Annotated in this window: 94 protein-coding genes, 3 tRNA genes and 17 pseudogenes (2 of these 114 running past the window's edge); 46 read left to right on the top strand and 68 right to left on the bottom strand. The window is 63.2% G+C overall.

Annotation, left to right across the window (positions count from 1 at the left end; genetic code table 11):
* Positions 1 to 114 carry the final stretch of a hypothetical protein gene (locus P6U29_RS10580; RefSeq protein ID WP_407117531.1) on the top strand. It extends 336 nt beyond the left edge of the window, so 114 of the gene's 450 nt are visible here — the last part of the coding sequence; its start codon lies off the left edge, out of view; its stop codon occupies positions 112 to 114.
* Positions 115 to 245: 131 nt separating this feature from the next.
* Here the strand turns inward: P6U29_RS10580 and P6U29_RS10575 are convergent, their stop codons facing one another.
* The 6 genes and pseudogenes from P6U29_RS10575 to P6U29_RS10550 form a co-directional block, all read right to left on the bottom strand.
* A complete protein-coding gene (locus P6U29_RS10575) occupies positions 246 to 620 on the bottom strand; it encodes a type II toxin-antitoxin system HigA family antitoxin (protein ID WP_407117530.1) in 375 nt (124 codons plus the stop codon).
* On the bottom strand, positions 620 to 931 hold the full coding sequence (locus P6U29_RS10570) for a type II toxin-antitoxin system HigB family toxin (RefSeq protein ID WP_130370874.1): 312 nt from the start codon (positions 929 to 931) through the stop codon (positions 620 to 622). The genes P6U29_RS10575 and P6U29_RS10570 overlap by 1 nt, the downstream gene beginning before the upstream one ends.
* A 449-nt stretch (positions 932 to 1,380) precedes the next feature.
* Positions 1,381 to 2,118, bottom strand: a complete 738-nt coding sequence (locus P6U29_RS10565; RefSeq protein ID WP_407117529.1) for an RES family NAD+ phosphorylase — start codon at positions 2,116 to 2,118, stop codon at positions 1,381 to 1,383.
* Positions 2,111 to 2,791, bottom strand: a complete 681-nt coding sequence (locus P6U29_RS10560; RefSeq protein WP_407117528.1) for a hypothetical protein — start codon at positions 2,789 to 2,791, stop codon at positions 2,111 to 2,113. The genes P6U29_RS10565 and P6U29_RS10560 overlap by 8 nt, the downstream gene beginning before the upstream one ends.
* 342 nt (positions 2,792 to 3,133) lie before the next feature.
* Complete coding sequence (locus P6U29_RS10555; RefSeq protein WP_407117527.1) at positions 3,134 to 3,835, bottom strand: hypothetical protein; 702 nt, start codon at positions 3,833 to 3,835, stop codon at positions 3,134 to 3,136.
* 686 nt (positions 3,836 to 4,521) lie between these two features.
* Positions 4,522 to 4,678: pseudogene (locus P6U29_RS10550) on the bottom strand (Sir2 family NAD-dependent protein deacetylase); the annotation flags it as partial.
* 275 nt (positions 4,679 to 4,953) lie between these two features.
* Here P6U29_RS10550 and P6U29_RS10545 point away from each other — a divergent pair.
* Together P6U29_RS10545 and P6U29_RS10540 are read left to right on the top strand one after the other, a co-directional pair.
* On the top strand, positions 4,954 to 7,215 hold the full coding sequence (locus tag P6U29_RS10545; RefSeq protein WP_407117526.1) for a DUF2235 domain-containing protein: 2,262 nt from the start codon (positions 4,954 to 4,956) through the stop codon (positions 7,213 to 7,215).
* 623 nt (positions 7,216 to 7,838) lie between these two features.
* Positions 7,839 to 7,957: pseudogene (locus P6U29_RS10540) on the top strand (transposase); the annotation flags it as partial.
* A 369-nt stretch (positions 7,958 to 8,326) separates the two neighbouring features.
* On the opposite strand, the gene P6U29_RS10535 reads toward P6U29_RS10540, so the two are convergent.
* Both P6U29_RS10535 and P6U29_RS10530 read right to left on the bottom strand, forming a co-directional pair.
* A complete protein-coding gene (locus P6U29_RS10535) occupies positions 8,327 to 8,602 on the bottom strand; it encodes a hypothetical protein (RefSeq protein WP_407117525.1) in 276 nt (91 codons plus the stop codon).
* Positions 8,603 to 8,719: 117 nt separating this feature from the next.
* Positions 8,720 to 8,800, bottom strand: a pseudogene (locus P6U29_RS10530) (hypothetical protein); the annotation flags it as partial.
* 258 nt (positions 8,801 to 9,058) lie between these two features.
* Here P6U29_RS10530 and P6U29_RS10525 point away from each other — a divergent pair.
* Entirely contained in the window at positions 9,059 to 9,727 is a 669-nt protein-coding gene (locus P6U29_RS10525; RefSeq protein WP_407117524.1) for a hypothetical protein, read from the top strand.
* Positions 9,728 to 9,835: 108 nt separating this feature from the next.
* Here the strand turns inward: P6U29_RS10525 and P6U29_RS10520 are convergent.
* Positions 9,836 to 9,934, bottom strand: a pseudogene (locus P6U29_RS10520) (IS66 family insertion sequence element accessory protein TnpB); the annotation flags it as partial.
* Between the two features lie 130 nt (positions 9,935 to 10,064).
* On the opposite strand from P6U29_RS10520, the pseudogene P6U29_RS10515 reads away from it, so the two are divergent.
* Positions 10,065 to 10,470, top strand: a pseudogene (locus tag P6U29_RS10515) (IS701 family transposase); the annotation flags it as partial.
* A gap of 322 nt (positions 10,471 to 10,792) precedes the next feature.
* Here the strand turns inward: P6U29_RS10515 and P6U29_RS10510 are convergent.
* From P6U29_RS10510 to P6U29_RS10440, 15 genes and pseudogenes are all read right to left on the bottom strand, one after another.
* On the bottom strand, positions 10,793 to 11,590 hold the full coding sequence (locus P6U29_RS10510) for an FkbM family methyltransferase (RefSeq protein WP_407117523.1): 798 nt from the start codon (positions 11,588 to 11,590) through the stop codon (positions 10,793 to 10,795).
* A gap of 33 nt (positions 11,591 to 11,623) precedes the next feature.
* The gene (locus tag P6U29_RS10505; RefSeq protein WP_407117522.1) at positions 11,624 to 12,922 is read right to left on the bottom strand and encodes an autotransporter strand-loop-strand O-heptosyltransferase; all 1,299 of its coding nucleotides are present in this window, start codon (positions 12,920 to 12,922) and stop codon (positions 11,624 to 11,626) included.
* Positions 12,923 to 12,987: 65 nt separating this feature from the next.
* Positions 12,988 to 19,791: a hypothetical protein gene (locus P6U29_RS10500; RefSeq protein ID WP_407117521.1), complete on the bottom strand. Its 6,804-nt coding sequence runs from the start codon at positions 19,789 to 19,791 to the stop codon at positions 12,988 to 12,990.
* Positions 19,788 to 22,070 (bottom strand): beta strand repeat-containing protein, encoded by a 2,283-nt coding sequence (locus P6U29_RS10495; RefSeq protein ID WP_407117520.1) that lies wholly within the window; start codon positions 22,068 to 22,070, stop codon positions 19,788 to 19,790. Before P6U29_RS10495 ends, P6U29_RS10500 begins: the two co-directional genes overlap by 4 nt.
* Positions 22,067 to 23,611 carry a hypothetical protein gene (locus P6U29_RS10490; protein WP_407117519.1) on the bottom strand — a complete coding sequence of 515 codons (1,545 nt, stop codon included), beginning with the start codon at positions 23,609 to 23,611 and terminating at the stop codon, positions 22,067 to 22,069. Before P6U29_RS10490 ends, P6U29_RS10495 begins: the two co-directional genes overlap by 4 nt.
* 21 nt (positions 23,612 to 23,632) lie before the next feature.
* A complete protein-coding gene (locus P6U29_RS10485; protein WP_407117518.1) occupies positions 23,633 to 24,301 on the bottom strand; it encodes a hypothetical protein in 669 nt (222 codons plus the stop codon).
* Between the two features lie 222 nt (positions 24,302 to 24,523).
* Positions 24,524 to 24,763: pseudogene (locus P6U29_RS10480) on the bottom strand (LuxR C-terminal-related transcriptional regulator); the annotation flags it as partial.
* A 124-nt stretch (positions 24,764 to 24,887) separates the two neighbouring features.
* Positions 24,888 to 26,333 (bottom strand): HlyD family type I secretion periplasmic adaptor subunit, encoded by a 1,446-nt coding sequence (locus P6U29_RS10475; protein WP_407117517.1) that lies wholly within the window; start codon positions 26,331 to 26,333, stop codon positions 24,888 to 24,890.
* Positions 26,320 to 26,733 (bottom strand): annotated as a pseudogene (locus P6U29_RS10470) (ATP-binding cassette domain-containing protein); the annotation flags it as partial. The gene P6U29_RS10475 and the pseudogene P6U29_RS10470, both read right to left, overlap by 14 nt.
* A pseudogene (locus tag P6U29_RS10465) lies at positions 26,669 to 27,142 on the bottom strand (ATP-binding cassette domain-containing protein); the annotation flags it as partial. The pseudogenes P6U29_RS10465 and P6U29_RS10470, both read right to left, overlap by 65 nt.
* Before the next feature lie 59 nt (positions 27,143 to 27,201).
* Positions 27,202 to 28,437 carry an ABC transporter permease gene (locus P6U29_RS10460; RefSeq protein WP_407117516.1) on the bottom strand — a complete coding sequence of 412 codons (1,236 nt, stop codon included), beginning with the start codon at positions 28,435 to 28,437 and terminating at the stop codon, positions 27,202 to 27,204.
* Positions 28,434 to 29,513: an efflux RND transporter periplasmic adaptor subunit gene (locus tag P6U29_RS10455; protein ID WP_407117515.1), complete on the bottom strand. Its 1,080-nt coding sequence runs from the start codon at positions 29,511 to 29,513 to the stop codon at positions 28,434 to 28,436. The genes P6U29_RS10460 and P6U29_RS10455 overlap by 4 nt, the downstream gene beginning before the upstream one ends.
* Positions 29,514 to 29,587: 74 nt before the next feature.
* The gene (locus P6U29_RS10450) at positions 29,588 to 30,160 is read right to left on the bottom strand and encodes a hypothetical protein (protein WP_407117514.1); all 573 of its coding nucleotides are present in this window, start codon (positions 30,158 to 30,160) and stop codon (positions 29,588 to 29,590) included.
* 235 nt (positions 30,161 to 30,395) lie between these two features.
* Positions 30,396 to 30,462 (bottom strand) — tRNA-OTHER (locus P6U29_RS10445).
* A 661-nt stretch (positions 30,463 to 31,123) separates the two neighbouring features.
* Positions 31,124 to 31,218 (bottom strand) — tRNA-Glu (locus P6U29_RS10440).
* A 391-nt stretch (positions 31,219 to 31,609) separates the two neighbouring features.
* On the opposite strand from P6U29_RS10440, the gene P6U29_RS10435 reads away from it, so the two are divergent.
* Positions 31,610 to 32,815, top strand: coding sequence for an IS481 family transposase (locus tag P6U29_RS10435; RefSeq protein WP_407115981.1), 1,206 nt, complete (start codon positions 31,610 to 31,612; stop codon positions 32,813 to 32,815).
* Between the two features lie 388 nt (positions 32,816 to 33,203).
* Entirely contained in the window at positions 33,204 to 33,584 is a 381-nt protein-coding gene (locus tag P6U29_RS10430; RefSeq protein WP_407117513.1) for a hypothetical protein, read from the top strand.
* A gap of 80 nt (positions 33,585 to 33,664) precedes the next feature.
* On the opposite strand, the gene P6U29_RS10425 is transcribed toward P6U29_RS10430, so the two are convergent.
* The 7 genes from P6U29_RS10425 to P6U29_RS10395 all read right to left on the bottom strand — a co-directional run bounded on the left by P6U29_RS10425 (position 33,665) and on the right by P6U29_RS10395 (position 42,602).
* Positions 33,665 to 34,567, bottom strand: a complete 903-nt coding sequence (locus tag P6U29_RS10425; protein ID WP_407117512.1) for a terpene synthase family protein — start codon at positions 34,565 to 34,567, stop codon at positions 33,665 to 33,667.
* The gene (locus P6U29_RS10420; RefSeq protein WP_407117511.1) at positions 34,564 to 36,114 is read right to left on the bottom strand and encodes a hypothetical protein; all 1,551 of its coding nucleotides are present in this window, start codon (positions 36,112 to 36,114) and stop codon (positions 34,564 to 34,566) included. Before P6U29_RS10420 ends, P6U29_RS10425 begins: the two co-directional genes overlap by 4 nt.
* A 288-nt stretch (positions 36,115 to 36,402) precedes the next feature.
* On the bottom strand, positions 36,403 to 37,401 hold the full coding sequence (locus P6U29_RS10415) for a polyprenyl synthetase family protein (RefSeq protein ID WP_407119288.1): 999 nt from the start codon (positions 37,399 to 37,401) through the stop codon (positions 36,403 to 36,405).
* Between the two features lie 132 nt (positions 37,402 to 37,533).
* Positions 37,534 to 38,877, bottom strand: a complete 1,344-nt coding sequence (locus P6U29_RS10410) for a cytochrome P450 (RefSeq protein WP_407117510.1) — start codon at positions 38,875 to 38,877, stop codon at positions 37,534 to 37,536.
* Positions 38,877 to 39,722 carry an SDR family oxidoreductase gene (locus tag P6U29_RS10405; RefSeq protein ID WP_407117509.1) on the bottom strand — a complete coding sequence of 282 codons (846 nt, stop codon included), beginning with the start codon at positions 39,720 to 39,722 and terminating at the stop codon, positions 38,877 to 38,879. Before P6U29_RS10405 ends, P6U29_RS10410 begins: the two co-directional genes overlap by 1 nt.
* Positions 39,709 to 41,304, bottom strand: coding sequence for a cytochrome P450 (locus tag P6U29_RS10400; protein ID WP_407117508.1), 1,596 nt, complete (start codon positions 41,302 to 41,304; stop codon positions 39,709 to 39,711). Before P6U29_RS10400 ends, P6U29_RS10405 begins: the two co-directional genes overlap by 14 nt.
* A gap of 95 nt (positions 41,305 to 41,399) precedes the next feature.
* Positions 41,400 to 42,602 carry a cytochrome P450 gene (locus tag P6U29_RS10395; RefSeq protein WP_407117507.1) on the bottom strand — a complete coding sequence of 401 codons (1,203 nt, stop codon included), beginning with the start codon at positions 42,600 to 42,602 and terminating at the stop codon, positions 41,400 to 41,402.
* 467 nt (positions 42,603 to 43,069) lie between these two features.
* Between P6U29_RS10395 and P6U29_RS10390 the strand changes: the two genes are divergently transcribed.
* Positions 43,070 to 43,321 (top strand): hypothetical protein, encoded by a 252-nt coding sequence (locus tag P6U29_RS10390; protein ID WP_407117505.1) that lies wholly within the window; start codon positions 43,070 to 43,072, stop codon positions 43,319 to 43,321.
* Positions 43,322 to 43,403: 82 nt separating this feature from the next.
* On the opposite strand, the gene P6U29_RS10385 is transcribed toward P6U29_RS10390, so the two are convergent.
* Entirely contained in the window at positions 43,404 to 43,481 is a 78-nt protein-coding gene (locus tag P6U29_RS10385) for a DUF433 domain-containing protein (RefSeq protein ID WP_407119287.1), read from the bottom strand.
* A gap of 423 nt (positions 43,482 to 43,904) precedes the next feature.
* Between P6U29_RS10385 and P6U29_RS10380 the strand changes: the two genes are divergently transcribed.
* From P6U29_RS10380 to P6U29_RS10370, 3 genes are all read left to right on the top strand, one after another.
* Positions 43,905 to 44,534, top strand: a complete 630-nt coding sequence (locus P6U29_RS10380) for an FMN-binding negative transcriptional regulator (RefSeq protein WP_407117504.1) — start codon at positions 43,905 to 43,907, stop codon at positions 44,532 to 44,534.
* 498 nt (positions 44,535 to 45,032) lie between these two features.
* The gene (locus tag P6U29_RS10375) at positions 45,033 to 45,206 is read left to right on the top strand and encodes a hypothetical protein (RefSeq protein WP_407117503.1); all 174 of its coding nucleotides are present in this window, start codon (positions 45,033 to 45,035) and stop codon (positions 45,204 to 45,206) included.
* Between the two features lie 334 nt (positions 45,207 to 45,540).
* The gene (locus tag P6U29_RS10370) at positions 45,541 to 46,443 is read left to right on the top strand and encodes a TauD/TfdA dioxygenase family protein (protein ID WP_407117502.1); all 903 of its coding nucleotides are present in this window, start codon (positions 45,541 to 45,543) and stop codon (positions 46,441 to 46,443) included.
* Positions 46,444 to 46,634: 191 nt separating this feature from the next.
* Here the strand turns inward: P6U29_RS10370 and P6U29_RS10365 are convergent, their stop codons facing one another.
* The 11 genes and pseudogenes from P6U29_RS10365 to P6U29_RS10315 form a co-directional block, all read right to left on the bottom strand.
* A complete protein-coding gene (locus P6U29_RS10365; protein ID WP_407117501.1) occupies positions 46,635 to 46,877 on the bottom strand; it encodes a DUF2274 domain-containing protein in 243 nt (80 codons plus the stop codon).
* A 4-nt stretch (positions 46,878 to 46,881) separates the two neighbouring features.
* Positions 46,882 to 48,093 (bottom strand): TrbI/VirB10 family protein, encoded by a 1,212-nt coding sequence (locus P6U29_RS10360; protein WP_407117500.1) that lies wholly within the window; start codon positions 48,091 to 48,093, stop codon positions 46,882 to 46,884.
* Positions 48,090 to 48,350: pseudogene (locus P6U29_RS10355) on the bottom strand (TrbG/VirB9 family P-type conjugative transfer protein); the annotation flags it as partial. The pseudogene P6U29_RS10355 and the gene P6U29_RS10360, both read right to left, overlap by 4 nt.
* Positions 48,351 to 48,435: 85 nt before the next feature.
* Complete coding sequence (ltrA, locus tag P6U29_RS10350; RefSeq protein WP_407114584.1) at positions 48,436 to 49,818, bottom strand: group II intron reverse transcriptase/maturase; 1,383 nt, start codon at positions 49,816 to 49,818, stop codon at positions 48,436 to 48,438.
* 424 nt (positions 49,819 to 50,242) lie between these two features.
* Positions 50,243 to 51,015, bottom strand: a pseudogene (locus P6U29_RS10345) (TrbG/VirB9 family P-type conjugative transfer protein); the annotation flags it as partial.
* Entirely contained in the window at positions 51,012 to 51,695 is a 684-nt protein-coding gene (gene trbF, locus P6U29_RS10340) for a conjugal transfer protein TrbF (RefSeq protein ID WP_407117499.1), read from the bottom strand. The gene trbF and the pseudogene P6U29_RS10345, both read right to left, overlap by 4 nt.
* A gap of 92 nt (positions 51,696 to 51,787) precedes the next feature.
* Positions 51,788 to 52,159 (bottom strand): annotated as a pseudogene (locus tag P6U29_RS10335) (P-type conjugative transfer protein TrbL); the annotation flags it as partial.
* Positions 52,075 to 52,821, bottom strand: a complete 747-nt coding sequence (locus P6U29_RS10330; RefSeq protein WP_407117498.1) for an integrase core domain-containing protein — start codon at positions 52,819 to 52,821, stop codon at positions 52,075 to 52,077. The gene P6U29_RS10330 and the pseudogene P6U29_RS10335, both read right to left, overlap by 85 nt.
* A gap of 109 nt (positions 52,822 to 52,930) precedes the next feature.
* The gene (locus P6U29_RS10325; protein ID WP_407117497.1) at positions 52,931 to 53,203 is read right to left on the bottom strand and encodes a helix-turn-helix domain-containing protein; all 273 of its coding nucleotides are present in this window, start codon (positions 53,201 to 53,203) and stop codon (positions 52,931 to 52,933) included.
* A gap of 87 nt (positions 53,204 to 53,290) precedes the next feature.
* A pseudogene (locus tag P6U29_RS10320) lies at positions 53,291 to 53,874 on the bottom strand (cell envelope biogenesis protein TolA).
* A gap of 215 nt (positions 53,875 to 54,089) precedes the next feature.
* Positions 54,090 to 54,583, bottom strand: a pseudogene (locus P6U29_RS10315) (ferritin-like domain-containing protein).
* A gap of 180 nt (positions 54,584 to 54,763) precedes the next feature.
* On the opposite strand from P6U29_RS10315, the gene P6U29_RS10310 reads away from it, so the two are divergent.
* Positions 54,764 to 56,035: a DUF892 family protein gene (locus tag P6U29_RS10310; RefSeq protein ID WP_407117496.1), complete on the top strand. Its 1,272-nt coding sequence runs from the start codon at positions 54,764 to 54,766 to the stop codon at positions 56,033 to 56,035.
* A gap of 363 nt (positions 56,036 to 56,398) precedes the next feature.
* Here P6U29_RS10310 and P6U29_RS10305 read toward each other — a convergent pair whose 3' ends face one another.
* Complete coding sequence (locus P6U29_RS10305; protein WP_407117495.1) at positions 56,399 to 56,575, bottom strand: hypothetical protein; 177 nt, start codon at positions 56,573 to 56,575, stop codon at positions 56,399 to 56,401.
* 165 nt (positions 56,576 to 56,740) lie between these two features.
* Between P6U29_RS10305 and P6U29_RS10300 the strand changes: the two genes are divergently transcribed.
* Positions 56,741 to 58,453, top strand: a complete 1,713-nt coding sequence (locus P6U29_RS10300; protein WP_407117494.1) for a cache domain-containing protein — start codon at positions 56,741 to 56,743, stop codon at positions 58,451 to 58,453.
* A 342-nt stretch (positions 58,454 to 58,795) separates the two neighbouring features.
* On the opposite strand, the gene P6U29_RS10295 is transcribed toward P6U29_RS10300, so the two are convergent.
* Positions 58,796 to 59,005, bottom strand: a complete 210-nt coding sequence (locus tag P6U29_RS10295; protein ID WP_407117493.1) for a hypothetical protein — start codon at positions 59,003 to 59,005, stop codon at positions 58,796 to 58,798.
* Between the two features lie 179 nt (positions 59,006 to 59,184).
* Between P6U29_RS10295 and P6U29_RS10290 the strand changes: the two genes are divergently transcribed.
* The 4 genes and pseudogenes from P6U29_RS10290 (at position 59,185) to P6U29_RS10275 (ending at position 62,031) form a co-directional block, all read left to right on the top strand.
* Positions 59,185 to 60,357: a sensor histidine kinase gene (locus P6U29_RS10290; RefSeq protein ID WP_407117492.1), complete on the top strand. Its 1,173-nt coding sequence runs from the start codon at positions 59,185 to 59,187 to the stop codon at positions 60,355 to 60,357.
* Between the two features lie 729 nt (positions 60,358 to 61,086).
* Positions 61,087 to 61,215: pseudogene (locus tag P6U29_RS10285) on the top strand (ribonuclease BN); the annotation flags it as partial.
* A gap of 53 nt (positions 61,216 to 61,268) precedes the next feature.
* Positions 61,269 to 61,909 (top strand): annotated as a pseudogene (locus P6U29_RS10280) (SOS response-associated peptidase family protein); the annotation flags it as partial.
* Entirely contained in the window at positions 61,906 to 62,031 is a 126-nt protein-coding gene (locus P6U29_RS10275) for a hypothetical protein (RefSeq protein WP_407117491.1), read from the top strand. The pseudogene P6U29_RS10280 and the gene P6U29_RS10275, both read left to right, overlap by 4 nt.
* A 258-nt stretch (positions 62,032 to 62,289) precedes the next feature.
* Here P6U29_RS10275 and P6U29_RS10270 read toward each other — a convergent pair whose 3' ends face one another.
* Positions 62,290 to 62,655 carry a hypothetical protein gene (locus tag P6U29_RS10270; protein ID WP_407117490.1) on the bottom strand — a complete coding sequence of 122 codons (366 nt, stop codon included), beginning with the start codon at positions 62,653 to 62,655 and terminating at the stop codon, positions 62,290 to 62,292.
* 136 nt (positions 62,656 to 62,791) lie between these two features.
* Here P6U29_RS10270 and P6U29_RS10265 point away from each other — a divergent pair, with 136 nt between their 5' ends.
* A complete protein-coding gene (locus P6U29_RS10265) occupies positions 62,792 to 63,079 on the top strand; it encodes a hypothetical protein (protein WP_407117489.1) in 288 nt (95 codons plus the stop codon).
* A gap of 861 nt (positions 63,080 to 63,940) precedes the next feature.
* Positions 63,941 to 65,197: a hypothetical protein gene (locus P6U29_RS10260; protein ID WP_407117488.1), complete on the top strand. Its 1,257-nt coding sequence runs from the start codon at positions 63,941 to 63,943 to the stop codon at positions 65,195 to 65,197.
* Positions 65,198 to 65,407: 210 nt separating this feature from the next.
* Here P6U29_RS10260 and P6U29_RS10255 read toward each other — a convergent pair.
* Positions 65,408 to 65,484 (bottom strand) — tRNA-Pro (locus P6U29_RS10255).
* A 68-nt stretch (positions 65,485 to 65,552) separates the two neighbouring features.
* Between P6U29_RS10255 and P6U29_RS10250 the strand changes: the two genes are divergently transcribed.
* The 6 genes from P6U29_RS10250 (at position 65,553) to P6U29_RS10225 (ending at position 71,342) form a co-directional block, all read left to right on the top strand.
* Positions 65,553 to 66,542 (top strand): L-threonylcarbamoyladenylate synthase, encoded by a 990-nt coding sequence (locus tag P6U29_RS10250; RefSeq protein WP_407117487.1) that lies wholly within the window; start codon positions 65,553 to 65,555, stop codon positions 66,540 to 66,542.
* A 23-nt stretch (positions 66,543 to 66,565) separates the two neighbouring features.
* Entirely contained in the window at positions 66,566 to 67,993 is a 1,428-nt protein-coding gene (locus P6U29_RS10245; RefSeq protein WP_407117486.1) for an FAD-binding oxidoreductase, read from the top strand.
* On the top strand, positions 67,990 to 68,436 hold the full coding sequence (locus P6U29_RS10240) for a GNAT family acetyltransferase (protein WP_407117485.1): 447 nt from the start codon (positions 67,990 to 67,992) through the stop codon (positions 68,434 to 68,436). The genes P6U29_RS10245 and P6U29_RS10240 overlap by 4 nt, the downstream gene beginning before the upstream one ends.
* Before the next feature lie 9 nt (positions 68,437 to 68,445).
* On the top strand, positions 68,446 to 69,027 hold the full coding sequence (locus P6U29_RS10235; RefSeq protein ID WP_407117484.1) for a GDP-mannose pyrophosphatase: 582 nt from the start codon (positions 68,446 to 68,448) through the stop codon (positions 69,025 to 69,027).
* 157 nt (positions 69,028 to 69,184) lie between these two features.
* Positions 69,185 to 70,114 (top strand): glycine reductase, encoded by a 930-nt coding sequence (locus P6U29_RS10230; protein ID WP_407117483.1) that lies wholly within the window; start codon positions 69,185 to 69,187, stop codon positions 70,112 to 70,114.
* A 34-nt stretch (positions 70,115 to 70,148) separates the two neighbouring features.
* The gene (locus P6U29_RS10225; protein ID WP_407117482.1) at positions 70,149 to 71,342 is read left to right on the top strand and encodes a CaiB/BaiF CoA transferase family protein; all 1,194 of its coding nucleotides are present in this window, start codon (positions 70,149 to 70,151) and stop codon (positions 71,340 to 71,342) included.
* A 123-nt stretch (positions 71,343 to 71,465) separates the two neighbouring features.
* On the opposite strand, the gene P6U29_RS10220 is transcribed toward P6U29_RS10225, so the two are convergent.
* Complete coding sequence (locus P6U29_RS10220) at positions 71,466 to 72,230, bottom strand: SOS response-associated peptidase (RefSeq protein WP_407117481.1); 765 nt, start codon at positions 72,228 to 72,230, stop codon at positions 71,466 to 71,468.
* 63 nt (positions 72,231 to 72,293) lie between these two features.
* Here P6U29_RS10220 and P6U29_RS10215 point away from each other — a divergent pair, with 63 nt between their 5' ends.
* From P6U29_RS10215 to P6U29_RS10200, 4 genes are all read left to right on the top strand, one after another.
* The gene (locus tag P6U29_RS10215) at positions 72,294 to 72,803 is read left to right on the top strand and encodes a hypothetical protein (protein WP_407117480.1); all 510 of its coding nucleotides are present in this window, start codon (positions 72,294 to 72,296) and stop codon (positions 72,801 to 72,803) included.
* A 9-nt stretch (positions 72,804 to 72,812) separates the two neighbouring features.
* Positions 72,813 to 73,247 (top strand): NUDIX hydrolase, encoded by a 435-nt coding sequence (locus P6U29_RS10210; RefSeq protein ID WP_407117479.1) that lies wholly within the window; start codon positions 72,813 to 72,815, stop codon positions 73,245 to 73,247.
* A 45-nt stretch (positions 73,248 to 73,292) separates the two neighbouring features.
* Positions 73,293 to 73,670 carry a TIGR02301 family protein gene (locus P6U29_RS10205; protein ID WP_407119286.1) on the top strand — a complete coding sequence of 126 codons (378 nt, stop codon included), beginning with the start codon at positions 73,293 to 73,295 and terminating at the stop codon, positions 73,668 to 73,670.
* Between the two features lie 192 nt (positions 73,671 to 73,862).
* Positions 73,863 to 74,129: a hypothetical protein gene (locus P6U29_RS10200; RefSeq protein WP_025034564.1), complete on the top strand. Its 267-nt coding sequence runs from the start codon at positions 73,863 to 73,865 to the stop codon at positions 74,127 to 74,129.
* Between the two features lie 179 nt (positions 74,130 to 74,308).
* Here P6U29_RS10200 and P6U29_RS10195 read toward each other — a convergent pair whose 3' ends face one another.
* From P6U29_RS10195 to P6U29_RS10175, 5 genes are all read right to left on the bottom strand, one after another.
* Positions 74,309 to 74,629, bottom strand: coding sequence for a cupredoxin family copper-binding protein (locus P6U29_RS10195; RefSeq protein WP_407117478.1), 321 nt, complete (start codon positions 74,627 to 74,629; stop codon positions 74,309 to 74,311).
* Positions 74,630 to 74,637: 8 nt separating this feature from the next.
* Positions 74,638 to 75,171, bottom strand: a complete 534-nt coding sequence (locus P6U29_RS10190) for a DUF4142 domain-containing protein (protein ID WP_407117477.1) — start codon at positions 75,169 to 75,171, stop codon at positions 74,638 to 74,640.
* A gap of 90 nt (positions 75,172 to 75,261) precedes the next feature.
* Positions 75,262 to 75,951 carry an RNA polymerase sigma factor gene (locus tag P6U29_RS10185; protein WP_407117476.1) on the bottom strand — a complete coding sequence of 230 codons (690 nt, stop codon included), beginning with the start codon at positions 75,949 to 75,951 and terminating at the stop codon, positions 75,262 to 75,264.
* A gap of 254 nt (positions 75,952 to 76,205) precedes the next feature.
* Complete coding sequence (locus P6U29_RS10180; protein WP_407117475.1) at positions 76,206 to 77,075, bottom strand: sulfurtransferase; 870 nt, start codon at positions 77,073 to 77,075, stop codon at positions 76,206 to 76,208.
* Between the two features lie 166 nt (positions 77,076 to 77,241).
* Positions 77,242 to 78,576 carry a dihydroorotase gene (locus P6U29_RS10175; protein ID WP_407117474.1) on the bottom strand — a complete coding sequence of 445 codons (1,335 nt, stop codon included), beginning with the start codon at positions 78,574 to 78,576 and terminating at the stop codon, positions 77,242 to 77,244.
* Positions 78,577 to 78,677: 101 nt separating this feature from the next.
* Between P6U29_RS10175 and P6U29_RS10170 the strand changes: the two genes are divergently transcribed.
* The 6 genes from P6U29_RS10170 (at position 78,678) to P6U29_RS10145 (ending at position 85,429) form a co-directional block, all read left to right on the top strand.
* A complete protein-coding gene (locus P6U29_RS10170) occupies positions 78,678 to 79,559 on the top strand; it encodes a YgfZ/GcvT domain-containing protein (RefSeq protein WP_407117472.1) in 882 nt (293 codons plus the stop codon).
* Positions 79,556 to 80,182 carry a DNA-3-methyladenine glycosylase I gene (locus P6U29_RS10165; RefSeq protein WP_407117471.1) on the top strand — a complete coding sequence of 209 codons (627 nt, stop codon included), beginning with the start codon at positions 79,556 to 79,558 and terminating at the stop codon, positions 80,180 to 80,182. The genes P6U29_RS10170 and P6U29_RS10165 overlap by 4 nt, the downstream gene beginning before the upstream one ends.
* On the top strand, positions 80,179 to 80,793 hold the full coding sequence (locus P6U29_RS10160; protein ID WP_407117470.1) for a YfbR-like 5'-deoxynucleotidase: 615 nt from the start codon (positions 80,179 to 80,181) through the stop codon (positions 80,791 to 80,793). Before P6U29_RS10165 ends, P6U29_RS10160 begins: the two co-directional genes overlap by 4 nt.
* Positions 80,794 to 80,934: 141 nt before the next feature.
* On the top strand, positions 80,935 to 81,441 hold the full coding sequence (locus P6U29_RS10155) for a tyrosine phosphatase family protein (protein WP_407117469.1): 507 nt from the start codon (positions 80,935 to 80,937) through the stop codon (positions 81,439 to 81,441).
* Positions 81,442 to 81,622: 181 nt separating this feature from the next.
* The gene (locus P6U29_RS10150; protein ID WP_407117468.1) at positions 81,623 to 82,591 is read left to right on the top strand and encodes an NUDIX hydrolase; all 969 of its coding nucleotides are present in this window, start codon (positions 81,623 to 81,625) and stop codon (positions 82,589 to 82,591) included.
* 126 nt (positions 82,592 to 82,717) lie between these two features.
* Positions 82,718 to 85,429, top strand: a complete 2,712-nt coding sequence (locus P6U29_RS10145) for a DUF2339 domain-containing protein (protein ID WP_407117467.1) — start codon at positions 82,718 to 82,720, stop codon at positions 85,427 to 85,429.
* Between the two features lie 65 nt (positions 85,430 to 85,494).
* Here the strand turns inward: P6U29_RS10145 and P6U29_RS10140 are convergent, their stop codons facing one another.
* From P6U29_RS10140 to P6U29_RS10120, 5 genes are all read right to left on the bottom strand, one after another.
* The gene (locus P6U29_RS10140) at positions 85,495 to 87,183 is read right to left on the bottom strand and encodes a methyl-accepting chemotaxis protein (protein WP_407117466.1); all 1,689 of its coding nucleotides are present in this window, start codon (positions 87,181 to 87,183) and stop codon (positions 85,495 to 85,497) included.
* Positions 87,184 to 87,514: 331 nt separating this feature from the next.
* A complete protein-coding gene (locus P6U29_RS10135; protein WP_407117465.1) occupies positions 87,515 to 87,760 on the bottom strand; it encodes a DUF6894 family protein in 246 nt (81 codons plus the stop codon).
* 164 nt (positions 87,761 to 87,924) lie between these two features.
* On the bottom strand, positions 87,925 to 88,512 hold the full coding sequence (locus tag P6U29_RS10130) for a hypothetical protein (protein WP_407117464.1): 588 nt from the start codon (positions 88,510 to 88,512) through the stop codon (positions 87,925 to 87,927).
* Between the two features lie 112 nt (positions 88,513 to 88,624).
* On the bottom strand, positions 88,625 to 89,611 hold the full coding sequence (locus P6U29_RS10125) for an MDR family oxidoreductase (RefSeq protein ID WP_407117463.1): 987 nt from the start codon (positions 89,609 to 89,611) through the stop codon (positions 88,625 to 88,627).
* Positions 89,612 to 89,653: 42 nt separating this feature from the next.
* Entirely contained in the window at positions 89,654 to 90,907 is a 1,254-nt protein-coding gene (locus P6U29_RS10120; RefSeq protein WP_407117462.1) for an MFS transporter, read from the bottom strand.
* 338 nt (positions 90,908 to 91,245) lie between these two features.
* On the opposite strand from P6U29_RS10120, the gene nadA reads away from it, so the two are divergent.
* The 3 genes from nadA to nadC all read left to right on the top strand — a co-directional run bounded on the left by nadA (position 91,246) and on the right by nadC (position 95,031).
* Positions 91,246 to 92,352 carry a quinolinate synthase NadA gene (nadA, locus tag P6U29_RS10115; RefSeq protein WP_407117461.1) on the top strand — a complete coding sequence of 369 codons (1,107 nt, stop codon included), beginning with the start codon at positions 91,246 to 91,248 and terminating at the stop codon, positions 92,350 to 92,352.
* A gap of 180 nt (positions 92,353 to 92,532) precedes the next feature.
* The gene (locus P6U29_RS10110; protein ID WP_407117460.1) at positions 92,533 to 94,143 is read left to right on the top strand and encodes an L-aspartate oxidase; all 1,611 of its coding nucleotides are present in this window, start codon (positions 92,533 to 92,535) and stop codon (positions 94,141 to 94,143) included.
* Positions 94,144 to 94,152: 9 nt separating this feature from the next.
* Complete coding sequence (gene nadC / locus P6U29_RS10105) at positions 94,153 to 95,031, top strand: carboxylating nicotinate-nucleotide diphosphorylase (protein WP_407117458.1); 879 nt, start codon at positions 94,153 to 94,155, stop codon at positions 95,029 to 95,031.
* 167 nt (positions 95,032 to 95,198) lie between these two features.
* Here nadC and P6U29_RS10100 read toward each other — a convergent pair whose 3' ends face one another.
* Positions 95,199 to 96,647 (bottom strand): cell wall hydrolase, encoded by a 1,449-nt coding sequence (locus P6U29_RS10100; protein WP_407117457.1) that lies wholly within the window; start codon positions 96,645 to 96,647, stop codon positions 95,199 to 95,201.
* 408 nt (positions 96,648 to 97,055) lie between these two features.
* Between P6U29_RS10100 and P6U29_RS10095 the strand changes: the two are divergent.
* A pseudogene (locus P6U29_RS10095) lies at positions 97,056 to 98,226 on the top strand (IS481 family transposase).
* A gap of 334 nt (positions 98,227 to 98,560) precedes the next feature.
* Here P6U29_RS10095 and ppdK read toward each other — a convergent pair.
* A complete protein-coding gene (ppdK, locus tag P6U29_RS10090) occupies positions 98,561 to 101,488 on the bottom strand; it encodes a pyruvate, phosphate dikinase (RefSeq protein ID WP_407117456.1) in 2,928 nt (975 codons plus the stop codon).
* Positions 101,489 to 101,584: 96 nt separating this feature from the next.
* Entirely contained in the window at positions 101,585 to 101,740 is a 156-nt protein-coding gene (locus tag P6U29_RS10085) for a DUF3096 domain-containing protein (RefSeq protein ID WP_008562090.1), read from the bottom strand.
* Positions 101,741 to 101,965: 225 nt separating this feature from the next.
* Here P6U29_RS10085 and P6U29_RS10080 point away from each other — a divergent pair, with 225 nt between their 5' ends.
* A complete protein-coding gene (locus tag P6U29_RS10080; RefSeq protein WP_407117455.1) occupies positions 101,966 to 102,319 on the top strand; it encodes a DUF1236 domain-containing protein in 354 nt (117 codons plus the stop codon).
* A gap of 289 nt (positions 102,320 to 102,608) precedes the next feature.
* Here P6U29_RS10080 and glyS read toward each other — a convergent pair whose 3' ends face one another.
* The 6 genes from glyS to P6U29_RS10050 form a co-directional block, all read right to left on the bottom strand.
* Entirely contained in the window at positions 102,609 to 104,792 is a 2,184-nt protein-coding gene (gene glyS, locus P6U29_RS10075) for a glycine--tRNA ligase subunit beta (protein ID WP_407117454.1), read from the bottom strand.
* Entirely contained in the window at positions 104,792 to 105,730 is a 939-nt protein-coding gene (locus P6U29_RS10070; RefSeq protein ID WP_407117453.1) for a glycine--tRNA ligase subunit alpha, read from the bottom strand. The genes glyS and P6U29_RS10070 overlap by 1 nt, the downstream gene beginning before the upstream one ends.
* A gap of 215 nt (positions 105,731 to 105,945) precedes the next feature.
* On the bottom strand, positions 105,946 to 106,137 hold the full coding sequence (locus P6U29_RS10065; protein ID WP_028178670.1) for a hypothetical protein: 192 nt from the start codon (positions 106,135 to 106,137) through the stop codon (positions 105,946 to 105,948).
* 104 nt (positions 106,138 to 106,241) lie between these two features.
* Positions 106,242 to 107,150 (bottom strand): S49 family peptidase, encoded by a 909-nt coding sequence (locus tag P6U29_RS10060; protein WP_407117452.1) that lies wholly within the window; start codon positions 107,148 to 107,150, stop codon positions 106,242 to 106,244.
* Between the two features lie 215 nt (positions 107,151 to 107,365).
* Positions 107,366 to 108,130 (bottom strand): tRNA1(Val) (adenine(37)-N6)-methyltransferase, encoded by a 765-nt coding sequence (locus P6U29_RS10055; protein WP_407117451.1) that lies wholly within the window; start codon positions 108,128 to 108,130, stop codon positions 107,366 to 107,368.
* Positions 108,123 to 108,350 carry a DUF2007 domain-containing protein gene (locus P6U29_RS10050; RefSeq protein WP_014497336.1) on the bottom strand — a complete coding sequence of 76 codons (228 nt, stop codon included), beginning with the start codon at positions 108,348 to 108,350 and terminating at the stop codon, positions 108,123 to 108,125. Before P6U29_RS10050 ends, P6U29_RS10055 begins: the two co-directional genes overlap by 8 nt.
* A gap of 132 nt (positions 108,351 to 108,482) precedes the next feature.
* Between P6U29_RS10050 and P6U29_RS10045 the strand changes: the two genes are divergently transcribed.
* The 6 genes and pseudogenes from P6U29_RS10045 to P6U29_RS10020 all read left to right on the top strand — a co-directional run bounded on the left by P6U29_RS10045 (position 108,483) and on the right by P6U29_RS10020 (position 114,556).
* The gene (locus P6U29_RS10045; RefSeq protein ID WP_407117450.1) at positions 108,483 to 109,490 is read left to right on the top strand and encodes a polyprenyl synthetase family protein; all 1,008 of its coding nucleotides are present in this window, start codon (positions 108,483 to 108,485) and stop codon (positions 109,488 to 109,490) included.
* A gap of 464 nt (positions 109,491 to 109,954) precedes the next feature.
* Positions 109,955 to 110,470, top strand: coding sequence for a winged helix-turn-helix transcriptional regulator (locus P6U29_RS10040; protein ID WP_407117449.1), 516 nt, complete (start codon positions 109,955 to 109,957; stop codon positions 110,468 to 110,470).
* 1 nt (position 110,471) lies between these two features.
* Positions 110,472 to 111,734 (top strand): beta-ketoacyl-ACP synthase II, encoded by a 1,263-nt coding sequence (fabF, locus tag P6U29_RS10035; protein ID WP_407117448.1) that lies wholly within the window; start codon positions 110,472 to 110,474, stop codon positions 111,732 to 111,734.
* Positions 111,735 to 111,778: 44 nt separating this feature from the next.
* Entirely contained in the window at positions 111,779 to 112,411 is a 633-nt protein-coding gene (locus P6U29_RS10030) for a LysE family translocator (RefSeq protein WP_407117447.1), read from the top strand.
* Positions 112,404 to 113,282 (top strand): alpha/beta fold hydrolase, encoded by an 879-nt coding sequence (locus P6U29_RS10025; protein WP_407117446.1) that lies wholly within the window; start codon positions 112,404 to 112,406, stop codon positions 113,280 to 113,282. Before P6U29_RS10030 ends, P6U29_RS10025 begins: the two co-directional genes overlap by 8 nt.
* Positions 113,283 to 113,393: 111 nt before the next feature.
* Positions 113,394 to 114,556 (top strand): annotated as a pseudogene (locus P6U29_RS10020) (IS110 family transposase).
* A 521-nt stretch (positions 114,557 to 115,077) separates the two neighbouring features.
* Here the strand turns inward: P6U29_RS10020 and P6U29_RS10015 are convergent.
* Positions 115,078 to 115,343, bottom strand: partial view of a 4-(cytidine 5'-diphospho)-2-C-methyl-D-erythritol kinase gene (locus tag P6U29_RS10015; protein ID WP_407117445.1) — the 3' portion only. The gene runs 619 nt beyond the window's last position; the window shows 266 of its 885 coding nt (coding positions 620–885); its start codon lies off the right edge, out of view — the gene reads right to left on this strand; it ends in the stop codon at positions 115,078 to 115,080.

The following is a 115,343-nucleotide window of genomic DNA, read 5'->3' as shown; positions in this document are numbered from 1 at the left end:
TCCGCGCCTGTGGTAAAAGCACTGCGGTCGGTCAGACTCCGATTAAAGCAAAAAAGACTCAGATCGAACGCGAAACGACAGCAATTGTCGTTTCGGAGCGAAAAAGCGCAGTAGTTTCAGTTTACGGATTATGGCCCTTCGGAGTCCATTCTGGCTCCACCCGAGTCGGTTGGGCAGAACTTGGTTCCATCCGAGTCTGCTCCTTTCCGGCAAATTCAACTCAGACCGTCGCGGTACCGATCGACCTAAGCAGCAACACTTCCACTCGCTGAAATCAGCAAATCCGCCGGAATATTGAAACGCTCGCGCAGACGCTTCACCATCGTCATGCTCAATTCGCGCTTGCCGGACATGACCTCACTAACCCGACTCGCAGTGCCCAGAAGCGGCACAAGATCAGCGCGCGTCAAACCATGTTGCTCCACCAAATAGGCCAACAAATCGGGCAACGGCGGCGCTTTGCGCGGCCAGCGCGCGCGTTCATACGCCTCGATAAGGCGAGCCTGCGCGACCATGCGGGCTCGATCGGCAGCCTCGTTCGATTGCATCAGCTTGCCGACAAGCGCCTTGGCCGCCTCATGATCGGCCTGGTTCTGGACAATTATCAATGTTGCCTTCATCACACCGTCTCTGCGTTGACCTTGTCATAGTCTTCATGACTGCCGAAGAAGCGGATCATCAACACACCATCACGATATTGAACTATGGCGATCAGGCGGTAGTCATTGGCCTTGATGTTGAACACCACACGTCCGCCTTTCAGGATGCTCGCCTTGGGATGCGATCGCTTCACCTGTTGCGGCGTCCGCCAGTCCGAACTCTCCGCAATCGCAAGCCATGCCCTGTATTGAGCGCGCGCCGCATCGATGCCCCGATGACCGGAGCGCTCGGCAAAATAGCGCTCCACAATGTCCGTGCCAATCACCAGCATGAAAGGATACTACCCATGAGTTCCCAAAAATGGAAGAGGACAATTCCATTTTTGGGAATTTTTGTCGCGCAGCCGAACGCGAGCTACGGGCCATCCTGTAGGAAGAAGAGATTGGACCTTCGGGCGCCACCGCGGGCCCGCTCTAGCAGCCAGCCCGCCGTCGCAGGACGAGGTTAGCTGGCGGCCTGAAAACCGAAAACTGCGACAGCTTAGCCGCCCAAACTTCATCCAACGGATCGGCAGGTCCAGACTCCGATTGAACCTAAACGACTCAAATTGAACCGAAAACGACAACAATTGTCGTTTCTCGCGCAACCGGAATCGGCGTGCCCAAAAGGGCAGGGATTTCAGGCGCCAGTTTCGGCTTCGATCAGAGTCAATGCTGGTTCACTCGGAGTCGATAGGCCGCAATTACGCTACCATCGGAGTCACTCTGGATCACAACGCGCCTACTTTCCGTCGACAAGTTTGACGCCGATCCTATCTGCGAGAACAACGAGATCTGTGTACAGGGAGTCGATAGTCAGCAGGTCTTGCGGAGTGCCCACGGGCGACAGATCCGCCGTGGCCACGCGATCGCCGAAGACCACGATCGCCAAAGAGCGATCATCTTGGCGGGACACCCAGCAAAGTCCGTCGGCGTGCGGGCGAGCAGCGTGAATAGCTTCGGCCCAGCTTCGAGTGTTCGGATACTCGTCCTTTTCAGTATCAATCAGCTGACGGCGTTGAATCCCGAGCCGTTTGAGCGCAGTCACGCTAAGATCGACGAGCTCTAGGTCTCGTTGCGGCGTGACTTGCGAATAGACGTGACCGGCCAGCTTTTGCTTGTCGAACGTTTTTAGTCCGGCGACAAACGGCACGTCATGAAAGGCGGTTTCCATGGCTGCGCAATCGAAGGTCGTGCCGCCATAAAGGGTTGGAATGTTCGAACCGTCCGAAGCTTTGATCGGACTGAACCGGGCATTGCCATACGGACCTGGATTGAATTGGTTGCTGCCATAGATACTTGGGTGAATTCGATGAATGACCTGGCCTTTTGGCCAAGTCGTTGTGTTCACTAGATTGGCCAGGTCGGCGGGCGGAGCAGGTACGGCCAGTGGCGGGGATACCGTAGGCGGGCGTGGTGGCGGCTTGGCGGCCTTTGGCTTGGCGGTCGGGCGGTGTACACCGGACTTCTTCCTAGCCATGGAGCACGCCGGCTACCTCGTCCTCGGCCGCCGCGACAACGCGTTCGGGCTTGCTAATCAGCAAATCCTGCGGCCGCTTGCCACCAAGGAAGCTGTTGACCGACGCAAACCAATAGGCGAGTCCCCAATCATCCTTCTTTCCACGGAAGACCTTCAGCACTCGTGCCAGGTCTTTCGCCGGCCGATAATCCGTCGATGGACCGAAAGCATAGCCCGGAAAATAGTCTACGCCGTGATGACGCACGGCGAAGATCTGCCCATCCTTTTTCCATTTGTTTGGTTGAGCGCTGGGATTACTCGAACTAAACCCCGCCATCTCCGCGACCTCCGCCGCCGTCATCCATTCGCCGGTCTCCAGCACCCCCTTGCGGGCTTCGGCTGTCATCCGGGCCTCAATCAGCTTGTGTTGAGGCATGGGTACATCGGGCACTATCGCCTCGATGATCGACTGGTATTTCGCCTCGTGACGGCGCTCGATGATGCCAGGGATCAGCGCGGCTAGGCCGGCAACCGCATCTAGGAGCGCGTGCGCAAGCGCTTTGTTGCTATGCTGCAATGTCAAAGCAACAACCTGGTCCACCGGCAGGTGGGCAAGTTTTTTTCGAACTTCGTCGGGCGTTCCGGTAACGGTTCCGACACCCGAGCGCTCAAGAGCTTTTTCTGCGGCCGTCATGGCTTCATTCCAGGTGATATCGATTACCTATATAATGCAATAACCTAAATCATCAAGCGCCCTCGCAATCTATTCTTAAAAGGCTTGTTTAGAACGACCTAAAGGCGTCTAAGCCGCTTCGAACCTCGGTGGGCCGCATTGAGCTCACAAGCTGGGCAAACCTTGGAAAAAGCGATCTAGATCGCTTTTTCCAGAACAAGGTTCCGATTGCCGCGCTTTTTGGCGGCGAGGTGCTTCATCTCGATCCCGCGGAGATCCGCCGCTGCGCCATTCACGCTCCTTACGCGAATCTAACTCGATAGGAAATGATCTCGGGTTGCAGACGTGCCGTAGTGGTGATCCTCAAGAGAAGACGCCGTTCATCTGGTTTTGGGCTACAACCGTAACGGCTTCCTGTTGGCCTGCCTTCAAGGCATCCAGGGCGGTCCGTCCGCCGAGCTCCGCGTGATCGGTCCGCAGGAACCGATAGACGGACCACGGATCTCTGCCCAGTATCTCAAACAGCTTGGACAAACCGGGCAGCGGCAAGCCGGCGTCCGTCACCTGCCAGCGGGGATATCTCACCGCGCGGGTCGCGCCCTGCAGTCCGAGGACTTCGCCCCGGCCGCGTTTGACGTTGACTGTCTCGTGCGACGCGCCAATGAGCGAACCAAAATCGCTCGCCGTCAGCATGTCATCGCCCTTCAAAATCTCGGCGACCTTGACCTGCCCCCGCTCTCTTGCCGCCGCCAGGGCCGATTCCAGCGCGTCACTCTCCGCGACCGGAGCGGCGACAGGTTCAGCGACAAGTTTCGCGCCACCATTAGGCGAGACGCGTACAGTGTAGTCGAGAGGGCGTCCCGCCTTCTTGGCTTTCTTCACGACCGCGATGTAGCCTTTCAAGATCTTGTCGATCGCCCCCTTCCTGGCAAGCGCCGAAAGGCCTTCCGATGGGGACTGTACTTCCTTCACGGTTACGTACTTGCCTGTCGCGGCGCGCGGCAGCTTCTTGCCGCGCTTCTTCTTCGCGGCTGCCAGTCGATGCACTTTCTTTGATTGCGCCATGCTGGGACCTCCTCCGCTAAAATGGGGTAGATTATCAATCTCGTCAAGTTCATCAGGTTCATCAGGAGGACTCGCCGGAGCTTACCAGGAACCAGAATCGGCACTTCCATGAGGTCCCAATCCCGCAATCGGGCCTATCTCTCGGGGACCCAGCGACTTCGATGGAGACGTAATGTCAGCCTCCGATGGAAGCGGAAAGCGTCGTCTGAGATCCCTGCCCTTTCCCGCGCTCAGACCCGCTTGAGCGAGCGAGCGACATGGGGTGTCGACTTGGATTAAATGTGAGTCATCCCGGCTGGGTTCGAGTCTGCTGCGGTCAATCGAGTGACGGCTCGATGCAAATTCGACCCGATAGACATGACCGGCGCGCCTGAGCTCAAGTCGGCCTTCCCGAAATACCTCTGGCGTTCGATCTATTTTGAGTTTGGTGCGCCCTATTCTGAGCCTGGCTCCAGAGATTGAACTGGCGGCCTGTCGGGCAGCAAGCAGCTTGGGGATCGCGGGCCTAGGACACGTCCAAGGTTGACTGCGATACCCAGCCGCGCAGCGGGCTTGGGTAACCTGGAAGCCCGACCCGCATCGTGTCGGCCTGCTCCAGGATTCGGCAAAGCGCTACTTTGTCCCGTAGAACGTTTCTGCCGAGGAACACGACTTGGATCGGCGCTGCGTCGGGCGGTCGCGCAGGCCAGATCGAGCCGACCGTGGAAGTCAATGACCTCCCTGCTCCCGCCCGCCTGGTGCAGGCGATCGATATTTTGAGTTGGCAGCATCCGGCTGCGGCTGTCCGTCGGCGTCCAGTCGAGCCAGAGCGTGATGGGCGTCATTGAGTTGCGCTTGTCCGAAGAGGTCAGCCGATCTACGGCACCCGGAGTCGATCTGGAGCACGCTACAGCGCTTGCCCGTCCGCCCAGCCGATGTCACGGAGCGCAAACCCTAAAGCATGGATCGCCATTCCGCGTTCTCATCACCGGGCTCTACGCGCTTCGTGCACCGGGCCATTTGTCGCGGCCTTCGGTCACGGTCTCAGAATTTGGTGGAAAGACTATCACAGGTTGAAATCTTCCCGGCACCTGTTACGCTCACTGCATTCATCGATTTCTTTTCAGGAAGGCCCTCGCATGGCCAGCCCCAAGATTATTATCCTGTCTGACGGTACCGGTAATGCTGCCTCAAGCGTCTGGCGCACGAACGTCTGGCGGATGTTCCAGGCGCTCGACCTGCAAGGTAACAGCCAGGCCGCGAAATACGACGATGGCGTGGGTACCTCGTCTTTTGTGCCGCTCGCTGTGTTGGGCGGCGCATTCGGATACGGCCTCAAGCGCAACATCCTCGACGCTTACAAATTCATCTGCCGCAACTACGATCACCAGAACCACTCGAAGATCTACCTCTTCGGCTTCAGTCGTGGCGCGTTCACTGTGCGCGTCCTCGGCGCGCTCATTCTTCAGCAGGGCTTGGTTGTCGCTGATACCGAAGCAGAGCTGCACAACGGGGCGGTCAAGGCCTACAGAGCCTACCGGGCAAAGGGCTATCACTCGATCTTGCGGATCGAGGTGCTCTTCCGCGCCTTGCGCGACTACGTCCTGGTGCCGGTGCTGGACCTTGTGCGAGGCAACAAACCCTACGCCAAAATCGTCCGCAAGGACGTCCCATCCCTAGAGTTCATCGGCGTGTGGGACACGGTCGCGGCCTACGGCCTGCCCATGGATGAGATGACGCGCGGCATCAGCAACTGGATCTGGCCCCTTGAGCTTCCGAACCGGGTCTTGAGCCAACGCGTCAAATGCGCAAGGCACGCGCTTGCGCTCGACGATGAGCGGACGACCTTCCATCCCGTGCTCTGGACCGAGGAAGGCGAATCCAAGCCGGCGATCCCCACCACCATCGACGACGAGCGTCTGGTCCAGGTCTGGTTTGTCGGCATGCACGCCAACGTGGGCGGAGGTTATCCCGACGATGCCGTATCGTTCGTCCCGCTGTCCTGGCTGGTCGACGAGGCCATCAAGCGTGGTCTCGTGTTCAAGGAGGCACCGTTCGCGGAGCCCGACTCCATCAAGCTGATCAATTCAGCGCAGGACAAGGACGGCCGCCTCTACGACTCGCGTTCCGGCCTCGGCTCCTACTATCGCTATGGCCCGCGGAAGGTCTCCGACCTGTGCAACGCCCCGTATGTCGGCGTCAGCGTCAAGTTGCCGAAGATCCACGAAAGCGTATTCGACCGGATCGACAGCGGCTGCAACGCCTATGCTCCGATCGGCGTGCCACCGGAATACCTCGTGGTTTCCCGCAACGGCAAGCTCACGCCGCTCGGGCCGACGACGTTCGAAACGCCAGCGGGCGCGACCGCCCGTTTTGCGGCACAGGAAAAGCTCTGGAATTTCGTCTGGATGCGTCGGCTGGCGTATTTCGCCACCCTGGCCGCCACGCTGCATCTTGCGGCGTTCTGGCTCTTCCATGACCGCATCAAGGAGCACGAGTTCGAGTCGCCGATCCGGATGGTCTCCGAACTCGTGCGGTTCATCGAGTCGTTCCTGCCTAAATCATTTCACTGGTGGACGAACTGGTACGCCGCGAACCCTGAATGGTTCGCAGGCGGCATCGCCGCCGTCATCATCCTGATGGTTCTTGGCGGCAGCCTTAGCGCCAAAATCAAGGACCGGATGCGCCTGCTCTGGCGGGACCGGGCGGCGCCGGTGCCGCTCTCTGGTTTCATGCACGACGCCATTTATGCGTTCAGGACCCACCCGCTCTATCAGTTTGTCATCCGCGCCGCGAAGCGGCACGTCTTGCCTCTTCTCTTGGTCATAGCGATGGTTTGGGTCGGCGCGACGGTCGCGAGCCATTTCCTGTTCAACGTCGCGGATTCGATAGGGGCATTCTGCAAGGGCACCCCAGAGGCCAGGCTTATCCCGGTCAATAAGGGCATTGACCAGGACGGCGCAGACTTTGCGACGTCGGCGATCTGTGCGCCAACAGGCCTGAAAGTCTTTTCCGGTCGCTCGTATGAGATCAGGATTGCGGTTACCGAGCCCTGGGCCGACGCCGAGCGGCCCACCACACCCGTCGGCTTCCGGACCTCCACCGTCGAGCTTGCCAACCGATGGAAGTTTCGCAGCGCCATTTTCCTCCGCCGCATCCTGTTCAGACCCTGGTACCGCATCATCGCGCGGGTCGGTGAGACCGGCGTGGACGAGTATTTCCTTGACCCCATCCCGCTTCCGAACACGACACCGCAGACGTACAAGGCAACGTTCAAGGCTGCACGCAGCGGTGAGCTTTTTCTCTACGTCAATGACGCGGTGATCGGACTGCCATGGTTCAGCGACACGTTTTACCCGAACAACGGAGGCAAAGCTAAAGTGGCCGTGAAATTGTTGTGAGGCAATCAGAACCAGCGAAGGCGCAACTGTTCGACCGATGGCGCAATCGTCTGCTGGACCAAACGGATACTTGGTCCGACCAAGCAGCACTCAAGGGTAGACCCTGCGCATGCCAGTCTTTTTTACCTGGTTCCCCTCGCGCTCTGCGCGTAAGTGAGCCGATCGGGCTCTACGCGCTTCGCGCCCGGGCCAATAGGTCCAAGCTCCGGTCACGATCGCTCAGACGAACGCCAGCATTCACGACCCATACTGATCCTGCAAAGATCGTGTGAGTTTCACGAACTCACCATGCGATTGATCGATCCACTCCTTCATCGTGCGAGCAAACAGCTCGGGCTGTGCCAGCGCCGCGTGCAACGGCCGGAAGGTCATCGCCGCGAATAGTCCGGAAAAACAACGTGCCGCCATTCAGGATGGAGGTCCTTCGAAATGGCTTGAAGAAGATTTATCTTCCTCTTGTTTTTGACTGCGAGGCTCAGGAAGGTTGAGACCTGCTCGGGGAGTGTCTCGTTGGAAATGGAGCGCCGCGGTTCGAGACAGATGCCGCACATCAACGATAAAGATTTAAGCGGCGCAGCTGAAAGATATTTCCATCCCTGTATGGCATCGTCGAGGAATCGAACCTGAAGCGCTGGGCGAGCTTCACTCTCTTCCAGGAGGACGGCCGCGTCTGTCTCTCGAACAATGCCGCCGAGCGAGATTTAGAGGTATAGCTCTCGGACGAAAATCCTGGTTGTTCTGCGTAAGGAGAACGTGGGACTTCTTCTGCCCAGTGCATGTCTGCTAGCTTGAACCTCATGACCGAACACATTGAAATCAACCCCCGGAATTGGGAAGAGCGCGCGGCAATCCACGCCCGGGATCCTACTGGCGCGCATATGCTTGAACGGTTTCGTGCAGGCGAATCCGTCAACTGTCGGAATTGGACGGGCTATCGGTCTAAATGGATGCGCTAGTGGCTCTGGATCGACCCCGCTATACCGTCTTTGCGAACCGGTGGCTCTGCGCTAGTGCCCATTCCGCGCCCAGCTTGGCGAATAGCGGTCCGGGATGGACGATGGGTCGGCCTCCAGGAATCGCCAGGTGTGCTGCTCTCGGAGAGGCCGGGATGTCAGCGCCCTCCAAGGGCCTCGAGGGCCTTCGCAGCGGCGTCCGGCACGATGGGCCAGGCCGCCCTGGCGCAGATCCCGATGAGGCCGACGGCGGTCCGGATCGCGCCGGCGGCCGCCACCGCATCCGTTTTCACGAGTGTCCACGGCGCCTGCTCGACGAGATGGATATTGGCTAACTTCCAAATCGCGCGCACCGCGTTGGCGGTTCCGCGCAATGCCAAGGACTCGTGGCGCTCACGCAGATGGTCGAGCAGCGGCGCGAGCCGCGCTGGCAAGCCGGCATCCAGGGGGCCGTCGGGTACAACGCCGTCGTACCGGGAGACGACGAAGCTCAGGACCCGCTGGACGAAGTTGCCGAACGTGTCGGCAAGGTCGTGGTCGATGTCGGTGGCGAAGCGGGCGCAGGTGAAGTCGGTGTCGGAGCCTTCCGGCGCATTGGCGGTTAGCCACCAGCGCCAGCGGTCGGCCGGCAGCAGGTCTAAGGCTTGGTCCAGGAAGACGCCGCGGTGGAGCCGGCGTTCGATCCGAGAAAGGTTGGAGCGACGTTCTACCGGAGGGCTGACGTCGAGGATGAAATTGGGACCTCAGTTGAGGGATCGTGAGCTTGATCAAAGGCAACTCGCGCAAAATCGGAACCCAGACGGGGCTGGAGGAGCCGCCTCCGGGTGACAACGAAATCGGCTATCGTGATTTTCCACAAGATAACATAATCTTTTCTTGTCCAAAGTCACATGGCCATATCCATGCCTCAGAACCGCGATGCGCCTTCAAAGTCCTCCGCCGAAATCCTTGCTGGCCTGCTCAGCGGCAATCGATTGCGCGTGCGGTCCGACATCGTCGCTGCCGGCGTGCATCCGCAAACCCTAGCCAGAGCCGTCGAGGCCGGATCGGCAGTCCTCTATGCCCGCGGGATCTACATGGCTCCGAATGCCGATTTGCCCGAAGGCGCTGGCTTCGCGGCGACAACCCTCCTCAATCCCGGTGGCGTCGTCTGCTTGAGCTCGGCCGCTCTGTACCATCGTCTTTCGGACGAAAATCCCGACGCGATCTTCTACGCCGTCGGGAATAAAACCATGAAGGTGGTCGGCGCGGCGCGCGATCCGGTCAGACTGGTGCATTGGAGTGAAGCCGCCCGCACCATCGGTGTCGATACTGTAGACATCGCCGGCGTGCCAGTGAGGATCACAAGTCCAGCCCGCACCGTCGTCGACATGCTGCGCTACCGCACCAAACTCGGCGACGAGCCGGCCATGAAAACGCTCAAGGACTACGCCGCCTCCGGCGGCGATCTGAATTTGGTACTCGAAATCGCTCGCGAGCTGGGATGGACGAAGTCCGTTGAACCCGCGGTGCGTGCTGCCGAAGAAATTCAACCTCTCATCCCGAGACCGATGCGATGAACAAGGATGCTCTCGCCGACAGCACGCGCCAGCGTATCCTCAACGAATCCCGGAAACTCGGGATCTCTCACGAATTACTGACGCGCCGCTACGTGTTCGAACGCTTCCTGCTGTTGCCACGACTTGGCGCGGTGCCTGTAAGCTCTCCAGGACGATCTTGAGCTTCTCATCCTCGGACCAGCGCCGCCGCCGGCCCGTGTCCACCACTTCAAGCCGTTCAACTGGGCACTGCGCCTATCACTGTCCATAAGGACAGTACTCCACAACATGTCTCATTCGCCAAGGCGGCCTTCACCGGACTTCACCGGACGGATACGCGGATATGGGATAAAGGTATCAGCAGCATCTCCCCGCGACGAAGCCTGGCTCATTGGCGGGCAACGTGCCTCCGGGGGAGAAGAAATACTGTCTCGCCAATCTTCCTGCGGCGACGGATCTGGGCACGCTGGCCGCCACCATCAAGGCACGGTGGATTTGTGAACAGGCGACTCAGCAGTTGAAAGAGGAGCTTGGACTTGATCACGTCGAAGGGCGATCATGGCAAGGTCTTCATCGCCACGCCCTGATGACAATGATTACCTACGCCTTCCTGCAACATCGTCGCCTCGCAAACGCGGGTCGAAAAAAAGAATCAACGGGCCTCCGCCTCAACCAACCATGTCCGCCGTGCGCCACGCCATCGTCGATCTCATCCTCCGGCCGCCGCCTCAGCGCTGCCCATATTGCCCAAAGCAAATCCTTGAAAAACAGCCGCGAAAGCACGTTCTGCCACAGTAGTGCTGGTACCCCGATAGCCCGTTCCGCGGGATGAAAAGTAGCTGCGACGGCTTTTCAGAGACAGCAGATTCAATCGAACTCGGCCTTGCTCTCCGTCTTGTCCTTCAAGCCGTTGAGAAACACCAGTCAAAGCTGCCTTGGCCAGCCTTGCATCGCCATGTTCGGATCACCTTCAGGAAGCGAACCTCGCGGCGCTCCGAGCTGAGGTGGACCACAGACCACTTGGTGCCCGTGGACACACACCGCGGCAGTAGAGAGTGCCGCCGCTGTTTTGCTTTACCGTTACGGTTAGGATCTGACGTGATCTAAGGACTTATCGTCGCAATGTATCGCAACGAGATCCATTCGCAGTTCGAAGACTCTGTAGTCGAACGTCTCGAGGAAAGACCGCAGAGCGTTCTTGTCCGACTTGATGAACTCCGCAGCGACGATCGGCTTGCATCGGCGAAGTATGTCCGCGGCGCCTGCGAGCACCTCTTTCTCCATGCCTTCGACGTCGATTTTGATGAGATCAACGCGTTTCAGCCCAAGCGAACCCAAGGTCAGATACGACAATTCCTTCGTAGCCTCCTCCGAATAGTCAACGGCCTGGCCGACGAATTCAGTCGTATCCTTTCGGACGAGTTCAACGCTTCCGAAGCTTGCGGGGCGTGTATGGTCCAACACAGGCACCCTGATTGTTCCGTTCTTATCTCCGACCGCGGCCAAAATTGCGCGGGCGTTGAAGCAGTTGTTCAGGGCGATATTCCCGGCCAAAGCGTAGAAGATGCGCTCCTGGGCTTCGATAGCGATAACGTTGCCCCAGCCGGTCATGGTCCGCGCCCACTCGATCGCGTGGACACCGATATTGGCGCCACAGTCGATCGCCACCACTCCATCACCGAAATAGCGACGGCGTAGCTCCAGCAACGAAAGTGCGAGATCGACCTCCTTGGGCGAGAACGACGATGTTTCGAGGAGATCGAAACCGACACCGAAACTGCCGCCATCGGGAACCGTTCGGTAGTCGAACCGATTGACGATTAGCGGGCCGTGATCTGATGCCGCGAGAACAAAGGCAATTTTGCGTTGGATCCAGTTCTTCACACGGAATGTCCATCTCGCACAAACTGGACCATTTCAGAGGCGACCACTCCGCCGAAAAGCAGGAATGCGGGCGATGGTTGCCTTCACCTGATCCGCCGTGATCAGTCGGGTGCATTCAAATTGCCGCGAGGTGTCCTTGTGGCGCGGACACCACAAAAAGTCCTTGTGATCGAATCGCACCCGGACATCGTTCCAGCAAGAATTGCAGGCGTGGTAGTTGATCACCCGATACGGCGTATCGAATTCGTTGGTCGGATGAGTGAAGCCTGAAATCAACACCACGGGCACGCCCGCGGCCCAGGCGAGCCACGACAGACCGCTCGACAGTCCAATGAAGAAATCAGCATGCGCTAGCCATCGCGCGCGCTCAGCCAGCGGTCGATCACCGGTCTGATCCTCGGCACCATAGGGAATATGATTCCAGAGGAGCCCGTGCCCATGCGTCGGCTTCTGATCGATGCAGATGACCCGATAACCCACCTCTTTCAGGAAAGCGACGACCTCCCGCCAACCATGCGGGTTGTTCCAGTACTTGCACTGGGTGGTGCTCTGCGAGGCAATGCAAACATATCGGTCGGCGATCGGCCGGCCGGCATCCGCAAGCTTAAGGCGCGGAGGCACCTCTGTCGGGTCGACGCCGAGAATATAGCCGGCGGTGCGATGCAGGCCCACATGGCGGAAATCGCAAGGCTGCAGCACCCCGTCCTTATCGTCGAAGAACAAGCCCATTGAGTAGGTCGCATAATAGCGGTTCGGATCGACCTCTTCGTGGGGGATGAAGGTGATGTCAGGATACGCGGGCGCAAGCAACGGAATGAGCTTCTCCCCAATGGCACACGTCAGCTTGCAGGCATGCTTCTCCTTGAACTTGACGGCATAGGGAAACCAGCCGAGCGAATCGCCGAGAGTTCCGACGGGAAATTGAACCATGACATCGCGGTTCTGCGCCGAATAGTCGTGGCTTAGAACTTCCTGGCCACCGGCCCAAACTTCGATTCGCGCGCGCACGAAGTAGCGCTTGGTACTGTTGATCCGTCCGGCTTTCAGATCCGTCTCGAATAGAATATTCCCGGTGTCGAGGTCGCTCAACCGCACCCGCCAAAGGTGCTCGGCTTCAGGGAGAAGGACACGACAGCCGTCATTGAAGTCGTACAGAATTCCCTTCGGCCCCTGCTGGGTGGGCGTTTCCGCGGGAGCCGGATAAGGGCGGTTCAATGGCACGCTTGCCGACTGCGAAGATGAGGTCTCCTCCGGGGGCTTCTGAGTTTCGGCAGCTGTGGTTGGAAGTTCTTCGTCCGTCTTCAACTGTTTGAGATCGAGTACCAGGTTCACGTCAGGCCTCACACGATGTCGGTCACGGGCTGAGCAGCTTTCCCTTCGGCGCCGTTCGATACCTCTCAACTATGCCATGCAGCAGCGAGCGGCCTTTGGATGGCGGTGTCAGATTGTGACGACTGGGACAATTCTGCCAGGTCCAGCCCAGCTCTTGATCCGTCATAGCCGGCCATCGCGCTGACTAGTCTCGACAGATCAGTTTCAAGCTGCACGCCGGAGCTGCTCGCGGCCGCCGTGTGCGATGTGGCGTATTCGAACAGTTCCGCAACGAAGGATCGTCCGTCGAAGCCGGGAACGACGATATCCGATTGAGCCGAGCGCAGAAACTTCTCAATTGGTGTCAGCGCTTCGGCTCCAAAGGAACCCTGGGCAGCGTCGACCCCAAACGAATCCTGGGCAACCGTCGCGGCGTGGTAGATCGGCGGATCGCCGATCAACGTGCCGCCGTGCCCGTCGGTCGCTGATGTGAACTGCGCCGTCACATATTGGCCGAGTAGGGTGACGTGCGCTGTGTGAACACCGTCACTGACCGTCAAGGTGCCGCTGGTGTTGCTGGCCGCCTCGGTAAAGCTCAAGGTCGTGCTTGATCCGAACGTGATATCGGCCATGTCGATATAATCCGGCTTCGCGAATCCAGAAATCGTCCCGCCAAACGACACCGACGAGTCGAGCTTCAGCGTCCCGCCGCTCACGAATGAGACGGTACCGCTGTTGGCCGATGCGCCGGTCGCGACTTCCAGTGATCCGCCGCTGATTGTAGCTCCGTTGACGAAGCCTCCCGACGTGACAAGCGCATTGCCTCCGCTGGAGACAACGATGCCGCTAGCGGTGCCGCCCGATGACACGACCAGCGAACCGCCGGAGGACACCGTGATGCCCGCGCCAATTTGCCCGGCCATGAGATCCAGGACACCACCCGAGCTGACGACGGTGCTGCCGCCGGAGGCGATGGTCGCCCCGCTGACGGTGCCTCGGACAATCAATTGGCCGCCGCTGTTGACTGCCGTATTGATCGCCGTGCCACCAGACGACACCACCATCGCGCCACCCGCGACAACCAGCGCGCCCTGATCGGCTTGCCCCGACAGTACGTTGAGCGTGCCACCGCTGGACACCACGACAGAGCCGCCAGCCGCCACGTTGGCGCCGCTCGCAACGCCGTTAACCAGCAATTGCCCCCCGGCGGCGACCGTCGTCCCGCTGGCGACAGCGCCTGACGAGAGGACCATTGCACCGGCGCTGGCAACGGAAATGTTACGCACCGTCTGACCGGAGAGCACATTGAGATTGCCCCAGGCCCCAACGGAGACCGTGCCTCCCGATACCTGATTGACGCCAACGACCGCGCCATCGACAACCAGAGTACCGCCACTGCTGACGGTGGCGTTGGTCAACGTCCCGCCGTAGAGCACATCGAGCGCTGTCCCGCTGTTGATGGTCGCACCGTTGAGGGTTTCTCCGGACCCGACTTCGAGCGTGCAATTTGCATTGGTCGAGTACCCGCTGGCCGTTCCGCCGACGAGCTCCAGATAGCTTCCGGAGGTGAAACCCGCGGAATTGGCATTGCCGCCGCCGAACACCTCGAGCGTTCCGCCGCTGGAAACGATCGCACCGTTGGCCGTCCCGCCCGAGAGCACTTCTAGCGTCGTGCCGCTGGTAATGGTGTAGCCGGTCAATGTATCGCCGGCTCCGACCGCCACGATTCCTCCGCTACTGACTGTCGTCCCGGTCGCATTGGCGCCTGCGAACAGCTCCAGCATGCCGCCACTCGAAACAACGGTTCCGACCGCACTTCCTCCAGACAAGACAGCGAGAATACCATCTCCAGCAACCTTGACGTTGCTTACTGTCTGCCCGGCGCCGACATCGATTTCACCGAATGCCGACACCAGCGCGGTGGCGCCGCTTAGGACGCTGACTGCCTGTACATCCGAGTTGTAGACGGCCAGACTGCCTCCGCTGCTAATGGTGATGTTAGAGGCAGATCCGCCGGAATCGACCAGCAGCGTACCTCCGTTGCTGACTGTCACGCCGCTCACGGTTGAACCACGAGTATCCAGCAGACCTCCACTTGAGACGACGGTACCCCCGTTCGCAATCGTAGCGCCAATGACAGCGCCATCGACGATCAACTGACCGCCGCTATCGACCGTCGTGTTGCTGACCGTGGCTCCCGACGAGACGACCAGATGTCCGACGCTGGTGACCGACACGTTCCAGTCGGTCTGACCCGAGGTCACGGTGAACGTACCGCCGGCGACCGTCGCGGCCCCGCCGCTGACGACCGAAGCGCCAACCACGGTGCCGTACGTCGTCAGCTGGCCACCGCTGCTGACCGTTGTATTACTCGCGGTGGCACCGCTTGACACGTTGAGCGCTCCCCCGGTCGCGACGACCGCACCATTGACGATCTGGCCCGAGGAGACATTGAGAACACCCCCGCTGTCGACGAATATATGGCCGGCCGACGTGCTCGCGCCATTCACGGTGCCCCAGACGTCGAGTTCGCCGCCACTGCTGACAGTGACATTGCTGACGGTAGCACCTGGGCCGACCTGCTCCACGACCCCGCTGCTGACAACGTAACCGCTTTGCGTCGCTCCCGCCCCGACGTAGAGGGTGCCGCCCGCACTGATCGTAGTGTTGACCGAAGTGCCACCGAACAATTCGAGAGCGCCGCCGCTCGCGACAATCGTACCGGAGATCGTTCCGCCTGCGGCAACGGCGAGGATTTGGCCGCTGCTAACGGTGTAATTCGTCTTCGTGTAGCCGGACCCGATTTCCAAAATTCCGCCCGCCGCGATCGTCGTGCTGGTGGCCGATGCGCCGCCAAACAGCTCGATCGTTCCGCCGCTCGAGACCACGGTCCCGCTGGCAACCCCGCCGGAGTTGACGGCGAGAATTCCACCTCCATAAACAACGGCGCTTTGCACAGTCTGCCCCGACAAGACGGTCCCGATGCCGCCATAGCCGACCGCAACGTTGGTGCCGGTCCCTGCGCTGATGCCGGACACCGTGCCGTAGAGCGTCAGGCTGCCGCCGCTGTTGACCTTGACATTTGTCGCCACACCGCCCTCAGCGACAATGATTGAGTTGCCACTGGTGACCGTCGCTCCGGATACCGTTCCACCATACCCGACATCAAGAACGACGCCATTGCTGGTTGTATAGTTGGAAAGTGTGTAGCCATTCCAGATCTGGAGATTGCTGCCCGACAGGTACGTCGTTCCACTTGCGGCCGCGCCGCTCGCCAGGATGAGCGTACCGCCGCTCGAGACGGTCGTTCCGGTGACCCCTCCCCCGGAGTCGACCTGAAGAATGGCCCCATTTGCGACAGTGAAATTGCTCTGCGTATAGCCATATCCGATCTCGAGATATCCTCCCGAAGCGAGCGTGACCCCCGTGACGCTTCCGCCGCCGAATACCGCCAGAACGCTGCCACTGGAGACGGTGGTATTGCTGGCGCTTCCGCCGGATGCCACCTCGAGAAGGCCGCCCGCGGCGACCTGGCTTCCGCTCACCGAGCCAAAGACGACCGCAGTTCCGGTCCCGAGCACGTCGACGACGTCGTTGCTTCCACTGACCTCGACGTAGGCGCCATTCTCGACATAGATGACATCATTGTTGCCGATAACCTGATCCGGATTGGTGTAGGTGCCGACATTCGGGCCGATAGTAATGGTTGCATTCGACGCTTGCGTGATCGGTGAGGCACTGGTGTACGCAAAGCCGCTCAGCGTGCTGCCGGATCCGACGAAGATCTGATTACCGGTGCCTGACGTCAAGGTCAGCGAGGTCGGACCGACCTGGGCGATCTGGTTGTTGTTTCCCGATACCGTGGCGATGCCGCCGTCCTCCACGGTGATCGCCGCATTGGACGCGTTGATCGTCGCCGTCACGCCGGGAATGTCGACTGCGTTATTATAGCCGTTCAGCGTAAGGGTGCTGCCGTTCATGGCCAGCACCACATCGCTGTTGCCGTTGATAGTCATGGCAACGCCGCCGGTCCCCGCAGCCAGGTTGCCGTCCTCCAGCCACTGACCGGAGTAGGCATAAGTCCCCGACGTCGTCAGCGCGACGATCTTGCTCGCTGGGCTGATCCATTGCGGCGCGGTCGTGACGAGATCCTGGTTGCCGTCCACGATCGTCCGGTTGTTCTGCGCGCCCTGGTCCGCCGCATACTGGGCAACAGCAACGGCCATATTCGCCAATTCGAGCGGCGTTGGTGCCTGATCGTGGACGAACTGACCGAACGTTCCCATCTCTAGCGCCGTCGGCAGACGTCCGAAGGCATTCTGGAAGGCCGCGGTGACGTCGAAACCATACCAATAGAAGGTGCCCGATGTAGGACCCGGCACACCGTAATTGGTCTGATAGCCAACCGTCTGCAAGATGCCAGAGGCAAGAGAAACGCGGTCCAGCCGCCCGCCATCTATGAAGTCGATAAGGTGCTCGGTCTCCATGTCGTCCATCGAGCGCCCGAGTAGCGTTCGGTAGATTTCGTTGGCGATTGCGATATCCTGCTTCTCGGTCGCAACATCGATCGTGATCGTGTGCGCCTGACTGAAGCCGTCGCTCACCGTCCAGGTGTCGATACCGTTGGCATCAATGATATGCGAAGCGGCACCGTTGCGAAGTCCTGATCCGATCGTCGCCGCCGGACTATTTGGAGCCACGGTGCGCGACCATTCGTAACTGCCGTTGTCATTCGGCAGGATAACCGTCGTATCGGTCGTACCCTGCGAGCTCGTCAGCGTCGTGACCAATCCGCTTGCGCTGACTGAGTACGTGTTGATGCCAACGATGGTATTCGCCGTCGCGGTCGTGTCACCATAATAGGTCGAGACTTCGGTCCTGGAGCCGTCCGGCGCGACGGTCGTCGTATCGACCTGACTGAAGACACCATTTCCGTTGTTGTCCACCTTGGTCACGGTGGTCAGACCGTTGGCACTGGTCGTCTTGATCGATTGCGATCGAAGATTGGCGAAGTTGTTGCCGTAGGCGGTCGTCATCACCTCGGTCTTGGTACCGTCCGCATTCAGGGTCGTGACATCGGAGGCGATGATGTCGGTCGATAGCAGCCCGGCCGGTAAGCTGCCGCCATTGAGGATAGCAGTCGCCGCCGAGTTCAAGTTCGCCAGCGTCTCCAACCCCGTCGTGTCGTAGACGAAGCTCTTGACCAGGCCATTCCCGGAGACGTCGGCAACGATCTGGCTCACGGTCACCCATCCGGTCGGATCGTAAGTGATCGTCGTCACCGTCTTGCTGGCGTCGGCGTTGGTGGCCGTGTTAATCGTTTGCGTGAAGGCGATCGAGCCGAACGATCCGGATCCGGTCCGGGTCTCCGTGGTGGTATTGTCGGCATTCTTGACGAACGTGTCAGTGACGACGTTCCACTGCGTGCCGTCATAATCGCGATAGGATGTTTCGGAGATCGTCCGCCCATCGAAGCTCGTCGAAACGACGTCCTGCCGCTCGATGAATGATGGCGTCGCCGAGTTGAAGTAGTTGATGGTGTCGGTCTTCGAGCCGTCCAGCGCGGTGACCTTGGTGTCCTGGATCAGCGCAGCGCTCTGTCCGGTGAGGGTCACCGTCGATGTCACGGAAAGGCCGTCGGCCGCGGTGACGATCGTCTGCGTGTCGCCGATGCCTGGATAGCCACTCGGCGTGACCGCGATTGTCTCGGTCGAGTTACCGTAATCGTCGATCGCGACGCTGTCGTTGGTCGTCGCCGTCGCGCTTTGCGCGAGCAGTTGGGACAGCGCTCCGGTCAGCACCATCGTGGTGAACTTGGTCTGGGCGTTTCCGGAAACCTGGGACTTCACCGATGTCTTGAGCGTCGTCGCATTGACGATGTCGGTGTCTTCCCAATCGATCAAGCGGCCGCCGTCACCATTGGTGTCGTAGGTCGTCGTCTCGCTCTGGGTGTCGACGGCCGTCCCGGCGCCGTTCTTGTAAACCGTCTGGACCGACAATCCATTCCCGCTGGTGGTCTTGACGATGGTGCCAAGCAGCGCATTCTTGGCGTCGTAGCTCGTCAGCGTGTCGACGATCGAGCCGTTGGCTTGCGTCTGCGTGGTTTCCGTCTGGTCGACCGTCGCAATGGTCCCCGTTTCATTCAAATAGCGGTTGGCCGTAATCGTCTGCTTGTCGGCGCTGACGGTGGTGACGGTCTGGGTCGTCGTGCCGCCATTGGCATTGAATGTCGTCACCGTTTCCGTACGACTGCCGTCCGTCCTGTTGAGGACGGTATTGTCCGTGGTCACCAGATTGAAGACGGGCGATCCGCCATTCAGCGCGCCATTGGCGTCGATCTTCGTCGTGACCGACAGTCCATTTCCAGACGTGATGGTGACAGTCTCGTCCAGCAACCCCGACCGATTTGAGCTGCTGATGGTTTCAGTTCGGCTGCCGTCGGCATTGAGTACGATGGCATCCGTCGTCGCGAAGTCCGCCGTCGCGTCGCCATTGACCGCGGTGGCCAACGTCTTGGTCAGACCCGTCGCATTGGTCGTCGCGATGGTCCGGAGCAGGAGCGCCCCGCCCGACGTCGTGAAATAATCGGTTGTATCAGTGGTGCTGCCGTCGGTCCCCGGCAGGATGGTCTCGCTCTGGTACGTAGGCACCGAGCCGTTGGACTGCCGCGTGATGGTCGTCTCCAGGCCGGCGCTGGTGACGATGATCCCGCTGTGCACCGTCGTGACGTCGCGGACTGTTCCCGCCGTCGTGCCGGTGTAGTCGGTGACCACCTCGGTCCGGCTGCCGTCCCCGTTGACTGTCGTCATATCGGTCGTCGACCGGTCGACGGCACCATCGCCATCGAGGTCATAGGTTGTGGTGCTGCCGAGCCCGCCTGCGGCCGTCACGGTCTGCGTCGAATCGATCTTCGTCGCATTGTAGCTGAGTCGGTGACGCTCTGCGTCGAGCTGCCGTCGGTATTGAGCGTCGTCGCCGCCGTCGTCTTCGTTGCGTAGTGGGCGGTCGCATAGGGATTGACGGTCGTCGTGGTCGTCAATCCGTTGGCGGTCGCCGAGGTCGTCGACGTCGACAGCAGCGTGCCGTTCTGCGACGTGGTATTGGTGGTCGTGCTGCGGCTGCCGTCGCTGTTGATCGTGGTCGTCGCCGTCGAGGTCTGGTCGAAAGTCAGCCCGCTCGATGAATAGACCGCCGCGGTCTGCCCCTGGATATCAGTTTTGACGGTCTTGACGAGGCCGTCGGCGGTGGTCGTCGTGAGCGTCGCGCCGAGGACATCCCCGAGCTGGTCAAAATTGACTACTTGATCCTGCACGGTGCCGTTGTTCTGCAACGTCAGCGTCTCGACCTGCTTGGCGAGGCCGCTCGAGCCGAGAGTCGTGGTCGTGGTGACAAGCTGACGGTTTGCGGCAGTGTTGGTCTGCACCGTCTTGAGGGTGTGCCCCGCGCCGTCCGTGACGGTCAGCGTCTCGCTCAGGGCGCCACCAGCGCTGACCGTCGTCAGGTCGGTCGAAACCTGGTCCCATGTCCCCGCGCTCGCCAGCGAGGCCGCCACGAAGGCGCTGGAAACAATGGTTTCGAGGCCGCCCGACGTCACGACGGTCTGCGACTGATCGATCTCGTAGCTCGTCGATGATCCGTAATGCGTCACGGTTTCCGTCGACGTTCCCGCCGAGGTCGTGGTGTTGTCGGTGGTAATGTGATCAAACACCGGCGCGGCAACCGTGCCGCTGCCGGTTGAGTCGATCTGAATAGTCTTGGCCAGGCCGCCGCTCGCTGTCGTGGTCACGACCTCGCCGTTCAGCGAGCCATTGCCATTGAGGAATTCGGCCGTATCCGTCGTCGTCCCCGAGCTGACGGTCACGTTCTCATATTGCGTGATCGTGCCGTCGCCATTGCCATAGATCGTCGTGGTCCGCGCCGCGCTGCCGAGCGTGGTCGAATTGATGCTCTTCGACCGCTGGGTGCCATTGGCGCTGTTGTCCACGATGGTTGTCGTTTGCGTCCCGCCGGCATTGGAGATCGTCGTGGTCCTGTTGTCGACCACGATGAATGCGCCGTTGTCGAGCTGCGACGTCACTGCCGAGGTGACGAGCCCGCCGCTGCTCTGCGGCGTCTGCGACGTGACGGTCTGGTCGAGCAGAGTGCTGTTGGCGCTTCGGTCAGTCGAGGTCGTGACCGAACCGCCGGAATTCGTGACGGTTTGGTCGACCGAGGTCCGATTGAGGGTGACGCCATCGGTCAGATAGCTGCTGGTCGTCCGTGTCACGGTATTCGACGTCGTCGAGGTCACGGTCTGAATCAGGCTCGTCACGGTCGAGCCCGCAGAGGTCGTCACGGTCTCGGTCCGCGTTCCGCCGGAGGCTACCACCGTGGCATCGACCACCGTCGTTGCCATGGTGCTGCTGCCGTCGACGAGATCGACCGTCGTCCGGGTCAACCCGCCGCTGACGACGGTCGACGAAGTGACGTGGCTGACGGAGCCATCCGAATTGACGTTGGAGATGACATAGGTTGCGGGTCCCGACGCGCTGGTTGTCGAATCGACCTCCTTCTGGGTGGTCCAGCCGCCGCCCAGCTGGTCGCGCAGGATGGTAACGACGGTGCCACCCGAGGCCACGACCGTCGTCGTGGTTGTCGCGTTCAGCTTCTCAGAGCTCGACGTCCCGGCGCTGGTCAATTCGCCCGTCGAGGTGATGGCACCGGCCGAATAGTTGACCAGGGTCTCCGACGTCGTGCCGTTCGTGGACGAGGAGATGTTGTCGGTCTGCAAGGTCAGGACGACGCCGCCGTTGTTGACCGTCGCCAGCTCCTTGGCCGTCGTCGTGGTCGTCACGCCGCTGCTCACCGTCGAGGTGACGAGCGAATTCAGGATGCGCTGATGATCCACGCTGCCATCGGCGTTCGAGGCCGTGTTGGCGATCGTGACCGAGCCGTCCGCGTTGGTCGTCGTCGAGTTCGTCACCACGTAGCCATTGGCATCCGTGGCCAGGGTGACCGTGGCGGCCGTGCCGGTCGTTCCGCTCGTCGTCGTATAGGTCGTCTGACCGTCGATCGACGAGCCGTCCGGCTGCGCGACGTGCGTCGCGTCCTGGTTGAGGTTGATCGAGGCGATGCCAAGCGTGGCCAGCGACGTCGCCGTCCTCGTGCCGTCGGCATCGGTGACCATCACATAGAATTGCTGAAATTGGTATCGCCCGAATCCAGCGCGCCGTCGTGATTGGTGTCGAACACGTCGAGCAGCGCCTGCATGTCCGACTTGGCGCTCGGATCCCAATCCGTGAAGATGACTTGGTTCGCCTGGGTCAGCTGCCCCGTGCCGGTCGAATCGTAGAACAGAACACCACTGCCGGTACCGGCCCATGCCGTCTGGTTCTGCACGCCGCTCCCTGTCGCGTCGAAGAAGACGTTGGACGACGACAGTTGGGTGATGTTGATGCCTTTGCCGGAGAGGTCGAGCATGACCGGCCCGAAGTCGAAGTCCCCGCCATAATCTCCGCCCCAATCGGAATAGCCGCCGGTGTCGGCGCTGGCCGTGTCGTAGCTGTATGACGTGTCCGGCTGAGAGTAGGCGTAGCTGGAAGTGTCAGGCGGCGTATAGGTGTAGCTGCCCTGCGACGAGTAGCCGTAATCGTTATAGCCCTGCGCTTGACCCGCCCAGGGGTCGGCCGCCGGCGCCGATGGCTGAACGTCTGCGAAATTGGTATCCCCAGATCCGAGATCACCGCTCTGAGTACCGCCGCCCCAATTCGGCGACGATTGAGGATCGGTAACGGGCGAAGACGCCTGCCCCGACATATAAGTGTCGGCGACGTCGTTAACCGAGCTACCGGGCTGGCTGCCGAGCGCGGTCGAGTTGTCGGAGGGGAGATAGCTTGCCTGGTCCCAGTTGGACGAGTTCTGGAGGTCTGTGAAATCCTGCCCAACAGTCCCATAAGCTTGGTTGGCTGAGCTAACGACCGACTGATTCAGCTCCACCATGTCGTTGAGACCACTGTTCAGCTGGTCGCTCGCCATCAGATCCGAGAATTCTTGGCTTTGCTGAACATAGGGGACCCCGGATGTTGTCGGAGCCCCGGTCGGCAATCCGTTTGCGGGGTCCGACGACAGCACATTTGGCGAGCCGGAATTGCCAGATTGAAGCCAGCTCATCGCTCCTAGGGATTGTTCGGCAGATTGGGTTTCTCCAAGGTATGAGAGAGGCTGCGCTTGAGATGCTTGTCCGCCTCCTTGACTAGCCGAACCTGGTCCCCCCATCCCATTGTCGGGGCCAGTAGTTGTTCCGGGACGCCAACCCTCGTAGGTTTGAATGGCATTCCGTAGCTCATTAAACTGATCCGAAGAGAGACTGTTGATAGTCGTCCCACCTGGCGCGCCGACTCGGTTGTTTAAGAACGCGGAGTACGCCGCCGTGTTATTCTCAAAAGCCGGCGCGTACGACTTCATCATGTCGTCAATTGTGGAATTTCCATATTTGTTCTGCAAGACATTAGTCATGCCTTGAAGACCAGACTGGTAATTCGGAAAAATCGCAAACCCGTTGTTGTCTTGGCCGATGGATCCCGCGGCCTGAGCATTAGGTCCGTCTTTTATGTTTCCCGGGTTGTTGTTGCGCCACGCGACGGTCCCTCCATCCAGCGTAGTGGTTGAGCCATCATCATTCGTGTATACGCGCGATAGACCGGACTGATATGCGGATACCGCCGTCGGCATTGCTCATCTCCGTTGGTACAATTATCTCAGGCTGAGAGAAGTCATGTTCTGAACAAGGAAGTCTTTTATTGCGGCGCGTATCTCATCCGCTTCACACAGGCCTTGATCGGTGACCTGCTCCTTCACAGAGTCAAACCAGCGAGTTGATTTTCCCGCAGCCTCGCCAGACGCGTTTTCCTGCTGGATGAAAATTCGCAGTCGTTGAGGACGCGGATTAGACTGTGGAACGATCTCCGGTCCTCCGGACGCCACTCGCTCTGCTGTGCCAACAACGAGCTCTTCTCCAGCACGCGATCGAACCTGAAACACAACGACCTGAGACAAGCTACAATCGGGAGCCATCCAATCGGAAAACTCCACCGGCTTCCCGTCGGCGAAACTCAACACTCGCTCGTAGTACAGACCGCGCTCGTCTGCACGCTGAGCCGCGGAGAACAGTTCAATGACAAATCGGTTTCGTGCATCGCTCTCATTGTGCCAGATCTTCGTGATCAGACTTATGCCGGACTGACCGCCCGACAAAACGTTGATGGATTGCGTAAGCCTGACCTCTTCTTGAGCGCTGGCTGACCCCACCGAAAGTAAGATTAGTACCGCGAGAAATGTCCCGATACATTGCCCATACAAGCGTCCACGTCGAACGACGTTCTCCGCAAATGCAGAGTGCACATGGGCATTGAAGCGTCGCATGGGCTGGCTCAGCAGCGATCGACGGGAAACTATCCCACCACACCTCACGATCGAATCTCCGGCTCCAAGTCAATGCTAGTCACGGCACAGAGCCCGACGGCGGCAGACGAGAAACCGGACGGCACCGCAGGAAATGACAGGGCTCCTGCGCTACCAATCAGCGATCCCCTCTGGCTTGTCACCTATCAGGTCTGGGAGTTGCATTTTGGAAATTCTGTGATCTTACTTGCTCTCGGCGTCAAGTGAACGCGGCCGCGCGTTCTTGGCCGCGGGCTGAATCAGGCCGAGTTCAATTGCCTTCACCGCCGCGAGCGTGCGGTTGGCCGCGCCGAGCTTGCGCATGGCGTTCTTGATGTGGAACACGACAGTGTTCTCGCTGATCGAGAGGATCCGGCCGACTTCCCAGGACGATTTTCCCGATGCTGTCCAGCTGAGGCAGGCCTTCTCCCGATCAGATAGTTCGCCGAACATCGCAAAGTCTCCACCCAGCAATTCAACATCATCGATGGACCCGCTGCTGATCGAGGCAATCCGCCCACCTTTTCTTCCAAGCAGTCCCCACGATCGCGATCGTCGCTGACCGCGATCACCTCTCCCGCAAGCTCTCGTGCTTGTAGCGCATCAGCGGCGACAGCAGATATTCGATGATCCTGCGGCGGCCCGTCTTGATCTCGACGGTGACCGCCATGCCGGGCTCGACGTCGACCATCCGATCGTCGACGAGCATCTGGGTCTGATCGAGCGCGGTATGCGCGACGTAAAGGAGCTCCTGTCCGGCGGGCTCGCTGGTGGTCGCCAGGTCACTCGGCTTTTGCGCACCCATCCCCTGCTGGACCGGCCGCTCACGTGCGACCGCATCGCGCGAAACACTGGTCACCCTGCCGTGAAGCAGTCCGTATTTGGTGAAATTGAACGTATCGACCTTGATTGCGGCCTCGTTGCCCTCCCTCACAAAGCCGATATCCTTGTTGGCGACCATGGCTTCAATCTCGAGCTTCGACTCCGCCGGGACGATGACCATCAGGGTTTGCGCAGGCGTGACTACGCCGCCGACCGTGTGAATGGCCAATTGCTGCACCGTCCCATCGATCGGCGCGCGCAGGATCTGGTCATGCAGCCGGCGCTCGGCCTTGACCAGGTCCTCGCTGAGTTGCGCGACCTTCTGCTCGGCATCTGCGAGGTCCGAGGACAGGCCACGAGCATAATCAGCCCGAGCCTGGTCGAGTTGGGCCACAAGCGATCGCTCCGCCGCCCCGGCTTCAACGCCATGACGCTGTTGTACCACCAGTTCATGTCGTTGCTCGGTCAGCCGCATTTGCGCTTCGAGATGGGCAATGCGATTGCCGTACTGGATCTTCATCGCCTTTTCTCGGATGTCGGCCGTCTCGATCAGCAGTGGCAGTTCGGCTTCGATCTTCTCGATCGTCGCGGAAATGCCGTCGACCTCCGCGCGCCGCTGCGCGATCTGCTCGTTCAAACCGTTGATCTTGGCGATCTGCTGCTCGGCCTGGGCAACCATGTTCGCACGGGCTCGCGCAACTTCTTGGAATGGAATGTCACCGGGCGGAGCGAAGCCGACGGGCCGCAGATCGCCGGACAAGCCGGCAGTCAGGGCCGAGAGCCGCGCAACATCGAGCCGGGCATGTTGCAACTCGGGCAAAATGCGATCGCGATCCGCCTTGGCGCTGGTCTGATCGACTGTAACGAGGATATCGCCCTGCTTGACCCGGTCGCCATCTTTGACGTTGATGGCGGAAACCATGCCGGCCTCGAGAGGCTGCACCTGCTTCACCCGTCCGGTCGGCACCACCTTGCCTTGAGCTGTGGCGATCACGTCGATCCGGCCCAGATACGCCCAAGCAATTGCAATCACAAGAAACGCCGTCAGCGACGCCGCGACTGCGCGCCCCAGAGGCGACGGCGGCGTTTCGACAATTTCCAGCGCGGCGGGCAGAAACTCCAGTTCGTTCCGGCCGCGGAAGCGCGGGCGGAGCTCAACGACCTTCGCGGCTGTCGCCTCAGCTGACTTCATGGAGTCCTGCCTGCAGCCGGTGAAGATTGGCATAACGGCCGTTGACGCGGATCAGCTCTTCGTGGTTTCCGTCCTCGACCAGGCGACCATGGTCGAGCGTAATGATGCGGTCGGCTCTCCTGACGGTCGACAGCCGATGGGCGATCACTAGGACCGTGCGGCCTTGCGCGATCTTGCGCATGTTGTCCTGGATGATGCGCTCGCTCTCGTAATCGAGAGCCGATGTCGCCTCGTCGAGAATAAGGATCCGCGGGTTGGTGACCAAAGCCCGAGCGATGGCGATTCGCTGCCGCTGACCGCCAGACAGGTTCGCGCCGCGTTCGACGATCACCGTGTCATAGCCCTGTGGAAGCTGTAGAATGAAATCGTGAGCGCCGGCGAGCTTCGCTGCATTCACGACATCGGCCATTCCAAGCGAAGTGTCGGCAAACACCGGAGAGCTGGTCCGGCGTCTTGTGCAGGTGCTCGGAAAGCCCGAGCGAACTCAACAGATCTCGCGCGCGCGAGGTGATTGCGGCTGGGGACAACCGGCCGAGTGCGCGCATGGGGAGCGCGACGTTCTCGGTTATGGTGAACTCAGGAAGAAGGAAGTGAAACTGGAACACGAAGCCAAACGAGGCCAGTCGCGCCTGCGCGCGCTCCTCCTCGTTCATCGCTGTGGTTGAGCGACCCTGCACCAATATGTCGCCCGACGTCGGAAGATCGAGCAGGCCAAGCAAGTAAAGCAAAGACGACTTGCCTGAGCCGGAAGGCCCCGTGATGCCAACGAACTCACGCTGCGCTAGCGAGAAGCTTATATCGCGCACGAGCGTCACCGGCACGATTCCAGGCAACACCTTCGTGACGTTTCTGGCCTCGATCAGCGGGGTCATGTTGCACCACGGATGATCTCGACCGGGTTCACCTTAGCTGCCGCCCTAGCTGGAAAATAGCCGGCAACAATGCTGGACACGAGCGCGACCAGCGTCGCAATCACGTAGTGTGTCGGCGAGTACAGCACAGGCAAATGATTGTAGTCCGAGAACGGATTGTTGAATTCCAGCGCAGCCATGCCGCGCGTGAGCAAGTAACCCATGATCCAACCCAGTGCCGATCCGAGAAATCCGATGGTCAGCGCCTCAATCAGAAAGATTGCCTGGATCGTTTGCCTCCGAAACCCTAGTGATTTCAGGATAGCTATATCGCGCGTCTTCTCGAGAGTTATTGTCGAGATAATATTATATGTGCCGAAGCTCGCCACAAGTAGGATCGCGCCTACGATCGTATACATTAGCACGTTCCGAATATTGATTGCATTCAGCAGGTCTTCTTGCGCCTCCTGCCAGGAAATCGATTTATAGCCTGTCTGATCGCCGATGCGATCACTGATAAGTCGCGCGTCCATCGGCTCGCGGGTACGGACGCGAATCTCGTTCACGATACCGATCTGGTTCTCCAGCGTTTGCGCAGTCCGCAGCAAGACGTAGCCGGTGGTTTCGTCCGTGACCCGGAAGCCAGAATGGAAGGTGCCAACGACGGTAGCATTCAGCGTGACGCCTTGCGCCGATATCAAGGTTAGATTGGAATTGACACGCGTGCCGATCTTGCGTGCCAACCGATCTCCAAGCAGGATCGCCTTCGATGAGTGATAGAGCGAGTTCAGAGTACCCTCGCGCATGTGGGTCGCGAGGTTGGAGACCTGCGCCTCCGTGCGCGGGTCGATGCCGATCACCGAGATCGTCAGGTTACGGCCAGCAAAACGCAGCACCGCCTTCGACTGCACCGAAGGAGTGAGTTCGCCCGGCACCCAGCTCTGCAGCGAGGCGACGGTCGCCATTGGGTTTTTGATGCCAGGCCGCCGTACTTCGGGCGTCAGGCCGTGGATTTCCGCCGCGCGAAATGCCAAGTCCGCGGGCTGTGGGGTCGGCTCGCGCAGTTCATCGGTAATTGAGATGTGGGGCAGCGCGTCGACGAGAGTGGCAATGAAGTCGTTCTGCGATCCCTCCATCAGCGCTGCCATCATGATGGAGAAGCCCACACCGGTCATCACACCGACGATAGCGACCAGCGATTGCCTGGCGCGACTGACCATGTGGGTCAAGGCTATGCCGAGGATGAGGTTCATGGTTTGGCTGCTGCCGTTGTCAGTATGCGCACATGCGGCCGTCTCGCGATCTTCGCATCGAATGGGGACACAACCGTTTCACCTTCCTCCAGCCCGTCCAGAACTTCGACATGGCTCGTGCCGCGAATGCCGGTAATGACGCCGCGCATTTTCGGACGGCCGTCCGTGATCACGAGCACTTCGCGATTGAGTAAGGCATTTGCGGGGACCAGCAGCGCGTTCTGGTTTTCGCGCGTCACTATGTTGGCTTCAACGCTCATGCCGACACGGAGCGATGTGTCTTCTGGCAGGCCAATGCGCACACGAAAGGTCTTAGCGATAGGATCGCCTGCCGGGGTGATTTCTTTGACCCATCCCTGAAGCACCTGCCCGACGAAGGCATCAGTCCGCAGCAACGCCTTCTGGCCGACCGCAATGCGCGGCACATCCTCTTCGTTGGCCTCGGCCACGAGCCATAAGGGCTTTGCAAGCCCGATGCGGTACAGGATGGTGCCGGGGTCGACCATATCGCCGACCTCGCCATCCTCGCGCAGCACAATGCCGTCCATTGGCGCGACCAGTTCCAAATAACGCAGACGCTGCTCTTGCGCCGCCACCTGAGCCTGCATGCGGGCGAGGTCAGCGGCGGCCTTCTGGTGCAGCTGCGTGGTAGTGGCGCCGCGCGCCAGCAATTGCGATTGGCGATCGAATTCCTGCCGATTGAAGACTTCCAATGCCCGCAGGTCGTTAAGCGTCGCCAACGCCTCGGTGTCGTCGAGACGCGCGAGCCTTTCGCCTTTCCTCACCGCCTTCCCCTCGCAACGGCAACGCTCGACGATGCGTCCGCGCACAAGTGGGGTAAGCCGCGACCAGGTTTCGGGCTCGACCGAGCCGGTGGCATAGACGATCTCAGCCGCAGGCCCTCGAGTGACTAGTGCAACTTTCACCGCAGGCCCGCGCAGATACCACCAACTTACGGCCGCGGCGGCAGCAAGGACTACCAATGCGCCGATGAACCAGCGCCCAAAGCGGCGCGGCTCGCGCCGCAGCGGCCCCGCCGGTTCAGCGGTCGAAATAGATCGGGCTTGCATGTTCATGTGCGTTCACTCCCGAGCGAACCGCGCTTCGCTCGCCGACGAGACTCATCGAGACAGCCCGCCAGACTTCTGGGTCACTCGGCTGGAACCGCTTCCGCCTCTTGCCGATACGCCACCGTCTTCTGCCAAACCGCAGCGACGCTCTGCTGCGTTTGCTCCAAGATCAGGCAGTGGCCCTCATTATCGTAGCCGCAGAAGCGCGCGCTGGGATCACGGCGGATATCGGCGACCGCCGCATTGAACATCTCGAGGCAATCGGTCACCTGTCCGACGTTCTGCAGGCGGGCGTGGTACATGATGTCGAGCAGGCGAAACGCCATTACGGGTGGCTCACCATATGAAATTGCGGGCCGACTGAACTCGAACAGGACATTCACGGCCGGCAGCGCCTGCTCGATCCGGCCCAAAATGCCTTCGATGTCTTCGGGGGTGCAGGCGACGAGATGGGCGATCTGTCGCAGCGGTGCGGCAGGCGGCATGAGGGTAAGGCCAAGCTCCCTCCCGATCTGGCTCTCGATCCATTGCCGAACTTGCGATGGCGCATTGCGGATCTGATCCGCGGTCAAGGTAATTCCGATCATGGCAGGATCTCCTTCTAAAGGGACCCTACCGAACCGGCTGTTGTAGCTATTGATCGGAATCAACACGCAAATGCGGCGCACTGAACGGTTTGACCTCAATGGGATCGGTCTCGTCACCCTGGCTTCGGTTGCAGAAAGTTCGACGGCCCGAAATCTGGCTCACGGAGCGATGGGGACTCGAACGGGGGAGGTACGAGTCCACTTTTTGGGTGGCGAGCCGGTGGCGATTCTACAAAGAGGAAGGCCGCCCCTTGAGGGCGGCCTATCAAATTTTCTCTTTCTGACCAGCTATCTGGTTAGTTGCGGGGCAAGATTTGAACTTGCGACCTTCAGGTTATGAGCCTGACGACCCGCGCCTATACCCATGCCGCCGAATTCTGGCAGGAGCGCCGTGCGGATGATGCGCTGGTGGGCGGTTCGACCAGCTAAGGAGACGGTCGTGTCATCAAAATGAGCGCCTGAGGAAAAGCGCGTTGAAAGTGGTTGCTCCCTTAAGTCGCACATCCACTAGTTCGACATGTTGGTGTCAAGCAGCGCCAGAAGTGAGCGCACCACTACTAGTCTCCGACGTCCGATAGTTGTCGTGACGACACGCCCATCTCCTATCAACTCGTAGAGCTTCGTGCGTCCCAAGCCGGTCACTTCGCATGCATCGCCAATCGTGCAGGTGAGCCGCTGCGCGAATGGCATCATGCTCGGTTCTGCGGCATTCGGAGCGGATAGACTGTACCTCACGTGGCCTCCAGTTGCACGAAGCTCGACAGGAGAAGAGTTGATTGTGCGACAAGCAACGTCAATGCGAACATTCGAGAGCGCTCGCGTACGACATCGCAAGCCAGCGGCGGTTTGAATATTTCCGGATACCAAGGGCGACGCGAAAATTTTTCGCGAATGCGCCAGGCACAGTGAGGCATCGCTCTGAGGCTAGTCTGCTGGAGTCGTCAGCAAATTCCCCAAGCGTTCGCCGCCGTTCGCCAGCGTCTTATTCAAACGAACGCGGCTGATGGCTACTTAAGTGCCTGAGTTTGCTGGCGCTCCCTAGGGGAATCGAACCCCTGTTTCAGCCTTGAGAGGGCTGAGCAGCCGAAGCGAGTTCGCGGCCGACATTGTCGCTGGCTTCAAGCACCGAGTCCTTGGACGGCGCGGAGTACGCGATCCGGCCTCGATCCAATCATCAAGGATTAGATTGCTCGGGTTCTTGTCAGAATGCGTGACAAGTTCCCACTGAGGCGTGGAAGCGCGGGGATTGGAGGGTCTGTGCTCCAGCGAATGAGCAAGCAGCAACGACGACGGCCTTCAAGAGATTGCCTATGAAGGATTCAGCCACGAAGCTCTCAAGGACTAGATTGCCGTTCGCATGCGACACGGCGCTACGGATGCGCTACGGACCGGGATGGGCGGGGAAGCGATCGGCCTAACGTATTGATATCGTGTGTGAGCGGCCCGAGACATAGGTGACAGAACGTACCGGACACATGGGTTACACTTTCCGCTTTTGTTCTGCGGGAGGTGTGGATGCCGTGGAAAGTGAGTTCGGTAATGGAAGAGCGCCTGCGCTTTGTCGCCCGGCTTCTGGATGGGGAAGCCATGACCGAGGTCTGTCGCGAGTTCGGCATCTCCCGCAAGACCGGCTATAAGATTTTCGACCGCTACAAGGAGCAAGGGCTTGGCGCGTTGAGCGACCGCTCCAGGCGGCCCATACGCTACGCCAATCAGCTCCCGCAACAGGTCGAGACCCTGATTGTCCAGCTCAAGGCCGAGAAGCCGCACTGGGGCGCCCGCAAGATCCGCGAACTGCTGGTACGCCGGCTCGATGGCGACATCAGGGTTCCCGCCAAAAGCACCATTCATGCGGTGCTCGACCGCCACGGTCTGGTCAAGCGCAGCAGCGGGCCGCGCCACCATGCGCACGGCACGCCGCTGTCGCAGGGCACGCTCCCCAATGATCTGTGGTGCGCCGACTTCAAGGGCGAGTTCAAGCTCGGCAATGGCCGATACTGCTATCCACTGACCGTTACCGACCATGCCTCGCGCTTTCTGCTGCTCTGCGAAGCGCTGGACTCAACGCGCGAAGACGCTGCCCTCACAGCCTTTGAGCAGCTGTTCCGCGAGCGCGGCCTGCCGTTTGCCATCCGCTCCGACAATGGCGTCCCCTTTGCCAGTCCCAATGCTTTGTTCAATCTCTCGAAGCTGTCAGTGTGGTGGCTCCGGCTCGGCATTGCGATCGAGCGCATTAAGCCAGGCCATCCGCAGCAGAACGGCCGTCATGAGCGCATGCATCTCACGCTCAAAAGGGAAGCCACCAGACCGCCGGGGTTCAACAGCCTCCAGCAGCAGGATCGCTTTGATAGCTTCCGGCACGAGTTCAATGAGGAACGCCCTCACGAAGCTCTCGATATGAAGCGTCCCGCAGACCTCTACACAGCTTCAGCACGCCGCTACGATGGCCTGCCCGAACTGACCTATCCCTTCCACGATCGAGACGTCGTCATCACATCCTGTGGGCGCCTTTGCCTGCACCGCAAGAAAATCAATATCTCCGTCGTGCTGGCCGGCCAAAAGCTCGGCATCAAGGAGGTCGACGACGGCATTTGGCTCGTCAGCTTCATGCACTACGATCTGGGCTACTTCGACCTGGAGCAAAAGACCTTGCAGCCCCTCGACAACCCATTCGGCCCAAAGCCCGTCACCGATGTCTCCGGTACGACATCCTCGCTTTGACCGAGAGGCAGTCTTGCTCATTCTTGGCACGGCAGCCCTTGGCTCGGCCGCGCTGAGCGGTCAACCCCGCAGCCCGCAGGGGCGCGCCTTTGGCGCGCGGGGTTGACGGCGAACGCGCGTGCCGAGCAACAATGCGGCTGTGCCATGAATGCTTGGAGTGAGTGACCCTGCAACCCCTCGACAACCCGTTCGGCACGAGGTTGTCACCCATGTCTTAGGTACGACCTGTTACCTATGTGTCCGGGCTGGACAGTGGTCTTTTGGTAGCGGGGGAGCGCTACCGCCTTTCCCCACACAAGCCAAACCTACGATACGTTATCCAATCTTACGCATGAGGCAGTCTGCTTGGTCTGCAACGCGCTGAACTCTATAGTCCTGGAGACGTACTTTGAAGGGTCACGAACCTCAGTATCCGGCTAAAGCGGCTGAATTCGCGAAAGCTCGAACCGCAGCGCATGTTCGTCGCTATCAAGCCGCGACCACCTCCACCGGCTACTCAGTCTCTATTCGGAAAGCACTGGGTGCCTCGCGCCTCGACCGACTGTTGCCCTCCGAAGGCGAAGGCCACACGTTCGAATCGTGTCGGGTGCGCCACTTCCGAACAAAACTGGGCACTGGCGCAGCCCCGCCGCCCATCACCAGCAGTTCCAGAACCGATTTCGGGCCAATGATCCGCGTCATCCAGGTCAACTTGGTGAATGACCGCCCGGATATAGGCGCGCCCGAAAAAGCCCGCATCATGTCGGTGAACGCGGCGATCTTCTCTTGAGTGATCCGGGCTATTGGCGTCATTTCGGCGACCGCGCGGTCAAAGCGACCTGCGCGATGTCGCGCGACACTCCTGCGCGTTCAGGCCGGCGCATGCTGGCCTCCCCCCGCAGAGTCGCTGCGGTACCGGCTGGCCGACGTTTGGTAGTACTGCGCGCGGATAGCCGCCATGGCTTCGATCAACGGTCCCCACGGCGCCGGAAAGCGTTCTTCCGCCATCACCCGGTGCAGCATGCGCTTATGGCCGGCCAGCTCGTCGTTGAGAAAGTCCATCACAGGCATAGCTGGATAGCGCTGCAGCAGCAGGATCGCCGCGTTGTCGGCCTCGCCGGCCGACCTGTCCTTGTCGCGTCCATGCAGATCGTTCTGCAGGCGCCCTATCGCGGAGATGAGCCGCAGGACCTGGCGAAACGCCGGACGCGTGCGCAAGGTCGCCATGTCCAACCCCCACAGCAACGACAGGCAACAGAACACGTTCGCGTAGGCGATCGAATCGATGCCGTTGTGCAGGTACTCGGCGTAGGACCAGCGTTCCGCCCTTGCCGCCTGCGCGTGTCCGGCGCGCAGGGCCGCGCAGTAGCACCGAGTATCGTCGAGAAGCTGAGCATAGTCGCGACGATCGTAGGCGAGCGCGGCCAGCGAAGCGCGCAGCACAGCGCAGCCCTCGAATCCGGGGAGCGCGCACGGCTCGCCCTGCCCCAGCGCCTGCTCCACCGCGGCGAGCTGCTCCGGCGCGATCACGCCAAGGTCGTTGCAATCGTCGAGCCAGAATAGCAGCGCCAGTTCGCGATAGAACGTCACGGTTAGCGTTTCGTCCTGCGGATCGCGACCGGTGCGGACGCTGATGTCGCGCAGGCTCGGGCGGATACGCTGCAGAATGTACTGGCCGCCGTTGACCGCTTCCACGGCATGCTCGTCAGCGAACCCGGTCAGGGAACGCCCCCACTCCAGAACCTGATGCAGCGCGCGTTCTGGTTGGGTCATGGCGCCGCTCCTGCTCCCTCGGGTAGGACGCGCCGCCCCCAACGAAGCGCCAGCCACAACCCGGCGAGTTCGGTCACGCGCACAACCCGAGTGGGGCAATACAGTTCCTTGCCGATCCACAACGACGTTTTCGGCAATGCATGCGCCGCATGGCGGGCGAGCATCCACTCCAGCGCACGCGCCACCACCTGCGCGATGCGCCGGCGCCCTGTGGTCTCTTCGCTCTCGTCCATCACGCGTAACGCGAACAACGCATAGGCGGTTTCCTCGAATGTGGACGCGCGACCGGCGCCCCAGCCGCCGTCGCCACGCTGCGCCTGCAGCAGCGCCGCCAGCGCGCGCTCGTCCCGCCACCGGGGCTTGCCTTGCGCCAGCGCAGCGACCGCATGCGCGGTGGGATACAGCCACGAAACGTGCCATTTTTCGTTGTCCCATAGACCGTGCGGGTTGCGATTCGCCTCGACGTAGGCGCTGGTGCCGGCGGCGGGCTTTCCCAACAGTCGCAACGCATGCAGGGCGTGGATGTTGGTCGACACCGAGGCATTGCGCTCGCCGGGGAAGGTGACGAACAGCTCGCCGATTTCAAAATGGCGCAACGCATCGACCGCCGCGTCGCGGCCTGCAAGGTGCAGGACGCATAATGCAACGGCGGTGTCGTCCGCATCAGCCGCGAAATGCACGGCCGGGCCCAGACCGCGCACGCCCAGGCGGGCGTCGAGCTGCGCGACAATCACGCGGACCGGCTCGGCGAGCGCGGGATGCGCGAACAGCCCGGCCAGATGCAGGGTGTACAGCGACCAGCATGGCTCGAACACATTGATCGGCCAGACGTTGGGAACGACGCCTTCGATGCCGCTGCGCGTCGCCCGCGATGCCATCTGCAGATACGCATCGGCGCGCCCGACCTGCGGCGTGCTCCCCCGTGTCACGGCGTGCGCACGCCACGCGGCGGTTGCCGCCGGACTGATGCCGATGCTGCCGTCGTCATCCGGGCATGCGGTGGTCGGTGACGTCCCCCAGGCTTCCCAGGAGTGTAGCAACGGATGGCCGCTCGGCAACATCGCCACCGCCTCCAGCTTGACCAGGCACGCTTGCCGCAGTGGAAACAGCGCTGGATGGCGCGGAAACGCTACGCCACCCAGCAAGGATGCGGCCTCACCGCAAAGCTGCGGCAGGATCAGCTCCGCGCCGATCGGCGCGTCTTCCGGCACCGCATGCGCATAGGGATCGGGCTGGCGCTGGAGGAACCGGGTTGCCGCCTGGACTGCGTCGGCAGCACCGGGAAGAGGATCGGCACGCTGCAATGCCAGTAACGCTGCCCAGGTGGGCGCATGGCGGAACAGCGGGAAGTCCGCGCTTCCCCATCCGCCGTCGTCCTGTTGCTGCGCGATGAGCCACGCGTATGCGTCCTGCCGACTGGTGACGTTGCCGTGGAAGCGCAGCGCCCGCGCCGTGTCGTAGATAGACGGACCGACGCTGCCGCCATCGCTTATTTCGCTCAGCAGGCCGCGCAATTCGGAAAGAATCTGTTCGGACAGCGCGTTCACGCTGGATTTCCCTTATGCAGACCGTTGAAAAGAACCGGGTCGGGCAGACGCCGCGCATGTCGCCGCAAGCTCGTCGCATAGGCAGCGCCGGACGGCCGCCCTGCTCCGGCGCGGCGAGGTCCCCGATGCTGGCGCCGGTCCGCCGCGTAGGCTTGCGCGCAGGGCGCCGCGTGCGCCGCGGCGGGCAACCGCTGCGATCGGCACCGCGACTCGGACAAAGTGCAGCATGTACCTCTGTCGCCGGTCGATCGCTGCGGCACGGGGGCGTCTCCATGCGGACGGGCGCGCTCATGCGCATGGCGCGTGCTTGAACAGATACGCGTTGGCCCGCTGTAGGAGTTGCGCCAACCGTTCAGCACGCGGCCCCAGCGGCGCGATGGCCTCCCCGGCATCGCGCAACAGATCCAGCGCGAACTGGCGTGCTGCCTGCAGTCCCATGATCGACGCGCAGGTCGGCTTCTGCGCCGCCGCGTCCTTGCCCGGGGTCTTGCCCAGCGTCGCGGTATCCGCTGTCACGTCGAGAATGTCGTCGATCACTTGCAACGCCAGGCCGAAACAGGCGCTGTAGTGATCGAGCGTACAGTACAGCGCAGCGTGCGCGGCATTCTCCGCGACAGCGCATAGCAGGCCCATGCGAACGGACGCGCGCACTAGCGCTCCGCTCTTCATCTGGTGCATGGCCACGATCCTGTCCAGCTCGACGTGCTTTCCAACCAGCGACAGATCCTGGGCCTGCCCGCCTGCGGCACCCTCGGCTGACACCGCCTGCGCCAGTTCGCGCACGAGCGCGATACGGCTGTCGCCCGGCGCATCCAGGCTCGCCAGGGTCAGGAAGGCGTGCGCCTGCAGCGCATCGCCGACTAGGATCGCAGTAGCTTCGCCGAACTTGACGTGCACGGTCGGAAGGCCGCGGCGAAGCACGTCGTCGTCCATCGCGGGTAGATCATCGTGGACCAAGGTACCCGCGTGCATCATCTCGATGGCGGCGCCGACGTCATCGAGCACGTGCGCCGGCGCGTCGGCCATTGTGCCGGCAGCCAGACATAGCAAGGCGCGAGTGCGCTTCCCGCCATGCAAGGTGGCGTAGCGCATCGCCGCCATCAGCTCGGTTTCACCGTCATGTTCGGCGCAGAGAAGACGTGCCAGCACCTGTTCGACCCGGTTTGCGCCCTCGTGCATCCAGATCTCGGGCAGCAGCCCGCCGGATGCGCCGCGCGCCTGCGCGCCCAATCCGCCGAGCGCGGAATCACCAGTTCTGTCATCCTGTGGCGTAGAACCGGTCTGCATGTTGTTCATGTCCTTGTTCCTGACAGGCGAGCCGCCGCGGTGTTGTCTGCGTCGCACCGTGCGCGCGCCGAGTGCAGCAATGCCGCGCGTCGCCAGCGCTGCTGCCTCGCCACAGGGGCATGTGATGCCAGCTCATGAGAATCCGATGCGGATAGTCATAGACGGATGTGCGGTCGGGTAATAGCGCCGGCCTTTTTCGACACCGCTCAGCAACCGCGGCCGCGCCCCGCCCTCGTGCATGGTCAACGCCAAGGCGATGCAGAACTGCACCAGAACTAGCCATGCCAGGTGGTAGCCGACGCAGACGTGTGGGCCGGTACCGAACTGCAGCATGTCCACCGGTCGGATCGGCTCGGTGCGTTCCAGCCACCGCGCCAAGCGAAACTGATGAGGCGCCTCGTGCAGCAGCGCCGAGGTCGAGAAATGCAGCAGCGGGATGCACAGATCGGTGCCCGCCGGAATGCGCCGTTGGCCGAGTCGCAATTCACGCACTGCTCGACGCACCAGGAGCGGCGTCGGTGGATGCACGCGCAGCGTCTCGCGGAACAGCGCCTCGGCAACCGGACACTGCGCCAGGTCCGCGTGCCGGGTCGGCACCGCGCCCACGCGTTGCGCCTCCTCGACCAGAGCGTCCCACACCCCAGGCTGCCGCGCCAGCTCGATCACCATCCAGGCCATCGTTGAGGCGGTGGTGTCGTGACCACCAAGCAGCAGCAAGCGGATATTGGCGACCAGGACCTCATCGGAGAGCGCATCGTCGCTGCGATCGAAGGCGCTCACCATGTCGTTGATCAACCCGGTGCGCCCGGCATGTTTGCGCGCGTCGCGAACGAACTCGTGCAACCGCGCATCGATCCAGTCGCGGGCGGCGCGACCGCGCCGCAAGGGCAGTCCGGGCAGGTCGACCGGGGGCGCGACGATCAACTGCAGCAGTTGCCGATACTTGCGACGCCATTCCGGCAGGTCCTGCGCGGGGATTCCCATGAGGCTGAAGATGAGCTTGAGCATCAGATCGCCGGTTTCGCGCAGGATGGTTACGTCGCCGCGGTCGCGCCACCTCTGCACCCGCGCCCGGATGACGGGCGCGAACAGCTCGCCGATGCCGGCCTGGGTCAGCCCCGTGGGCAGGAACGCCGCCTGGATCGCACCGCGCGCCTGCCGGTGCGCGCCGCCGTCCTGGGCGACCAACGTTCCACCAAACAATTCGGGCGCGATATCTTCGATCAGCATCGAGGACACGTCCTTGTGCCGGAGCAGTGCGATCGCATCCGGATCCAGACAGGTCACCATGTGTCCGGCAGGGCCGAAGTCCAGCCAGAAGTGCCTGCCCAGCGTCCGTTCCGCGCGCCGCAGCAGGCGCGGCAGGTCGCAGACGATGGCGGGAAGATGCCCGACCAATGGGAAAGCGCCGGGCACGACCGGGATGTCGTGCCGCAGCCGATCTCGACGGTTCAGCGGGTTGAGCAGCATGTCCATCAGCAGCGCGGCGACGCAGCCGCTTCGGCGGTCTCGCCGGAAGGCCGCACGGCGCGGCTGTTCCCACCGTCGGCGTACGTCGGCACATGCGCCAGCATGCCGCCGTCGATGCACACGACTTGGCCGGTGATGAACGCAGCATCGTCGGAGAGCAGGAACGCCACCAGCGCGGCCACGTCCTCGGGGCGGCCGACGCGCGGCAGCGGCTGGTGCCGGCGCAGATGCCGTTGCATGCACTCGTCCAGCTTGGCCAGGAGACGCTCGGTCATGATGAGACCCGGCGCAACCGCGTTGCAGCGGATCTGCGCATGACCGTACTGGGTGGCGAGCGAGGCCGATAGCATGTTCATCGCCGCCTTCGATGCGGCGTAGGACGTCAGCGCGGTGTCACCGCTGAGCCCCTGGCACGACGACATGTTGACGATCGCGCCACCGCCGCGGGCGATCATCCGTGGGATGGCCTGCCGGCAGCAGAGCAACGTGCCGCGCAGATTGGTCGCCATGGTCTGATCCCAGATCGCGAGGTCCAGGTCGAGGATTGCGCGGTCACGCGGAGTCAAATGCATGGCGCTCGCGTTGTTCACCAGCAGGTCGACCCCACCGAAGTGCCGCTCCGCCGTCTCGAACAGCGCTGCCACCGCCTGCGGATCGGCGATGTCGATGGCCAGGGCCAGGGCGTGGCCCGCCTCGGTCGCGATTTGCGCGGTGGCGGCGATGGCCGCCGAGCAATCAATGTCGGCGATCACCACTCTGCCGCCCTCGCGCGCGATGGTGACGGCGCATGCCTTGCCGATACCGGCGGCGGCGCCGGTCACCACGGCCACCTTGCCTTCAAACCGTCCCATCGTGTCCTCCTGGATTGCGTTGGTCTCTCGCGGCATGCCGCTCGACGGCCGGAGAGGGAGCACTGTCGGCGCTGACGCGCTCGTCATCGCCAGCTTCGCTTTCGATGACCCGGATGGCGGCGACCGGGCACTGGCTAGCTGCGAGCCGCACAGCGGCGTGCAGCGCCTGCGGGACTGTCGCCTCGCACACTTCGGCCACGCCGTCCGATTCGCGCTGGCGAAAAGTACCCGGTAGCGTCAGCACGCACTGTCCGCTGGTTCCGCACAGATCCTGGTCGACCACGACGCGCATCTCAGCCCCCTGCGCACGCAGCCGCACCGGCAGCGCGCGGAACGTCCTAAGGAACGCGGAGTGCTCCCGGATCGGCAGCTCGGCCAATGCTAGCGTGGGGAAGCGCGCCTGAATCCGCGGCAAACTTTCGGCCAACTGCACCCGGGCCAGTTGCGCACCGAGGCAGAAGTGGATGCCGTGGCCGAAGCTCAGCATGATCTTCCCGTCGGTCGACATGCCGGGACTGGTGCCGTAGAACCGCGCGGGATCGAAGCGGTCGGGATCGGCAAAGGCGTCAGGGTCGCGATTGCCAGACGCGATCAGCACGCGCACGTCCGCGTTCTTCGGGATCACCACGCCGCCTAATTCGATGTCGCGCTGGGCGATACGCGGGATGGAGCTGAACATGGCGGGCGCGTCGCAGCGCAGGACTTCTTCGACGAATGCCTTCACCCCCATGGCGTCTCCTTGCAGCCAGAGCCGCTGTTCGGGATAGGCCAGCATCGCCAGGACCGCATGGTCGATGGTCGCAGCAGTGGTGGCGAAGCCACCGAGCAGCATGCCCCACAACATGCTGATCAACTCTGCATCTGACAGCGTGGCGGCATCATCGTCGTGTGCGCCGACCAGCATCGACACGATGTCGTGGCCGGGATCGGTGCGCTTGCGCTGTATGAGACCGCCGAAGTAAGCCCTTACTCTGGCACTGGCTGCGTCCGCCGCGGCGAGCCGGGGATCGCTGGCGTGCGGGCTCAGGCCTTCCAGAATGGCGCCAATGCCGGCGGCAAGCCCGAACATGTCGTCCTGGGGCATGCCAAACAGTTCGGCGAAGACCAGTATGGGCAAGGCCAGCGCGAATTCCCGATGCAGGTCCACGTCCTCCCCGCGCTCTAGCGCGGGCGCCATGCCGTCCAGCCGCGCTTCGACGATGCGCGCGATGCTCGGCCGCAGGTTGTCGATCTGGCGCATGGTGAAATCGCGCGAGATCAGCCGGCGCAGACGCGTATGCGTCGGTGGGTCCTTCATCGCTAGCGTGGAGGCCAGCAGATTGAGCGACAGGCTGGTCGCCGCATGCGGAAAATAGCGCGCCAGTTCGCCCGGCGCCGGTCCCCGAAACGCATCCCCCGTGGCCTTGAGGGCCCAGTAGATGTCGGCGTGGCGGCTCAACAGAAAGAGGCCCGACGCCGCGCGATGCACCGGGTCGTGCTCGCGCAACCACCGCATGAGCGGATACGGGTCGTGGATGCACGCCGGCGACGCCAGTTCGGCGAAGGCATCCCGGCATGATGCCGTGGTTTCTTGCACGTCCATCTTGGTTACCTGTTGGCTGGCTGATCTGACCGCGGCGGGGCAGGCGCGCCGACAAATCGCAGAGAGGATTGGGATTCCCCAGGGCCGTCCGCACATCACCAGAGCACCGGGAACTCCTCGAACCCGCCAGTGATGATCTCCTTGCGCAACTTCAGTTCTTCGGGCGCCACGGCCAGGCGCAGCGCGGGAAAGCGCTGGAAGATCGAACCGAACACCGCCTTGAGTTCCAGTCTGGCCAGCGCCCCGCCGATACAGGAGTGCGACCCGTAAGAGAACGCCAGGTGCGGCTTTTCCTGGCGTCCGATGTCGAAGATCTCCGGGTCGTCGAAATGGCGCGGATCGAAAGACGTTGCCGGCAGGCCGACGAGCACCTTGCTCTCCGCGGGAGTATGCACGCCGGCGATGGTTACGTCGGTCCTCGGATAGCGCATGACGCCGTCCCAGCCCGCGCCCGGCGGGTACATGCGCAGGATTTCCTCCACCGCTTTGTCCACCAGGGATGGATCGTCGACCAGGCGTTCGCGCTGTTGCGGATGGCGGAACATGGCCAGCAGGCCGCATTCGATCTGCGCGACGGTGCTCTCGTGCCCGGCCACCAGCATGCCCGCCGCGAGGCCGATCGCTTCTTCCTCGGTCGCCTTGCCCTGGTCGACCGCCGCGAGCAGATCCGTCAGCAGGTTGTCGCCCGGATCCTGGCGCTTGTCCCACATCTTGCAGCGAATGTAGCCGCGCAGTTCTTCCCAGGCCAAGCGCGACGCGCTGCGCGGGCCGCTTTCATGCTGGTGCGTCATCACCTCGTCGGACAGCCGGGCGAAAAAGGCGTGATCCTCGTAGAGCACGCCCATCAGCGCGCTGATGACCATGGCCGGAAGCGGAAAGGAAAGGTGGCGCCGCAAGTCGGCGGGCTGGCGCTGGGCCGCCAGGTTCTCGAACAACTGCGCAGCGATCGCCTGGACATGCGGCGCCAGCAACTTCACCCTGTGGCTGCTGAAGGCCGGCGCCACGAGCGTGCGTAACCGGACATGCTCGTCCCCCTCGTGCGAGACCTGCCACCCTGGCGAACCGAGAATGACCGAATCCGGGGTGAACGCCGCCGGCGGCATTCCCGCTGGCCGGAACGCCGCGTCGGACAGCGCCGCCTTGGCCTCGTCGTAGCCTGTCACCCACCAGCCCTCGTGCCCGGACGGGAAACGCACGCGGTGGATCGGACCGTTGGCGCGTAGCGCCAACATCTCGGGAGAGGGCTCAATGTGATCGACGCGCCACATCGGCAGCGTCGGCAGAGGTTGTTCGGACACGGTGGCACTTCACTCTCTAAACGATGAAAGGGCGGAAGGTGCCCGCAGGCGCTGCGGGCAGCGGCTTCACGTGCGCTTGCGTTCACTTCTGTTCGTCGATGATGATCGGCGGGAAGGCGGCCGAATCGTAGGGCCTCAAGTTGGCTTTAACCATCTACCGAATCTTGTAGTAGCCCCCAAAGCTAAACGCCTGGTGACGCAAAATTATGAGGAAAACTCTGTCGCCACGCGCTACCATACGGAAACCTATGTCTGATGGGCATCAGCCTATGTTGGTTGGCTACATGCGCGTGTCGCCAGACTCCGACCGGGCAGAACACGGACTTGCAGCTATGCGCTGCTCGCGCCGGATCCGCGTCACCTGTTCGAGGATCACGCCTTGGGCGCCAACGATGACCGCTCCGGCTTGGCGCGGGCGCTCGCGGCCGCACCTGCTCGCGATCGTGACCTCGCTCAAGGACAATTAGATGGCGTTCCGCTCCCTGACCGAAAACCTGGACACCACGACGCTCTCGGGCGAGTCCTGTTCCAAGTGCGGCGCGCTCGCGCAGTATGAGCTGCGCTTTATCCAGGAGCGTGTTGCAAGACCTTGCGCAGTTCGCGTTGCCGCGTGCGCCAAACTCGCGAAGCACGCTCTCCTCGATCAAATACGCGGTCACGGAATCCGGCGGCGCAACCTCGCCCGACTCAGCTTCGTCATCGAACCCAAGGTCCGTTAGACTAGCTCTGCCAGCGCCCGATTCAGACTCAGGGGTTAGGCACTCTCGGTTGGGATACGCCTTGGCGTATTCTATCGCGGCCTCAACGCGATCGCGTCAGCGATGGAAAATCCTCGACAATCTCCTCGGCCGATTGCCCACGGGCGAGGGCGGCCACCATGTAGACGGGAATGTTGGTGTTTTACATGGGTTCGTTACGATCACCTCCGACTGTACCCATCGGCGCAGTTCATCGAAACGATGAAGACGGCTTTTGAGGTCGGCGTCGATCTTGCCGAGATCAAGGACTAGTTCGCCAAACGCGCGCGTCGAAGGAGAGCTGCCGCATCACTCATACAGGCGACGCCGGGGTGAGATCTCTAAAGGTCCATAAATGCCTGGCTCAGCCGCAGGAGAATAGCTACGGAAACACTCCAACGGCAGCTCGACGGTTGAAGGCTGAGTGAAATGGCCGGGTCCCAAATAACTCCGAATCGTCACGTCAAAAGAGGAAGCGGAGAACCTCTACGGGAACGACTGAAACTGGCAGTTTTCTAGCCTGTTGACTTGGGTTTATCTCGACGATCGCCAGCGGAGAGCTTCCATGTATATACCACTCCACTTTCGAGACGACGACATCGAGAACATTCGAGCAACAATTCGCTGCGCCCGATTGGCCAACCTGGTCACAGCGACATCAGATGGGCCACTTGCGACGCCACTTCCGCTATTCCTCGATGAAAGCGAAGGCGAACACGGCGCGCTGTACGGGCACCTGGCCAAGGGCAATCCGCAATGGCGCACGGCCCCGATCGGAGAAGCTCTGGCGATCTTTAATGGCGCAGAGGCTTATGTGACGCCCTCCTGGTATCCCAGCAAGCGACAAGCTGAACATGTGGTGCCGACATGGAATTACATCGCGGTCCACGCCCATGGGCCGATTGAGTTCTTCGATGATCCCTCTCGCCTGCTTGAGATTGTGACGCGTCTGACGAATATCCATGAGACGTCACGTGCGACGCCGTGGGCCGTCAGCGATGCTCCCGCGGATTTCATCGCCGCTCAGTTGCGTGAAATCGTCGGCGTGCGCATCCCGATCACCATGGTCGAAGGTAAACGCAAGATGAGCCAAAACCGCCCCGCGCCTGACCGCATTGGTATCGCCACCGGCCTAGCGGCGAGCAAACTCGCACGGGACCAGGAAGTTGCAGCTCTTATCTTGGTTCAGGACTGAGACGATAATGTGCATGACCCGCCAACAGCGCCGCTCGAGAGAGCGATCTTATATCTATAGCTCTCACACAGCGGTCGGGCCATCAATCACCTCGCGAAATTCACGAACGGAACAGCCAGTCGGGCTTGCCGCACTGTTCAGACACTTGTCCGTATTCTGACAGAGGCACAATCTCGTGTCGGGTCAAGTACAACGCGCATAGTAAGCGTTGAGACTTTCGAAAGCCCATTCGGCTTTGTGGCTTTCCCCGCGCCGCCTGGGACGGCCATTGCTTAAAACGAATCGATCCAGAAACAGAGCCAGAAAGGCAGCAATGCTCACGCTCCCCAAACTCCATCTCGCCCCGGAAGAACGGTCCGCCCGTTCAGCTCACTAACGCGCGCTGCACCCCTGACAACTCTGTTCGGAGATATCCACTACGACTACCCCAGACGTGTAGAACAGCAAATACCTAGTCTCGAACACATTACCACACGATGACGTACCCCAGGTTCACGCATGAAATCCGCCATTGTATTTGACTGGAATGGCACACTACTCGATGACGCCAATGCGGTGTTGCAAAGCGTCAATGCTATTTTGAGCGGCTTCAGCCGCGCCACCATCCATATGGATAGGTTTCGAGAGGAGTTTGAACCCCCTTTCTCCATTCTTTTCCGCGTCGAAAATTGAAATCGCGCTCGTGCATGGCAAGGATGGCGCCATTTTTCACGACACGTGCTTTTTCAAACAGAGTTGAGTGATTACAAAAGGATAACTGAAGATCTGACGTTGGCGCGCTCCTGCTGTCCGCGTCGTGATTCGACATTCGAAGGGGTGAGCTCGGTGATCGAGTTCTTTCGTCACTCGGCCCAACCACTGCTCAGTTCGAGGACTCGTGCCAAATGCCACGATTCGTTCACTGCCCATTGTCGGGTACATGTTTGTCTTTCGCTTGGCACGATGCTTGCTGAAGATCATTTGCCCCAAGGGGCGAGAAAGAGCTGCAAGGGCTTGGAAAAGCAAGATGAGCACAAACGTGATCGGTGGCGTCATTCCGAGCACCGATGTTGTGAAACGTGCAGCGCGCATCGGTGCCGAAGTCAAAAATATCAAGCTATCAGGCGATCTACCGGATCACGCGATCGCCGCGATCAACAGCTTGTTGCTCGAACACAAGGTGATCTTCTTCCGCAATCAAGGACATCTCAATGACGCCGAGCAGGAGCGCTTTGCCGCTCGTCTCGGAAAGCTAGTGCCACATCCGATACTCGGTGCTACCAAGGGGACGTCGCTCCTCGAACTGGACTCCACTCGCGGCGGCGGTCGCGCCGACGTTTGGCATGCGGATGGAACCTTCGCCGACGCATATCCCAAGATCTTGGTCCTGCGGGCCGTTGTAATGCCAACGTTCGGAGGCGACACAGTGTGGTCGAACACAGCTGCCGCTTATCTTGGTTTGCCGTCGCCGCTACAACGGCTTGCCGAGGGCCTATGGGCCGTTCACAGCAACGTCTTCGATTACGCCGGGATCGCGCGTGTCCGCGAGGTCGACAAGAAGCACTTTGACAAGGTGTTCACCAGAACGGTTTTTGAGACCGAGCATCCCGTCGTACGCGTCCATCCCGAAACAGGCGAGCGGACGCTAGTGCTCGGCGCCTTGGTGAAGCACTTTGTTGGGATCCCCAAATACGATGGACAAAAGCTGTTCGATCTGCTCCAGTTTCACATCACCGCGCCCGAAAACACTGTGCGCTGGAACTGGCTAGAGGGCGATATCGCGATATGGGATAACCGCGCAACCCAGCATTACGCCGTCAACGATTACGGGGACCAGCATCGCGTCGTACGTCGGGCCACTATCGAGGGTGACGTGCCTGTCAGCGTCGATGGCCGGAGCAGTGTAGCGCGCCTGAAGGTGACCGAATAACTGCACGTCGACGCCCAGCGCTCTCGCATCTGAAAACCGAGAAAACGTGGTAATCGGAGTTGTTTCGGGCAGACGCGCGGGAACACTCTTTTCCGACACGATATCTTAGCTCTTAGCGCTAACTCGGCAGCGCCTATGTTGATCTACGCAACCATTTACCGTCGACCAACAGCTTCGGGAAACCTTCAGCGTCACTGTCCTTCGTCAGCGGCGGCAACGTGGCCTTCACGTTTCAGTTTAGAAAATCCTCGGTCCGTCGCCATGAAGCGCGCCAACATGGGTGCGATGAGTTTAGTCGGATCGACCACTTGACCACCCTGACGCGTAAGCGCTTCAGCATATGCAATGAGATCACGATGCACGGCCGCAGGCAGCTCCGTACTCACTTTGACGGGCTTGTCGTCTGGAAGTTCTCCTATTTTTAGTTTTGGCATGTTGTCACCCTCTATACGGCGTAAGTATGAGGTCATGATTTACGAGAACGCGAACCGGGTAACCGGGGCGCACGGTCAGAGTAGGCGGGATGTTGAGACTCCGCCGAACGACCTGCTGTCCAGTTTGGTTTAATGAGTCGGAGGCGCCGTGTCGCAATGCCTGGATGATGGCGCTGTCGTTGTTGTTGGTATCCGAGCCGGCCCCCAGTTCGGTGCCGACCGCCAGAAACGTCGATAGTGCCGCAGCCTTGAACAACTCGCCCCAGTGATTGTCGACCTGATCTTCCAGACCTGCATACCCGGCAGTGTCAGCGCCAGGCTGCCGCTCGAGAACGATAGAACCTCCATTCGGCATGATCAGCCGGGTCCAGACGAGCAGGACGCGAGACTGGCCGAAAGTGACCTGGCTATCGTAGATGCCGATCAGATGCGCCCCCTGAGGGACAAGCAGAAAGCGGCCAGTCGGCGTGTCATAGACATTCTCGGTTACCTGCGCCGTAATTTGGCCTGGCAGGTCCGATCGGATTCCGGTGATTAGGGCTCCCGGAATAACCGTCCCAGCCTGCACGATATATGGTGAAGCCGGCCTGGTGACACGGTCAGGGCTGACCGTGCGACGGTCCACAGAAGCGTTGACGAAGGCAAGCTTGCGGTAATGGCCGTTCTCCGCCGATCCATCATCACCAGTACTCGTTGCGTTCGGTGGCACGACGCGGTCGCTTCCAACCGCCGCAGAGGTGGGGGGACGCAGTTCTCTTCCATTGGTCGCAGCGAACAAACGGCTGATGCGAGCGGCCTCGGTCTCTTGATCCTGGCGCTGCTGTTCTGGATCACCGCCGATCGTCGGCGACTGGCCTTGGGCTGCAAGGATCGGCCGACCGAGGTCCCCGGGAAGCGGCGGACCCAGTTGCGGGATTGGCTGGCGTGGAATGCCAGCATAGTCCTTCGGCAGCGCCGTAATACCGTCGGCGACATTGTGATGGTCGGTGCTGTAAAGCTCGGCGGTCGCCTGATCTCGAGGGCGATTCTTCTGCAGCGACCACAGCACGGCTCCGCCGATAACAAGCAGAGCGACCGCGCTCCCGCCTGCCAGTACTTTCCGTGACAACCGTGTCACGCGCGGGTGCTCCGCTCTCAAGCGGAAGCTCCTGAACTGTTCGTCTTGTGTCTCAGGCGAAGCCGCTTGCTCCTGATCGTTTCCATTCCGGGTGTTCATGACGACGGCCTCCCGTCGGTTCTGACAATACGGACCTTCTGCTGGTGCTCGCCGCCAAGCCGCAGTTCGGCGGCAGCAAACAGCCGATCGACGATCAACACGTTGCCGTAAGTGCGATAGTTGACGAGCTCGGTCTTGCCGTCTCGACCGATGACGAAGAGCGGGGGCATCTCACCTTGCACGATGCCTTGCGGGAATTCGACGTATACCTTGCGGCCATCGTCATATGCGGCGAGCGGCCGCCAGGGAGGACTGGTCGAGTAGCTCGGCCATTTGGCTTTGCCCTCACAGATCCGGGCGGGCGGCTTTCCCGCACCCGGCTCTTCCCGAGAGTAACCCGCGTCATATCCGCGCCTGCGCCCATGTGCGAGTGATGCGTGGAGTTGGCAGGCGGAAGCGTGCCGTCAGGGTCTCGAACTCCGGCCAGCCCATGCGCCGACTTTTCTGGCTGCGCCGTCTCAGACAACGCAGCCAGGTTCGACGCACTTCGCGGTAGAAGCCGTTGAGCGCTGGATAGTTGTGCGGCCTGCCATAGTAGCCATAGTGCCCGCGCAGCACGGCGGCGAACCACTCGTGCTGCTTGGCCAGTGGCGCGTGCATGAGCCGCCAGGCGTCCTGGCGCAGCGCCGTCAGCTTGCGCGTCAGGCGTTTCCTTTCCGTCTTGTGCTTCACGATGAACCGGCCATCTCGGGTCCGCCCGCAGTAGTGGGTGAAGCCCAGGAAGGCGAAGGTTTCTGGCCGCCGATCGCCGCGCCGCTGACGCGAGAGGGCCGCGAACCGGCCAAACTCGATCAACCGCGTCTTGTCCTCATGGAGCGTCAGGCCGAAGCTGGCCAGTCGCACCTTGAGGGCCAAGAGCATTTCCTGCGCATCGGCCTTGCTCTCGAATCCCATGACGAAGTCGTCCGCGTAGCGCACGGTCACAATGCGACCGCGTGCATGGCGACGACGCCATTGGTGGGCCCAGAGATCGAGGATGTAGTGCAGGAAGATGTTGGCAAGGAGCGGGCTGATGCCTGCCCCTTGCGGCGTGCCCCTGTCCGTCTCTTGCTTCTCGCCGCTCTCAAGAACGCCAGCTCGCAGCCACAGCTCAATGAGCCGTAGGATACGAGGATCGGCGATCCTGTGCGCCACCATCCGCAGCAGCCACTCGTGGTCGACCGAGTCGAAGAAGCTGCGAATGTCGGCATCGAGCACCCAGTTCACGCGCTGGCTCATGATCGCCGTATGCAGGGCATCAAGCGCCATATGAGGATTCCGCCCCGGCCGGAAGCCGTAGGAGAATCCGAGGAAGTCGACCTCGTAGACCGCGCTCAACACCTCGGCCACCGCGCTTTGGACGATCTTGTCCTCGAGCGCCGGCACACCGAGAGGCCGCTTGCCGCCATCGGCTTTGGGAATGTAGACCCGCCGCACCGGCTGTGGCCGGTAGCGAGCAGTGTGGACCCGTGCGCAGAGGTCGCGGATGTTATCCGTGAGCCCTTCTTCGTACTTCGCCACCGTTATCCCATCGACCCCCGCGCTGGCCTGCCGCTTTTGTCGTCGAAACGCCCGAAGCAGAGCGTCTTCGTCGATGTGGTGCAGCAGGGCCGTGAACCGGGTTTGGGCAGCCTGCTTGGCCGCCGCGTTCACCCGCTCGAGGTTCGGCGGCAAGGCAACCCGGCTCTGTGTCCGGCCCCTGGCCTCCTCGCGCAGGCTCCCCTCGGGCTGGTCCCTTCCCTCCATGCGTCTCGTTACCTTCGACGACTTCACAGGTACTATGGATCAGTCCGACTCCCGACCTCAGCTCGGACCGCGGCTCTGGCAGTGCCTTGCCGCTGTCCCCCACTGGAGACCAATCCAATGGACCTGGTCGGGCCTCTCATGTTCCGATGATTACCTTCCATGCGTGATCCGGCCATCGACCCCGACGGAGCGGCATCGTCTCGCATAACGACGATGCTCATGCTGCCTTCGTGACTAGGGAACACACTCGGCCTCCGCGAACATCCACCTTTCGAGGCTCATTCCCGCACCCCGCATGGCTCCTGTCTACACTTCGGACCCCGCGTTGCCGCGCCGCCCGCAAGACTCGGTCCCGGCTTGCCCGCTTCGGCTTTGGCCGGATGGGACTTCCACCCACAAGCAATCATCAGCTTGGCATGACGTACTCCCCTTCGATGGCGTAGCGCGAGATACGCTGCGCCGGATCCGGAAGAACGGGTTTCAGAGCGAGGGAGCGCGACCGCCCGCGGAGTGTTTCCGGATAGTACCAGGCAACGGATGGCATGTATGGCCGCTCGCGGGAGCGGAGCTCGATCAGGTAGGTGCGCCGATCGGTATTGACGACCAGATTGGTCTCGATCGATGCGCGGGTCGGCTTGACCAGGATATGGACGCGTCGCGTTTCGCCGCTCCCGCTCTCGGTATCGTGACCCAGCGTACGGTGTCGCCGGCCGCGATCGGCCCTGATCCCGTTAACTGCTCTCCCTCCTCGAGCGCGATATCTGTGATCTGTCCCGGTGCGGCGTAAATCTGATAGAGGGCTCCAGGACTATAGGCGTAAATCTGCGCTGCGTTGAAATACCCCCGTTTGCGCGGTTCGACCCGGGCTGCACTATTTGCCGTCTCAACCCGGCTCACGGGCTCTGCGTCTTCCTTCGCTCCCGACTTGCCGCCGAGAGCCGGCTTCCAGAGGGGAGGAACATGAAGCGGTCGCGGTCTATCCTCGAGAGCCGCTGGAGCCGCCGGCAGCGGCGGAACCTCCGCGTCATAGCTGATCTCCGGAGGCATATAGGTCCCGCACCCGCCGAGCGCCGACGAACAAAGCAAGAGCACGGACAGAAGCGCTCGCTTTGAGGTCACGAACTCGAACCGAGACGAATTGAGCTTGCCCTGCAGGAGGAAACGTTTCGAGTGAACGTCATGCGGCGTCTTGATCACTGACTCAACTCCTTTGACCAGTTGATGGCGCGGACATAGACGCCAAGGGGGTTTTTGCGCAGGCGTTCGGCATCGCGCGGCGTCTCGAACACGATGGTGAGGATTGCAGTCCAACGTTCGGTCGAGTGCAGCGAGCCGTTGTCGTAGGTACGTTCGGTCCACGCGACCCGAAAGCTTTCCGACGACGCGCGGATGACGCTTGAGACGTCGACCGAGATTTGGAGCTTGCCCAACTTGGCGAAAGGATCTTTGTTGCGCGCGTAGTCGTTGAGCGCGGCTGCGCCACGATCCGTCGTAAAATCATAGGCCCGGAGCCAATTTTGGCGCAGAACGATACCGTCGGCCGGCAGCCCTCTGACGTCCTCGATAAAGCGCGCCAAATGGTAGGCAATCTGAGCGTCAGTCGGTTGATAGTCGATGTTGGCTGGCGCGACCCTTTGGGCCTGGCCGAGGTGGTCGACTTCGACTACCCACGGCGTGATCGAGCCTTGGCTCGATTGCCAAACAAGGCTGCCTGCAAGACCGCCTGATAACATTAAGCAACCGAACGCCATCAAACGCCAGTTCTTGGCCTGCACGCGAGCAGATCCAATGCGTTCGTCCCAAACCTGCGCCGCCTTTTGGTAAGGCGTGATCGGCTCGGGCATGCGCCCGTAGTGTACGGAAGGTCGTTTGATCATCGATAGTGCCCCTGGGATCGAGTGGTCAGTTTCAAGCCGTGCCATTAAATGGTTTGAGGCGCTGCTCTGCGGCCGAGTTGCAGTGGTGCGTCTCAGCGCTCTCCTTCGGACAAATCGACGGAGGAGCCGCTGCCACCGTGATCGCCCGAGCGGACCGCGTGGCCAGCAGCCGAGGCACCATGCCGAATAGTCTCGGCACGCTTCATGCGCCGCGCCCAATCGGGCTGCCCGTCGGCCGAAGTGCTGTCGGCCTGCGCGCTGGTTTGCCCACTTCCACCGAGCGCAGCCGCTGCGCGACGTAACGGGCTCATGGCAGCGGAAGCGCCGGCCTCCGCGACGGCAGCAAGACCGCCGCTTCGATAGGCGGCTGATGCTCCGCTTATGACAGCGCCGCCACCGCGCGCGGCGCCTGCAATCGCACCACCAGCGAGACCGGCGCCGCCGGCGGCGATATGGCCGCCGGCGCCATGCTCGCAGAGACCGATGCACTCGCCCGCGAGGGCCTCGCCGACGAACACGTGGTCGCCGCGCCATTTGATCTCACCAGTAGGACGCACGCGGCGGACCTCGTGATCGGCGTCGTACCAGGGTCATCGAGGCGGCCCGGCAAAGCGCGCGACGATGGTTGCCACAGCTTGACCGGCTGCTTCTGGTCGAGCGCCTCATGCGGCCGCTGCTCGTTGAAATGGCGGCGGAAGGTGTCGAAGCGGCGTTGCTGCTCGGCCGCCGTTTCCGCCGGCGGCTTTGAGGTCTCGGCCTTCAGCGTGCGGTGCATGCGCTCATGCCGGCCGTTGTCCTGCGGGCTCGCCGGCGGGATGTAGCGCGGCTCGATGCCGAGCTTGAGCCACCACACCGAGAGCACCGAGAGCCCGCCCGCTCCGGTCGATCCAAACGGTGCACCATTGTCGGAGCGGATCGCATCGGGAAGGCCGATGTCCTTGAAAACCCGTTCCAGGGCGCTTCTGACACCCGTTCCCGTCGGATCGACGATGCGGATCTCGATGACAAAGCGGCTCGCCGTATCGGTGACGGTCAGCGGATCGCAGCGTTTCCCGTCGCGGGTCCGGAACCAGCCTTTGAAATCGATCGCCCACTCCTCGTTGGGCGTGATCGCCGGCGCTACCACCTCACCTTGCGCAATCGCTCGGCGATGACGACGGCGCGCCTCGACCAGGCCTTCACGCTGCAGGATGTCGCCGATCGTCGAGGCCGCCGGCCAATCGACCTCCGGCCGCTCATGCTCGAGCTATGCCTTGATCTTCTTCGGGCCGAAATTGCGGAAACCGTCGTCGCGTCGCGATGATGCGGGCGGCCAGCCGGTCCTCCGTCGCATGCGGACAGTTCTGGACCGCATGGCTTCGTTCCTCAAACCAGTGCGACTGCCCGCTCTCGCGGCGGCGCTTCCAGACGTAGAACGTCTCCCGGCTGATGCCATGCCGCGCGCACAGTTCCGTCACCGAAAACGCTCCCGTCTCGTACTCACGAAGCAACGCGATACGCTCCTCCATAGGACTTCTCTCCCTGAACGGCATCGTCCAATCCCTCCTTCGAATTGGACGAAGCTTGCCTGTCAGGGATCAACCCGGTCTAAACTGTCAGGACTCAGCCCGGTTCGTACCCTCCTTTTCCCAACGTGCTTCCTCCTCCCGCGCGCTTTCCTCAAGGATCTCGAGCTGTTGTTGAACGTCAGCGGCCTTTTCTTCGTGCTTGCGACGGGCCGCGTCCAAGACACCCTGCGCCTTGTCGACCGCCTGCTGACGGCGCTCGCGCTCCTTCTGCCGGACGGCCTCTTCCTTGACACGTTCGCGCTCCCGTCGCTTCTGTTCCTTCTCGAAAGCAAGTGCGGCGGTCCGGTCCGTCGCATCGTCGTTGGCGCGCTTGGAAGGCTTCCGCGGTTGACGGCGGCCGTCTTCTTTGAACTGCCGCTGACAAGGTCGGTAGGTAACTCGGCATGCTCCCTGAATGGCCCGTTGGAGCCGACGGGTCTCTTCAGAACGACACCCGGCGCAGCCATGGTCGCCTCGATGACGTCCGGATCGTCGCTTTCCTTTGCCGCGCCCTGGTGGAAGAGATTGCTGTCGGCGCCCCAGGCTTCGAGGGCCGCCTTCATGGAGGGAGCGGCGATCGCCAGATCGAAGAAACCCAGCGAAGTCTGGTAGGTCTTGAGTTTTCTCGCCACGCCTCGCTCCCCACCTACCGACTCGATCATTTGATCCGTCGGTCAGTCTACCGCGCAAGCAGGGATACTTTGAATCGAGCGCACAGCGCCGCCGGTCCGGGATCTAATAAGCGACCACCCCAGCGTCAGTGAAAAGCGCATTCGAATGCGCCCTGGACGCCAGGGAGCAGGTCCTCCCTGTTACGGAAAATAGGCCGGGCTCGTTGGTCGTTCGCTCACGCCGCCTGTTCGTGGGCCACGTAATCCATCGTGACCTTCGCGACGTTGGCGTCGATCCAGGCGGCCATGCGCTCCTCCTCCTTCAACGAAGCTTCCAGCGGAGCTCTGGCGGAATCCATCCCGGCCGCGGGGCAGAGCGCCAGCAGCGACTTGTAGGCAGCGATCTCGAAGTGCTCGAACGCATTATTCGCGAAAGTGTTCTTGAGGATTTCGTCACCCGCCATCGAATGGGCCATTGCCATTGTGTTCGCCGCGATGGATTGGGCCGTGTCCTTGAGACTGGAGGTCGTCTCGCCGCAGGCCTCGAGACACTGCTCAAGCCTCTTCAACTGAGTGTTCGTCTCCTGAAGATGGGCGGCAACCTTTTCCTTCACCTCCGGGTACTCATCAAGCGCTCCGATTGACGTTCCATTAGTTCGCGCGCCTGGGTCTCCATCGCATGCGCGTTTCTCAACCCGACCACGAATATATCGCGCGCTGTCTGTGTCATCAGTTCCTCCTGTGCTTTGCTGAAGGCGAGAACATCGCTCATGGAGCTACGTTCCAAATCGCGCCCGGCTGCGGCGTCTCTACGCAGCCCTCGACGCGCCCGAGTCCTTGCCGTGATAGGAACAAGGGCGCGGCTAGGCCGTTCGGGCCCTGATTCCTCTTCAACCAAGCCGAGGCTCTCATGTACCACCATGTCAAGAAGCTGATGTTCACCGTCCGCGTCGACGAACCGGACCCTCGTTTTGGCAACATGCTTCTTGAACAGTTCGGTGGCGCCAACGGCGAGCTCGCTGCCGCGATGCAGTATTCCATCCAGGGGCTCAATTGCGATGATCCTGATCGCAAAGACTTGCTGATGGATATCGGGACGGAAGAACTTAGCCATCTCGAAGTGGTCGGAACGCTGGCGCGCATGCACCTCAAGCCGTCGAAGTTCGACCGGCAGGCCGCCGAGGCCGATCCGCTGATCGCGATCGCGGGCGGCGGCGGGGTGAACCTGTTCAATTCGCAGGGCAACGCCTGGACCGCCGACTACCTCAAGATCAGCGGCGAGCTCGACGTCGACCTGCGCAGCAACATCGCCGCCGAGGCCCGCGCCAAGATCGTCTATGAGCGGCTGATCAATTTCACCGAGGATGCCGGTACCAGGGACGCCCTCCAGTTCCTGATGACCCGCGAGATCACCCACATGAAGGCGTTCGCGCTGGCGCTCGAAAGCATGGCCAAGCCGGCCTTCAGCATCGGCCGCATCGCGCCGACACCCGGCCTGGTCGACCAGTTCTTCAACGATTCCACCGGCACCGGCGACCACGGCGAGATCGATACCCGTGGGCCCTGGAACGAGGGTGGCGAATGGGTCTTCACCGAATCGCCCGCGATCCAGGCCGGGGACCCGGGTCCTGCGAGCACCATCGTCACGGAAAGCTCGCCGCCCGCGGACGAGGCAGGTCTCGGCGACCTGCTCATGGACGAACTCCGCGACCTCCTGCATGCCGAGAAGCAGTTGACTAAGGCGCTTCCCAAGATGGCCGAGGCAGCGCGCTACGACCAATTGCGCGAATTGTTCGAGGAGCATCTGGCCGAGACCGAAGCCCAGATCAAACGTATCAACGAATGCTTCGAACTGCTCGGCAAGTCGGCCCGCGCCAAGCCCTGCAAGGGCATGATGGGGCTCGTCGAGGAAGGCGAGGAGATCATCGCCGAAGGTGAGAAGAAGGAAGACGCCGCCGCCGACCTGACGCTGATCGGAGCCGCGCAGCGCGTCGAGCATTATGAGATCGCAGGCTACACCACCGCCCGCAACCTGGCGCAGCAGCTTCGCCACAGTGCCATTGTCGCTCTGCTATCGAAGTCTCTGGCCGAAGAGGAGAACGCCGACCAACTGCTGAACCAGGTCGCACGATCACTGATGTCGGTCGCGAAGATGCCTACCGCGATCGAACCGGCGCAGTAACGGCGTGCACTGGCCGCCGATCAATCCCCGCGGCCGGTGACGCGAGTTCGAACCAGGATTCAAGATCGGTGAGGCCCCCGACGGGTAAACACCATGAGGAACGCTGAGCTTTATCTCAAAATCGCAAGCCGTTATCGAGCAGCGATGCTGAAAGCGCCCGACCCGTTCTCAAGGTGGCACTTGGAAATTCTTGAACGCAGCTACCGCATGCTGGGCGAGAGCGAGACTCTGCTGGAACGATCATCGGGCTTCGCGCGAACGCTCGGACAATCCGCGCCCCGGTCCGCGGAGCGTCCACAGATGCCGCTGCGCATTGTCCCGCCGGCCGCTACAGGGCCCGGATCGGGCGATCTTTGAGGGAGCTCACTCCTTCTCATCCTTGCCGGCCTGCGAAGTGTTTGCGCGCCGTTCGTAGTCCTCCGCCAGCGCGTTGAGCCGCGCGGCGGTTTCCTGATCGTTGATCGAAGCCGCGAGGCGGCGACACCTTCGGGCCTCAGCCAGCAGTCGGGCTTTCTCGTCTTCCATGGCGATCGAATCCACTTCTCGCGGCCCGGTTGCGCCTGGTTAACGAACGATCACCATGAAACGTAAGATCCCGAACACCACGATGAGGCGACGCTTGCCCGGGCGCGGCATCCTGCCGCGGCCGCAAACCTGCCGTTAAGCCCTGGGTGGGACCTTGCGCGAAAAGGAGCTCGCTTCCCGTTGTGGGCGGCGGCTTTCGTGGCGCTGGCCTGCGTCGCCATTCTGGCGCTGAGCGGATGGCGCGAGTGGGAATCCCGCCAGGTCGAGCTCCGCAACGCCGAAGTCGACATGGCCAACCTCGCCCAGTCGCTGACGCAGCACGCAGAGGATACGCTCGAACTCGCCGATACCATCCTTACCGGCATGGTCGACCGGATGGAGGTGGGCGGAACGAGCCCGGCCGCGGTTACGAAGATCCAGAGCTTCCTGCAGGCCCGCAAGTACAACAGACAACGCATCCGTGGCATCTTTGTCTACGACGAAACCGGCCGCTGGCTCGCCACGACCGAAGACGTCGACTTCGCGGGCCTCAACAATAGCGATCGCGACTACTTTCAGCGTCATCGCGCCTCGGCGGAGCGCGGGACGCTGATCGGCCGGCCGGTCAAGAGCCGGTCCGGCGGACAGTGGATCATCACCGCGTCCCGCCGCTTCAATCACCCCGACGGCAGTTTCGCCGGCGTGGTGCTGACGAGCATCGACGTCGCCTATTTCACGCAGTTCTACCGCCGCTTCGACATCGGACCCAACGGCGCGGTCTCGCTGCTCAATGCCGACGGCATCATGCTGGCCAGAAGTCGCGACGACGACGGCGCCTATGTCGGGCGCGACATGTCGGGCTCGCCGCTGTTCCGGACCATGGGCCAGCGTGCGGACGCCGGCGCCTACTATTTCAAGTCCCCGCTGGACGGGCAGGAGCGACTGAGTTTCTACCAGAAGAGCACCCGGTATCCGCTGGTCGTGCAGGCGACCAAGGCGCAGAGCGATGTCCTCGCCCCATGGCGCCAGCAGGCGGTCACGCGCTTCGGCATCGTCACCGGTCTGACCCTGGCGATCGCCCTGATCGGCTTCTTCCTGGTGCGCTATCTCGCAAAGGGGCAACGCATGGCGGCGGCCCTCGTCGCCAAGGAGGGCGATTTCCGCCTGATCGCGGAGCAGTGCAGCGATGTCGTGATGCGGGTCGGACTGGACGAGCGCATTCTCTACGCCTCTCCCTCATGTGCCCGCATCCTCGGTTGGGACCCCGCCAGGTTACTCGGGACCTCCGCTCTCGCCGGCATCAAACCGGAGGACCGGCCGCGCATGGAGCAGGTCGTTGCGGCATTGAAGGCCGGAGAGGCCGAAGAGGCGCGTATCATCTATCGCGCCAACCATCGCCGGAAGAAGGAGATCTGGGTCGAGACGGCGCTGCGGGTCACCCGGTCGTCGGAAACCCATGCGATCGACGGCGTGGTGGCGATCTCGCGCGACATGACCGAGCAGAAGGATCTCCAGGACAAATTGGCCGCGCTCGCCACGTCCGACGGCCTCACCGGCATCGCTAACCCCCGTCATTTCGACGACCGCCTCACCGAGGAATGGGCGCGCGCCAAGCGCGACGGCATTCCGCTCTCGTTGCTGCTGGCGATCACTTCAAGAAGTTCAACGACCAGTACGGCCATCAGGCCGGCGTGCCTGCGCGCGCTGGGGCGGATCCTGTCCGCGCAGGTCCGCCGGCCGGCCGATCTCGCCGCGCGCTACGGCGGCGAGGCGTTCGTCCAGCTTTTGCCGAACACGGACGCGGAGGGCTGCGAGCTCGTCGCCGAGAATGTGCGCCGGGCGCTCCGCGAGCTCGGCATGCTGCACGCTTTGAACCCGACGTGGGTCACCTGGCCGCGCGCCAAAAGCGCCTGAGTCAGAGCGGTCAGAGGTTCCGAGAGCCACCGAGTTCCACCAACGCCGGTCGCATTGAAGCGGAGCCCGTCCGATCGTACAGGCGGAGCACCGCCACGCTCGATGAGGCAATCGAATTGAAGGATCGCGAGACGAAACCCGAACCCAGGGCCGACAAGTCGTGTCCGCGCGGCGCCGCAAGTTCGAACTTGTCCGGTCTCTCCCCAATCCAGCCTCAATCCAGGCACCGGTCGTACCGTTCTGAGGTTCGAATGCCGTTGCCGGGAGCGGACCTGGTCCGAGTGAATGGGCGTATCCTTCCCGTTGCGGTGCACCCAAGACGTGCGTCCCGATTCACATGCGTTATGGCTGGCGACCTTCCGATGATGGTAGTCGGCTCTCATGACTGACGTAGCGAAAAAGCGGCGCCGGCGCTTCAAGCATACGATGTCGCTGACGGAGCGATTGCGGGTCGCCGCTGAGTTGGCGCGCGAGCGTGCGGATGATGCCGCCGACGAGGTGCACCGGGAAGTGCTGCTGAAGAAGGCCGTCGCCGCCGAGAACGTCGCGCATACGAGAGCTTCCTCACCGGAAGGCCGCGACCGCCCGCGCACGCCACTACACTTCAGAACGCTCGTCCATGCAAAAAATAGTGCGACATCGCGTCGTCGATCCGCGTTGGTGGATCGTGCTGGAACAAACCCCGCCGCGGTGGCAGGATATCATTCTCCGACAACTTCGAGTCCTTCGCCATGCGATCGCAAATTCAGTTACCGGAGCCGATCGCGACGGTGTTCATCACCGAGCAGCTCGCCGACCGTGTCGCGGCGGCACCCGACTTCCTGCGCGAGAAGCTCGCGATCCAGAATCTGGCGGAAGTCATGTCGGATCATCCGGACGAGGTCCTGGCGCACCTCGTCAAGCTGGGCATGGAGATCTGCGGCGCCCATTCGGCTGGCATCAGCATCTTCGAGCCGGAGGCCGGCCGATTCCGCTGGCACGCGCTTGCCGGCGAACTCGCGACCTTCGAAGGCGCCACGACGCCGCGGAATTTCAGTCCTTGCGGCGTATGCCTCGACCTCGCCGAACCCATCCTCATGGAACGGCCCGAACGCGCCTACGACTGGATCCGCGAGGCCGGCATAACGGTGCCGGAGGTGCTGCTCGTGCCGCTGACGGTGAAGGGGGCCGATGCCATCGGCACAATTTGGTTGGTGGCGGCCGATGCGGGCCACTTCAACAACGAGCACGCACGGGTGATGGCCGAACTGGCGGCGTTCGCTGGCGTGGCCTTGCGGATGATCCAGACTGAACAGCGCCTCAATCTCGCGTTGCAGCAGCAGGAGACGCTGACGCGCGAGATGAGCCACCGCATCAAGAATCTCTTCACGGTCGCCGACAGCATGGTCCGGATGACCGCCCGTAGCGCGGCCTCCAAGGAGGATCTGGCCGAGATCTTGTCCGGCCGCCTGCACGCGCTGGCGCAGGCCAATGCTCTGATCCGACGGTCCTTCGGCACCGACGTCTCCGCAGTCGCCAGTTTCGGCGACCTGGTCGCGCGCATCCTTCGACCGCACGAGCAGGGCCAGGCCGCTCTCTCCGGCCCCGACCTCGCGATCGGAGAACAGGCCACCAACCAACTCGCTCTCGTCTTTCACGAACTGGCGACCAACGCAGCCAAGTACGGAGCGCTCAACTGCGACCGCGGTTCGTTGACGATCTCCTGGGCGGTCACGACCGACGCCGTCGACATCGTCTGGAACGAAAAGGGCGCTTCCTCGGTGAAGGCTCCCTCGGAGACCGGATTCGGCACCAAGCTCGTGGAAACTACGATCGGCAGGATCGGCGGCAAGATCGACCGCGAATGGTCGACGGACGGCCTCCGCGTCCGGATTTCGCTGCCGCTGAGCGCGTTGCGCAACTGATCGGAAGATCGGAGCAGGAACTCATTCTCCGCGGTGCGATTGATTTCCGCGGAGAGTTCGATGGCCAAGATCCAGATGTCGCATGACCGGGAGACGAACGGCGCAGGATGGAGCTTGGCGGCAGCGCTGGGACTTCTTGTGGTGGTGTTCTTTGTGGGATCGCTTATCCCCGCCTGAAAACGTGGCGCGGCGCGACCTAGACGAAATTTCGCAGGGAGGCGGCCGATCGCAACGCCTCGGCGATCGGTCTGGCGACCGAGGGCGGAGATCGAGGGCGGGAGGCTAAATCCCCGTCCGAGATTCCTGCGAAGGGATGAAAGGACATCTGCTGCGCGTCTACGGCAACATCGGCGAGCACCGCGTCCTGGCGCTCGCGGCGGGCATGACATACTACAGCATCCTCGCGATCGGCGCTGGCGGCTCTCGTAGCGATCTACGGCCTCTTCTCCGATCCGGGCAGCATCGCCAAACACCTCGATCAGGTCCCCGGATTCCTTCCGGGCGGCGCAATCGACGTTGCAAGGGATCAGCTTACGCGCGTCGCGTCGAAGGGCAATCAGGCCCTCGGTGTGACCTTCGTCATCGGCCTGGCGGTCTCGCTCTGGAGCGCGATGCCGCGATGAAGTCTCTGTTCGACACGCTCAACATCGTGTACGGCGAGAAGGAGAAGCGTGGCTTCGTGAAGCTCAATATCGTTCCCTGTCCTTCACGGTTGCCGGCATCGCGTTCGTGTTGGCCGCACTTGGCGCAGTGGTGCTTCTGCCGCTGTTCCTGAACTTCGTCGGCCTTTCGAACGCCGCGGACCTTCTGGTCCGCATCGGGCGATGGCCCGCGATGTTCGTCGCCCTCGGTCTGACGCCTGCGCTGATCTATCGGTTCGGCCCGAACCGTGAGGCGCCGCGCTGGCGCTGGATCTGGCGCCGATGCCCGGGGTTTTTCCCGACTACCAAGCACCGATCGTGCGGAATGGAGCCGAGGGCCGCGAACTCGCTACGGCACGCTGGGGAATGCCATCGTCGTCAAAGGCGCTGATCGACGCCACGAAAAAGCGAGCGGAAAAGCTGCAGGCCAAAGGCAAGGCACTGGATTTCAAGGAATTGCTGCGGATGGAGCCGGATGGCGGCACGACGAACATCCGCAACGTGAAGAGCAAGCACTGGACGCGATGGCTGGGAGCCGAAAATCGCTGCTTGGTGCCGTTCAACTCCTTTAGCGAGTTCAACAAGGCCGAAGGCGGCGACATCTGGTTCGCGCTCGATGAGAGCCGTCCCCTCGCCTGCTTCGCCGGCATCTGGACCAACTGGACGTCCGTCCGGAAGGTCAAGGAAGGCGAGACCACCAACGAGCTCTACGCATTCCTGACGACGGAGCCAAACGCAGAGGTCGGCGCCATCCACCCCAAGGCGGTGCCTGTGATCCTGACGACGTCGGGTCGAGACCTGGATGACGGCGCCCCCGGACGAGGCCCTGAAGCTGCAGCGGCCCGTTTCGGAGGTCGCTCAAAATCGTCGCTCGTGGCGCCAAGGAAGACCCGGCCGGACAGACAACGTGACCGACGAGGACGACCACCAGGCGGAGCCCCGGCCCCGTCAGCGCAAGATCATCCACTTTGACATGGACTCTTTCTATGCTGCGTTGCCGCGCGAATTACTTTTTGGCCAGAGTGCGCGCTGAGCTTCGCCCTGTACGATCGATGAGTGGGCGAAGGTCGCCGCCTCTGCCGTAAACACTAGGTGTGCACGCAATTGAGCGAGCTCTTCTTGCTAAACAATCCACGGATCCACGGTACATCCATCACAGGCAAACCGCGGGCAGGATTTTCTCGATTTCCTTTTTGGTGTGTGCCCTACACCCTTGTTACAATAGCTATTTCTCTTCAAAGTAGTACGGGTAGCCTCCCAAGGCGCGAGGATCGTTAGCCAACCAGTGGGTTTAGAGTCGGATCGAAAAGCTCCCTAGATTAACGTTCGGCGCGTCGGTGAGACCACCGAGCGTCGCCATGTCCGGCGCGCCGAGCTCCATCTGAAGAAAGACCGGAGCCGGCTCCAGCGTTGCAAGTCGGATCGCCTGACCGATGACGATCGCGCCGGTGGCCGCGCCGACAAATGGGACGGCGACGCTCGCCTCGGCGAAGCTCACCTTGCCGCATTCGCCGACATGCTGCTCGAGCTCCACATAGGCCGGCCGGTCCAAGAGGCCCTTCGTCCCGTCCTCGGTCTCCTCCGCCTTGGCAGGCTCGCTCCAGGCGGCGGGCTCAACTGGCCATAGGTGCCGATCGTGAAGATCGACGTAGACCAAGGCGTCCAAGCTCGCGCAGGTGGCGGTGCCATAACGCGCGGCTTTCTCCGACAGACGATCGGCAGAGCTGTGCCGCGTTGTCGAACGACATCGGCTGCGATGGCGTGTACGGCTCCAGCACATCTGCGACAAGGGGGTGTGTATCTCGGCCTACCTCGCCGATTTCATTGGCTCGCACAACGACGAGGCGGTACTTACGGCCGCCTACGAGGACATCCGCGACACGTGCCTTGCTGCCGGGTTCATTCCCAACCCTGGCAAACTGGTTTCCCCTCAGGCCGCTATTACGGCTTTCAACTGCGATCTCACCAACGGTACAGCTTCGGCTCGAGTCGCCAAGTATTTCAATCGGACAGACCGCACGGCCCTTTCCGACTCGGGATTTGATGAGTACCGGGATCTTGTGCGGTCGCAGAACGTCTAAAATAGAAAAGGCCACCCCTCACGGAGCGGCCCTTTCGTTCAGAACAGCCGCACGATCACGGCTACCATCGAGGCCAGCTTCGGAGGTACAAGGCATCCGAGACCAAGACGATACGTCGTACCGTTCGGCTGACTGGCTTCAAGGGACGAGGAAGATACCCATACGGGTCTCCTGTCATCGTGCGCGGGGTCCTAACGTAGTCGACATCGCGCGTTAAGGCAGCGAGCTGGGGATTTTTGGACGTTTACGAGTCTACCGGTGTCCCCTACACGCTTCGACTATTTCGGTGTCGCGGGGGACCTGGGAACTACCCCGGATTGGCCGCAAGGGTGTGGACGTGAATTTCCACAGTTGACGACGGGCGAATCAGCTCGTCGCGAAACGCTAGTTATACCATCCTACTTATCCAGCGCCTTCTCCTCCCTCCGCGTCTTTGGGGGCGCACCACGGCTCGAACGTAGAACCCGCCGATTAACAATCCCAGATTGTCCGATTTGCACTCGGAAACCGCCAATTGCCGCACCAAAGCCAGAGGCGCACTTTTCGAAGAGCAGATTTCGCATACACTTGAGACCGCTGGCCGACAAGAAGGGCCTCGCGCACTCACGAGTACCGCGTTCAACATATGCCGAAGCGTAAGATCGACAAGCTCGCCCGCGCAAAAGCAAGGCCCGATCCTGCCCAATGGGGCGAGGACGAAGTGATGACGCTTGTCGAGGCCGCTACCGTATTTTTTCCGCACGGTCCATTGACATTATCATCATTGCGCAGGGCTGCCGCGACTGGGACTCTTGAAATCGCCAAAGTGGCAGGCAAGGATTTGACCACACCTCGCGCCATCCGCAAATTGGTCAAGCCATCATGCCGGGCCGTAAAGCCAAGCCCCCACGCCTCTGGTTCAGAGAGGATGATGAAACCTGGATCATCCTCGATCACGGCCGGCAGATCCGCACAGGCTTCGGCCGCGACGACATTGATGGCGCTGCGAAGGCGCTCGAAAGCTACATCGGCGAGCGGCATACCAGCACAATCGGTGCCACTGACCCCCGCGTCCTCGCCATAGCTGACGTCCTCACTGCTTACGAGATTTCAAAGCGTCCCAAGGACAAGAGCGACCAGCGGGCATGGGCCCAGCACGATCTGCTGCTCATTCGCTTGCTAGATCTGAACAACTTCTTTGGCGACAAGACGGTCAGCGAACTCAAAGCCCAACTTTGCCGCGATTTCGTACACTGGTCCACTGGCACGCCGAACGAAAACAACAGGAAAGCCGGCATCAAGTCCCGCAACGGCACGGTCTCGGACCAGACCGCGCGACGCCGACTTGAGGATTTGCGGGCCGCAATCAACGCGTATCACGCAGAACACACACTTAACGTGGTGCCAAAGATCACCCTGCCTCCAAAGGCGGAGGGGCGTCACCGATGGCTGACACGCAATGAAGCTGCCCGTTTGCTCGGTGCCGCCATTGGCTACGTATGGGACAATGAGCGGGAGACTTGGAAACGCCGGGAAGACGGCAAGCTCTTCAGACGTGAGCGGTGGATCATCCGTCGCCGCTATCCAGCTGCCCGCTTCACACTAGTTGGCATGTACAGCGCTCGCCGCGAAGAGACGATCCGCCGGACGCAGTGGTTACCGACAACGACCCATCCTTGGATGAATCTGGATGCGATGGTGTATCAGGGCAAAGGGGCCTTGGAGCGATCAACCAAGAAACGCCGCCCGCCCGCAAAGATCGCCAGCCGTCTGCGTCCTCACTTGATCCGTTGGCGGAAGATCGACCAGGCGCGCTCGTCCGAGCTCCGAGCGGCGGGCCTTTTGAAGGACGGCGAGCAGATACGGTTCGTCGTCAACCGTATGCACGACGGCCAGCCGCTCGCCGGCAAGATCAGATCCGCTTGGGAGGGGATCTTGGAAGATGCGGGACTGGGCGACGACGTAGTTCGCCACTCCTTGCGCCATACTGCGGCGACCTGGCTCATGCAGGCAGGGGTGGATATGTGGGAGGCCGCTGGCTGGCTTGGGATGACCGTGGAACAGCTGGAGGCCAACTATGGCCATCACCATCCGGATTTCCAGGAAGAGGCTGCGGAGGCGTTTGGAGGAAGGCACTAGGGCGTCGTCGGATGTCAGCGCCAGGCCCCGTTTCCCTCGCGCTCCCCGATCGTCATTTCCCGACTTCCAGCGGCGTAAGATCGTCGCGGATCTGCTCTCTCGACGTCCTAGGGTACATGCCTCGAGATCGACGGCATGGCCGCCGTGCCTCAAATCATTGCGCATTTCATTGCGCCGAAAAAACATCGAAGCTATAAGTACTTGAAATGATGGTCGGAGTGGCAGGATTCGAACCTGCGACCCCTGCGTCCCGAACGCAGTGCTCTACCGGGCTGAGCCACACTCCGACAAGAAGGCGGCTTATAGCGTCGGGTTTGACGCACTGCAAGCGGCCGAGATGAGGAATTTTATCCCTGTGAAAACGGGTGTTGAAACGCTGATTTTGCTGGCCAGCGAGGCCGGCGCGGAAGCCGCCGCCCGGACCCTGGCGGCCGGCGGGCTGGTCGCGTTTCCGACCGAGACGGTTTATGGGCTCGGGGCGGATGCGGCCAACGCAGGCGCGATCGCCCATCTCTACGCCGCCAAGGGGCGGCCGGCGTTCAATCCGCTGATCGCGCATGTCGCGGACCTCACGGCCGCGCGGCGGATCGGGCGCTTCGACGCGCGCGCGTTGAAGCTTGCCGAGGCGTTCTGGCCGGGGCCGCTGACGCTGGTGGTGCCGAAGACGGAGGGCTGTCCGGTGGCGGATCTCGCTACCGCCGGCCTCGACACGGTCGCGATCCGCATTCCCGCCCATCCGGTGGCGCAGACGATCCTGCGCGCCTTTGGCGGGGCGGTAGTGGCGCCATCCGCCAATATCTCCGGCCACGTCTCGCCGACGCTGGCCGCCCATGTCGAGAGCGACCTTGCAGGGCGGATCGACCTGATCGTTGATGGCGGGCCGGTCGAGGTCGGCGTCGAATCGACGATCGTCGGCTGCTTCGAGATGCCGATGCTGCTCCGTCCCGGCGGGCTGTCGCGCGAGCGGATCGAGGCGGTGCTGGGCGCGCCGCTGGCGCGGCCGCCTATGGAAGTCGAGAGCGACGACAGTCAGCCGCTGGCGCCGGGCATGCTGGCCTCGCATTACGCGCCGCGCGCCAATGTGCGGCTCAACGCACGCGAGGTCATGCCGGGCGAGGCGCTGCTGGCGTTTGGACCGTCGCGCCTGCCCGGCATTGACGCTGCCGCCGCTGTCATGAATCTGTCGCGCACCGGTGATCTCGATGAAGCCGCGGCCAATCTGTTCGGTTATCTTCGCAGCCTCGATACCAGGGCGCCACGCGCGATCGCGGTGATGGCGATCCCGGAACAAGGACTTGGCGAAGCGATCAACGACCGGCTGCGCCGGGCGGCAGTTGCCCGATAAGACGCTTGAGAAGAGACACGAGAATGAACGTCAACAAATCCGCCACTCCGCCGCTTGCGCCCGAGCTGATCGACCAATTCCGCAAGATCGTCGGCGAGCGCCACGCGATCACCGATGCCGCCGACATCGAGCCTTACGTCACCGAGGAGCGCAACCTGTTTCACGGCCGCTCGCCGCTGGTGCTGCGCCCGGGCTCGACGGCGGAGGTCGCCGCGATCTGCAAGCTCGCCTCCGCCCACAACATCGCCCTGGTGCCGCAGGGCGGCAATACCGGGCTCGTCGGCGGGCAGACGCCGCACAATGGCGAGGTGGTGGTGTCGCTGCGGCGCCTCGACAAGATCCGCGAGGTCGACACCGCCTCCAACACCATGACCTGCGAGGCCGGCGTGGTGCTGCAGATCGCGCAAGCGAAGGCGGCGGAGGTGGACCGGCTGTTTCCGCTGTCACTGGGCGCGGAAGGCAGCTGCACCATCGGCGGTAATCTCTCGACCAATGCCGGCGGCACCGCCGCGCTCGCCTATGGCGTCGCGCGCGAGATGGCGCTGGGCTTGGAGGTGGTGCTGGCCGACGGGCGTGTGCTGAACGCGCTGTCGAAGCTGAAGAAGGACAACACCGGCTACAATCTGCACAACCTCTTCATCGGCGCCGAAGGCACGCTCGGCATCATCACGGCGGCGACGCTGAAACTATTTCCGAAGCCGCGGGCGATCGAGACGGCCTTCGTCGGGCTGAAGTCGCCGGCGGCGGCGCTGAAGCTGCTCACGATCGCGCAAGGCGAAGCTGCCAATGCGCTGACGAGCTTCGAGTTGTTGTCGGAGATGGCGGTCGATTTCTCGATCCGTCACGGCATCGACGTGCGGGATCCGCTTTCCGAGAAGCATCCCTGGTACGTGCTGATGGAATTGTCCTCACCGAGCGAGGATGCGCGCACGCCGCTGGAGACGATCCTCACCCGCGCCATGGAAGAGGAGATCGTCGACGACGCCGTGATCGCGGCGAGCCTCGCCCAGCGCGGTGCGTTCTGGAAGCTGCGCGACGAGATGTCGGCGGCGCAGAAGCCGGAGGGCGGCTCGATCAAGCATGACATCTCCGTGCCCGTTGCCGCCGTGCCGGCCTTCATCGCCGAGGCTGATGCCGCCGTGGTGAAGCTGATCCCGGGCGCGCGCCCGGTACCGTTCGGCCATCTCGGCGATGGCAACCTGCATTACAACGTCAGCCAGCCGGTCGGCGCCGACAGCGCGGATTTCCTGGCGCGCTGGCACGAGATGAACTCGGTGGTGTTCGAGATCGTGCTGCGTATGGGCGGCTCGATCTCGGCCGAGCACGGCATCGGCGTGCTCAAGCGCGACGAGCTGCCCGAGGTGAAGGACAAGACCGCGATCGAGCTGATGCGATCCATCAAGGCGATGCTCGATCCGCTAGGAATCATGAATCCGGGGAAGGTGCTGTGAGCGCCTCTCTCGCGATCGCTTCGATCACGGACGCCGATGTCGAGGAGATCGTCGCGCTGTGGCAGCGCTGCGGCCTGACGCGGCCCTGGAACGACCCGCATGCCGACATCGCGCTAGCGCGGCGGCGCGACAATTCCACCGTGCTGATCGGCCGCGACAATGGCGCGATCGTCGCCACCGTCATGGTCGGCCATGATGGCCATCGCGGCTGGGTCTATTACGTCGCGGTCGATCCGGATAACCAGAAGCGCGGCCATGGCCGCGTCATCATGGCCGCCGCGGAGGATTGGCTACGCGCGGTCGGAATTGCAAAACTGCAGCTCCTGGTCCGCCGCGAAAACGCGCAGGCCAATGCGTTCTACGGATCGCTGGGCTTCGAGCTATCCACCTCCGTGATGTTCCAGAAGTGGCTCGACGGCCGCGCGACCACGCCAAGCAACTGAGATCGAGCCATGACCATTTCCGACCGCGTCCGCATCAAGGACGTCCGCGTACTCTCGGATAACTGGACGCCGCTCAAGAACACCACGTTCGAGTACCGGCGCGCCAATGGCGAGTGGCAGACGCAGCATCGCGAGACCTACGAGCGCGACAACGCCGCAGCCGTCCTGCCCTACAATCTCGCGCGGCGCACGGTGATCCTGGTGCGCCAGTTCCGCCTGCCGGCCTACATTCGCGGCTACGACGATCTTTTGATCGAAGCGGCCGCCGGCGTGCTTGACAACGCCGAGCCCGAGATGCGCATCCGCGCCGAGGCCGAGGAGGAAACCGGCTATCGCCTGCATCACGTCCACAAGGTGTTCGAAGCGTTCATGAGCCCGGGCGCCATCACCGAGAAGCTGCATTTCTTCGTCGCCGAATACGAGCCCGAGATGCGGGTGAGCGACGGCGGCGGCCTCGAACACGAGGGCGAGGACATCGAGGTGCTGGAGCTTTCGATCGACGACGCGCTGGCGATGATCGCCGACGGCCGCATCATCGACGCCAAGGCGATCATGCTGCTGCAATACGTAGCGCTGCATGTGTTCAGGTGATTTGCTTACCCCCCCTGGAGGGGCCCCTCCAGGGGAGGGTAAGAGGCACTGTGCATGCCGCGCTAATGCAATTCAGCCCTGCGCCCTACCTCACCCCGTTGAGCTGCCCGGCAACTATCTCTACTCTGGGCCTAACCAAGAACCAGGAGACGCGCCCATGTCCGCTCCGCGCGACGACGAATTCGGCTTTGCGCCCGACTACGATTCCCCCGTCCCCTATATGCAGCGCACGCGCGATTATTACGCGGCGATCGGCTACACCACGCCGTATCGCTGGGCGCATTACACGGAGGCACCGTTCCAGCCGCTGAAGAAGCCGCTGGCACAGTCGCGCGTCACCATCATCACGACCGCCGCGCCTTACGATCCGGCCAAGGGCGACCAGGGGCCGGGCGCGGCGTATAATGGCAGCGCGAAGTTCTATCAGGTCTATGACGGCGACACGTCCAGGCAGCACGACCTGCGCATCTCGCACATCGGCTACGACCGCAAGCACACTTCGGCGACCGACAGCGGGACCTGGTTTCCGCTGCCGCAGCTTTTGAAAGCATCCGCAGCAGGCCGCATCGGCGAGGTCGCGCCGCGCTTCTTCGGCGCACCGACCAACCGCAGCCATCGCGTCACGATCGACACCGACGCACCGGAGATTCTGTCGCGCTGTCTCACTGATGCGGTCGATGTCGCGGTGCTGGTGCCGAACTGCCCGGTCTGCCACCAGACCACGGCACTAGTGGCGCGGCATCTCGAGCGCAACGGCATTGCGACCGTGATCATGGGCTGCGCCAAGGACATCATCGAGCACGCTGCGGTGCCGCGCTTCCTGTTCAGCGATTTCCCGCTCGGCAACTCCGCAGGCAAGCCGCACGACGTCGCCTCGCAGGCGCAGGCGCTGGAGCTGGCGCTCAAACTGCTGGAGACCGCGAGCGGTCCGCAGACGACGATGCAATCGCCGCAGCGCTGGAGCGAGGACGCCTCCTGGAAACTCGACTACAACAACGTCGCGCAGCTCTCGCCCGAGGAGCTGGCACGCCGCCGCGCCGAATTCGACAAGCAGAAGGAGATCGCGCGCGGCAACCGCGCCGCCTGACGTCATCCAACAACAATAATCGAGGGAGAGCGACGTGACGCGACCGTTCGAGGGCGTAAAGATCCTGGACTTCACGCAAGTGCTGGCCGGCCCCTATGCGAGCTATCAGCTCGCGTTGCTGGGGGCCGACGTCATCAAGGTCGAGCGGCGCGAGGGTGAGGATATGCGCCGCACGCCGCTCTCTCGCGAATGGGCCGAGCGCGGACTGGCGCCGGCGTTCCAGGCTATCAACGGCAACAAGCGCAGCCTGACGCTCGACCTGCAGAAGCCGGAGGCGATCGCGATCGTGAAGAAGCTCGCAGAGACCGTCGACGTCGTCATGGAAAATTTTCGCCCGGGCGTGATGGACAAGCTCGGCATCGGCTATGAAGCGCTCTCGGCGATCAATCCCAAGCTGATCTATTGCGCGGTCTCCGGCTTCGGCCAGACCGGCCCGGATCGCCTGCGGCCCGGCTATGACGGCAAGATGCAGGCGCTGTCGGGCATCATGGCCATCACCGGTCATCCCGAGACTGGACCAACCCGTGCGGGCTTTGCGGTCTGCGATGTGCTCTCGGGCGCCACGGCCGCGTTCGGCGTGTCGAGTGCGCTCTACCAGCGCGACCGCACCGGCAAGGGGCAGCTCATCGACGTCTCCATGCTGGAGGCAACGCTGGCGTTTCTCTCGGGCCAAATCGCGGACTGGTCGGTTGCCGGCCATCGTCAGCAGCTTTCGGGCAACCAGGCGGTCAGCCGCAAGACCACCGCGAACCTGTTCAAGGCCGGGGATGGCTACATCCTGCTCGCCGTCAATAACGAGAAGCAGTACCGCGCGCTGATGTCCGCGCTCGGCCGCGAGGACACGCTCACTGACCCGCGCTTTGCCGACTGGTTTTCGCGCAACGAGAACGAGCCGGCACTGCGCGCGATCATCGAGGAGGCGCTGGCGAAACGGCCGGCGCGTGAATGGGAGACGATTTTGGAAGACGCCGGCGCGCCCTGCGCCAGCATCTGGAAGGTCGAGGAGGTTATCGACCATCCGCAAATCAAGGCTCGCGGCGCGATCCAGGAGCTGGATACGCAATACGGCCGCCTGCGCTTTGCCGGCAGCGGATTCAAGCTCGCCCATGGCGGCGGCAGGCTGGACCGGATGGCGCCGCAGCTGGGCGCGGATACGGACGCGGTGCTCGGTGAGCTGGGGTTCGATGCAGCGGAGATCGCGGCGTTGCGGGCGCGGGAGGTTGTGTAGCTCGCCACACGCTCTGCTGCGGTAGGGTGGGCAAAGCGAAGCGTGCCCACCATCGCGTATCGCTTGACTGGAGAGATGGTGGGCACGGCGCGTTGCGCCTCTGCCCACTCTACGCCGTCGAGGTCAAAACAATGACCCCTGCCCGTCATCCGAAGACACAGCAGCAACCTTCCTCACCATCTTCTTCGGCTTCACAGCCTCTGCCTCGGCCTCCATCTCCTCCACGCTGATCGGCAGCACGAGTTGCTCGTCGTCATTGGCGACGCGGTTGACGCGGGTGGAGACGGGGTGCCAGGCGAATTCGCCGATGCGCGGGGCTCTCATCAGCGGCAGGATCGCATCGACCTCGTCGCCGCTGACATCGAGCCAGCGCTCGAAATCGCGCGAGCTGATGGTCACGGGCACGCGGTCATGCAGCGCGGCGAGGTCCTCGCCCGCCGCGGCGGTGACGATCGCAACCGTGTCGAGCTCCTCGCCATTCGGTCCGAGCCAGGTTTCGAACACCGCGGCAAAGCCGAGCGGTTCGCCGTCAGCGCGGTGGATGAAGAAGGGCTGCTTGCGGCCGCCCTCCGACTTCCACTCGTAATAGCCATCGGCCGGGATCAGGCCGCGGCGGCGGCGAATCGCGTTCTTGAAGGCGGGCTTCTCCAGCACCGTCTCGGAGCGGGCGTTGATCAGGAGCGTAAAGCCGCGGGGATCCTTGACCCAGCCCGGCAGCAGGCCCCAGCGCATCAGGCGGAAATGCCGCGCGCCGTTCTCGACCAATACGACTGGAATCGGCTCTGTCGGGGCGACATTGTACCGGGGCGGGAAATTCGGCTGCTCGACATAGCCGAACAGTTGCCGCAAAGCCGCGGGGGCCGAAGTTATGACGAAGCGTCCACACATCCTTGGATACCTATATAGGGTCTGTTCAGGTCCTCTTAACCCCGAACGTTAACACTGCGGCAGATGAGCTCAACGGCCTCCAAACCCGCGCGCACGCATGTACAGACGGGCCCCGAGGCTGAGGCCTGGGCCGAACGGCTGCGCGTGGCCAACATCAACCCGCGGACCGGGCTTGCCACCGACTATCTCAACCATTTCAATGAAGCCGTGATGCTGCTCGAAATGGTCCCTGATATGCCCGAATGCGCCGAAGACTTCCTGACTTGGACTCCGCTGTCCTATGCCGAGCATTTCACGGCGTCGAATTTCAAGGCGCGGGACCTCGCCATCGAGGCCTATGAGAAGGCCGATCCCAACGTGCGCGCCCAGTTCGACCACATCACGGACACCATGACCTCGATCCTGACCGCGGTGGGCTCGGCCATGCGCGAGGTCGAGAAGGACACGACCCGCGTCCGCCTCGCCGAGCAGGCCGCCCTCTGGGTCAAGCCGCTGATTGCGGCCTGCGGCGGCATCATCAATGGCGGGGCGGAAGCTGACGTCGACACCATCATGGCGAACTCGGCCAGATAGGTGACGAGATTGGCCGCGGTCGTCCAGCCCACCCACCCCCAGCTTGCGGTCAGCGCGGCCATCTTCCGCGACGGCAAGGTGCTGCTGGTCCGCCGCGCCCGCTCGCCCGCCAAGGGGTTCTATTCGCTGCCGGGCGGCCGGGTCGAATTCGGCGAATCGCTGCATCAGGCCCTGAGCCGCGAGGTCGATGAGGAAACCGGCCTTCGTATCGAGATCATTGGCCTCGCCGGCTGGCGCGAGGTGCTGCCGGCCGCGGCCGGTGCCGGCCACTACCTGATCATGTCTTTTGCCGCCCGCTGGACAGCGAAGGAACCGGCCTTGAACGACGAGCTCGACGATTACCGCTGGATCGCACCGGACGCCCTGGCGAGCCTGGGCGACCTCAAGCTGACCGGAGGGCTGGAGGAGGTCATCCAGTCCGCCTACCGGCTGATTGGCGCCTGACGGCCCGCCTTGCGCCTGCCGTCCCGAGGGGGCATACAGCCGCCAATGTCCACGCGATTTCTGGCCATTTTTGCCCTGATCCTCGCCTGCGCCGCCGGGTCCGCCCGGGCCCAGGACGTGGCGGCGCCGTTTGACGCCGATTTGCAGCGGCTGGCCGAGATCCTGGGCGGGCTGCACTATCTGCGCGGCATCTGCGGGGCCAACGAGGGCAACAAATGGCGCAACGAGATGCAGGCGCTGATCGATGCCGAAACACCCTCCGGTGAGCGCCGCACCCGCATGATCGCCGGCTTCAACCGCGGCTATAACGGTTTTCAGCAGACCTACCGCAGCTGCACGCCGGCCGCGACGGTGGCGATCCGCCGCTACATCGAGGAAGGCTCGAAGATCTCGCGGGATCTCACGGCGCGCTACGCGAACTGAGCTCTCTCGATTGGTCATTCCGGGGCGCGCGCAGTGCGAACCCGGAATGACGGAGTGCTGGAACTCTGTCATCGATTTTGTTCACAGCCGTTAACCGTTCTTAAAGATGTGGCCTAGCGGTCGTTAACGACCGTGCTACACCTCTCGCACAGCGCATCGCCGTGGATCGCGCCCCAGCCCTGACTGAGTTTCATGAGCCAGCCGATTTCCTACGCCCCCGCCCGCGCGCCGCTGCCCGATCATGAGCAGAAACAGGCTGCTCTGAGCTATCTCAACGAAGCCTGGGCCGAGGCACGCCATGATGGCGTCGACGGCGACTGCTTGGCGCAGGCGAGCCTGTTCGCGGCATTGGCCGAGCTTGTCGGCACCTATGGCGAGGACGCGGTGGCGAAGTTCGTCGAGGGCTTTCCCGGCCGCATTCGCAACGGCGAATTCTCGGTCGGCATCTCCAGGCAGTAGCCCTTTTCGAAAATGGCCCCGCCACGGGACGGGGCCAGTCGACGGATGAATGACTTTGCGAAAGTCGTCGCGAAGTCTGCCGCGATTTATCGCATGGAAGCGATTGAATGCAGACAAGCATTAGTCTTGCGCCGACCGGGAGATGTTCCCGATGAAAGCGGGAATGCGCTCCCTCCTCCTCAAGGCTCGATCTTGAGCGTCGCTTTCATGTTGGGATGATAGCGGCAGTAATATTCGACCGTTCCAGCCTTCTTCAGAACTGACGTCGCCGATTTCTTCGGCGGCAGCATCACGTCGAAATCGCCGTTCCTCGCGGTCGCGGTATGGGCGAAAACGTCCTTGTTGACCCATCGAATGGTATCGCCCACCTTCGCCGATATTTCGGCTGGTGAGATCACGAGATCCTCCATTGTGATCTCTATGGTCGCGGCGTCTGCCGGGACGATCATCGTCACGAAGACGACTGCAAGCGCGGTTGAAGCGAGACGTCCCGGCATCATCGTATCTCCTATTTCAGCTCCGCCGCGACATGTTCGGCGTGCTGCTCATGTCCCTGGAAGATCTTCAGGCCGGTCTGCAGCAGGTTCTTCAGCTCGGCATTGCTGGCGGACGGAATGAGCTGGGTTTCGAGGGCGCCGTTGACCGTCTTGTGGTAGGCGACTTCGTTCGCGACATAGGCCTTGTCAAAGGCCGCGCCGCTCAGCTTGTCGAGCTCGGCGAGCTTGTCGCTCGCCTGCTTCGACAGCGCCTTGCTGGTGTCGTTGTCTTCAGGCGTGACGTTCAGCTTCTTGACCAGCGCGAGCGCCTGCTTGTTGACGGCCTCATGGTCGCGCACCATGTCCTCGGCAAACGCCTTCACGTCCTTGTTCTTGGCTTTCTTCATCGCCTGCTTCGCCGCGTTGATGTCGATTACGCCGGCGGTGTAGGCGATATGGGCGATCTGCGGATCGCTGAGCTTATCGGCTGCGCGAGCGCCCTGTAGCAGCGCGGGACTCGACAGCAGAACGGCTGCGGCGATCGCCGCGCTCGGTCGGATGAACATGGCTTGATCCTCCTGTGGTGCCGGACGCTTGGCCGGCGCGTTGCTTCACAGGAGTTGGATGGACATTTCGCGCAAACGTTCCCGAAAACTTTAGCCGCCAAAGCCGAGCCGCTTCAGCACAGCCTCAGTCAAGCGCTCACATCGTCGTCCGGCGAACGGGAACGCATCCATAACCACCGGGCCGATCTCCTTCTCGACGTTCTCGCGCAGCATGGTGCGGGCGCGGTGCAGCCGCGTCTTCACCGTTTCGGGCTTCACGCCGAGCAGATCGGCGGTCTCCTCGATCGTCATCCCCTCCATCACCCGCGCGACGAAGACCATGCGGAAGACATCCGGCAACTCGTCGATGGCGCGTTCGACCACACGCTGGATTTCACGCTGGGCCATGGTCCTTTCCGGATCGCCTGGAGGAGAAACAGGAAATTTGATTATCTGCGCCTCGAGCGCCTGTTCCGGCACCGTGCCGAGCTCGACATGCGGTCTGGCGCTGCGCGCTCGGCCAAGTGCCTCGTTGATGGCAATGCGTGACAGCCAGGTCGACAATCCGGACTCGCCGCGGAAGCCATCGAGATGCGTGAATGCGCGGACATAGGTTTCCTGCACCACATCCTCGGCCTCGCTGTCGCTGCGCAGGATTCCCCGCGCGAGGCGGTAGAGCCTGCGGTTATTGGCCTGCATGATCTCGCGCAAGGCGGCTTCGTCCCGGCGCCGCGCCCGGTCGACCAGCGCGGCTTCCGAAGTCCTGGCGACGGCCGACAAGCCGGCTGCGGTGCGTTGCATGGCGGTCACCTGCTCGTTTCGCTTCATTTCGGACATTGGATGCAGGTCCACGGGAAAGGTTCCCAATTTTGTTACTCGGGCTCTTACCCTTCCCTGGAGGGGGAGGGTCGCTTCGCATGAAGCAACGCGCAATGCGAAGCGGGGTGGGGGATCTCTCCACACGGGCACCGCCAACCACGAGAGACTGTCACCCCACCCCGCTCGTGCTTCGCACGATCGACCCTCCCCCTCCAGGGCAGGGTAACAGCAATTCGCTAGTCCGTCTCGATCGGCAACGCCGGATCTCTCGCCCACTCGCCCATCGAGGCGTCGTAGAGCGTCAGCTTGTCGAAGCCGAGCTGCGTCAGCAAGAAGAGGTCGATCGTCGCCGAGATGCCGCCGCCGCAATAGAGAATCACATTCTTATCGCGCGTGACGCCCTGGGCTGCGAACTTTGAGTCCGCATCCGCAAGACTCGTCAGCGTCTTGTCGGCGTTCACGAGCGTTGCGGCTGATACGTTGACGCTGCCGGGGACGCGGCCCGGCCGGCCATAGCGGCTCGGCTCGAGGCCGCGGTGAAACTGCGGCCCGAGCGCATTGACGATGACCGTCGTGGGATCGCCGATCCGCGCCCTCACGATGTTCTTGTCGACGAAGAAGCCTGGACGCGGCGCGGCCTTGAAGGTCGTGGCCGAATAGCCCCTCGGTGCGCCGATCTCAATCGGCCGGCCCTCCTCCTTCCATTTGTCGAAGCCACCGTCGAGCACGCGGGCATCGACGCCGAGCGAGCGCAGCATCCACCAGAACCGCGTCGACCACATCATAGTGCCGATGCTGTAGAGCACGATGGTCTTGCTCGCATCGAGGCCGTGGCGGCCGAAGGCAGCCGCCAGCTGGGCCACATCGGGCATCATGAAGAAGTGTTGCGACGAGGTGTCGGAAAACTCGCCTTGCAGGTCGAGGAAATCGGCGCCCGGTATGTGGCCGGCCGCGAACGTCTTGTCGCCAGGCACCGCGCGATAGGGAACGTCGCTGCCGGGTGGGACGGGCTCGTTGTACGTCGTGCAGTCGTAGAGGCGTAGATTGGGATCGCCGAGGATGGCGGCGAGTTGTTCGGTGGTGATGAGGGCCGTTGGCTGGGACATCGGACTCTCCCCGAACTTGTGCTTCGTGACACACTGTCATGGCCCGCGAAAGCGGGCAATCCAGTATTCCAGAGGCCGCAACCGTATTAACCAACTATCGCCGCGGAGTACTGGATGCCCCGGTCAAGCCGGGACATGACAGCGGAGCAAGCGGGTTGACCTATTCCTACTGCTTCAGCGTCTCCAAAAACCGCACCGCCTCGCCTTGCGAGGGCGTCACCAGCTCGCCCTGCCACATCACGCGGCTGCCGCGGATGAAGGTGCCGACGGGCCAGCCCGTGACGCGGACGCCGTCGTAAGGAGTCCAGCCGGCTTTCGACGCCACCCATTTGTTGGTGATGGTCTCGCTGCGCTTCAAATCGACGATGGTGAGGTCGGCATCGTAGCCGGCGGCGATGCGGCCCTTGCAGGCCATGTTGTAGAGGCGTGCGGGACCGGCGCTGGTGAGGTCGACGAAGCGCGCCAGCGAGAGCCGACCCGCGTTGACGTGGTCGAGCATGATCGGCACGAGCGTCTGCACGCCGGTCATGCCCGAAGGCGAGGCCGGATAGGTCTTCTGCTTCTCTTCCAGCGTATGCGGGGCATGATCGGAGCCGAGCACGTCGATGATGCCCTGCTCGATGCCGCGCCAGATGCCGGCGCGATGATCGGCGCCGCGCACCGGCGGATTCATCTGTGCGAGCGTGCCGAGCCGCTCGTAGCATTCGGGCGCGGCCAGCGTGAGATGGTGCGGCGTCGCCTCGCAGGAGGCGACGTCCTTGTGGTCGCGCAGGAACTCGATCTCTTCCTTGGTCGAGATGTGCAGCACGTGGATGCGCTTGCCCGTCTCGTGCGCGAGCTTGACCAGGCGCTGCGTCGCCATCAGCGCCGCGATCTCGTCGCGCCAGACCGGATGCGAACGCGCATCGCCTTCGATGCGCTGCGACTTGCGCTCGTTGAGGCGGTACTCGTCCTCGGCGTGGAAGGCGGCACGGCGGCGGATCACCTGGAAGATGCGGCGCAGGCTCTCGTCATCTTCGACCAGCAGCGCACCGGTGGACGAGCCGATGAAAACCTTGACGCCGGCGCAGCCCGGTGCGCGCTCGAGCACCGGCAGGTCCTGCACGTTCTCGCGAGTGCCGCCGATGAAGAAGGCGAAATCGCAATGCATACGGTGATGGGCCCGCTTCACCTTGTCGGTGAATTCGGCCTCCGTCACCGTCAGCGGCGCGGTGTTCGGCATTTCGAACACGGCGGTGACTCCGCCCATCACGGCGCTGCGCGAGCCGGTCTCGAGGTCTTCCTTGTGCGTCAGCCCGGGCTCGCGGAAATGCACCTGCGTGTCCATCACGCCGGGCAGGATGTGCAGGCCCTTGCAGTCGATCACCTCAGCGGCGCTGCCTTGCGACAGCGAGCCCAGCTCGGCGATGCGACCGCCCGCGATTCCGATGTCGCGAACGCCCTCGCCGTCCTGGTTGACCACGGTGCCGCCCTTGAGGATCACATCGAAACGCTGGCTCATGGCTGAAGGCCTCTCTCATCCCCAAGCGCAGGGCTCAAGGTCTTGTCGTTTATGCGTTGCGGGCTTACGTTCCGGAGCAACATGTCGCAAGAGATTTTCGCATGAAATCGGCGTTTCTTCCCGACCGGGGCGTGGTCAAGGTCGCGGGTGAGGATGCGCGCAACTTCCTCAACGGCCTGGTCACGACCGACGTCGATAGGCTGAAACCTGGCCTGGGGCGATTCGGCGCGCTGCTGACGCCGCAGGGCAAGATCATCGTGGACTTCCTGATCACGGAGGCGCCCGCGGGTCACGGCGGCGGGTTCCTCATCGACTGCCCGAAAGCGCTGGCGGACACCCTCGCCACCAAGCTGAAGTTCTACAAATTGCGCGCCAAGGTCACGGTGGACAACCTTTCCGGCGATCTCGGCGTGCTCGCGGCCTGGGACGGCCAACCCGCGGTCCAGCCCGACCTTGCCTTCGCCGATCCGCGGAACGACGGGCTCGGCACCCGCATCCTGATCCCGGAAGATCTCAAGCAGAAGCTGTCCGACCTCATCGGCGCCGAGCTGGTCGATGCGACCGAGTACGAGGCGCACCGCATCGCGCTCGGCGTGCCGCGCGGCGGGCTTGATTTCATGTACAGCGATGCGTTCCCGCATGAGACCAACATGGATCGACTTGCCGGCGTCGATTTCGACAAGGGCTGCTATGTCGGCCAGGAGGTCGTCTCGCGCATGCAGCATCGCGGCACCGCGCGCACCCGCAGCGTCAAGGTGCTGCTCGACGGTCCTTCACCCGAAATCGGCGCGACCATTCTCGCCGGCGACAAGCCCGTCGGCACGATCGGCTCGACGGCCGGCGGCAAGGGCATTGCCCTGGTGCGGATCGACCGCGTCGCCGATGCGCTCGACGCGGGCCAGCCGCTCACCGCTGGGGGGCTGGCTTTGACGCTCGCTGAACCGGACGCCGTTCGAATTCCAGCCAAGCAGCCCATCGCATGAGCCGCGCTCCCCGTCTGCATCCCGATGGTCTGACCCGCTGCCCCTGGCCGGGCGAAGATCCGCTTTATGTCGCCTATCACGACACCGAATGGGGCGTGCCGGAATATGACGACCGCGCGCTGTACGAGAAGCTGATCCTCGACGGCTTCCAGGCCGGCCTGTCCTGGATCACGATCCTGCGCAAGCGCGACCATTTCCGCAAAGCCTTCGACGATTTCCAGCCGGAGAAGATCGCGCGCTACAACGCCAAGAAGATTCAGGCGCTGATGAATGATGCGGGCATCGTGCGCAACAAGGCCAAGATCGAAGGCACGATCCTGAGCGCGAAGTCGTATCTCGACATCATGGAGAAGGGCCCGGGCTTCTCGAAGCTGCTGTGGGACTTCATGGACGGACAGCCCAAGGTCAACCAGTTCAAGACCACAGCGAGCGTGCCCGCCTCGACGCCGCTGTCGGTGCAGATCTCCAAGGAGCTGTCCTCGCGCGGCTTCAAATTCGTCGGCCCGACCATCGTCTATGCCTTCATGCAGGCGACCGGCATGGTCAACGACCACCTGGTCGACTGCCACTGTCACGCGACCTGCGGCAAGACGCAGCGCAAGCCGCGCCTCAAGGCCAGATGACGGCGAAGAAAGCAGCGCGCGACGAGGAGGCCCGCGCCTGGCAGCGCATGCTGTCGGGCCGGCGGCTCGATCTGCTCGATCCCTCTCCGCTCGACATCGAGATCGGCGACATCGCCCATGGGCTGGCGCGGGTGGCGCGCTGGAACGGGCAGACCCTTGGCGCGCACATCTTTTCGGTCGCGCAGCATACGTTGCTGGTGGAGACCGTGCTGCGTCACGAGATGCCACGTGTCGATCAGCGCGTGCGGCTCGCAGCCCTGCTGCACGATGCGCCGGAATATGTGATCGGCGACATGATCTCGCCGTTCAAGGCGGTGCTCGACGGTCATTACAAGGCGGTCGAGAAGCGGCTTCTCGGCGCCATCCATGTCCGCTTCGGCCTGCCGCCGGAGCTGCCGGAACAGATCACGCAAGCTATCAAGGCCGCCGATCGCGGCGCGGCCTATCTCGAGGCGACCGAGCTTGCCGGTTTCAGCGAGAGCGAGGCGAAGCGCCTGTTTGGCAAGGATCCCGGTCTCTCCGACAGCGTCCGGCGCGATTACCTCACGCCCTGGACCGCGGCGCGGGCGGAGAAGCAGTTTCTGGAGCGCTTTGGCGCGGTGTTCGCGTAGCATCATCCCTTCGTAGGGTGGGCAAAGCGGAAGCGTGCCCACCAAACTGGATGCGCGCAACTGCGACATCGTGGGCACGGCGCGATGCGCCTTTGCCCACCCTACAAGCACTCGCTATAATTGCCGGAAAAAAGGTCCGTCATGATCCACGTCTGTTCCCTCGCCGCGCTTCCCGAGACTGTCCGCAGCACAGGCGCCAGCCATGTGCTGACCGTGATGGCCAATGTCGAGCAGGTGGCCCGCCCGGTGTCGGTGCTCCCGGCCAACCACCTCAAAGTGTCGATGGATGACATCACCGAGGAGATGGACGGTTTCGTCGCACCATCGGAGACGCATATCGAGCAGGTGCTGAACTTCGTGCGCGGCTGGGACCGCAGCGCCCCGCTGGTGGTGCATTGCTATGCCGGTATCAGCCGCTCCACCGCGAGCGCGTTCGCAGCCGTATGCGCGCTCAATCCGAATCGCGACGAGATCGAGATCGCCAGGAAGATTCGCGCGGCCTCCCCTATCGCCTCGCCCAACCGGCGCATCGTCAGCCTCGCCGATCGTGCCCTCGGGCGCAACGGCCGCATGCTGCGCGCGCTCGACGAGATGGGCCCCGGCGCGATGATGGTGGAGGGCCGCCCCTTCGTGATCGAGCTCGAATGAGAAGACCGTCGAATAACAGCCCCGACGGGACTGCGACCCCTCTCCCGCTTGCGGGAGAGGGTTGGGGAGAGCGTGTCTCCGCAAGCGAGAATCCCCGTGTGGATGGAGCCCTCACCCGCCGCGCTCTTCGAGCGCGTCGACCTCTCCCGCAAGCGGGAGAGGTGAACGACATGACGGCCGCATGAGCGACATGCTGCTGACGCCGATCGAGATTGGCCTCACCGCCGCGATCGTCGCGATCGAGGATCACGAGCCATTGATCCTGACCGCACGCGGTGCTGACGGGCTTGCCGGCCTGCCGTTCGGTCCGTTCGACGCGGTGAGCCATCGCACCTTCGAGATCGGCCTGCGCGCCTGGGTCGAGCAACAGGCGGGCCTGCGGCTCGGCTATGTCGAGCAGCTCTACACCTTCGGCGACCGCGGCCGTCACGCCGAAGCCGGCGACACTGGCGCGCACATGGTGTCGATCGGCTATCTCGCGCTGACGCGCCCTGTGGACGGCGAGCTCGCAGCAAACGCGGCGAGCTTCGCGCCGTGGTACCGCTTCTTCCCCTGGGAAGACTGGCGCGAGCAGCCGCCAGAGATCATCGCCCGCGATATCATCCCGGCGCTGACGAAATGGGCCGAGGAGGAGACGCCGGAGACGACACGCGCGCTGCCGCGGAAGGACCGCGTGCGGTTCTATTTCGGTCTCGACGGCGCGCCCTGGGACGAGGAGCGCGTGCTCGACCGATACGAGCTCTTGTACGAGGCCGGGCTGATCGAGGAGGCGCGGCGCGACGGCCGTCCTGCCGCATTGGCGCGCAAGACGCTTCCTCCGCTCGGGACCTCGATGCGGTTCGACCACCGCCGGATTCTCGCCACGGCGATCGCGCGGCTGCGGGCAAAGCTGAAGTATCGTCCCGTCGTCTTTGAACTTTTGCCAGCTGAATTCACACTTACCGAATTGCAGCATACGGTGGAGGCGATCTCCGGCCGGCATCTGCACAAGCAGAATTTCCGTCGTCTGGTCGAAATGGAAGCCCTGGTCGAACCGACCGGGGTGATGTCGACACAGACGGGCGGACGGCCGGCGGCGCTCTACCGCTTCCGCCGCGAGGTGCTCCAGGAGCGGCCCGCGCCGGGCTTGCGCGTGCGCTCCCGGCGCTAGAGCATGATCCGGACCCGGAGGGCCGCGTTAGCGCAAAGTGCGTAGCGGTTTTCCGGTAAGATCATGCTCAAGAACTAAGACCCTGATATTTGTGGTACCGCTGCCCGCCGGTTGCCTGGAGGCTTCATGTTCGACGGCCCGTTCGACGTCTTTGCGCTGATCATTGCGATCATCGCCTTCCTGATCGCGATCAAGGCGTCCAGCCAGGCGACCGAGCTGCGCCGCCGGCTGAACTTGCTCGAAGAGAAGTTTTATGCGCTGCGGCCTCTGCAACCGCCGCCGCTGACGCCTGCGCAGATGCAGGCTGAAGCGCCCGCGACGACGACAGCCGCTGAGCCGCCGCCGCTTGCGCCGGAAACCGAAACGACGCCGCCTGCGCCAATCACCGAAGAGATATCACCGCCCCCGCTTGAACCGAGCACGGGCGCCGACGCGCCGCCTCCGGTACCGGAAGCGGCGCCCGGATTCGAGGAGCGCCTCGGCACGCGCTGGGTGGTGTGGATCGGCGGACTTGCGCTCGCGCTCGGCGGCTTCTTCATGGTGCGCTATTCGATCGAGGCCGGCCTTCTCGGCCCGGGCGTGCGCGTGTTGCTCGGCGGCCTGTTCGCAGCGGCTCTGCTGGGCGCCGGCGAATGGACCCGGCGCAAGGAGAGCATCTCCACCATCCAGGCGCTGCCGATCGCCAACATCCCCGCGATCCTCACCGCAGCCGGCACGGCAGTGGCGTTCGCCACGATCTACGCGGCCTACGCGCTCTACGGCTTCCTCGTGCCTGCGACGGCCTTCGTGCTGCTCGGCATCGTTGCGATGGGTACGCTGGCCGCAGCGCTGCTGCACGGCCCTGCGCTCGCCGGCCTCGGCGTGGTCGGCGCGTTCGTGACGCCGGTTCTCGTCTCCAGCGTGAAGCCGGACTATTGGGCGCTCTACATCTATCTTGCGATCGTGACCGCCGCGAGTTTTGGTCTCGCCCGCATCCGGCTGTGGCGCTGGCTTGCCGTCACGACCATCGTCTTCGCCGTGCTCTGGATCTTCCCGGGTCTCGACACGGAAGAGTTGCAGGTCGCGCCGCACGTCTTCCATATCATCGCGGGCTTCATGCTGGCCGCGCTGCTCGTCGTCTGCGGCTTCATGTTCGGACCCAGCTTCGAGGACGGCGAGATCGAGCCGGTCTCGTCGGGCGCGCTCGGTGCCTATCTGTTCGGCGCGATGCTGGTCGTGCTATCGAGCGCGCATGCCGATCTCGCGTTGATCGCCTTCACGCTTCTCGTCGGGGGTACGCTGTTCGTCGCCTGGCGTGCGGCGGCGGCCACGGGTGCCCTCGGGGCGGCCGCGGCGGCCGTCTTCATCGTGTTCGCCGAATGGGCGGTGCGCGCCAATCCTGACATGCTGGTCTTGCCCGGCGGCCCCATGCCCGGCGTCGGACCGACCGCGACCGACAGCGCGGTGACGCTGCATCTGGTGACGGCCGCAATCTTCGCCGCCGGCTTCGGCATCTTGGGCTTCCTGGCGCAAGGCCGCTCGAACTCGGCGATCATCCCGGTGGTGTGGTCCGCATCAGCAGTCGCGACACCGATTGCGATCCTGGTCGCGCTCTACGCGCGTATCGCTCATCTCGACCGCTCGATCCCGTTTGCAATTCTTGCGGTACTGCTCGCCGCCGCGTTCGGCGCGGCGACCGAAGCGCTCACGCGCCGCGAGACCCGGCCGGGCATCGCGATCTCCACAGCCCTGTTCGCGACCGGCACGCTCGGCGCAATGGCGCTGGCGCTGACCTTCGCGCTGGAGAAGGGCTGGCTGACGATCGCACTGGCGCTGATGTCGCTCGGCACGGCCTGGATCTCGATGCAGCGGCCGATTCCGTTCCTGCGCTGGCTCGCCGCCATCTTCGCGGGGCTCGTTACCGCACGCATCGTCTACGATCCGCGCATCGTCGGCGATGCCGTCGGCACCACACCGATCCTGAACTGGCTGCTGTGGGGCTACGGCCTGCCGGCACTTTCGTTCTGGGCCGCGAGCATCTTCCTGCGCCGCCGCGCCGACGATGCGCCGCTGCGCATGGTCGAGACCGCCGCGATCCTGTTCACTGCACTGCTCGCCTTCATGGAGATCCGGCACTTTGCAACCGGCGGCCGCATGACGGTGGCGCCCTCGCTGCTCGAGTTCGCGCTGCAAGCCTGCGTCACTCTCGCGATGGCGATCGGGCTGGAGCGCTTGCGGCTGCGCAGCCGCAGCATCGTGCACAATGTCGGCGCAGTCGTGCTGACGGCGATCGCGGGGCTTGTCAGCGTGTTCGGCCTCTTGATCCTGGAGAATCCACTGCTGCTCTCCAGCGTCAATGTCGGCGGCCTCGTGTTCAATCTGCTGCTGCTCGGCTATGCGTTGCCGGCCGTGCTCATGCTGCTGCTCTCCTACGCAGTGGCGGGACATCGCCCTGTCGCATACGCCAACATGATTGCCGGTGGCGCCCTGGTGTTCGCGCTCGCCTATGTGACGCTGGAGATCCGGCGCTTCTATCACGGCCCGGTGCTGCTCTACGGCGGCACCACGGGCGCCGAGCAATACACCTATTCGATCGGCTGGCTCGGCTTCGGCGTGGTGCTGCTCGGCGTCGGCATCCTCGTCAACTCCGAGCGTGCGCGCCTGGCCTCGGCCGCAGTGATCGCGCTGACGATCCTCAAGGCCTTCGTTATCGACATGTCGACGCTGACCGGCGTCTATCGCGCCCTGTCGTTCATGTGCCTCGGCGTCGTGCTGGTCGCGATCGGCTGGCTGTACCAGCGCATCCTGTTCCGGCGGCAGGTCACACCGCCGCCGGTGGCGCCGCAGACGGGCACGTAGCCTCTCGCTAGGTGTTCACCTCTCCCTACGGGAGAGGTGAACCACGACTTCCGCTTGCGCCGCTTTCAAGCCACGCGGACCGATTCCAGGAACTGCGCGACTTCGACCTTCAGGCGGGTGCTGTCGGTCGCCAGCGACTTCGCCGCCGACAGCACTTCGCTCGAGGCCGAGCCGGTCTCGATCGCGCCGCGCTGCACGTTGGTGATGTTGGACGACACTTCCTGCGTGCCGAGCGAGGCCTGCTGAACGTTGCGCGAAATCTCCTGCGTGGCCGCGCCCTGCTCCTCGACCGCGGCAGCGATGGCCGCGGACACCTCCGACAGCCGCTCGATGGTGCCGCCGATCTCCTGGATGGCGCTGACGGATTCCTGCGTCGCGGCCTGGATGCCCGAAACCTGCGCCCCGATTTCGCCGGTCGCTTTCGCGGTCTGCTCGGCCAGTGCCTTGACTTCGGAGGCGACGACGGCAAAGCCGCGGCCGGCTTCGCCCGCGCGCGCCGCCTCGATGGTCGCGTTCAGCGCGAGCAGGTTGGTCTGGCCTGCGATAGTGTTGATGAGCTCGACGACGTCGCCGATGCGGGCGGCCGCCTGCGACAACGCGTTGACGCGCTCGTTGGTCCGCGCCGCCTGCTCGACGGCTTCCGCAGCCATCCGCGCCGAATCCTGCACACGGCGGCTGATCTCGGTGATAGAGGACGACAGCTCCTCGGAAGCGGACGCCACCGCCTGGACGTTGGTGGAAGCTTCCTCGGACGCGGCCGCAACGACGGTTGCGAGCTCCTGGCCGCGCTGCGCCGTGCCGCTCAGCGTGGCCGCGGACGCCTCGAGCTCGGTCGAGGCCGATGACACGGTCTCGACGACCTCGCCGATCATGGTCTCGAAATTGCGGGTGATGGCATCGACGCGGCGGCTGCGCTCGATCTTGGCCTCGGCGTCGCGCGCCGCCGCCTCGTCCGCAGCCTTTTTGGCGATCAGCGCCTCCTTGAAGATCTGGAGCGCATCCGCCATCGAGCCGATCTCGGTCTTCTCGCCGCGATGCGGCACCTCGGCCGAGAGGTCGCCCTCGCCGAGCGACTGCATCGGGCGAATGATCGAGGCGATGCCGCGCGAGACATCGCGCACGAGGTAGTAGGCGGCGCCGATCGCGATCACGACGGCCGCAACGATGATGCCGACCAGCACGCGGAAAACGGTGGCATAGCTGTCGGCCGCCTGCTTCGTTTCCAGCTCGGCACCCCTGTTGTTGAGCTCGATGCCCCTCTGCAGCAGAGGATCGGCGGCCTGCGCCATCTTCGCGACCTTGGTCTGCAACAGCTCGTTGGCATCGGTCGGGAAGCGGCCGACGCCCTTGCGCGACAGCGCCATCACGTCCTGCACGCCATTCAGATACTCGGCCCAAGCCTTGCTCCATTGCTCATAGAGCGAGCGCTCTTCGGCGACCGTGATCAGCGGCTCGTAGACCTTGCGGGTCTTTTCAATGCGCTCGCGCAACGATGCCAGACGCTTCTCGGCGGCCTCCTTGCCTTCGGCAGTATCCTGCATCAGGTGCAGACGCAGTGCGACGCGCAGCTCGTTGATGTCGGCGCGCATCGAGCCGAGCGCACGAACGCTCGGCAGCCAGCTCTCTGCAATCTCGACCGTATGGGCGTTGATGTTCTGCATCGTCCCGATCGCCATCACGCCGACGCCGGCGAGCGAGAGCACGAGGACCGACAGCACGGCCAGCAGCTTAAAGACGATCGACAACTTCGACATCACACAAATCCCGATGGTAACCGGCAACGCGCACATCACTTGCGCCGCAGCGTCACGACGGATGACTGGGCGAAGGTCAGTTCAACAATGCTGGCTGATTCTTCTCTCGTGAAGATTGCGCCCATATTCGCAAGCAGGCGTTAACATGATCCTTCGTATAACTACGGGGCGGGCTCGGCGTCCCCTCCGCGCGTTGCAACCGCACAGACATTTGCTGCTGCGACGCGAAGAGCGCGATCCTGGCGCATTGCAGCATCCGAATCGGAATGACGGTCGCGACGCAAAGGGAAATGATCCCGTCATCGTTGCAAATTGCAGCTTCAAGTCGGATCTAGGACGCCTTGCATCCGACGGCCTCACCGACGAGGCTGATTCGAAAGACCGGCTCCTTGTTCTCGTCGAGCAGCTCCATGCACCACTCGGCGTTCGGCTTCAGGCTACGCGCGATGCCGCCGAGCAGATTGGCGCACACCTCGGTCATCTCGGTCCAGGCGGCCGCGCGATCCTCGAACTCGTACGGCAGGTCGGCGGCGCCGGAATAGCGGCCGGTGCTGATGCGGAAGAAATACAGCGACATCGTTGAACCCTTGCGTGGGACCGCCCCCCGGCCGCACGCCAAACTGAAACGCGAACAGCTACCAACGCATGAAGGCCGCCGTCCGTATGACTACGGCACGGCGGCTTCGTGTTCGATGGACGTCTTCGACGACAAGATGCGCGGATTGTTCCGCACAGGCCAGCTCACTGGGTCGACCGGCGCAGCTCCAGCGGGCCCTCGCTCTTCGCTGGCTCGGACTTCACCGGCTCGAGCCGGCTGCTCTCGACAGGCGGCGTCTCGACGCGCGCCGCAACCTCGGTGTTCGATGCGCCGACCGAGCCGGTGCGCTCAGCGGAGCGCAGCGAGCGTGGCCGCGCCGCAGCCCGCGCCATCAGCATCTGATTGCCGCCCTGGTGATGGAAGTCGCAATAGGCGAAGCCCATGCCCGACACCGAGCCGCGGAAGCTGCGTTCATCGGTCTTTTCAAGGTTGAAGCAGGGCTCGAACGGTATGCCCTTGATCGAGGCGCAGACATTCTGGCCGCGGATTTGGAGGGTATTGCCGGGGAGTCTGAGATGCTTGACCGGGCCTGAGCCCGAGAACTGCACCGCACCGGCGGCGCCGAGATCGTCGAGGATGCGGCCTGCACCGCGGGTGCCGTCGAAACAGGTGAAGGCAAACACTTTGCCGGCCACGAAGCGGCGCGCCTCGTCGGCGTTCATGCTTCCGGCAATGGCCGGCGCAAACGTTGCTGCCGCCGTGACAGCCCCCAACACAATACGCGCAAGCATGCTCAACTCCGAACCAACCCCGCAGCGGGCGATGCCTTATCTCTTTACCCGCTGCTTACCATACTAACCAAGGCAACATTGAAGCAGCTTGGTTGGTAAAGTCTGAACGCCGTTAGACAATTTTTACCACAACGCGGCCGCGGACCTGGCCGGCCAGGATTTTGGCACCCCATCGGGGGACCTCGCCGAGCGAAATTTCCTGAGTGATTTCAGACAGTTTTGTCCGATCGAGATCGGAGGCCAAACGCTGCCAGGCGGCTTTCCTGGCCGGAAGCGGGCACATCACGGAATCGATGCCGAGAAGGCACACTCCGCGCAAAATGAAAGGCGCGACAGAGGACGGCAGGTCCATGCCGGCCGCCAGGCCACAGGCGGCGATCGCGCCACCATATTTCGTCATCGACAGGAGATTCGCCAGCGTGGTCGAGCCGACGCTGTCGACACCGCCCGCCCAGCGCTCCTTGGCGAGGGGTTTTGCCGGTGCCGACAATTCGTTGCGGTCGATGACCTCAGCAGCACCGAGGTGCTTGAGGTAGTCGGCTTCGGCCGCGCGGCCGGTCGAGGCGATAACGTGGTAGCCGAGCTTGGACAGCACGGCGGTCGCGACCGAGCCGACGCCGCCGGCTGCGCCCGTTACCACCACGGGGCCGCTCTTCGGCGACAGACCGTGCTTCTCGAGTGCCAGCACCGAGAGCATCGCGGTGAAGCCAGCGGTGCCGATCGCCATGGCGTCACGGGCCGACAGGCCCTGCGGCAGGGCGACGAGCCAGTCGCCTTTCACTCGCGCCTTCTCGGCATAGGCGCCGAGATGCGTCTCGCCCATGCCCCAGCCGGTGCAGACGACCTTGTCGCCCGCCTTCCACTGCGGATGCGAGGAGGCCTCCACCGTGCCGGCAAAGTCGATGCCGGCGATCATCGGGAAGCGGCGCACCACCGGGGCCTTGCCGGTGAGCGCAAGGCCATCCTTGTAGTTCAAGGTCGACCATTCGACTCGGACGGTGACGTCGCCCTCCATCAGCTCGGTTTCGTCGAACTGCGCGAGCTGCGCGGTGGTGCCCTTGTCCGCCTTGTCGATCCGGATCGCCTTGAATGTGGCCACGACTGAACTCCCTGACTTTGTTTATCGGGGATGTTTAGCCGATCAGGCCGGCTGCGCAACCGCCCGTGCGACGGGTTTCTCCACGATCGGAAGGTTGATCAGCGCCGAGAGCACGCCGAAGAGGATCGAGAGCCACCAGATCGGCGTGTAGGAACCGAAGCGCTCGAACACGATGCCCCCGAGCCAGACGCCGAGGAAGCCGCCGACCTGATGGCTGACGAAGGCGAAGCCGTAGAGCGTCGCGAGCCAGCGCGTACCGAACATCAGCGCCACCAGAGCCGAGGTCGGCGGCACCGTCGACAGCCAGGTCAGGCCGGAGATGGCGCCGAACGCGATCGCCGAGAACGGCGTGATCGGGAAGGAGATGAAGGCGAGGGTAGCCAGCGCGCGGGTGAAGTAGATGGTCGATAGGATGTAGCGCTTGGGCAGATAGTTTTGCAGATAGCCGACGCTGAGCGAACCGATGATGTTGAACAGGCCGATTGCCGCGATCACCCAGCCGCCGGTCTGTGTGGAAATACCGCGATCGACCAGGAAAGCCGGCAGATGCACGGTGATGAAAGCGAGCTGAAAGCCGCAGGTGAAGAAGCCGAGCACCAGAAGCACGTAGGAGCGGTGGCCGAAGGCTTCGGCCAGCGCCTTGGTGAAGGTCTGCTCATCCGCCGGCGTCGCGTTTGCCGTATTTGCGACCGGAGGCGTCGAGAGCGCCAGCGACAACGGAATGATCAGCAGCATCAGGAAGCCGAACACGGAGAGCGCCTGCTGCCAGCCGAAATTATCGATCAACGCAACGCCGATCGGCGCGAACAGGAACTGCCCGAACGATCCCGCCGCCGTGCCGGCACCGAGCGCAAGGCCGCGCTTCTCGGCCGGCAAGAGCTTGCTGAACGCCGACAGCACCAGGTTGAACGAGCAGCCGGCGAGGCCAAAGCCGATCATGACGCCCGCGCCGATGTCGAGCGACAGCGGCGTCGAGGAGTAGCGCATCAAGAGCAGGCCGCCGGCATAGAGCAACGCGCCGATGCACATCACCCGGAACAGGCCGAAGCGATCCGCGACCGCACCGGCGAACGGCTGGCCCAGCCCCCACAACAGATTCTGCACGGCGATGGCGAGGCCAAACACGTCGCGGCCCCAGCTGAACTCGTGGCTCATCGGCTGCACGAAGAAGCCGAGCGCCGAGCGTGGTCCGAAGCCGAGCATGCCGATCGCACAACCGCAAAGGATGATGACGGCCGGGGTACGCCAATTGGAGGAACGTGAGACCGGAGCGAGCTCGCCGATCTGTGTCGACATGGTTGTCCTCGTCTGTCGTTGGCGGATCCGCAAATCAGCAGCCGCGGGACAGCCCGTTTAATGCATCTGCATGAAAATCCCAAGTGAAAAACGGTTGCATTCCACGAGGAGCTGCCGCGGGAGCATTGCGTTTCAACGCGGCCTCGCCTGGCGGACCCGTCGCGAATTGACGGGAATGTGTGCGACAGGACCTAGCGGTCCGCAGCGGAGCGTGCTATCCTCGATTTACTCATATTGAGCATATTAGGGTAATATCGAGTTCGAACCGGCCTCTCGGCCGGATTTCTCGGGCCCTACATATTCTCAATTCGAGCATAATAACCCCATGGGAGGCTTCAATGCCGATCACTGGAATTTACGGCCCCGACGATTTTGCCAACCGGCCGCAGGGTCAGCCCATCACCTCTCCCCGCGCCACGCACGTGCCCACGGGACCGAAATTGCCACTGCCGTCATTGGAATGGACGCCGGCGGTCGAACGCGCCACCGCACCGCTCTACGACCGCGTGAAGCACGTGATCCCCCCGATCGAATGGCCGCTGATGGCGCCAACCATCAACGCGATCAACCAGCTGAAGCGCGCGCGGGGCGCGGTCATCCTCGCCCACAACTACCAGGCCCCGGAGATCTTCCACTGTGTGGCCGATATCGGTGGCGACTCGCTCCAGCTCGCGGTCGAAGCCACCAAGGTGAAGGCAGACATCATCGTCCAGTGCGGCGTGCACTTCATGGCGGAAACCTCGAAGCTGCTCAATCCGGACAAGACCGTTTTGATCCCGGATTCGCGCGCTGGCTGCTCGCTTGCCGCCAGCATCACCGGCGCGGACGTGCGGCTGCTCCGCGAAAAATTTCCCGGCGTGCCCGTCGTTGCCTATGTCAACACCTCGGCAGAGGTGAAGGCCGAGGTCGATATCTGCTGCACGTCTTCGAACGCGGTGCAGGTGGTCGAGAGCCTGAATGCGCCGACCGTGATCTTTCTGCCCGACCGCTATCTCGCGACCTACGTCGCCTCGAAGACCGACGTGAAGATCATCGCCTGGAAAGGCGCCTGCGAGGTGCATGAACGCTTCACGGGCGAGGAGCTGCGGAGCTTTCGCGACGCCGATCCGTCGGTGCAGATCATCGCGCATCCCGAATGTCCGCCGGACGTGCTTGCGGAGGCCGACTTCACCGGCTCGACCGCGCACATGATCAACTGGGTGCGCGCGAAGCGGCCGCGCCGGCTCGTCATGATCACCGAATGCTCGATGGCCGACAATGTCCGCGCCGAGCTGCCTGATGTCGAGATGCTCCGCCCCTGCAATCTCTGCCCGCACATGAAGCGCATCACCCTCGCGAACATTCTGCAGAGTCTGCTGACGCTTCGCGAGGAGGTGACGATCGATCCCGCGCTTGCGGAGCGCGCACGGCGCTCGGTCGAGCGGATGATCAATCTGAAAAATTGAAGGAAGAACGCAGCAACACACACCGCTGTCGTCCCGGACTAGCGCAGCGCAGATCCGGGTCCCGACCACAGGACGATGTTTGGCGAAGAACAACGCTGCAGAGCTTCGCGCAGCAACTTCTGCCGCGGCGTATGGGTGCCTGCTTTCGCAGGGACGACGGCGGAGTGAATGGAGAAAACCATGACAACAAGCAATATCCACAACCTCACCCGCAGCACCGACGACGTCGTCATCGTCGGCGGCGGCCTTGCCGGACTGTTCTGCGCGCTGAAGCTCGCGCCGCGGCCTGTGACGTTGATCTCGGCGGCACCCCTCGGACAGGGCGCATCCTCCGCATGGGCACAAGGCGGCATCGCCGCAGCAGTGGCCGAAGGCGATACGCCGGAGGCACACGCCGCCGATACAATCGCGGTCGGCGGTGACCTTGTCGATGACGCCGTCGCACTCGGGATCGCGCGCGAGGCTGCATCGCGCATCCATGACCTTCTCGCCTATGGTGTGCCGTTCGATCGCGATCTCGACGGCAGGCTTGCCGTCGGACGGGAAGCTGCGCATTCCGCCCGTCGTATCGTGCATGTGCGCGGCGATGGGGCGGGCGCCGCGATCATCGCGGCCTTGAGCGATGCGGCGCATCGCACGCCCTCGATCCGCCTGATGGAAGGTTTTGTCGCCGAAGCACTGTTGACCGAGGACGGCGCGGTCACCGGCCTTCAATTGCGCGAGGCCGGCAAGCCCGCTGCAGCCCCAGTCGTGCTCGACTCGCGTACGGTCGTGCTGGCGACCGGCGGCCTCGGCCATCTCTACACCGTCACCACCAATCCGCCTGAAGCGAGCGGCTCGGGCCTTGCGATCGCGGCGCGCGCCGGCGCCGTGATCGCCGACCCTGAATTCGTTCAGTTCCACCCCACCGCCATCATGGTCGGCCGCGATCCGGCACCGCTCGCCACCGAAGCGCTGCGCGGCGAAGGCGCGACGCTGATCAACGGCAACGGCGAGCGATTCATGAGAGCGCGCCACCCGCTCGCCGAGCTCGCGCCGCGCGATATCGTGGCCCGCGGCGTGTTCGCCGAGATCGCGGCCGGACGCGGCGCCTTCCTCGATGCGCGGCAGGCGGTGGGCCCGCGCTTCGCCGACAAGTTTCCGACCGTGCATGCGAGCTGCATCGCAGCCGGCATTGATCCCGCAGCGCAACCGATTCCGATTGCGCCCGCCGCGCACTACCACATGGGCGGCATCGCGGTGGACGCGCGCGGCCGCAGCTCGATCGACGGGCTCTGGGCCGCCGGCGAAGTGTCCTCGACCGGCGCGCATGGCGCCAACCGGCTCGCCTCGAATTCGCTGCTCGAAGCTGTCGTCTATGCCGCCCGCATTGCCGACGACATCGCCGGCCGCATGGTGCCCTCGCTCGCCCGCCGACCAGACGCATTGGTGACGCCGCGCGCAGGCACGCTGGATGCTGCAGCGGTGAAGCGGCTGCGCGCGATGATGAGCGCGCATGTCGGCGTGATCCGGGACGGCGACGGGCTTGCGCAAGCGGTGCGCCACTTCGCCACGCTCGAGCGCGAAGCTGGAAACATCGCTGTCCGCAACATGGCGACATCCGCCCTGCTCGTCGCCGCTGCGGCCTGGACGCGGCGCGAGAGCCGCGGTGCGCATTTCCGTTCGGATCATCCGACCGATAACCTCGCGCTGGCGCAGAGAACGATGACCACGCTCGCCGCAGCGCGCGAGGTCGCGGAGAGCCTGAACGAGCGTCCACGGTCACGCATTGCGCACTCCATGATCGCCTGAAGGAGACCCATGATCACCCCGAACTCACTGCTCTATTCCGATGCCTTTCTCTCTCCGCTCGCGATCGACGCGGCCGTTCAGCGCGCGCTCGACGAGGACCTCGGCCGCGCCGGCGACATCACCTCGCTTGCGACGATCCCGGAAGCGACGAGGGCGCAAGCGATCCTCGTCGCGCGGCAGTCCGGCGTGATCGCCGGGCTGCCGCTGGCGCTTGCAACCTTGCAGAAGCTGTCGCCCGACATCAAGGTGCACGCACATGTCCGCGATGCCGCGCGAGTTGCTGGCGGCCAACATGTGCTGACGATCTCGGGTCCCGCGCGCGCCATTCTCACGGCGGAGCGAACCGCGCTGAATTTCGTCGGCCGCCTGTCGGGCATAGCCACGCTCACGGCGAACTATGTCGCGCGCACCGAAGGCACCGGGATGCGCATCTGCTGCACGCGCAAGACCACACCGGGATTGCGCGCGCTGGAGAAATATGCGGTGCGCTGCGGCGGCGGCTTCAACCATCGCTTCGGGCTCGACGATGCCATCCTGATCAAGGACAACCACATCGCGGTCGCCGGCGGCATCCGTCCGGTGCTGGAGCGCGCCCGCGCCCACGCGGGCCATCTCGTCAAAATCGAGATCGAGGTGGATACGCTGATCCAGCTACGCGAGGTGCTGGACACAGGAATGGCTGACGCCGTGCTGCTCGACAATATGGACCTTGCGATGTTGCGCGAGGCTGTCAGGATCAACGGGGGCCGTCTCAAGCTGGAGGCGTCGGGCGGTGTCACGCTGGAGTCGATTGCGGCGATCGCGGCGACCGGGGTCGACTACGCGTCGGCGGGTGCACTGACGCACTCGGCACCGAACTTCGACTGCGCGCTGGATATCGAGGCGTGAGCGTTAGTCGCAGGCGGGCTTCACCTCTCCGCTTGCGGGAGAGGTCGGCGAAGCGCCGGGTGAGGGCTCTTTCCTCTAGGGGATTGTCCCGTTGCGGAGACACCCTCTCCCCGGCCCTCCCCCGCAAGCGGGGGAAGGAGCGCACCTTCAATGCTGCAACTGATGACCTACCGCCGCTCGCCCATTTCGGACGAGCTCTTGGCTTCCTGCGCGAGTTCAGCCGAGAGTGCGGCGGTCTGGGCCGGGGTGCCCCAGCTTGGTTCCTCGCTGCCGTCGCCCCAATTGCGCGGCCGATAGAAGGTGTGCACGCCGGTCTTGTACATCTTCTTCATCTCGGCGACCCAGGACGGGCGGACCCAATAGGCGTGGTAATGCGTGGACTTGCCGACCTCCGGCAGCCAGATCTGGCCATCCAGCATCGCCTTCGAAATCTTCTTCGCGCGCTCCCACATTTCGGGCTCGCGGATCACGTCCGGATTGTTGTCGCAGGCAAAGGTGAACTGGCAGGCGAAATGGCGGTACTTGTTCTGGTAAACCACGCCGCACACGGTGTCGGGGTATTTGCCGGAGAACACGCGGTTCATCACCACCTGCGCCACCGCGATCTGGCCGCGCACGGCCTCGCCGCGCGATTCGAAATAGACGGCTTCGGCGAGACATTTTTCCGATTTCGCGCGCGACTTGTCGTCGAGCGCGAGCCGCTCCGCCGGCGATCTGCTGCGCTGGTTGTCAGTGTTGACCTCGCCCTTCGGCGCGACGCTCTCGCCGCTCTCAATGTCCTTGGCGATCCCCGCCGTCGGCGGGGTCAGCGAGGCCGTCACCTTCATGTCGGGGTCGGGAGTGACGATCAGCGGCTCAGCCCCGGGCTGCCAGCTCTCGATGGTCTCGAGATTGCCGCCAAGCGAGGAGCTGCCGAAGAACAGGCTTGAGGTCTTGACGCTGAACGGATCGCGCGCGGGCGCGGCCGGCGCCGTGGCCCGCTTCAGCGCTTCCAGCGGCTGCACCCCGAACGCGGGCGCCGCATCGCTGGCCTGCGGCGGATTGGAATATTGCGGCAGCGGCGGCGCGCGCAGTGCTTCCTGGAGCTCGGGGTCGAGCGCGGCCGCCGATTCCGGCGACATCGCCTGCGGCAATGCGGCGGTCTTGGCGCCGAACACCGAGCTGTTCGACGTCGCGGGATCTTGCTGTGCCGGTGCCGCCGCTGGCGCGACCGTCTCGGAAGGCTGCACCGGCGTGACGATTGCGAGGCGATCACCCTTCAGGGAGCGATCGACTTTGGGAAAGTCGGACGCCTGGTAGCGCGGCGGCGCCTGAAGTGCAGGATTGCGGCTGATCGCGCCGGTGAGTTCGCGGCCGTCGAGGCTCGCGAGCCGAACCATCGCGCTCTGCGGAGCGGAGGTGCCGATCGGGCGCGAGAAACTGTAGGTGGCGAGCTGGATCGAGGACGCCGCGGAGAACACCTGTTTCTGCCAACGCTCGGCGACGCCGGGTTGGCGCGCCAGCAGAGAGGCAATGTCCTGATAGCCGGTCTCTCTCGGCATCAATGCGAAGATGCAGAGACCGATACCGAAGGACGCGAACCGCGCGCCCTTCGGATGGTTACGCAACACTGACATCGATACGCTCACGCTACGCTTACGCTCGTCCGATCGAACTCAGTACATCCGTGCAATTCGATCTTTATCGTCAGTAATCAATTTAGGTTGCCGGGGCGTTAATCCGCGTTGCGCGAGCGGCACACGCAAGCGAACACAGGTGTTTTCACGGGGTGATGTGGCGCATTGGTAAATGCGGCCTCACGTGAAGCGGTAAACATCTGGTCAACGCGAATGGTGAAGGAACTCTTGACGGCGCGTATCATTACGGGATGTGGGATGAGTTCTCGTTGTTGCGTGAGGTGCCTCCACAACAACCGCTGTCATGCCCCGGCTTGATGTTTAGCCCGGACAGATCACTGACGGGTGTTCGGAGACATAGCTGACACATCAAGAATGGCTGGATTGGTCCGATTCGGGAGGCCGTCCATGCCGTGGAATGAGGTGTCAGTCATGGATCAGCGACGCGAGTTCGTTCGGCTTGCGATGCAGGAAGGGGCGAACCGGCGGGAGCTTTGCCGCCGGTTCGCCATCAGTCCTGATGTTGGCTACAAATGGTTGAGGCGCTGGCAGGCCGGCGATCGGGAGTTGGCCGATCAGTCTCGTCGTCCGAAGCGGATGCCCAAGCGGAGTGAGGCTTCGATCGAGACGCAGGTTCTCGGCGTGCGTGACAAGCATCCCGCCTGGGGCGCACGCAAGATCGCCCATTGCCTCAAGCGCAGTGGGCAGGTTGTGCCCGTGCCATCCACGGTCCACCGGATCCTGTGTCGGAACGACCGGATCAAACCGAGCGAGAATGCACCGCCAAATCCGGGGCACCGCTTCGAGAAGGACGCGCCCAACCTGCTGTGGCAGATGGACTTCAAGGGGCACCTGCCGCTCGCCAACGGAACGCGGTGCCATCCGCTAACGATCGTCGACGATCACTCGCGCTATGTTCTGAAGGCGTGCGCCGACGAGCAGCGTCTTACCGTGCAGGATCACCTGACGGCGACGTTCCGCTGCTATGGCTTGCCGGAAGCCTTCTACACCGACAACGGCTCACCTTGGGGCGACACGTCCGGCGTTCGTTGGACCGGGCTGAAGGTGTGGCTGCTCAAGCTTGGCGTCCGGGTGGTGCACGCCAGGCCATGTCACCCACAGGCCCGCGGCAAGAACGAACGCTTCCATCGCACCCTGAAGGCCGAGGTCTTCGCCATGCGCCGCTTCCGCACCCTTGCGGACGTCCAGCGTGCGCTCGACGCCTGGCGGCCCATCTACAATCTGGAGCGTCCGCACGAGGGCCTCGATATGCATGTCCCCGCCGATCGCTTCCGGCCGAGTGCTCGGGCCATGCCGGCTCGCGTTCCGAACGTCGAATACGACAGTGGCGAGATCGTGCGAAGGGTCTCATCGACAAGACCCTATATCTCCTTCAAGGGACGCTTCTGGAAGGTTCCCCAGGCCTTCGCCCGTGAACGCCTTGCTATTCGGCCCCTGAACCGCGACGGCCACTACGGAATCTTCTTCGCCAGCTGGCAGGTTGCATCGATCGACTTGACCAATGGCCAACCTTGTCAGTGATGTGTCCGAACGGGTGTCAGCTATGTCTCCGGACTAAACACTTGACCGGGGCATCCAATATTCCAGAGGCGCTGCGACTTATCACGTCTGCCGCGGCGTACTGGATCGCCCGGTCCCGGCTTCGCCAAGGCTACGCCGAGGCGGCCCGCCGAAGCCTTGGCGAAGGCGGCAAGCAGGGCGACGACAGTAGAGAGAGTGGAGAGCTCCTACCCCAAACGCGTCATTGCGAGCGCAGCGACGCAATCCAGAGTCTTGCCGCGGAGGGATTCTGGATTGCTGCGCTGCGCTCGCAATGACGGTGTGGCAGCGGCGCGGAAAATGAAAGAGGCGGGGTTTTGGCCCCGCCTCTCTCAACTCAATTGCGCTTCGCCTTACGCCTGGCTCGCGATCTCTTTCCCGAGCGCGGCTTGCGCGGCTGCGAGGCGGGCGATCGGCACGCGGTAGGGCGAGCAGGAGACGTAGTCGAGACCGATATGGTGACAGAAGGCGACGGAGGCGGGATCGCCGCCGTGCTCGCCGCAGATGCCGACCTTGAGCGATGCGCGGGTCTTGCGGCCGCGCGCGACGCCGATCTTGACGAGCTCGCCGACGCCTTCCTGATCCAGGGAGATGAAGGGATCGACCGAGAGAATGCCCTTCGCCACGTAGGGACCGAGGAAGCTCGCCGCGTCGTCACGGCTGATGCCGTAGGTCGTCTGGGTGAGATCGTTGGTGCCGAACGAGAAGAACTCGGCCGACTGCGCGATCTCGGCCGCGAGTAGACAGGCACGCGGCAACTCGATCATGGTGCCGACCTGATAGGCCAGCTTGGTGTTGGTGTCGCGCATCACCGCCTGTGCGGTCGCATCGATCCGCGCCTTGACGAGATCAAGCTCGGCCTTGGTCGCGATCAGCGGCACCATCACCTCAAGGCCGACGGCCTTGCCGGTGCGCTTTTGCGCCTCGACCGCCGCCTCGAAGATCGCGCGGGCCTGCATCTCGGCGATCTCCGGATAGGCGATCGCGATACGGCAGCCGCGGAAGCCGAGCATCGGATTGAACTCCGAGAGCTCACGGGCGCGGTCGGCCAGACGCCGCGGGTCGGTGTTCATGGCGCGCGCCACTTCCTCGACCTCGGCATGGGTGTGCGGCAGGAACTCGTGCAGCGGCGGGTCGAGCAGACGAATCGTGACGGGCAGGCCCTTCATGATCTCGAACAGCTCGACGAAGTCGGCGCGCTGCATGGGCAGCAGCTTTGCGAGCGCCGCGCGGCGCGACTGCTCGTCCTCGGAGAGGATCATCTCGCGCACCGTGCGGATGCGCGTCTCCTCGAAGAACATGTGCTCGGTGCGGCAGAGGCCGATGCCTTCGGCGCCGAACTTGATCGCGGTGCGCGCGTCATCAGGCGTGTCGCCATTGACGCGAACGCCGATCTTGCGCACCTGGTCGGCCCAATTCATCAGCGTGCCGAACTCGCCGGACAGCTCCGGCTCGATCATCGGCATGCGGCCGGCGAGCACCTGGCCGAGCGAGCCGTCGATGGTGATGACGTCGCCGGTCTTGAAGGTGCGCGAGCCGATGCTCATGGTGCCGCGGCCGTAATCGACGCGGATGGTGCCGCAGCCGGAGACGCAGGGCTTGCCCATGCCGCGCGCGACCACCGCCGCGTGCGAGGTCATGCCGCCGCGGGTGGTCAAAATGCCTTCGGCGGCATGCATGCCGTGGATGTCTTCGGGGCTGGTCTCGATGCGGACCAGAATCACCTTGCGCCCGTCGCCTTGAAGCTTGGCGGCCTCGTCCGAGGAGAACACGATCTCGCCGGAGGCCGCACCCGGGGACGCCGGCAGGCCGGTCGCGATCACGTCGCGCTTGGCGTTGGGATCGATGGTCGGATGCAAGAGCTGGTCGAGCGAAGCGGGATCGATCCGCGTAACCGCTTCCTTCTTGGAGATCAGACCCTCATTGGCGAGCTCGACGGCGATGCGCAGCGCCGCCTTGGCGGTGCGCTTGCCGCCGCGGGTCTGGAGCATCCAGAGCTTGCCCTGCTCGACCGTGAACTCCATGTCCTGCATGTCGCGATAGTGCTTCTCGAGCAGCGTGTAGATCCGCGTCAGCTCCTTGAAGGCCTCCGGCATCGCCGATTCCATCGACGCCTTGTCGGAGCCCGATTCTTTCCGCGCCTCCTCGGTGATGTCCTGCGGCGTGCGGATGCCCGCCACCACGTCCTCGCCTTGCGCGTTGATCAGGAACTCGCCGTAGAGCTTGCTTTCGCCGGTCGAGGGGTTGCGGGTGAAGGCAACGCCGGTGGCCGAGGTCTCGCCCATGTTGCCGAACACCATGGCCTGCACGTTGACCGCAGTGCCCCAGGATTCCGGAATGTCGTGCAGCTTGCGGTAGGTCACCGCGCGCGCGTTCATCCAGGATGAAAACACCGCGCCGATCGCGCCCCAGAGCTGGTCGTGCGGATCCTGCGGGAATTCCTTGCCAATCTCGCGCGCGACCGCGTCCTTGTACTTGCCGACCAGCTCGACCCAGTCTTCCGCCGACAGATCGGTGTCGAGCGTGTAGCCCTGGCTGTCCTTGAAGGTGTCGAGGATTTCCTCGAAGTGATGATGCTCGAAGCCGAGCACCACGTCGGAATACATGGTGATGAAGCGGCGGTAGCTGTCATAGGCGAAGCGGCGGTCGCCCGACAGCTCGGCCAGCGCTTCCACGGTCTGGTCGTTGAGGCCGAGATTGAGCACGGTGTCCATCATGCCCGGCATCGAGGCGCGCGCGCCGGAGCGCACGGAGACGAGCAGCGGGTTCTTGGTGTCGCCGAACACCTTGCCGGTCAACTTGCCGACATAGTCCAGCGCCTTCTCAACCTGCGGCTTCAGCTCCTTCGGATAGGTCTTGTCGTGCTCGTAGAAATAGGTGCAGACCGAGGTCGGGATGGTGAAGCCGGGAGGCACCGGCAGGCCAAGATTGGCCATCTCGGCGAGGTTGGCGCCCTTGCCGCCGAGCAGGTCACGCATCTCCGAGCGGCCCTCGGCCTTACCGTCGCCGAACGTGAAGACCCATTTGCCGGCCTTCGCCGCGGCCGACGCCGCCTTGGCGGGCGCTGCCTTCTTCGGTGCAGGCTTCGCAGCGACTTTCGGCGCAGCCGCCTTGGTCACGGCCTTTGCGGCGGGCTTTGCTGCGGGCTTGGCAGCAGATTTGGCGACCGGCTTCGGCGCGCTCTTGGCCAGCGCCTTGCGGGCTGGCGGCGCGGCTTTCGCGACCGCGGAGGGCTTTGATTTCGCTGGCATTTTCTTGGGCTTCGAGGCGGCTTTGGCCATAGCTTGCACACAACCTGCGAGAGGAATGGGAAATCGCGGGCCTTACACCATTTTGGGCGGGCCCGCGCAAGTCGGACAGTTCCGAAAAGTGAACGCCTAGAAGCGGAGCCACTTCAGGAGCCCGAGCCCGATCGCACCGTTGACGATGAGGAAGATCGCGACAATGAGGTTGAGAAGCCGCGGCATGATCAGGATGAGCACGCCCGCAATCAACGACAGGATCGGCGAAATGTGGGCGACGGTGATGTGCATGAACTATCTTTCTGTGGAGGTGAGGCGAATCGCGCGCGGATCATAGCCGTCCATGTTCCGGGAGTAGAGATGCGCAAGACGCGCCGCGAGTTCCCGATACCCACGAAAACTGCCCGAAATTGCCGCGAATACGGCAGGTCTTTCCCGGAACATTGGCCTTAGGCACGCATTGGCAGCCAGTCGCGCCACTGGCGCGTCCGCAGAATCACGTCGAAGGAGTTGTCTATGCGGAACAGGATTCTTGCTCTTGCAGCACTCGCGGCCGCGATCGGCTCGCCCCTTGCGGCGCAGGCGCAAAGCGATGTCACCATCGGACGCGCGCCCGCCGTGGTCGACAGCGCCCCGACGATCGCCGTCGAACAGCGGCCGGCCTTCCGCGAATATGTCGTCGAACAACGTGTGCCAGCCTTCCGCATTCCGGATCGCGTGGCGGTCGGCGCCATCCTACCCGAGAGCGGCATCACCTATTATGACGTGCCGCAACGCTTCGGCGCCACGACCTATCGCTACACCGTCGTGAATGGCGAGACGGTGCTGGTCGAGCCGCGCTCGCGCCGCATCGTCGAGGTGCTGAACTAGGCGCTCTGTCTGGAGGCGTTTTCTTCGCGCGAACCGGTATCCACTTCGCTTGAAAGCGCCTTCCTTCCATTTGATGTCCGGCGCGTCACATCAGGCTGGCGCGAACAGTGTTAAATCGGACATCAGCCCTGCCCGGTCCTCCCCCCGCCGGGCGGGGCTTTTTGCGTTTCGTGTCCCGGACAAGCAAAGCGCAGACCCGAGACCCAGACGCTCCGAGCACGCTGTGGCATGGGCCCGGCTCTGCAGCGCACCGCTAAAGAAGCGCTGCGCTGCGTCCGGGGCACGTGCCTCAATCCTGGATCTTCGAGAAGTCCGCCACTGCACGCGTGGCGCTGCGGATCTCGTTCAAGAGCTTCAGGCGGTTCTCGCGTACCTTCGGATCATCGTCGTTGACGCGGACTTTGTCGAAGAACGCATCGACCGGCGGACGCAGTTTTGCCATCGCGCTCATCGCGGCGGCAAAGTCTTCCCTGGCGACGGCGGCGCCGGCTTCTGCCTTCACCTCGTCGATCGCTTTCGCCAGCGCCTTCTCCTCGGGGAGACTGTAGAGCGCAGCATCAGGCGCGCCGTCGAACGTGCGCTTGTCCTTCTTCTCCTCGATCGCAAGGATATTGCTGGCACGCTTGGTGCCAGCGAGCAGGTTCTTGCCGTCATCGCTGTCGAGGAATTTGCCGAGCGCCTCGACGCGGCGGACGATCATCAGCAGGTCGTCCTGACCGCCAAGCGCGAACACGGCGTCGACGAGATCGTGCCGCGCGCCTTGCTCGCGGAGCTGGACTTTGAGGCGATCGGCGAAGAACTCTTGGAGGCCAGAGGCACCAAGCCCCTTCACAACGCGTTTCACCGTATCGCGCACACTTTCGCGCGTGGTATCGCTCTCTCCAATCCAACTATTGATACCCTCAGTCACCGCTACATTGCCGCTATCGCGGTAGATCGTCGTCGCATGGGAGAAGACGTTCCATAAATGCAAACGAATGTTGTTTGAGATCAATATTCGAATCATTCCCAACGCCGCACGCCGCAGCGCATAGGGGTCCTTGCTTCCGGTCGGCTTCTCATCGATAGCCCAGAACCCGATTAATGTATCGATCTTATCTGCCAGGGCGACCGCGACGCTCACGGGATCAGTCGGCACGCGATCGGCGGGGCCTTGCGGCTTGTAGTGCTCCTCGCAGGCCGCGGCGACGGACGTATCCTCGCCCTGGGCGAGCGCGTAGTACTTGCCCATCAGGCCCTGCACTTCCGGGAATTCGCCGACCACTTCCGTCAGCAAATCCGTCTTCGCCAGATGCGCGGCCCGCATCGCCTTGGCGACATCGGCACCGACCAGCGGCGCGATCTCGGCGGCCAGGCGCTCGATGCGCTTGATACGCTCCGCCTGCGTGCCGAGCTTCTCGTGAAACACGATCTGCTCGAACTTCGGCAGCCGGTCCTCGAGCTTGGTCTTGAGGTCCGTCTCATAGAAGAACTTCGCATCGCTCAAGCGCGCGCGGATCACGCGCTCGTTGCCCGCGATGATGGTCTTGCCGCCGTCGGTCGCCTCGATATTGGCGACCAGGATGAACTTGTTGGCAAGCTTGCCCGTCTTGGAGTCGCGCACCACAAAACATTTCTGGTTGTTGCGGATTGTAGCGCGGATGACTTCGTCGGGAGTTTTCAAAAATTCCGGTTCGAACGAGCCCATCAGCACGACCGGCCATTCGACCAGACCCGCGACCTCGTCGAGCAGGGTCTGGTCCTCGACGAGCTCGAGCCCTTGCGCGAAGGCGAGCTGCTTGGCGTCGGTGAGGATCGCGTCCTTGCGACGCTCAGGGTCGAGCACGACCTTCGCGGCGAGAAGCTTGGCCTCGTAGTCCTCGAAGCGGCGCACGTTGATTGGGGCCGGCGCGAGGAAGCGGTGGCCGTAGGTGGTCTGGCCGCTCTCGATGCCGTCCACCGCAAACTTCACGACATCGGGCTCTTCGGTCTCGAGCCCGAAGGTCGCGGTGATCGCGTGCAGCGGACGCACCCAGTTCAGCGAGCCGGGCTTGCCGGAGCGCGCGCCCCAGCGCATCGATTTCGGCCAGGGGAAGGTGCGGATGATGACGGGCAGGATTTCCGCCAGCACGTCGATCGCGTCGCGGCCGGGCTTTTCAATCAAACCAATGTAGAAATCACCCTTGGGGTCGCGCTGGATCTTGGCCTCGTCCAGCGATTTCAGACCTGTCGCTTGCAGAAAGCCCTGCACAGCCGCATCGGGCGCGCCGACCTTCGGTCCGCGGCGCTCGGTCTTGAGGTCGGGCTGGCGCGCAGGAATGCCGTGCACGGTGAGCGCAAGGCGGCGCGGCGTCGCGAACGCTTTTGCGCCCTCATAGACGAGGCCTTCGGCGACGAGCTTGTCGGTAACCATGCGGCGCAGATCGTCGGCCGCCTTGGCCTGCATGCGCGCGGGGATTTCTTCCGAGAAGAGTTCAAGCAAAAGATCGGGCATCAGGCCGCTCCGCCCGCTTCAGTATGGATCCAGGCCTCGCCGCAAGCCTTGGCCAGCTCACGCACGCGCAGAATGTAGCTCTGCCGCTCGGTCACGGAGATCACGCCGCGTGCATCGAGCAGGTTGAAGACGTGGCTCGCCTTGATGCACTGGTCATAGGCCGGCAGTGCCATCAGATGCTGCTTGCTGTTGCCGCCTTCGCGCCAGCCGGCGTCGAGGTACTTTCTGCAGGCCGCTTCCGCCATCTTGAATTGCTCGAACAGCATCGCGGTGTCGGCGTATTCAAAGTTGTGCCGGGAATATTCCTGCTCGGCTTGCAGGAACACGTCGCCATAAGTCACCTTCTGATCACCGTCGCGGCCATTAAAATTGAGATCGTAGACGCGGTCGACGCCCTGCACATACATCGCGAGGCGCTCGAGGCCGTAGGTGAGCTCGCCCGCAACAGGCGCGCATTCGAAGCCCGCAACCTGCTGGAAATAGGTGAACTGGGAGACCTCCATGCCGTCGCACCAGCACTCCCACCCCAAACCCCAGGCGCCCAGCGTCGGGCTCTCCCAATCGTCCTCGACAAAGCGGATGTCGTGCACGGCGGAATCGATGCCGATCGCCGCGAGCGACTTCAGGTACAGCACCTGAAGGTTCGGCGGCGACGGTTTCATGATCACCTGGAACTGGTAATAGTGCTGCATCCGGTTGGGATTCTCGCCATAGCGGCCGTCCTTGGGCCGGCGCGAGGGCTGCACATAGGCTGCGTTCCAGGGTTTTGGCCCGAGCGCGCGCAGCGTGGTCGCCGGATGGAAGGTGCCCGCACCCATTTCCATGTCGTAGGGCTGCAGGATCACGCAGCCCTGCTCGGCCCAGAACCGCTGGAGCGCGAGGATGAAGCCCTGGAACGAGCGTTCCGGGCGCATATGGGCGGGCAATGAGGCGTCCATCGTCAGATCAGGCTCTCGCGGGGGGTTTTGAATCGCGCGGGACCGTATCGACGGCGGGGATGGGAATCAAGGCAAAGGGGGCGGAAATGGCTGTCATTCCGGGACGATGCGACGGGACCGCGCGAGCGGCCCGGAGCATCGGACCCGGAATTTCGAGATTCCGGGTTCGGTCCTGCGGACCGCCCCGGAATGACGGTGAGCGAAAAGAGCGCCGGCTACCCCGGCCGATAAGCTCCGGTCACGGGGTCACGCTTCAGCGTCTGGATATCCCCCATACGGGCGGCCTCGGCAACGCGCGACAGGCGCATCTCCTCCAGCTCCTGGTTGATCCGGACGGCGGTCTTGTAGGCCCAGCGGACCACGGCAAGCCCGCCCAGGACGCCCGCGAATGCGACGAACGGCGGCATCGGTCGATCCTTATTCAATGCTCAGCCCCCACACGCATTGTTGCGCAGATGGACCTGCGCCGCAATTGGCTCAGCTCGGGCCAAATGGCGCGGCGGGGCGCAGGCTAGAACCCGAATTTCGCCCAAATCGCCCGCGTCTCGACAGCGGAGATCAGCTCGTCCGGCAGACCGGCCATTGATTCCAGGGCCGAAAGCTGCCCCGCGCCGGGCGCTTTTCGCCCCAAGAGGCCGGAAAGCAGTCCGGTCGGCTGCGCGATCACGGGCGTGAGAACCTTCTCGCCATAGCGGGCACGAAGAGTTGAGCGGAGATCGCCGATGCCGTCGGCGAGCCCCAGCGAGATGGCGCTCTCGCCGGCCCAGTATTCGCCCGTGAACAGCGCGTCGTCCGCTCCCTTCAGCCGCGCGCCGCGGCTCTCCTTGACCAGCGAGATGAAGATCTGGTGGATCTCGCGCTGGATCGCCTTCAATCGAACGACGTCATCGGGGTTTTCCGGGAGGAACGGGTCGAGCATCGCCTTGTGTTCGCCTGCGGTGTAGAGACGCCGCTCGATGCCGAGCCGCTTGATTGCCTCCTGAAAACCGAAACTGCCGCCGACAACACCGATCGAGCCGAGGATCGAAGAGGGATCGCAGATGATCTCGTCGCCGGCGCAGGCGATCATGTAGCCGCCGGAAGCCGCGACGTCTTCGACGAACACGAGCACCGGCAGCTTCTTCTCCGCCGCCAGCTGCTTGATCCGCAAGTAGATCTGGCGCGACTGCACCGGCGAGCCGCCAGGCGAATTGATCACCAACGCCACGGCCTTGGCGTGCCGATAGGAAAACGCGCGCTCGAGCACCCGGGCCATGCCAGCAAGTGTCAAGCCGGGACGCAGTGGCGTCACCGCACCAATCACGCCGGACAACCGCACCACCGGCACCACCGCCGCACCGGGGCGGAAGCGCGCCGGCAGATATTGCATGAGCTTGTCGGCCAGGCCGGAACTCTCTTGATCGTTCAAATGTTCGGCCATGCCGTCACCTCTGATTAACCATTTCTTATCACGCGAGTGTCATTGGAAGTGCCTGGAACGTGTTTTGCAGATTTCCCGTTGGGAAGCTGCAATAGGCAGCGGAGGAAACGCCATGAAGATTTATCTGCTGATGCTGCTGATCGGTGCGCTTTTCACGGCGATTCGCTTCACGTCCCCGCAAGAGCAGCAGTCGGAATCGCTTCCGCAATAAGCCGTCACGGCTCCGCCAGCGGCAACTCCGCCCTCCCTTCCAGAATATCCCTCACCTCTTTTTTAGGTACGTTTGACTCTTCGTTAAGCATGAGGCCCGGGAGCAACCGTGTCGGAGCCCGGCCGCCTTTGACTGCGCGCACCAGCAGGCGGATCGCGGGCCTTCCCGCTTCGCCATGAACCGGCAGGATCGCGAGGCTGCCGAAGCCGCGTGACAGCGCTGCCATGACGTCGGCGATTCCGTCCGCGCGCCAGATCAGAGTCAGCGCACCGCTCGATCGGAGGATACGCCGCGCTGCATGCACCCACGCGTGCAGGGTCTCCCCTGTCGCCACATGGGCGGTGTGACGTGCCTGATCCGGCGAGCCGCGATGGCGTGCGGGATCGTTGAAGGGCGGGTTCATCAGCACTGCGTCGACACTGTCGGGCAGGAGTCCGTTTGCTGCAAACGCCTGCGCATCCCCGGTGACGTCGAGCACGATGGTCTCGGCGGCGATCGCGTTCGCCGCGGAATTGGCCCGCGCGAGCTCCGCCAGTTCCGGATCGATCTCGACCAGGCTGAGCCTGATCCCCTCTACGCGCCGAGCAAGCGCGAGCCCCGCCGTGCCAACGCCGGCGCCGAAATCGACCACTCGGTCCCCAGCCTGGGCACCAGTCGCCGCTGCAAGCAGGATGGCGTCATGCCCGGCGCGATGGCCGGATCGCTTCTGCATCAAGCGCAACTGCCCGCCGAGAAAGGCGTCCTCGGTAATATCTGCGGCCTTAATCATCGCCGCGCAGTTCGTGGCTGAGGCCGGCTTCGGTGAGGAGCTCCCGAGCCTCCTGGGCGTCGTCCTCATGAACCAGGATCCGCCGCGGCAATATGCCGAGCGAGCCCTCGATGATGCTCATGTTCTGGTCCAGCACCAGATGATGGATGTTGGCACCGTCGAGCAGCGCGCCAATCGCCGACACCAGCACCATATCGTTGGTCCGAACCAGTTCACGCAAAACGCAGATCTCCTGCCTGGAAGGGGGGCAGCGGCAAATGTCAATGGTTCCGCGGGCCTTGCCGCATCCGCCGCCAGTTTCTATTGTATTTCCATCAGAATAGCCCTTTCGGGGCAAATATTGGAGACCGGCGTGGCCGTCATCGTACCTTTCGAAACTCCCGGCGCGTCGATCGAAGAGCTGGTTGCCCTTGTCGCCCCCGATATGGAGCGCGTCAACGCCACGATCCTGTCACGGACCGGGTCGGACGTGACCATGATCCCCGAAGTCGCCAACCACCTGATCTCCTCCGGGGGCAAACGCCTGCGCCCGATGCTGACACTCGCCATGGCCAACCTCGCCGGCTACACCGGCGATGGCCATATCAAGTTGGCTGCCTCCGTCGAGTTCATGCATACCGCCACCCTCCTCCACGACGACGTCGTCGATGAGAGCGAGATGCGCCGCGGCAAGCTCTCGGCGCGCATGCTCTGGGGCAACGAGGCGAGCGTGCTGGTCGGTGACTTCCTGCTGGGACAGGCCTTTCGCATGATGGTCGAGGTGGGCTCGCTGCGCGCGCTCGACATCCTCTCCGCGGCTGCCGCCACCATCGCCGAGGGCGAGGTGATGCAGCTCGCCGCCGCCAAGAACACCGCGACCACTGAGGACGAATATCTCGCCGTGATCCGCGGCAAGACCGCCGAGCTGTTCGCAGCCGCCTGCGAGGTCGGCCCCGTCATCGCCAACCGCCCGAAGGCGGAGCAGACCGCCTGCCGCTCGGTCGGCATGAATCTCGGCATCGCCTTCCAGCTCGTCGACGACGTGCTCGACTACGGCGGCAAGAGCGCAAAGCTCGGCAAGAACACTGGCGACGATTTCCGCGAGGGCAAGATCACCCTGCCGGTCGTGCTCGCCTTCCGCCGCGGCAACGACACCGAGCGCGCGTTCTGGATCCGGGCGCTGGAACGCGGCGAGATCGGCGACAGCGATCTCGATCACGCCATAGGGTTGATGAACAAGCACCGCGCGCTCGAGGACACGCTGAGCCGCGCCCAGCACTACGGGGCCATGGCCGTCGACGCGCTGGCGCTGTTCCCGCCCTCGGCGATGAAGAGCGCGCTGGAGCAGGTGGTGGCGTTCTGTTTGGCAAGATCGCATTAGGCGACTGACGCTCTTTCCGCACTCCCGCAATTTGGCCCGGTCATCCTGAGGCACGAGCGGCGCGATGCGAGGCATCGCGCCGCGAGTCTCGAAGGATGCACGGCCGCGATGCAGCCGGGCTGCCGCCCTTCGAGGCTCGACAAGCGCGGCTATCGCGTCGCTCGTCTCGCGCCTTAGGGTGACGGTGCAAGGTCGGTGCGCGCTGTCTCCACACAGTCGTTGCGAGCGCAGCAACGCAAGATGCGACGGCACCACTCACTCTCGTGTTCCCGGACGCGCTGCAACGCCCTTGGCGTTACTGCGCTGAGCCGGGACCCACGAGACATCCGCAGTCATCAGCAACATGGGCCCCGGCTCTGCTGCGCACCGCTGAAGAAAGCGCTGCGCCGCGTCCGGGGCGCGCGCATGGTATCTTGCATTTTGAGTAACTTGCAATTTGCAAGTAACTCACCTACCTTCCCGCCATGCAGCCAAAATCCCCCTCGATCCTCGAATGCCCCGTCGGCCGCGCCGTGGAGACGGTCGGCGAATGGTGGAGCATCTTGATCCTACGCGATGCATTTCAGGGGGCGACGAAGTTCGACGAGTTCTCGCAAAACCTCGGCATTGCACCGAACATCCTGTCGCGGCGGCTCGCCCATCTCACCGAGAGCGGCATGTTCGTCCGCCGCCGCTATCAAGAGCGGCCGCCACGCTACGAATATGTGCTGACGGACAAGGCGCGGGATTTCTTCCCCGTGATCGTGGCGCTGCTCGCCTGGGGCAACAAGCATCTTGCGCCCAAAGGCGAATCCATCCTGCTGGCGAACCGGAACAGCGCACGCCCGTTCGATCCAGTCGTGGTCGACGCTGCCGACATGCAGCCGATCACGCTCGCCAGTACCATTGCCATTCCCGGGCCACGCGCCAGCCGCGGCATGCGCAAGCACCTCGCTTCACTCAAGGCCATGAACCCGGCCGTCGCGCCGGCTGGAGACTGACATGCGTCGTATCGTCGTGACGGGAATGGGCGCGGTGTCGCCGCTCGGCTGCGGTGTCGAATTGTCGTGGCGGCGGCTGCTCGCCGGGCAAAGCGGGCTGCGGCCGCTGCCCGAATGGGCGCAGGCGCTGCCGGCGCACATTGCCGGGCTCGTGCCCGACAAGGCCGATGATGCCGAAGGCGGCTTCGATCCGGCGCAGGCCGCGGCGCCCAAAGACCAGCGCAAGATGGACCGCTTCATTCTGTTCGCGCTGCTCGCCACGGCAGAAGCGGTCGCGCAAGCCAAATGGACGCCGCAGGACGCAGCCGCGCTGGAACGCACTGCGACGATCATCGCCTCCGGCGTCGGCGGCTTTCCCGCGATGGCGGAGGCCGTGCGCACTACCGAGCAGCGCGGCGCGCGCCGGCTGTCACCGTTCACGATCCCCTCATTCCTCGCCAATCTCGCCGCCGGCCACGTCTCGATCAAATACGGCTACAAGGGCGCGCTGGGCACGCCGGTCACGGCTTGCGCGGCCGGCGTGCAGGCGATCGGCGATGCCGCACGCATGATCCGCGCCGGCGAAGCCGATGTCGCGATCTGCGGCGGTGCGGAGGCCTGCATCGATATTGTCAGCCTCGGCGGCTTTGCGGCGGCACGTGCACTGTCGAGCGGCTTCAACGACGAACCCGCACGCGCCTCGCGTCCGTTCGATCGCGACCGCGACGGCTTTGCGATGGGCGAGGGTGCCGGCATCCTGGTGATCGAGGCGCTGGAGCATGCGCTGGCGCGCGGTGCGACGCCGATCGCCGAGATCGTCGGCTACGGCACGACGGCGGACGCCTATCACATGACATCGGGTCCAGCGGATGGCGACGGCGCCCGCCGCGCTATGGAGATCGCGCTCGGGCAAGCCAACCTTGCGCCCGCGGATGTGCAGCACCTCAACGCGCATGCGACGTCGACGCCGGCCGGCGACGAGAGCGAGCTCGGAGCCATCGCCACGCTGTTCGGCCGCAATCGCTGCATTGCGGTGAGCGCGACCAAATCGGCCACCGGGCATCTGCTCGGCGCCGCCGGCGGGCTGGAAGCGATCTTCACCGTGCTCGCTCTGCGCGACCAGATCGCGCCGCCGACGCTCAATCTCGAAAACCCGGATCCTGGCGCTGACGGTATCGACATCGTCGTCGGTGCAGCGCGGCCAATGCCGATGCAGCACGCCATCTCCAACGGGTTCGGCTTCGGCGGGGTGAATGCCAGCGTGATCTTCCGCCGGATGGGCTAAGCGAGAGGCCTTGCAATCGCCGCTCGCTCAGCTACGAAAACAGGATGACCGAAACCAATTTCTGGCTGTTCCTGGCCGCAGCGTTCCTCATTGCGGCAATTCCTGGCCCTGGCATCTTTTACGTCGCGGCGCGAACACTTTCGGATGGCCGCGCGAGCGGCTTTGCCTCAACCGCGGGCACGGCGCTGGGCGGCATGGTCCATGTCGTGGCCGGCAGTCTCGGTATCTCCGCGATCATCCTCGCCAGCGCGGAACTGTTCACCGCGGTCAAATTTGTCGGCGCGCTCTATCTGGTCTGGCTCGGCATCAAGACGTTTCGCAGCGCCAGCCGCTCGCCGTCGCTCGAGAGCGAGCCCGTCGGCGACAAACGCGCGTTTCGCGACGGCGTGCTGGTCGAGGCGCTGAACCCGAAGACGGCGGCGTTCTTCCTTGCCTTCATTCCTCAATTCCTCGATCCCGCGGGATCAAACCCGACGCTGCAATTCATTGCGCTTGGCGCGATCTCGGTGGCACTGAACACGCTCGCCGATGTCGTCGTGGTGCTGATGGCCTCCGCGACACGCGCGCAGCTGATCGGACGGCCGCAGCTGATGCGGCGTCTCACGCAGGGCTCCGGCGTCTTCATCGCGGGCCTCGGCCTCTCGCTCGCGCTGGCGCGGCGGCCGGCAAATGGATAGCGCCCCGCAAGACCGCTTCTATGAAGCGCACGGCCTGCGGCTGCATTACGCCGACTGGGGCAACGAAGGTGCGCCGCCACTCATCCTGGTCCATGGCGGCCGCGATCATTGCCGGAGCTGGGATCACATCGCCCGATCGTTGCAGCCGCATTTTCACGTGCTCGCGCCCGACCTGCGCGGTCACGGCGATTCCGATTGGACCCGAGGCGGCAGCTACGCGCTGACCGAATATGTCTACGATCTTACCCAGCTCGTCCGCACCATTGCAGCGCCTCAAGTCGCTCTCATCGGCCATTCGATGGGCGGCATGGTGAGCCTGATCTTCTCGGGCTCATTCCCCGAGCAGGTCACGAAGCTGGTCGTCCTCGACGGCGTGACCATGTTGCCGGATGCACCAAAGCCGCCGGTGCATGAGCGCATCGGCAAATGGGTGGCCCAGCTCGACAAGCTGCACGACCGCACGCCGCGCCGCTATGCGACCCTTGAGGACGCGGCCGCGCAGATGGTGCTTCACAACAAGCGCCTCGCCCGCGACCTCGCGCTGCATCTCGCCACGCACGGCGCGCGACGGAACGAGGACGGCACCTATAGCTGGAAGTTTGATCCTTACCAACGCGCCAGCGCACCGCACCGGCTCTGGCCCGACGATCACGTCGCGCTGTGGTCGCGCATCGCCTGCCCGACCCTGCTGCTCAATGCCGGCGAAAGCTTTCTGGCCGGCGGCAGGGCCGCGGGCCTGGAGCGGTATTTCCAGAACGCGCGCATCGAGACCATCGCCGGAGCGGGACACTGGCTGCAGCATGACAAGCCGCAGGAGGTGTTGGGCGAGATCCGGCAGTTTCTCGGGCTCGACGGGGACGGCCCAAGTTAGCTCAACTACATCCACGTCATTGCGAGCGCAGCGAAGATTCCATGGGGAGTGGATAGCGACCGGGTCTGAGGCCAGACTGAGGTTGCTGAAGCACTCAACCTGGAGACAACGATGTTGCTCGATCATCTTTCCGACGGACTGGCCGCTATCCGGACGCAGATTGGCGCAATTTTTGTGTCATTGGAACTGAGCCGTTCGACCTGGCTGGTTACATCGCTGTCGCCCGGCAAGGGCGAGAAGATGTCCAAACACAGCGTGAAGGCCGGCGCTATTGCGGAGCTTTTGAAGCTCTTTGCAGCGCTGAAGCGTAAGGCCCAGGCGCGAACGGGCGAGAGTTATCCGATCATCACCATCCAGGAGGCGGGGCTGGATGGGTTCTGGCTTCACCGCACTCTGCAGTCGGAGGGCGTCGAGAGCTACGTGGTCGATCCGGCCTCGATCGCGACGCCGCGCCGGCGCCGGCGGGCCAAGACGGACCGGTTGGACGGCGAGACGCTGTTGCGGTCGCTTCTGGCCTACAAGCGCGGCGAGCCACGGGTCTGCGCGATGGTCGTTGCCCCCTCTCCGGAAGAAGAGGACCGCCGCAGGCTTTGCCGAGAGCGGCGGACCTTGATCGCGGAGCGGATCGTGCATGTGAACCGGATCAAGGGTGTTCTGTTTGCGCAAGGGATATTCGACTACGTGCCGCTGCGGCGCGATCGACGGACGCGGCTCGAGGCCTTGCGCACGGGGACGGGCGGCTGCTGCCGGCGCATTTGAAGGCGCAGATCAGCCGCGAGCTCGACCGGCTCGAACTTCTGCTCGACCAGATCGCGGCGGTAGAGCGCGAGCAGGATGCATTGCTGGCTGCAAGCCGACCAGCAGGCGAGAAGGCTGCATCGAACCCGGTCGCGATGCTGCTCGACTTGAAGGGCCTGGGCCCGAACTTTGCTGCCATTCTCTGGTCGGAGGCCTTCCACCGTCAGTTCACCAACCGCCGCCAGGTTGCGTCCTATGCCGGTCTTGCGGCCACGCCGCGCAGTGGCGGCATTGAGCGTGAGCAGGGCGTGTCGAAGGCCGGCAATCCGCGCCTGAGAACCACGATGATCCAGCTCGCCTGGTTGTGGATACGTCACCAGCCTCAATCGGCTCTGACCCAGTGGTTCAAGGCCAACAGCCAGCGCGGCCGCAAGCGCACAATCGTCGCGCTGGCGCGCAAGCTGCTCGTGGCCCTGTGGAAATACGTGACCGCCGGCGTCGTGATCGAGGGAGCCGTGGTGAAGCCCGGCGCCTGACACCACGCCTCTCAGCCTCAAAACCAATCCGCCGAGGTTGATCAGCCTCGGCCGATCCGGGTGGACGAACCGATGGATTGCATGGCTTCAAACGCCGTAACGAAGAAGGGTCTCGTCCTCTCGAGCCTGCCCGCCGCAAGCGGAATGTTGGTGCAGTCGCCACCGCGCAACGACCGAATGTGAGTTTGATCTGGCATGCAAACCAGATTGCCAAAACCGGCTCGACCCTTGGATCGCCAACCATAGGAGTAGTTCACGCCGCACTTCCCGACCCAACGAGCCTGAAGGCGTGCTCGCTCAGGTCAAGACCAAGCCGCTTCGCGGCGGCCCTCACGGGCCGGTCTTGACCTGATCTGCGCGCGCCATCCGAAAAGTTCCGCGGTCGGGACGAAGAGCTGGCCTGCAATCGAACAAAGAGCTGACCATAAATCTTGACACATCAAATCCCCATGTGAGCAATCCAGACTGTCACCGCGGAGGGATTCTGGATTGCTTCGCTGCGCTCGCAATGACGATCAGACCTAGCTCAACGTCCCCGCATGCACCCACCAGCCGGGGTGATCGCGACGGATCTTCTCGGCGGCGGCATGGGCCTCGGCCGGTGCGCCATAGATCGCAAAGCACGTCGCGCCGGAGCCGGACATCCGGGCGAGCTTGACGCCGGCGGAGGTACGCAAGGCTTCCAGCACCTCGCCGATGACAGGCTCGATGCGCATCGCAGGCGCCTCGAGGTCGTTGGCGACCGTTTCGAGAATCTCGACCCAATCGGCGATCGAGGCCCCCTCCT

The sequence above is a fragment of the Bradyrhizobium sp. LMG 9283 genome, assembly GCF_045571415.1.
Lineage (GTDB): Bacteria > Pseudomonadota > Alphaproteobacteria > Rhizobiales > Xanthobacteraceae > Bradyrhizobium.
Note: the sequence above shows the minus strand (reverse complement) of the source record. Positions and strands in the feature narration are given on the sequence as shown.

Bases quoted from the DNA above. Each gene is read 5' to 3' on its own strand.
- P6U29_RS10575 (WP_407117530.1), bottom strand. From the start codon at position 620: ATGAAGGCAACATTGATAATTGTCCAGAACCAGGCCGATCATGAGGCG.
- P6U29_RS10570 (WP_130370874.1), bottom strand. From the start codon at position 931: ATGCTGGTGATTGGCACGGACATTGTGGAGCGCTATTTTGCCGAGCGC.
- P6U29_RS10565 (WP_407117529.1), bottom strand. From the start codon at position 2,118: ATGGCTAGGAAGAAGTCCGGTGTACACCGCCCGACCGCCAAGCCAAAG.
- P6U29_RS10560 (WP_407117528.1), bottom strand. From the start codon at position 2,791: ATGACGGCCGCAGAAAAAGCTCTTGAGCGCTCGGGTGTCGGAACCGTT.
- P6U29_RS10555 (WP_407117527.1), bottom strand. From the start codon at position 3,835: ATGGCGCAATCAAAGAAAGTGCATCGACTGGCAGCCGCGAAGAAGAAG.
- P6U29_RS10545 (WP_407117526.1), top strand. From the start codon at position 4,954: ATGGCCAGCCCCAAGATTATTATCCTGTCTGACGGTACCGGTAATGCT.
- P6U29_RS10525 (WP_407117524.1), top strand. From the start codon at position 9,059: ATGGCCATATCCATGCCTCAGAACCGCGATGCGCCTTCAAAGTCCTCC.
- P6U29_RS10490 (WP_407117519.1), bottom strand. From the start codon at position 23,611: ATGCCGACGGCGGTATCCGCATATCAGTCCGGTCTATCGCGCGTATAC.
- P6U29_RS10485 (WP_407117518.1), bottom strand. From the start codon at position 24,301: ATGCGACGCTTCAATGCCCATGTGCACTCTGCATTTGCGGAGAACGTC.
- P6U29_RS10475 (WP_407117517.1), bottom strand. From the start codon at position 26,333: ATGAAGTCAGCTGAGGCGACAGCCGCGAAGGTCGTTGAGCTCCGCCCG.
- P6U29_RS10460 (WP_407117516.1), bottom strand. From the start codon at position 28,437: ATGAACCTCATCCTCGGCATAGCCTTGACCCACATGGTCAGTCGCGCC.
- P6U29_RS10455 (WP_407117515.1), bottom strand. From the start codon at position 29,513: ATGAACATGCAAGCCCGATCTATTTCGACCGCTGAACCGGCGGGGCCG.
- P6U29_RS10435 (WP_407115981.1), top strand. From the start codon at position 31,610: ATGCCGTGGAAAGTGAGTTCGGTAATGGAAGAGCGCCTGCGCTTTGTC.
- P6U29_RS10425 (WP_407117512.1), bottom strand. From the start codon at position 34,567: ATGACCCAACCAGAACGCGCGCTGCATCAGGTTCTGGAGTGGGGGCGT.
- P6U29_RS10415 (WP_407119288.1), bottom strand. From the start codon at position 37,401: ATGCAGACCGGTTCTACGCCACAGGATGACAGAACTGGTGATTCCGCG.
- P6U29_RS10410 (WP_407117510.1), bottom strand. From the start codon at position 38,877: ATGGACATGCTGCTCAACCCGCTGAACCGTCGAGATCGGCTGCGGCAC.
- P6U29_RS10405 (WP_407117509.1), bottom strand. From the start codon at position 39,722: ATGGGACGGTTTGAAGGCAAGGTGGCCGTGGTGACCGGCGCCGCCGCC.
- P6U29_RS10400 (WP_407117508.1), bottom strand. From the start codon at position 41,304: ATGGACGTGCAAGAAACCACGGCATCATGCCGGGATGCCTTCGCCGAA.
- P6U29_RS10390 (WP_407117505.1), top strand. From the start codon at position 43,070: ATGGCGTTCCGCTCCCTGACCGAAAACCTGGACACCACGACGCTCTCG.
- P6U29_RS10385 (WP_407119287.1), bottom strand. From the start codon at position 43,481: ATGGTGGCCGCCCTCGCCCGTGGGCAATCGGCCGAGGAGATTGTCGAG.
- P6U29_RS10380 (WP_407117504.1), top strand. From the start codon at position 43,905: ATGTATATACCACTCCACTTTCGAGACGACGACATCGAGAACATTCGA.
- P6U29_RS10375 (WP_407117503.1), top strand. From the start codon at position 45,033: ATGAAATCCGCCATTGTATTTGACTGGAATGGCACACTACTCGATGAC.
- P6U29_RS10370 (WP_407117502.1), top strand. From the start codon at position 45,541: ATGAGCACAAACGTGATCGGTGGCGTCATTCCGAGCACCGATGTTGTG.
- P6U29_RS10365 (WP_407117501.1), bottom strand. From the start codon at position 46,877: ATGCCAAAACTAAAAATAGGAGAACTTCCAGACGACAAGCCCGTCAAA.
- P6U29_RS10360 (WP_407117500.1), bottom strand. From the start codon at position 48,093: ATGAACACCCGGAATGGAAACGATCAGGAGCAAGCGGCTTCGCCTGAG.
- ltrA (WP_407114584.1), bottom strand. From the start codon at position 49,818: ATGGAGGGAAGGGACCAGCCCGAGGGGAGCCTGCGCGAGGAGGCCAGG.
- trbF (WP_407117499.1), bottom strand. From the start codon at position 51,695: ATGATCAAACGACCTTCCGTACACTACGGGCGCATGCCCGAGCCGATC.
- P6U29_RS10325 (WP_407117497.1), bottom strand. From the start codon at position 53,203: ATGGAGGAGCGTATCGCGTTGCTTCGTGAGTACGAGACGGGAGCGTTT.
- P6U29_RS10310 (WP_407117496.1), top strand. From the start codon at position 54,764: ATGTACCACCATGTCAAGAAGCTGATGTTCACCGTCCGCGTCGACGAA.
- P6U29_RS10295 (WP_407117493.1), bottom strand. From the start codon at position 59,005: ATGCGCGACGTTCTCGGCGGCGACGGCCTTCTTCAGCAGCACTTCCCG.
- P6U29_RS10290 (WP_407117492.1), top strand. From the start codon at position 59,185: ATGCGATCGCAAATTCAGTTACCGGAGCCGATCGCGACGGTGTTCATC.
- P6U29_RS10260 (WP_407117488.1), top strand. From the start codon at position 63,941: ATGCCGGGCCGTAAAGCCAAGCCCCCACGCCTCTGGTTCAGAGAGGAT.
- P6U29_RS10245 (WP_407117486.1), top strand. From the start codon at position 66,566: ATGAACGTCAACAAATCCGCCACTCCGCCGCTTGCGCCCGAGCTGATC.
- P6U29_RS10235 (WP_407117484.1), top strand. From the start codon at position 68,446: ATGACCATTTCCGACCGCGTCCGCATCAAGGACGTCCGCGTACTCTCG.
- P6U29_RS10230 (WP_407117483.1), top strand. From the start codon at position 69,185: ATGTCCGCTCCGCGCGACGACGAATTCGGCTTTGCGCCCGACTACGAT.
- P6U29_RS10220 (WP_407117481.1), bottom strand. From the start codon at position 72,230: ATGTGTGGACGCTTCGTCATAACTTCGGCCCCCGCGGCTTTGCGGCAA.
- P6U29_RS10215 (WP_407117480.1), top strand. From the start codon at position 72,294: ATGAGCTCAACGGCCTCCAAACCCGCGCGCACGCATGTACAGACGGGC.
- P6U29_RS10205 (WP_407119286.1), top strand. From the start codon at position 73,293: ATGTCCACGCGATTTCTGGCCATTTTTGCCCTGATCCTCGCCTGCGCC.
- P6U29_RS10200 (WP_025034564.1), top strand. From the start codon at position 73,863: ATGAGCCAGCCGATTTCCTACGCCCCCGCCCGCGCGCCGCTGCCCGAT.
- P6U29_RS10195 (WP_407117478.1), bottom strand. From the start codon at position 74,629: ATGATGCCGGGACGTCTCGCTTCAACCGCGCTTGCAGTCGTCTTCGTG.
- P6U29_RS10190 (WP_407117477.1), bottom strand. From the start codon at position 75,171: ATGTTCATCCGACCGAGCGCGGCGATCGCCGCAGCCGTTCTGCTGTCG.
- P6U29_RS10185 (WP_407117476.1), bottom strand. From the start codon at position 75,951: ATGCAACGCACCGCAGCCGGCTTGTCGGCCGTCGCCAGGACTTCGGAA.
- P6U29_RS10180 (WP_407117475.1), bottom strand. From the start codon at position 77,075: ATGTCCCAGCCAACGGCCCTCATCACCACCGAACAACTCGCCGCCATC.
- P6U29_RS10175 (WP_407117474.1), bottom strand. From the start codon at position 78,576: ATGAGCCAGCGTTTCGATGTGATCCTCAAGGGCGGCACCGTGGTCAAC.
- P6U29_RS10170 (WP_407117472.1), top strand. From the start codon at position 78,678: ATGAAATCGGCGTTTCTTCCCGACCGGGGCGTGGTCAAGGTCGCGGGT.
- P6U29_RS10165 (WP_407117471.1), top strand. From the start codon at position 79,556: ATGAGCCGCGCTCCCCGTCTGCATCCCGATGGTCTGACCCGCTGCCCC.
- P6U29_RS10160 (WP_407117470.1), top strand. From the start codon at position 80,179: ATGACGGCGAAGAAAGCAGCGCGCGACGAGGAGGCCCGCGCCTGGCAG.
- P6U29_RS10155 (WP_407117469.1), top strand. From the start codon at position 80,935: ATGATCCACGTCTGTTCCCTCGCCGCGCTTCCCGAGACTGTCCGCAGC.
- P6U29_RS10150 (WP_407117468.1), top strand. From the start codon at position 81,623: ATGAGCGACATGCTGCTGACGCCGATCGAGATTGGCCTCACCGCCGCG.
- P6U29_RS10145 (WP_407117467.1), top strand. From the start codon at position 82,718: ATGTTCGACGGCCCGTTCGACGTCTTTGCGCTGATCATTGCGATCATC.
- P6U29_RS10140 (WP_407117466.1), bottom strand. From the start codon at position 87,183: ATGTCGAAGTTGTCGATCGTCTTTAAGCTGCTGGCCGTGCTGTCGGTC.
- P6U29_RS10135 (WP_407117465.1), bottom strand. From the start codon at position 87,760: ATGTCGCTGTATTTCTTCCGCATCAGCACCGGCCGCTATTCCGGCGCC.
- P6U29_RS10130 (WP_407117464.1), bottom strand. From the start codon at position 88,512: ATGCTTGCGCGTATTGTGTTGGGGGCTGTCACGGCGGCAGCAACGTTT.
- P6U29_RS10120 (WP_407117462.1), bottom strand. From the start codon at position 90,907: ATGTCGACACAGATCGGCGAGCTCGCTCCGGTCTCACGTTCCTCCAAT.
- nadA (WP_407117461.1), top strand. From the start codon at position 91,246: ATGCCGATCACTGGAATTTACGGCCCCGACGATTTTGCCAACCGGCCG.
- P6U29_RS10110 (WP_407117460.1), top strand. From the start codon at position 92,533: ATGACAACAAGCAATATCCACAACCTCACCCGCAGCACCGACGACGTC.
- nadC (WP_407117458.1), top strand. From the start codon at position 94,153: ATGATCACCCCGAACTCACTGCTCTATTCCGATGCCTTTCTCTCTCCG.
- P6U29_RS10100 (WP_407117457.1), bottom strand. From the start codon at position 96,647: ATGTCAGTGTTGCGTAACCATCCGAAGGGCGCGCGGTTCGCGTCCTTC.
- ppdK (WP_407117456.1), bottom strand. From the start codon at position 101,488: ATGGCCAAAGCCGCCTCGAAGCCCAAGAAAATGCCAGCGAAATCAAAG.
- P6U29_RS10085 (WP_008562090.1), bottom strand. From the start codon at position 101,740: ATGCACATCACCGTCGCCCACATTTCGCCGATCCTGTCGTTGATTGCG.
- P6U29_RS10080 (WP_407117455.1), top strand. From the start codon at position 101,966: ATGCGGAACAGGATTCTTGCTCTTGCAGCACTCGCGGCCGCGATCGGC.
- glyS (WP_407117454.1), bottom strand. From the start codon at position 104,792: ATGCCCGATCTTTTGCTTGAACTCTTCTCGGAAGAAATCCCCGCGCGC.
- P6U29_RS10070 (WP_407117453.1), bottom strand. From the start codon at position 105,730: ATGGACGCCTCATTGCCCGCCCATATGCGCCCGGAACGCTCGTTCCAG.
- P6U29_RS10065 (WP_028178670.1), bottom strand. From the start codon at position 106,137: ATGCCGCCGTTCGTCGCATTCGCGGGCGTCCTGGGCGGGCTTGCCGTG.
- P6U29_RS10060 (WP_407117452.1), bottom strand. From the start codon at position 107,150: ATGGCCGAACATTTGAACGATCAAGAGAGTTCCGGCCTGGCCGACAAG.
- P6U29_RS10055 (WP_407117451.1), bottom strand. From the start codon at position 108,130: ATGATTAAGGCCGCAGATATTACCGAGGACGCCTTTCTCGGCGGGCAG.
- P6U29_RS10040 (WP_407117449.1), top strand. From the start codon at position 109,955: ATGCAGCCAAAATCCCCCTCGATCCTCGAATGCCCCGTCGGCCGCGCC.
- fabF (WP_407117448.1), top strand. From the start codon at position 110,472: ATGCGTCGTATCGTCGTGACGGGAATGGGCGCGGTGTCGCCGCTCGGC.
- P6U29_RS10030 (WP_407117447.1), top strand. From the start codon at position 111,779: ATGACCGAAACCAATTTCTGGCTGTTCCTGGCCGCAGCGTTCCTCATT.
- P6U29_RS10025 (WP_407117446.1), top strand. From the start codon at position 112,404: ATGGATAGCGCCCCGCAAGACCGCTTCTATGAAGCGCACGGCCTGCGG.